The sequence below is a fragment of the Nocardia aegles genome, assembly GCF_052545135.1.
The window spans coordinates 1-113724 of sequence record NZ_JBQWRI010000001.1 but is presented as its reverse complement, the minus strand read 5'-3'; the positions used below and the strand labels follow the sequence as shown (position 1 = coordinate 113724).

111 protein-coding genes, 1 tRNA gene, 1 other RNA gene and 2 pseudogenes (1 of these 115 only partly in view) are annotated in these 113724 nt (G+C 69.1%); 65 read left to right on the top strand and 50 right to left on the bottom strand.

The window, feature by feature from the left end; genetic code table 11:
* Positions 1–329 carry the 3' portion of a VOC family protein gene (locus ACT89H_RS00570; RefSeq protein WP_445106486.1) on the top strand. It extends 61 nt beyond the left edge of the window, so the window shows 329 of its 390 coding nt (coding positions 62–390); the start codon falls outside the window, past its left edge; its stop codon occupies positions 327–329.
* Here ACT89H_RS00570 and ACT89H_RS00565 read toward each other — a convergent pair.
* Together ACT89H_RS00565 and ACT89H_RS00560 are read right to left on the bottom strand one after the other, a co-directional pair.
* Entirely contained in the window at positions 326–1030 is a 705-nt protein-coding gene (locus ACT89H_RS00565; protein WP_445106485.1) for a helix-turn-helix domain-containing protein, read from the bottom strand. The genes ACT89H_RS00570 and ACT89H_RS00565 overlap by 4 nt on opposite strands.
* 59 nt (positions 1031–1089) lie before the next feature.
* Positions 1090–1584: a hypothetical protein gene (locus ACT89H_RS00560; RefSeq protein WP_445106484.1), complete on the bottom strand. Its 495-nt coding sequence runs from the start codon at positions 1582–1584 to the stop codon at positions 1090–1092.
* Positions 1585–2505: 921 nt separating this feature from the next.
* On the opposite strand from ACT89H_RS00560, the gene ACT89H_RS00555 reads away from it, so the two are divergent.
* From ACT89H_RS00555 to ACT89H_RS00540, 4 genes are all read left to right on the top strand, one after another.
* The gene (locus ACT89H_RS00555) at positions 2506–3900 is read left to right on the top strand and encodes a bifunctional lysylphosphatidylglycerol flippase/synthetase MprF (protein ID WP_445106483.1); all 1395 of its coding nucleotides are present in this window, start codon (positions 2506–2508) and stop codon (positions 3898–3900) included.
* 23 nt (positions 3901–3923) lie between these two features.
* On the top strand, positions 3924–4862 hold the full coding sequence (locus ACT89H_RS00550) for a serine/threonine dehydratase (RefSeq protein ID WP_445106482.1): 939 nt from the start codon (positions 3924–3926) through the stop codon (positions 4860–4862).
* Positions 4863–4967: 105 nt separating this feature from the next.
* Entirely contained in the window at positions 4968–5516 is a 549-nt protein-coding gene (locus ACT89H_RS00545) for a thioredoxin family protein (protein ID WP_445106481.1), read from the top strand.
* A gap of 112 nt (positions 5517–5628) precedes the next feature.
* On the top strand, positions 5629–6549 hold the full coding sequence (locus ACT89H_RS00540) for an alpha/beta hydrolase family protein (protein ID WP_445106480.1): 921 nt from the start codon (positions 5629–5631) through the stop codon (positions 6547–6549).
* A 97-nt stretch (positions 6550–6646) separates the two neighbouring features.
* Here ACT89H_RS00540 and ACT89H_RS00535 read toward each other — a convergent pair whose 3' ends face one another.
* Both ACT89H_RS00535 and ACT89H_RS00530 read right to left on the bottom strand, forming a co-directional pair.
* Positions 6647–7552, bottom strand: coding sequence for a universal stress protein (locus ACT89H_RS00535; protein ID WP_445106479.1), 906 nt, complete (start codon positions 7550–7552; stop codon positions 6647–6649).
* Positions 7553–7636: 84 nt separating this feature from the next.
* A complete protein-coding gene (locus ACT89H_RS00530) occupies positions 7637–8014 on the bottom strand; it encodes a hypothetical protein (protein WP_445106478.1) in 378 nt (125 codons plus the stop codon).
* A gap of 281 nt (positions 8015–8295) precedes the next feature.
* Here ACT89H_RS00530 and ACT89H_RS00525 point away from each other — a divergent pair, with 281 nt between their 5' ends.
* Entirely contained in the window at positions 8296–9159 is an 864-nt protein-coding gene (locus ACT89H_RS00525; protein ID WP_445106477.1) for an EamA family transporter, read from the top strand.
* 188 nt (positions 9160–9347) lie between these two features.
* Here ACT89H_RS00525 and ACT89H_RS00520 read toward each other — a convergent pair whose 3' ends face one another.
* Complete coding sequence (locus tag ACT89H_RS00520) at positions 9348–10241, bottom strand: phosphotransferase (RefSeq protein ID WP_445106476.1); 894 nt, start codon at positions 10239–10241, stop codon at positions 9348–9350.
* A gap of 305 nt (positions 10242–10546) precedes the next feature.
* Here ACT89H_RS00520 and ACT89H_RS00515 point away from each other — a divergent pair, with 305 nt between their 5' ends.
* Complete coding sequence (locus ACT89H_RS00515; RefSeq protein ID WP_445106475.1) at positions 10547–11236, top strand: DUF899 domain-containing protein; 690 nt, start codon at positions 10547–10549, stop codon at positions 11234–11236.
* A gap of 244 nt (positions 11237–11480) precedes the next feature.
* On the opposite strand, the gene ACT89H_RS00510 is transcribed toward ACT89H_RS00515, so the two are convergent.
* Complete coding sequence (locus ACT89H_RS00510) at positions 11481–12224, bottom strand: helix-turn-helix transcriptional regulator (protein WP_445106474.1); 744 nt, start codon at positions 12222–12224, stop codon at positions 11481–11483.
* A 184-nt stretch (positions 12225–12408) separates the two neighbouring features.
* Between ACT89H_RS00510 and ACT89H_RS00505 the strand changes: the two genes are divergently transcribed.
* The 3 genes and pseudogenes from ACT89H_RS00505 to ACT89H_RS29560 all read left to right on the top strand — a co-directional run.
* Positions 12409–12678, top strand: coding sequence for a hypothetical protein (locus tag ACT89H_RS00505; protein ID WP_445106473.1), 270 nt, complete (start codon positions 12409–12411; stop codon positions 12676–12678).
* Positions 12675–12863: a hypothetical protein gene (locus tag ACT89H_RS00500; RefSeq protein WP_445106472.1), complete on the top strand. Its 189-nt coding sequence runs from the start codon at positions 12675–12677 to the stop codon at positions 12861–12863. Before ACT89H_RS00505 ends, ACT89H_RS00500 begins: the two co-directional genes overlap by 4 nt.
* Before the next feature lie 108 nt (positions 12864–12971).
* A pseudogene (locus tag ACT89H_RS29560) lies at positions 12972–13142 on the top strand (tyrosine-type recombinase/integrase); the annotation flags it as partial.
* 113 nt (positions 13143–13255) lie between these two features.
* Here ACT89H_RS29560 and ssrA read toward each other — a convergent pair.
* Positions 13256–13626: a transfer-messenger RNA gene (gene ssrA, locus ACT89H_RS00495) on the bottom strand.
* A gap of 502 nt (positions 13627–14128) precedes the next feature.
* On the opposite strand from ssrA, the gene ACT89H_RS00490 reads away from it, so the two are divergent.
* Entirely contained in the window at positions 14129–15439 is a 1311-nt protein-coding gene (locus ACT89H_RS00490; RefSeq protein ID WP_445106471.1) for an ABC transporter substrate-binding protein, read from the top strand.
* 47 nt (positions 15440–15486) lie between these two features.
* Here the strand turns inward: ACT89H_RS00490 and ACT89H_RS00485 are convergent, their stop codons facing one another.
* From ACT89H_RS00485 to recQ, 4 genes are all read right to left on the bottom strand, one after another.
* Positions 15487–16350 carry an EamA family transporter gene (locus tag ACT89H_RS00485; RefSeq protein WP_445106470.1) on the bottom strand — a complete coding sequence of 288 codons (864 nt, stop codon included), beginning with the start codon at positions 16348–16350 and terminating at the stop codon, positions 15487–15489.
* The gene (gene smpB / locus ACT89H_RS00480; protein WP_445106469.1) at positions 16347–16820 is read right to left on the bottom strand and encodes an SsrA-binding protein SmpB; all 474 of its coding nucleotides are present in this window, start codon (positions 16818–16820) and stop codon (positions 16347–16349) included. The genes ACT89H_RS00485 and smpB overlap by 4 nt, the downstream gene beginning before the upstream one ends.
* 56 nt (positions 16821–16876) lie before the next feature.
* On the bottom strand, positions 16877–17119 hold the full coding sequence (locus ACT89H_RS00475; protein ID WP_445106468.1) for a WLR motif membrane protein: 243 nt from the start codon (positions 17117–17119) through the stop codon (positions 16877–16879).
* A 192-nt stretch (positions 17120–17311) separates the two neighbouring features.
* Positions 17312–19195 (bottom strand): DNA helicase RecQ, encoded by a 1884-nt coding sequence (recQ, locus tag ACT89H_RS00470; RefSeq protein WP_445106467.1) that lies wholly within the window; start codon positions 19193–19195, stop codon positions 17312–17314.
* Positions 19196–19496: 301 nt separating this feature from the next.
* Between recQ and ACT89H_RS00465 the strand changes: the two genes are divergently transcribed.
* Entirely contained in the window at positions 19497–20027 is a 531-nt protein-coding gene (locus ACT89H_RS00465; RefSeq protein ID WP_445106466.1) for a GNAT family N-acetyltransferase, read from the top strand.
* 198 nt (positions 20028–20225) lie between these two features.
* Here ACT89H_RS00465 and hisN read toward each other — a convergent pair whose 3' ends face one another.
* Positions 20226–21047: a histidinol-phosphatase gene (gene hisN, locus ACT89H_RS00460; RefSeq protein WP_445106465.1), complete on the bottom strand. Its 822-nt coding sequence runs from the start codon at positions 21045–21047 to the stop codon at positions 20226–20228.
* A gap of 237 nt (positions 21048–21284) precedes the next feature.
* A complete protein-coding gene (locus ACT89H_RS00455; protein WP_445106464.1) occupies positions 21285–21881 on the bottom strand; it encodes an NADPH-dependent FMN reductase in 597 nt (198 codons plus the stop codon).
* A gap of 142 nt (positions 21882–22023) precedes the next feature.
* Between ACT89H_RS00455 and ACT89H_RS00450 the strand changes: the two genes are divergently transcribed.
* The 6 genes from ACT89H_RS00450 to ftsX all read left to right on the top strand — a co-directional run bounded on the left by ACT89H_RS00450 (position 22024) and on the right by ftsX (position 27081).
* Entirely contained in the window at positions 22024–22884 is an 861-nt protein-coding gene (locus ACT89H_RS00450; protein ID WP_445106463.1) for a helix-turn-helix domain-containing protein, read from the top strand.
* 401 nt (positions 22885–23285) lie between these two features.
* Positions 23286–24401: a peptide chain release factor 2 gene (gene prfB / locus ACT89H_RS00445; protein ID WP_445106462.1), complete on the top strand. Its 1116-nt coding sequence runs from the start codon at positions 23286–23288 to the stop codon at positions 24399–24401.
* Positions 24402–25262, top strand: coding sequence for a mechanosensitive ion channel family protein (locus tag ACT89H_RS00440; RefSeq protein WP_445106461.1), 861 nt, complete (start codon positions 24402–24404; stop codon positions 25260–25262).
* A gap of 16 nt (positions 25263–25278) precedes the next feature.
* Positions 25279–25404 (top strand): hypothetical protein, encoded by a 126-nt coding sequence (locus ACT89H_RS00435; RefSeq protein WP_445106460.1) that lies wholly within the window; start codon positions 25279–25281, stop codon positions 25402–25404.
* 82 nt (positions 25405–25486) lie between these two features.
* On the top strand, positions 25487–26176 hold the full coding sequence (ftsE, locus tag ACT89H_RS00430; protein ID WP_445106459.1) for a cell division ATP-binding protein FtsE: 690 nt from the start codon (positions 25487–25489) through the stop codon (positions 26174–26176).
* The gene (gene ftsX, locus ACT89H_RS00425; RefSeq protein WP_445106458.1) at positions 26176–27081 is read left to right on the top strand and encodes a permease-like cell division protein FtsX; all 906 of its coding nucleotides are present in this window, start codon (positions 26176–26178) and stop codon (positions 27079–27081) included. Before ftsE ends, ftsX begins: the two co-directional genes overlap by 1 nt.
* A gap of 83 nt (positions 27082–27164) precedes the next feature.
* Here the strand turns inward: ftsX and ACT89H_RS00420 are convergent, their stop codons facing one another.
* Positions 27165–27788 carry a Uma2 family endonuclease gene (locus ACT89H_RS00420; RefSeq protein WP_445106457.1) on the bottom strand — a complete coding sequence of 208 codons (624 nt, stop codon included), beginning with the start codon at positions 27786–27788 and terminating at the stop codon, positions 27165–27167.
* Between the two features lie 473 nt (positions 27789–28261).
* On the opposite strand from ACT89H_RS00420, the gene ACT89H_RS00415 reads away from it, so the two are divergent.
* Complete coding sequence (locus ACT89H_RS00415) at positions 28262–29656, top strand: acyl-CoA dehydrogenase family protein (RefSeq protein WP_445106456.1); 1395 nt, start codon at positions 28262–28264, stop codon at positions 29654–29656.
* 33 nt (positions 29657–29689) lie between these two features.
* On the top strand, positions 29690–30919 hold the full coding sequence (locus ACT89H_RS00410; RefSeq protein WP_445106455.1) for an acyl-CoA dehydrogenase family protein: 1230 nt from the start codon (positions 29690–29692) through the stop codon (positions 30917–30919).
* Positions 30920–31195: 276 nt separating this feature from the next.
* Here ACT89H_RS00410 and ACT89H_RS00405 read toward each other — a convergent pair whose 3' ends face one another.
* Positions 31196–32101, bottom strand: coding sequence for a phosphatidylinositol mannoside acyltransferase (locus tag ACT89H_RS00405; RefSeq protein ID WP_445106454.1), 906 nt, complete (start codon positions 32099–32101; stop codon positions 31196–31198).
* A 3-nt stretch (positions 32102–32104) separates the two neighbouring features.
* Positions 32105–32272: a hypothetical protein gene (locus ACT89H_RS00400; protein WP_445106453.1), complete on the bottom strand. Its 168-nt coding sequence runs from the start codon at positions 32270–32272 to the stop codon at positions 32105–32107.
* A 334-nt stretch (positions 32273–32606) separates the two neighbouring features.
* Between ACT89H_RS00400 and ACT89H_RS00395 the strand changes: the two genes are divergently transcribed.
* The 6 genes from ACT89H_RS00395 (at position 32607) to ACT89H_RS00370 (ending at position 38693) form a co-directional block, all read left to right on the top strand.
* Positions 32607–32849: a hypothetical protein gene (locus ACT89H_RS00395; RefSeq protein WP_445106452.1), complete on the top strand. Its 243-nt coding sequence runs from the start codon at positions 32607–32609 to the stop codon at positions 32847–32849.
* Between the two features lie 84 nt (positions 32850–32933).
* Positions 32934–33434: an ArsR/SmtB family transcription factor gene (locus ACT89H_RS00390; RefSeq protein ID WP_445106451.1), complete on the top strand. Its 501-nt coding sequence runs from the start codon at positions 32934–32936 to the stop codon at positions 33432–33434.
* 234 nt (positions 33435–33668) lie between these two features.
* Positions 33669–35294, top strand: a complete 1626-nt coding sequence (locus ACT89H_RS00385; RefSeq protein WP_445106450.1) for an acyl-CoA synthetase — start codon at positions 33669–33671, stop codon at positions 35292–35294.
* A 210-nt stretch (positions 35295–35504) separates the two neighbouring features.
* Positions 35505–36068, top strand: coding sequence for a hypothetical protein (locus ACT89H_RS00380; RefSeq protein ID WP_445106449.1), 564 nt, complete (start codon positions 35505–35507; stop codon positions 36066–36068).
* Positions 36069–36399: 331 nt separating this feature from the next.
* Positions 36400–37863, top strand: coding sequence for a PepSY-associated TM helix domain-containing protein (locus ACT89H_RS00375; RefSeq protein WP_445106448.1), 1464 nt, complete (start codon positions 36400–36402; stop codon positions 37861–37863).
* A gap of 86 nt (positions 37864–37949) precedes the next feature.
* Complete coding sequence (locus ACT89H_RS00370) at positions 37950–38693, top strand: DUF8020 domain-containing protein (protein WP_445106447.1); 744 nt, start codon at positions 37950–37952, stop codon at positions 38691–38693.
* A gap of 332 nt (positions 38694–39025) precedes the next feature.
* On the opposite strand, the gene ACT89H_RS00365 is transcribed toward ACT89H_RS00370, so the two are convergent.
* The 4 genes from ACT89H_RS00365 to ACT89H_RS00350 form a co-directional block, all read right to left on the bottom strand.
* A complete protein-coding gene (locus ACT89H_RS00365) occupies positions 39026–39460 on the bottom strand; it encodes an arsenate reductase ArsC (RefSeq protein ID WP_445106446.1) in 435 nt (144 codons plus the stop codon).
* Between the two features lie 9 nt (positions 39461–39469).
* Positions 39470–40201, bottom strand: a complete 732-nt coding sequence (locus ACT89H_RS00360) for an aquaporin (RefSeq protein ID WP_445106445.1) — start codon at positions 40199–40201, stop codon at positions 39470–39472.
* The gene (locus ACT89H_RS00355; protein WP_445106444.1) at positions 40198–40572 is read right to left on the bottom strand and encodes an ArsR/SmtB family transcription factor; all 375 of its coding nucleotides are present in this window, start codon (positions 40570–40572) and stop codon (positions 40198–40200) included. The genes ACT89H_RS00360 and ACT89H_RS00355 overlap by 4 nt, the downstream gene beginning before the upstream one ends.
* A 63-nt stretch (positions 40573–40635) precedes the next feature.
* Positions 40636–41166: an ArsI/CadI family heavy metal resistance metalloenzyme gene (locus ACT89H_RS00350; RefSeq protein ID WP_445106443.1), complete on the bottom strand. Its 531-nt coding sequence runs from the start codon at positions 41164–41166 to the stop codon at positions 40636–40638.
* Positions 41167–41264: 98 nt separating this feature from the next.
* Here ACT89H_RS00350 and ACT89H_RS00345 point away from each other — a divergent pair, with 98 nt between their 5' ends.
* On the top strand, positions 41265–41624 hold the full coding sequence (locus ACT89H_RS00345) for an Rv2640c family ArsR-like transcriptional regulator (RefSeq protein WP_445106442.1): 360 nt from the start codon (positions 41265–41267) through the stop codon (positions 41622–41624).
* A 59-nt stretch (positions 41625–41683) separates the two neighbouring features.
* On the opposite strand, the gene ACT89H_RS00340 is transcribed toward ACT89H_RS00345, so the two are convergent.
* A complete protein-coding gene (locus tag ACT89H_RS00340) occupies positions 41684–42361 on the bottom strand; it encodes a hypothetical protein (protein ID WP_445106441.1) in 678 nt (225 codons plus the stop codon).
* Between the two features lie 574 nt (positions 42362–42935).
* On the opposite strand from ACT89H_RS00340, the pseudogene ACT89H_RS00335 reads away from it, so the two are divergent.
* Positions 42936–43391 (top strand): annotated as a pseudogene (locus ACT89H_RS00335) (SRPBCC family protein); the annotation flags it as partial.
* A 236-nt stretch (positions 43392–43627) separates the two neighbouring features.
* Here the strand turns inward: ACT89H_RS00335 and ACT89H_RS00330 are convergent.
* The 3 genes from ACT89H_RS00330 to galK all read right to left on the bottom strand — a co-directional run bounded on the left by ACT89H_RS00330 (position 43628) and on the right by galK (position 46955).
* Entirely contained in the window at positions 43628–43882 is a 255-nt protein-coding gene (locus ACT89H_RS00330) for a hypothetical protein (RefSeq protein ID WP_445106440.1), read from the bottom strand.
* A 12-nt stretch (positions 43883–43894) separates the two neighbouring features.
* Entirely contained in the window at positions 43895–45526 is a 1632-nt protein-coding gene (locus ACT89H_RS00325; RefSeq protein ID WP_445107314.1) for a sodium:solute symporter family protein, read from the bottom strand.
* A 301-nt stretch (positions 45527–45827) separates the two neighbouring features.
* The gene (galK, locus tag ACT89H_RS00320) at positions 45828–46955 is read right to left on the bottom strand and encodes a galactokinase (RefSeq protein WP_445106439.1); all 1128 of its coding nucleotides are present in this window, start codon (positions 46953–46955) and stop codon (positions 45828–45830) included.
* Positions 46956–47045: 90 nt separating this feature from the next.
* On the opposite strand from galK, the gene ACT89H_RS00315 reads away from it, so the two are divergent.
* From ACT89H_RS00315 to ACT89H_RS00305, 3 genes are read left to right on the top strand one after another with little or no spacing between them, the layout of a single operon-like run.
* The gene (locus ACT89H_RS00315) at positions 47046–47687 is read left to right on the top strand and encodes a pyruvoyl-dependent arginine decarboxylase (RefSeq protein WP_445106438.1); all 642 of its coding nucleotides are present in this window, start codon (positions 47046–47048) and stop codon (positions 47685–47687) included.
* A complete protein-coding gene (locus ACT89H_RS00310; protein WP_445106437.1) occupies positions 47684–48250 on the top strand; it encodes a hypothetical protein in 567 nt (188 codons plus the stop codon). The genes ACT89H_RS00315 and ACT89H_RS00310 overlap by 4 nt, the downstream gene beginning before the upstream one ends.
* The gene (locus ACT89H_RS00305) at positions 48250–49782 is read left to right on the top strand and encodes a diguanylate cyclase domain-containing protein (protein WP_445106436.1); all 1533 of its coding nucleotides are present in this window, start codon (positions 48250–48252) and stop codon (positions 49780–49782) included. The genes ACT89H_RS00310 and ACT89H_RS00305 overlap by 1 nt, the downstream gene beginning before the upstream one ends.
* Positions 49783–49792: 10 nt before the next feature.
* Here ACT89H_RS00305 and ACT89H_RS00300 read toward each other — a convergent pair whose 3' ends face one another.
* Both ACT89H_RS00300 and ACT89H_RS00295 read right to left on the bottom strand, forming a co-directional pair.
* A complete protein-coding gene (locus ACT89H_RS00300; RefSeq protein WP_445106435.1) occupies positions 49793–50542 on the bottom strand; it encodes a DUF6319 family protein in 750 nt (249 codons plus the stop codon).
* A gap of 451 nt (positions 50543–50993) precedes the next feature.
* Entirely contained in the window at positions 50994–51278 is a 285-nt protein-coding gene (locus tag ACT89H_RS00295) for a hypothetical protein (protein ID WP_445106434.1), read from the bottom strand.
* A gap of 189 nt (positions 51279–51467) precedes the next feature.
* Here ACT89H_RS00295 and ACT89H_RS00290 point away from each other — a divergent pair, with 189 nt between their 5' ends.
* Positions 51468–52532: a DoxX family protein gene (locus ACT89H_RS00290; protein ID WP_445106433.1), complete on the top strand. Its 1065-nt coding sequence runs from the start codon at positions 51468–51470 to the stop codon at positions 52530–52532.
* Positions 52533–52829: 297 nt separating this feature from the next.
* Here the strand turns inward: ACT89H_RS00290 and ACT89H_RS00285 are convergent, their stop codons facing one another.
* Positions 52830–53660, bottom strand: a complete 831-nt coding sequence (locus ACT89H_RS00285) for a mycofactocin-coupled SDR family oxidoreductase (RefSeq protein WP_445106432.1) — start codon at positions 53658–53660, stop codon at positions 52830–52832.
* A gap of 457 nt (positions 53661–54117) precedes the next feature.
* On the opposite strand from ACT89H_RS00285, the gene ACT89H_RS00280 reads away from it, so the two are divergent.
* The 3 genes from ACT89H_RS00280 (at position 54118) to ACT89H_RS00270 (ending at position 56150) form a co-directional block, all read left to right on the top strand.
* A complete protein-coding gene (locus ACT89H_RS00280; RefSeq protein WP_445106431.1) occupies positions 54118–54321 on the top strand; it encodes a hypothetical protein in 204 nt (67 codons plus the stop codon).
* A gap of 104 nt (positions 54322–54425) precedes the next feature.
* Complete coding sequence (locus ACT89H_RS00275; RefSeq protein WP_445106430.1) at positions 54426–55100, top strand: class I SAM-dependent methyltransferase; 675 nt, start codon at positions 54426–54428, stop codon at positions 55098–55100.
* A gap of 183 nt (positions 55101–55283) precedes the next feature.
* Complete coding sequence (locus ACT89H_RS00270) at positions 55284–56150, top strand: AfsR/SARP family transcriptional regulator (protein WP_445106429.1); 867 nt, start codon at positions 55284–55286, stop codon at positions 56148–56150.
* A gap of 28 nt (positions 56151–56178) precedes the next feature.
* On the opposite strand, the gene ACT89H_RS00265 is transcribed toward ACT89H_RS00270, so the two are convergent.
* A complete protein-coding gene (locus tag ACT89H_RS00265) occupies positions 56179–57528 on the bottom strand; it encodes an acetyl-CoA carboxylase biotin carboxylase subunit (RefSeq protein WP_445106428.1) in 1350 nt (449 codons plus the stop codon).
* Between the two features lie 10 nt (positions 57529–57538).
* Positions 57539–59227 carry an acetyl-CoA carboxylase carboxyltransferase subunit alpha gene (locus ACT89H_RS00260; RefSeq protein WP_445106427.1) on the bottom strand — a complete coding sequence of 563 codons (1689 nt, stop codon included), beginning with the start codon at positions 59225–59227 and terminating at the stop codon, positions 57539–57541.
* A 197-nt stretch (positions 59228–59424) separates the two neighbouring features.
* On the opposite strand from ACT89H_RS00260, the gene ACT89H_RS00255 reads away from it, so the two are divergent.
* From ACT89H_RS00255 to ACT89H_RS00225, 7 genes are all read left to right on the top strand, one after another.
* Positions 59425–60693 carry a beta-ketoacyl-[acyl-carrier-protein] synthase family protein gene (locus ACT89H_RS00255; protein WP_445106426.1) on the top strand — a complete coding sequence of 423 codons (1269 nt, stop codon included), beginning with the start codon at positions 59425–59427 and terminating at the stop codon, positions 60691–60693.
* Positions 60690–61928 (top strand): ketosynthase chain-length factor, encoded by a 1239-nt coding sequence (locus ACT89H_RS00250; RefSeq protein ID WP_445106425.1) that lies wholly within the window; start codon positions 60690–60692, stop codon positions 61926–61928. The genes ACT89H_RS00255 and ACT89H_RS00250 overlap by 4 nt, the downstream gene beginning before the upstream one ends.
* Positions 61925–62179, top strand: a complete 255-nt coding sequence (locus ACT89H_RS00245; protein WP_445106424.1) for an acyl carrier protein — start codon at positions 61925–61927, stop codon at positions 62177–62179. Before ACT89H_RS00250 ends, ACT89H_RS00245 begins: the two co-directional genes overlap by 4 nt.
* 76 nt (positions 62180–62255) lie before the next feature.
* Positions 62256–63194 carry an aromatase/cyclase gene (locus ACT89H_RS00240; RefSeq protein ID WP_445106423.1) on the top strand — a complete coding sequence of 313 codons (939 nt, stop codon included), beginning with the start codon at positions 62256–62258 and terminating at the stop codon, positions 63192–63194.
* Positions 63152–64117 (top strand): MBL fold metallo-hydrolase, encoded by a 966-nt coding sequence (locus tag ACT89H_RS00235; protein ID WP_445106422.1) that lies wholly within the window; start codon positions 63152–63154, stop codon positions 64115–64117. The genes ACT89H_RS00240 and ACT89H_RS00235 overlap by 43 nt, the downstream gene beginning before the upstream one ends.
* The gene (locus tag ACT89H_RS00230) at positions 64105–65358 is read left to right on the top strand and encodes an FAD-dependent oxidoreductase (protein ID WP_445106421.1); all 1254 of its coding nucleotides are present in this window, start codon (positions 64105–64107) and stop codon (positions 65356–65358) included. The genes ACT89H_RS00235 and ACT89H_RS00230 overlap by 13 nt, the downstream gene beginning before the upstream one ends.
* Positions 65359–65360: 2 nt before the next feature.
* Complete coding sequence (locus tag ACT89H_RS00225; RefSeq protein ID WP_445106420.1) at positions 65361–66122, top strand: alpha/beta fold hydrolase; 762 nt, start codon at positions 65361–65363, stop codon at positions 66120–66122.
* 24 nt (positions 66123–66146) lie between these two features.
* Here ACT89H_RS00225 and ACT89H_RS00220 read toward each other — a convergent pair whose 3' ends face one another.
* Positions 66147–66521 (bottom strand): winged helix-turn-helix transcriptional regulator, encoded by a 375-nt coding sequence (locus ACT89H_RS00220; RefSeq protein ID WP_445106419.1) that lies wholly within the window; start codon positions 66519–66521, stop codon positions 66147–66149.
* A 102-nt stretch (positions 66522–66623) separates the two neighbouring features.
* Here ACT89H_RS00220 and ACT89H_RS00215 point away from each other — a divergent pair, with 102 nt between their 5' ends.
* Positions 66624–67118, top strand: coding sequence for a luciferase domain-containing protein (locus tag ACT89H_RS00215; RefSeq protein WP_445106418.1), 495 nt, complete (start codon positions 66624–66626; stop codon positions 67116–67118).
* Positions 67119–67147: 29 nt separating this feature from the next.
* Positions 67148–67582, top strand: coding sequence for a lipocalin-like domain-containing protein (locus tag ACT89H_RS00210; RefSeq protein WP_445106417.1), 435 nt, complete (start codon positions 67148–67150; stop codon positions 67580–67582).
* On the opposite strand, the gene ACT89H_RS00205 is transcribed toward ACT89H_RS00210, so the two are convergent.
* Both ACT89H_RS00205 and ACT89H_RS00200 read right to left on the bottom strand, forming a co-directional pair.
* Positions 67543–68019 carry an acetyl-CoA carboxylase biotin carboxyl carrier protein gene (locus ACT89H_RS00205; protein WP_445106416.1) on the bottom strand — a complete coding sequence of 159 codons (477 nt, stop codon included), beginning with the start codon at positions 68017–68019 and terminating at the stop codon, positions 67543–67545. The genes ACT89H_RS00210 and ACT89H_RS00205 overlap by 40 nt on opposite strands.
* 15 nt (positions 68020–68034) lie before the next feature.
* Positions 68035–68817, bottom strand: coding sequence for an SDR family NAD(P)-dependent oxidoreductase (locus ACT89H_RS00200; protein WP_445106415.1), 783 nt, complete (start codon positions 68815–68817; stop codon positions 68035–68037).
* 170 nt (positions 68818–68987) lie between these two features.
* Between ACT89H_RS00200 and ACT89H_RS00195 the strand changes: the two genes are divergently transcribed.
* Together ACT89H_RS00195 and ACT89H_RS00190 are read left to right on the top strand one after the other, a co-directional pair.
* Positions 68988–69407, top strand: a complete 420-nt coding sequence (locus tag ACT89H_RS00195; RefSeq protein WP_445106414.1) for a nuclear transport factor 2 family protein — start codon at positions 68988–68990, stop codon at positions 69405–69407.
* 26 nt (positions 69408–69433) lie between these two features.
* Positions 69434–70042 (top strand): malonic semialdehyde reductase, encoded by a 609-nt coding sequence (locus tag ACT89H_RS00190; RefSeq protein ID WP_445106413.1) that lies wholly within the window; start codon positions 69434–69436, stop codon positions 70040–70042.
* Between the two features lie 283 nt (positions 70043–70325).
* On the opposite strand, the gene ACT89H_RS00185 is transcribed toward ACT89H_RS00190, so the two are convergent.
* The gene (locus tag ACT89H_RS00185; RefSeq protein WP_445106412.1) at positions 70326–71126 is read right to left on the bottom strand and encodes a PIG-L deacetylase family protein; all 801 of its coding nucleotides are present in this window, start codon (positions 71124–71126) and stop codon (positions 70326–70328) included.
* 184 nt (positions 71127–71310) lie between these two features.
* Here ACT89H_RS00185 and ACT89H_RS00180 point away from each other — a divergent pair, with 184 nt between their 5' ends.
* Positions 71311–71613, top strand: a complete 303-nt coding sequence (locus tag ACT89H_RS00180; RefSeq protein WP_445106411.1) for an NAD-dependent epimerase/dehydratase family protein — start codon at positions 71311–71313, stop codon at positions 71611–71613.
* 448 nt (positions 71614–72061) lie between these two features.
* Here ACT89H_RS00180 and ACT89H_RS00175 read toward each other — a convergent pair whose 3' ends face one another.
* Both ACT89H_RS00175 and ACT89H_RS00170 read right to left on the bottom strand, forming a co-directional pair.
* Entirely contained in the window at positions 72062–73387 is a 1326-nt protein-coding gene (locus ACT89H_RS00175; RefSeq protein WP_445106410.1) for a cryptochrome/photolyase family protein, read from the bottom strand.
* Between the two features lie 151 nt (positions 73388–73538).
* Positions 73539–74150, bottom strand: a complete 612-nt coding sequence (locus ACT89H_RS00170) for a lipocalin family protein (RefSeq protein WP_445106409.1) — start codon at positions 74148–74150, stop codon at positions 73539–73541.
* A 688-nt stretch (positions 74151–74838) separates the two neighbouring features.
* Here ACT89H_RS00170 and ACT89H_RS00165 point away from each other — a divergent pair.
* Positions 74839–75684 (top strand): MerR family transcriptional regulator, encoded by an 846-nt coding sequence (locus ACT89H_RS00165; protein ID WP_445106408.1) that lies wholly within the window; start codon positions 74839–74841, stop codon positions 75682–75684.
* A 270-nt stretch (positions 75685–75954) separates the two neighbouring features.
* On the opposite strand, the gene ACT89H_RS00160 is transcribed toward ACT89H_RS00165, so the two are convergent.
* Positions 75955–77304, bottom strand: a complete 1350-nt coding sequence (locus ACT89H_RS00160) for a TIGR01777 family oxidoreductase (protein WP_445106407.1) — start codon at positions 77302–77304, stop codon at positions 75955–75957.
* Between the two features lie 170 nt (positions 77305–77474).
* On the opposite strand from ACT89H_RS00160, the gene ACT89H_RS00155 reads away from it, so the two are divergent.
* Complete coding sequence (locus tag ACT89H_RS00155; RefSeq protein ID WP_445106406.1) at positions 77475–78281, top strand: nuclear transport factor 2 family protein; 807 nt, start codon at positions 77475–77477, stop codon at positions 78279–78281.
* Positions 78282–78493: 212 nt separating this feature from the next.
* On the opposite strand, the gene ACT89H_RS00150 is transcribed toward ACT89H_RS00155, so the two are convergent.
* Both ACT89H_RS00150 and ACT89H_RS00145 read right to left on the bottom strand, forming a co-directional pair.
* Positions 78494–79300: a VOC family protein gene (locus tag ACT89H_RS00150; RefSeq protein ID WP_445106405.1), complete on the bottom strand. Its 807-nt coding sequence runs from the start codon at positions 79298–79300 to the stop codon at positions 78494–78496.
* Between the two features lie 790 nt (positions 79301–80090).
* Positions 80091–80164, bottom strand: a tRNA-Met gene (locus ACT89H_RS00145).
* A 532-nt stretch (positions 80165–80696) separates the two neighbouring features.
* Between ACT89H_RS00145 and ACT89H_RS00140 the strand changes: the two genes are divergently transcribed.
* Positions 80697–81242 carry a transglycosylase family protein gene (locus ACT89H_RS00140; RefSeq protein ID WP_445106404.1) on the top strand — a complete coding sequence of 182 codons (546 nt, stop codon included), beginning with the start codon at positions 80697–80699 and terminating at the stop codon, positions 81240–81242.
* Between the two features lie 82 nt (positions 81243–81324).
* Here the strand turns inward: ACT89H_RS00140 and ACT89H_RS00135 are convergent, their stop codons facing one another.
* A complete protein-coding gene (locus ACT89H_RS00135) occupies positions 81325–84327 on the bottom strand; it encodes a UPF0182 family protein (RefSeq protein WP_445106403.1) in 3003 nt (1000 codons plus the stop codon).
* Between the two features lie 209 nt (positions 84328–84536).
* Between ACT89H_RS00135 and ACT89H_RS00130 the strand changes: the two genes are divergently transcribed.
* Complete coding sequence (locus ACT89H_RS00130) at positions 84537–85118, top strand: PPA1309 family protein (protein ID WP_445106402.1); 582 nt, start codon at positions 84537–84539, stop codon at positions 85116–85118.
* A 139-nt stretch (positions 85119–85257) separates the two neighbouring features.
* Here the strand turns inward: ACT89H_RS00130 and ACT89H_RS00125 are convergent, their stop codons facing one another.
* A complete protein-coding gene (locus ACT89H_RS00125) occupies positions 85258–86283 on the bottom strand; it encodes a YlbL family protein (RefSeq protein WP_445106401.1) in 1026 nt (341 codons plus the stop codon).
* 127 nt (positions 86284–86410) lie between these two features.
* On the opposite strand from ACT89H_RS00125, the gene ACT89H_RS00120 reads away from it, so the two are divergent.
* The 3 genes from ACT89H_RS00120 to ACT89H_RS00110 all read left to right on the top strand — a co-directional run bounded on the left by ACT89H_RS00120 (position 86411) and on the right by ACT89H_RS00110 (position 90176).
* Positions 86411–87823: a zinc-dependent metalloprotease gene (locus ACT89H_RS00120; RefSeq protein WP_445106400.1), complete on the top strand. Its 1413-nt coding sequence runs from the start codon at positions 86411–86413 to the stop codon at positions 87821–87823.
* An 85-nt stretch (positions 87824–87908) separates the two neighbouring features.
* The gene (locus ACT89H_RS00115) at positions 87909–88784 is read left to right on the top strand and encodes a hypothetical protein (protein ID WP_445106399.1); all 876 of its coding nucleotides are present in this window, start codon (positions 87909–87911) and stop codon (positions 88782–88784) included.
* Positions 88785–88832: 48 nt separating this feature from the next.
* Entirely contained in the window at positions 88833–90176 is a 1344-nt protein-coding gene (locus ACT89H_RS00110; RefSeq protein ID WP_445106398.1) for an ABC1 kinase family protein, read from the top strand.
* Positions 90177–90667: 491 nt separating this feature from the next.
* Here the strand turns inward: ACT89H_RS00110 and ACT89H_RS00105 are convergent, their stop codons facing one another.
* From ACT89H_RS00105 to ACT89H_RS00095, 3 genes are all read right to left on the bottom strand, one after another.
* Positions 90668–90991, bottom strand: a complete 324-nt coding sequence (locus ACT89H_RS00105) for a WhiB family transcriptional regulator (protein ID WP_083880787.1) — start codon at positions 90989–90991, stop codon at positions 90668–90670.
* Between the two features lie 136 nt (positions 90992–91127).
* Positions 91128–91466, bottom strand: coding sequence for a hypothetical protein (locus ACT89H_RS00100; protein ID WP_445106397.1), 339 nt, complete (start codon positions 91464–91466; stop codon positions 91128–91130).
* A 112-nt stretch (positions 91467–91578) separates the two neighbouring features.
* Positions 91579–93726, bottom strand: a complete 2148-nt coding sequence (locus ACT89H_RS00095; protein WP_445106396.1) for an ATP-dependent DNA helicase UvrD2 — start codon at positions 93724–93726, stop codon at positions 91579–91581.
* A gap of 279 nt (positions 93727–94005) precedes the next feature.
* Between ACT89H_RS00095 and ACT89H_RS00090 the strand changes: the two genes are divergently transcribed.
* Positions 94006–94236, top strand: coding sequence for a mycoredoxin (locus ACT89H_RS00090; RefSeq protein ID WP_086006463.1), 231 nt, complete (start codon positions 94006–94008; stop codon positions 94234–94236).
* Positions 94237–94272: 36 nt separating this feature from the next.
* Here the strand turns inward: ACT89H_RS00090 and nudC are convergent, their stop codons facing one another.
* The 4 genes from nudC to ACT89H_RS00070 form a co-directional block, all read right to left on the bottom strand.
* Positions 94273–95178 (bottom strand): NAD(+) diphosphatase, encoded by a 906-nt coding sequence (nudC, locus tag ACT89H_RS00085; RefSeq protein ID WP_445106395.1) that lies wholly within the window; start codon positions 95176–95178, stop codon positions 94273–94275.
* A gap of 46 nt (positions 95179–95224) precedes the next feature.
* Complete coding sequence (locus ACT89H_RS00080; protein WP_445106394.1) at positions 95225–96280, bottom strand: potassium channel family protein; 1056 nt, start codon at positions 96278–96280, stop codon at positions 95225–95227.
* Positions 96281–96562: 282 nt separating this feature from the next.
* The gene (locus ACT89H_RS00075) at positions 96563–100750 is read right to left on the bottom strand and encodes an ATP-dependent helicase (RefSeq protein ID WP_445106393.1); all 4188 of its coding nucleotides are present in this window, start codon (positions 100748–100750) and stop codon (positions 96563–96565) included.
* 43 nt (positions 100751–100793) lie between these two features.
* A complete protein-coding gene (locus ACT89H_RS00070) occupies positions 100794–104408 on the bottom strand; it encodes an ATP-dependent helicase (RefSeq protein WP_445106392.1) in 3615 nt (1204 codons plus the stop codon).
* Here ACT89H_RS00070 and ACT89H_RS00065 point away from each other — a divergent pair.
* From ACT89H_RS00065 to mtnC, 8 genes are all read left to right on the top strand, one after another.
* A complete protein-coding gene (locus ACT89H_RS00065) occupies positions 104298–105074 on the top strand; it encodes an alpha/beta hydrolase (protein ID WP_445106391.1) in 777 nt (258 codons plus the stop codon). The two genes, ACT89H_RS00070 and ACT89H_RS00065, sit on opposite strands and share 111 nt — an antisense overlap.
* 4 nt (positions 105075–105078) lie before the next feature.
* Positions 105079–105390 carry an MGMT family protein gene (locus ACT89H_RS00060; RefSeq protein WP_445106390.1) on the top strand — a complete coding sequence of 104 codons (312 nt, stop codon included), beginning with the start codon at positions 105079–105081 and terminating at the stop codon, positions 105388–105390.
* Between the two features lie 54 nt (positions 105391–105444).
* Positions 105445–106200 (top strand): VOC family protein, encoded by a 756-nt coding sequence (locus ACT89H_RS00055; RefSeq protein ID WP_445106389.1) that lies wholly within the window; start codon positions 105445–105447, stop codon positions 106198–106200.
* 82 nt (positions 106201–106282) lie between these two features.
* The gene (locus ACT89H_RS00050) at positions 106283–108022 is read left to right on the top strand and encodes an NTP transferase domain-containing protein (protein ID WP_445106388.1); all 1740 of its coding nucleotides are present in this window, start codon (positions 106283–106285) and stop codon (positions 108020–108022) included.
* Positions 108023–108514: 492 nt separating this feature from the next.
* On the top strand, positions 108515–108685 hold the full coding sequence (locus ACT89H_RS00045; RefSeq protein WP_157170908.1) for a hypothetical protein: 171 nt from the start codon (positions 108515–108517) through the stop codon (positions 108683–108685).
* Positions 108686–108919: 234 nt separating this feature from the next.
* Entirely contained in the window at positions 108920–110665 is a 1746-nt protein-coding gene (gene mtnA / locus ACT89H_RS00040) for an S-methyl-5-thioribose-1-phosphate isomerase (RefSeq protein WP_445106387.1), read from the top strand.
* Entirely contained in the window at positions 110662–111237 is a 576-nt protein-coding gene (locus ACT89H_RS00035) for a 1,2-dihydroxy-3-keto-5-methylthiopentene dioxygenase (protein ID WP_445106386.1), read from the top strand. The genes mtnA and ACT89H_RS00035 overlap by 4 nt, the downstream gene beginning before the upstream one ends.
* A complete protein-coding gene (gene mtnC, locus ACT89H_RS00030) occupies positions 111234–111923 on the top strand; it encodes an acireductone synthase (protein WP_445106385.1) in 690 nt (229 codons plus the stop codon). The genes ACT89H_RS00035 and mtnC overlap by 4 nt, the downstream gene beginning before the upstream one ends.
* A 328-nt stretch (positions 111924–112251) precedes the next feature.
* On the opposite strand, the gene ACT89H_RS00025 is transcribed toward mtnC, so the two are convergent.
* Positions 112252–112494 carry a hypothetical protein gene (locus tag ACT89H_RS00025; protein ID WP_445106384.1) on the bottom strand — a complete coding sequence of 81 codons (243 nt, stop codon included), beginning with the start codon at positions 112492–112494 and terminating at the stop codon, positions 112252–112254.
* A 272-nt stretch (positions 112495–112766) separates the two neighbouring features.
* Here ACT89H_RS00025 and ACT89H_RS00020 point away from each other — a divergent pair, with 272 nt between their 5' ends.
* Complete coding sequence (locus ACT89H_RS00020) at positions 112767–113084, top strand: hypothetical protein (protein WP_445106383.1); 318 nt, start codon at positions 112767–112769, stop codon at positions 113082–113084.
* Positions 113085–113163: 79 nt separating this feature from the next.
* Positions 113164–113370, top strand: a complete 207-nt coding sequence (locus tag ACT89H_RS00015) for a hypothetical protein (protein WP_445106382.1) — start codon at positions 113164–113166, stop codon at positions 113368–113370.
* Here ACT89H_RS00015 and ACT89H_RS00010 read toward each other — a convergent pair.
* Both ACT89H_RS00010 and ACT89H_RS00005 read right to left on the bottom strand, forming a co-directional pair.
* Entirely contained in the window at positions 113352–113522 is a 171-nt protein-coding gene (locus ACT89H_RS00010) for a hypothetical protein (RefSeq protein WP_445106381.1), read from the bottom strand. The two genes, ACT89H_RS00015 and ACT89H_RS00010, sit on opposite strands and share 19 nt — an antisense overlap.
* A gap of 83 nt (positions 113523–113605) precedes the next feature.
* On the bottom strand, positions 113606–113722 hold the full coding sequence (locus ACT89H_RS00005) for a DALR anticodon-binding domain-containing protein (protein ID WP_445107313.1): 117 nt from the start codon (positions 113720–113722) through the stop codon (positions 113606–113608).
* Positions 113723–113724: the final 2 nt, after the last annotated feature.

The following is a 113724-nucleotide window of genomic DNA, read 5'->3' as shown; positions in this document are numbered from 1 at the left end:
TCTACCGCCGCCTCGGTCTCGACTTCCCGGAAGGCTCCGAACAGGAGGGGCATGTCGAGGCGGTCCTGCCCAACGGCATGCGGCTCACGCTGGACACCGAAGCCGTGATCCGGTCGTTCCACGCCGACTGGACGCCGCCGACCGGCGCGGGCCGTCTCGGGATCGCCTTCCGCTGCGCCGATCCCGCGGAGGTCGACGCCGTCTACGCCGAACTCGTGGACGCGGGCTACCACGGCGAACTGAAGCCATGGGACGCGTTCTGGGGGCAGCGCTACGCGGTGGTGCACGACCCGGACGGCAACGGCATCGACCTCTACGCCGCTCGCTAGGGCTGGGCGAGCAACTCTCCCAGCGGCATTCCGGCCAAGGCGCGCACCTCGCGCGACAGGTGCGCCTGGTCGGCGAAACCGGCGTGCGTCGCGGTCTCGGCGAGCGGCACGCCGCGGCGCGCCGTGGCCAGCGCGCGTTGCAGGCGCAGCACCCGCGCCAGGGTTTTCGGGCCGTAGCCGAAGGCGTCCAGGCAGCGGCGGTGCAGGGTCCGTTCCCCCAGCCCGGCCGCGTCGGCCACCGCCGCCACCGGCCACCCGGCATCGAGCGCGCCGACCACCTTGCGCAGGAGCGGATCGGCCGGCTCGGCCTCGGTCGCGCGCGACCGCACGATGTGTTCCAGCGCCTCCGCCGGATCTGCGGCGTCCGCGATCCGGTCGACCAGCGGCCGGACCACCGCCGACGGCCACAACTCAGCCAGGTCGACCCGCTGGTCGCGCAACTCGCGCGCCGGAACGCCGAGCAACGCGGGCGCGGTGCCCGGAAAGAACCGGATACCGACGTACCGATCGCCGGACGATCCGCCGGGGTGGTGCGCACGGGTGTCCGGCCCCGCGACGATCAACCGGCCGTTCATCCAGATCAGATCCATGCAGCCGTCGGGCAGTACCGGCGGGCCGGGGCCACAGCCGTCGACGGTCTTGGTCCACAACACGGCGCCCGCGTACCGCGACGGCCGCTCACGGTAGGCGGCGTCGTCCATGACGCCGACGCTACTCCGGACCACCGACGAACATCTCCGGGTCAGCGTTCATCTCCGGGTCAGCGTTGCGGTGGCGGCGCGATCGGAACGATCTCGCGCGGCACGACGCGCAGATACGAGTCGCGTTGAGCGGCGGCGATCTTCGATTCCGGGTCCCGGCAACCCACGGTGACGTCGCTGTTCGGGGCGGAGGAGAAGGTCCACACCGTCACCCATTCCGTTCCGCCGAACGTCTCGGTCCTCTTCGCGTCCGACGAGCGCAGATCTTCATTCCTTCCGGAACTATCAGTGACCGTGCAGCGAATGCCGCTCGCGGCGTCACCCCACGCGGCGGGAGCTCGTATGTCGAGCACGGCATCAGGGGGTACTGGCACTTTCTTCACTTCGCCCAGCAAAATCCGGAGTCCGCCGTCCGTCGCGTCGTCGTCGCGCGCTCCGGCTGTTGTCACCGGGGCGCTCGGGGCGGCGGCGCTGGTCGAGGTGGCCGCCGCGTTCTCCGACGGGTCGTCGGAACACCCGCACATGGTGGCTGCGACCAGCGCGGTAATCGCCATCCAGTTCAGTTTCACAGTCGGACCTCTCGTCGCGCCCACTCGTCAGGCGGTTGGTTCGGATCAGCCAGGCACTGAGCATGACAACCAAGCAGGGGAAAATCGTGGATACACGCCGAGGAATCGGCAATTGGACCGCAATCACCCGAATTCGCCACACCGAGAATCAAATAGGGTTGAATTGTCGATTCACTTCGAACACGTTCCGCTCACCTTCGAGCAATCGGTGTGCGGCAGAAGGTTTCTCCGACGTCTGCGCGCGGGTGTCCGCGCGAGGGCCGCCCATCGCCCGGCTACGACCGCGCCGGTTGTCCGCCGAACTCCGACCTCGGAGCCCGATAACTTCGTCCGTGCCGTTCAGTTCGAGCGATCTCGCACTGACCGACGGCGTCGCCGACGCTCACTTCCCACACCTGGGAACGAAGCGGGACACCCCGGCGCGCTGCTCGTCATGGACGCCTTCGGCTTGCGTCCGTGGTGGGGCGAGATGGTGCGCACGGCCGCCGCGCACGGCTACACGGTGCGGCACCGAACATCTTCACCGATCGGGTCGCGCGCCTGCGCTGCCCAAGCCCAACCTCAGCGTCCCGGACGGACACACCGCGTTCTTCCCGGCGCTCGGCCCGGTACGCGAGGGCGCTCACACCCAGCGCACGATCGAGGACGCGCACGCGTACCTCGACCGACCAGCCGACTCGACATTCGTCACGCCCGGACCGGTGCCGCATGGGCCTACTGCTCGATCGCTCGATCGCGGCGGCACGGCCGGTCCGGTTCGTGTCGCGACAGCAACCTGCCGGTTCCGATAAGCCATTTCCTCGAGACCGCCGGGGCGCATAGTGTGTCGGTAGGCGATCATCTGGAGGGCCACCATGGCGACACTGTCGTGGGCAGCGGAACGCGAGGTCAGTGCGGAGCCCCGTCGTGCCTGACGGACAGGAAACCTCCAGCGCGCGCACGTTGCGCGCAGCCACCCTCAGCGGCTACCGGGAAGCCGCTTTCACCACCACGCCGGCCGCGCGCGCCACGCTGATCACCTTGGCGCTGCTGATCGCGGTGATCCTGGCCTACGAGGCCAACGTCACCTCGAACGAGAACGCCGACCACGGGTGGTTCGTCGCACTCGCGCTGTCCGGGGTGTTCGTCGCGCGCGGGCTGCACCTGCGCAGGCCCATCACGCTTCCGCATCTCACCGCCGCCGTCCTGGTGCTCGCCGTCGCGCATCTGGCCTACCGCGCCGAACATCCGCACGCCGGGTTCGTGCTGCTGGCCGCCACCGGCTTCGTGCTGGTGCTGCCCGTGTCCAGCAGACCGCAGCCCGACCAGCTGTACCGAGTCGCCGAGCTGGTCGGCCGCACGGAGGGCGATCCGCTGGCGCCGTTCGCCCTGCACTCGTCCAAAACCTACTTCTTCAACGCGTCGTCGACCGCCGCGATCGGCTATCGCGCTCGCTTCGGCATCGCCGCCGTGGCGGGCGACCCGATCGGTGATCGCGCGGCCTTCCCCGAACTGGTCGCGGCGTTCTCCGACTTCGCGGTCAATCAGGGCTGGCGCGTCGCGGTGCTGGGCGCGAGCCCGGAGCTGACCGAACTGTGGCAGGTGTGGGCGCTGGAGCATCGCGGGCTGCGCGCGGTGCCGATCGGCCGCGACGTGGTGCTCGACGTGGACGAGTTCAACCTGGTCGGACGCAAGTTCCGCAATCTGCGCCAAGCCGTGAGCCGCACCAAGAATTTCGCCGTCACCACCGAGGTGGTGTACGAGTCGGCCCTCACCGAAGAGCGTCGCGAGGAGCTGCTGGCCATCGTCGACGAGTGGCGGCGGGGCAGGCAGAGCCGCGGCTTCTCGATGATCCTGGACCATCTGCTCGACGGGCGGAATCCGAACATGCTGGTGGTCATCGCCGGCGATGCGGACGGCAACACGGTGGGCTTCCAGCGTTACGGCATCTCCGACCGGGGCCGGGAACTGAGCCTCGATGTGCCGTGGCGGCGCAAGGACGCGCCCAACGGCCTGGACGAACGCATGATCGTCGATCTGGTCGACTACGCCGCGTCCCACGACATCCACCGGATTTCGCTGGCCTTCGCCCCGTTCCCGGAACTGTTCGCCGAGAAGGACAGATCGCGCACGGCCACGCTGCTCTACCTGCTGGTGCATCTCGCCGATCCGCTGATCCGGCTGGAATCGCTCTACCGCTTCCTGCGGAAGTTCCATGCGCTGGCGGACCAGCGCTACGCCTTGATCCGCTGGCGCGAAGTGGTGATCGCCGCCGCCGCCCTGCTCACCCTGGAGTTCGCCCCGCACCGCCGCGAGTACTGAGCGGCACGGCACCGAGGAGTTCGATGGAACTGACCCACAGCGACGTGAAGGCCGCCGCCGGACGGGTGGCGGGGCTGGTCAGACCGGTGGCCGTAGCGCAGGCCGATCACGCGGGCGAGTTGTGGTTCGCGATGGAGTTCCTCCAGCACACCGGCAGTTTCAAGGCCCGAGGCGCGCTGAACTTCTTGCTCACCCACCGCGAGAACGGCACGCTCCCTCCGGTAGGCGTGACGATCGCCTCAGGCGGCAACGCCGGACTCGCCTGTGCGTGGGCGGCCCGCAGCCAGGGGATTCCCGCCACCGTGTTCCTGCCGACCACCGCGCCGCGGGTCAAGGTGGAGCGGTTGACCTCCTATGGCGCCGACGTCCGTCTGGTGGGGACCCAGTACGCCGACGCGCTCGCGGCCAGTCGCGAATTCGCCGACGCCACCGGCGCCCTGCTCTCCCACGCCTACGACAACCCGCTCATCGCCGCCGGTGCGGGCACGCTCATGACGGAGATCCACGAGCGGATTCCCGATCTCGACGCCGTCGTGGTCGCCGTCGGCGGCGGTGGCTTGTTCGCGGGTGTGGCCACCGCCGCCGACCACCACGGCGTCCGCACCGTCGCCGTCGAACCCGACCGCTGCCGCGCGCTGCACGCCGCGATCGCGGCCGGAGAGGTCGTGGACGTGGAGGTCGACTCGGTCGCCGCCGACTCGCTCGGCGCCCGCCGCGCCTCGCAGCTGGCGCTGACCGCCGCGCAGCGCTACGCCGTGGCATCGGTGCTGGTCGACGATGACGCGATCGTCGCGGCGCGCCGCGAGTTGTGGCTGGAGCGCCGCCTGGCCGTCGAGCACGCCGCGGCAACCGCTCTGGCGGCGATACGTGGCGACGAGCCCGCGTACCGGACCGCGCCCGGCGAGCGGGTGTGCGTGGTGCTGTGCGGGGCGAACACCGATCCGGCCGATCTGACCTGCTGAGCGGCCCGCCACGCCGACTGACCGTTCACCGGCCTATTTCCGACGAATCGGACGACACGGGGTTAGGCTCCCGCTGTCCTCTGCGATCCCGACGGAAGGCACACCATGGCGCATACCTCACACATGGTTCCCATCGGCACACCGCTACCCGACTTTTCCCTGCCCGATCTCGACCAGCGGATCTACTCCCGGGACGACTTCGCGGACGGACCCGGTCTGCTGGTGGTCTTCGCATGCAACCACTGCCCCTACGTCAAGCACATCGAGGCGGCGCTCGGCGAACTGGTCGACTCGCTGCCGACCATGCCGACCGTGGCGATCTGCACCAACGACGCGACCGCCTACCCGGACGACGCCCCGCTGCGGCTGCGCGACCAAGCGATCCGCGCGGGCTGGACCTTTCCCTATCTCGTCGACGAGGAACAGCACGTGGGGCGGGCCTTCCGCGCCGCATGCACCCCCGACTTCTTCCTCTACGACGCCGACCTCCGACTCGCCTACCGCGGCACCTTCGACGAATCGACGCCCGGCAACGGCAAGCCACTGACCGGGAACGACTTGCGCACGGCCGTCGAAGCCGTGCTGGCGGGCGGGCCCGCCCCCGAACCGCACCGCCCGAGCATGGGTTGCTCGATCAAATGGCGGGACGCCTGAAGACCTTCCCGCGTTCGCGCGCGGAACCGTTCCGGAGGATGAACCACCGCTGCCGATCCGGCCCCGATGAGGGACACTGTTCCCGGCACCGGGGATCGAAAGGGGTGGGACGTTGGCGACGATCGTCCTCGTACACGGCATCGCGCAGGAACAGCAATCGGCCGACACGCTGGAGGCGCGCTGGTTGCCCGGACTCGCGGGCGGCGTCCGCAACTACGGCGCACCCGAATTGGCGGATCGATTGTGGCGCAACGGTACTCCCGGCGACTTGTCGACCCGCATGGCGTTCTACGGCAATCGGTTCCTGGTCGAGGGCGCCCAGGGCACGCGGCCCGAACTCGACGACGCCCAGCTGGATCTGATGGAGCAACTCGCCGCCGCATGGCTCACAACGGCCGCGGCGCACGCCGGTGATCAGCGAGATCTGGCGACGGCCCGTCGCCTCGGCACTCCCCCGCCGCCGGACGCGGTGGCGCAGGGGGCGCAGGCGAAGCTGCGGCCGGCTTTGAACGCGCTGATGCGGCTGCGCTGGTTCGCGCCGTTCGGGTTCGGGCTGGCACAGAAGTTCGTCATCGCGGCGCTGTCCCAGGTGGCCCGGTACTTCACCGACGACGACGTGCGGGAATACGCCCAGCGTCAGGTGCTCGACCAGGTCGGTCCCGACACCCGCCTGGTGATCGCGCACTCGCTCGGCAGCGTGGTGGCCTACGAGGCGCTGCACCGCACCGACCACCCGGTGACCCTGCTGACCATGGGTTCGCCGCTCGGCCTGCGCACGGTCGTGTACGACCGGCTGCGCCCGCAGCCGAGCACCGTGCCGAAGGCGGTGACGAACTGGCACAACCTGGTGGACGAGGACGATCTCGTCGCGGCGCACCTGGACCTCACGCCGTTCTTTCCGCCGTATCCCGGCGGCACCGTCGTTCCGATCACCGAGCAGCACTTCGACAACGGCGCGGCGCCGCACGACTCCAGCAGTTATCTGGTCAAATCGGTCACCGGCGGTATCGTCGCGAAGGCACTCGGGCACTAGAGCTTGCCGAAATCAGCTGCGCGCGAGCCGTTGTCGACCGGCGGTGGTCACCGTTGTGATGATCGCGCGGCCGGGTTCGACGACCGGGGCGGCAGGCTCAGTCGGGCAGGTAGCGGACCACCATCGAGAGATCGCGGACGATCATGATCGGGCAGGCCACCGACAGCAGCAGCGCCTGACTGGTCGAGCCGAACAGCATGCCGGCGAAACCCCCTCGCCCACGGCTGCCGACCACGAGCAACTGGGCCTGCTCGGAACGTTCGAGCAGGCAGCGCTCGGGCCGGTCGGTCACGATCTCGCGGCGGATCTCCACCTCGGGAAAGCGCTCCTGCCATCCGGCCAGGCTCTCCGCGAGCACGATCTGCTTGTCGGTGTCCACTGTGCGCGCCGCGCTCGTCGAAGGCACCTCGACGCCGGTCCACACATGCAGGGCCAGCAATGGCACATCCCGCGCCGAGGCCTCGTGCAGTGCCGCTTCGATGGCGGGTTCGCTGCTCTGCGTGCCGTCTACCCCGACCACGATCAGCTGCTTCCTGGCCTGCGCGGTGAGCGGGGCGCCCTCCCGGACCACGACCAGCGGGCAGCGCGCCCGGCGCGCCAGGGCCGCGCTGACCGAGCCCAGCAGAGCACGCCGCACGGTCCCGCGTTCCCGGGTGCCGACCACCATCATCCGCGCCCCGCGGGTACGGTCCAGCAGCGCCGGACCGACCGGCTCGTACACCAGCTCGGTAGTGATCTCGATGTCGCGCAACGCCCGCGCGGCGATGAGCGCCTCCTCGGTCGCGGTGTCCAGCACCCAGCGACCGTGCCCCTCCAATCGGGTGTAGTCGGTACTGGTGAGCGGTTCGGTGACGCCGGGCCCGTAGTCGGCGACCGGCTCCAGCACATGCACCAGGCGCAATGGCGCCCGATGTTGCGCGGCGGCCTGCGCTCCCCACGCGACCGCCGCCGCCGATCCGGCGGAACCGTCCACCCCGACCACGATCGGCCCGTTGCTTCGCATGCTCACTTCCTTTCCGACGAAAAGATCGAGCTCAGCACCGCCGGTTTCGACACTACCGGCGCGGCGGGCCGGCGAGCGCCGCCGTCAACCGCCGTACACGACGCACGCATACCCCAGGTGGACGCCTTCGCCGACCCGGAGATCGATACTCGCCACATAGGGTGCGTACGGCGGTTGTACCGCGCTGACGGTGTGCGGACCCGGTGTGGCGGGCACCCAGTCGATCAGCGCGACGCCGCCGGACGGCCGGACCACGCCGAATGGAATACCGTTGTCGTAGAACGTCACCGATGCGACGGTGTCGGTCACCGTGGCTCGCGCGGTGTAGGTGCAGCCCGTCCCATAGTTGGTCGCCAAGCCGAAGTTGATGCCGGGATACATCCCTACCTGGGTCACCGTAGCTCCGGCCAGGGGCGGGCAAGCGAGCGCGACTGCCGCGCCGGTTCCGATCGCCGCCGCCATGGCGGCAACTCCTTTTCGCATACGGACTGGTCCTATCGGTCGTGGGTCGCTCGTTCGTCGAACGGACGCCGGCCGCGCACCGGCGCGATAACTAGATACTCACTCCCCCACGGCTTCGACGGGGGTAAACCGCGGAATCTCCCGGCCCGGTCGCCATCCAGGTGCCGTGCCGCCCGAACGGTCGTCCCGGCGTGATTGTGTGTTCGGAGTTCTTCCCGAAACGACGGAGGTGCGGCGTGGTGGCGATCGACTTCCAGCGAAAGGCGCGAGGGGCGAGGCCGGTGGCGGTTTGGCGTTCGGTCGCCGCTCAGGGGCTCGGTGGCGTACCGCCGACGATGCTGGTGCTGGCGGGCATCGTCAGCGTGCAGATGGGCGCGGCGGTGGCGAAGCAACTGTTCGCGGCGACCGGAGCGGGCGGGGCGGTCACGCTGCGGCTGGTCTTCGCCGGGATCGTCCTGCTGGTGATCTGGCGCTCGTCGCTGCGAGTGGCACGTGCCGCGATCCCGGTCGTCCTCGGCTACGGCGCGGTCCTCGCACTGATGAACCTCTCGTTCTACCAGGCGATCGACCGGATACCGCTGGGCATGGCGGTGACCATCGAGTTCCTGGGACCGCTGAGCGTCGCGCTGGCCGGCTCACGGCGCTGGATCGACCCGCTGTGGGCGGTGCTCGCCGGCGCGGGAGTGCTGCTGCTGACCCGAGCGGACGGCGACGTGAACTGGGCAGGAGTGCTGTTCGCGCTGGCCGCGGCGGTGTGCTGGGCGGGCTATATCCTGCTCAGCGCCGCGCTCGGCGAACAGACCAGTGGCGGCGGCGGTCTGGCGCTGGCCATGGCGTTCGGCGGGCTGATCATGCTGCCGGTCGGCGTCGTCGACGCGGGTGCCGCGCTGTTGCAGCCCGGCGTGCTCGCCGCCGGATTCGCGGTGGCGATGCTGTCGTCGGTGCTGCCGTACTCGGTGGAGTTGGAAGCGCTGCGGCGGATCCCGCCCCGCGTCTTCGGTGTGCTGATGAGCCTGGAGCCGGCGGTGGCGGCGATCGCGGGGTCGGTCGTTCTCGGTCAGATCATGAATCTCGGACAGTGGGCGGGCGTCGCGTGCGTGGTCGCTGCGTCAGCCGGGGCGACGCGAACCGAAGCGAAGGATTGACGGTCGGGCGCGGATCGCCCGCGGCGAGTGCGCAGACGCTTCCGGCTGCCCGGCAGTGCGCAGCCCATCGGCTGCCGTATCGGGACTGTCCGCGATCACGCTGCGAGCAGGGCCGGCGATCGCTGGAGCGGTCCCGGTTCCGCACGACTGGCGATGTGCATCTGGCCGGAGCGCCGTTCCCGACATCGCTAGCCGAGCTCCGCCCATCCGGGCCACGGTCGCATGCCCTCGTCGCCGCGGATGTACGCGAGACGACGCAGGGCCTGCCGCTGATAGGCGGGATCGACGGTGGCGGCGCGCATCGACTGCAAGGCCATCCGGAACTCCTGGATGTCGCGCAGCAGGTAGAAACCGTCCCACCGCATCACGTCCCGGCCGTACCCGGCACAGAATTCGGCGTACTGCGAAGCAGTGATCTTCGCGGCGGTCCAGCACTCGATGGCCGTGTGCACCAGATCCCACTCCGGCGGGCCGATCACGGCCCGTCCCAACCCGACCAGGATCGCATCGCCGTCGTCGTCGCCGACCACCACGCCGCCGTCCCAGTCCGCGCTCTGGACCACCGACCACGGCAGGCCGCGCGGCAGCGCCTTCCAGCGGCCGCGCAATTCCTCCAAGTGTTTGTGCAGCCAGCGCCGGTCGTCCTCGGTCACCGTCCGCGCGGCGGCGATCTCGTCCTCCACCCGAGTCAGCGGCGACATCCGGCGTAGCTCGAAGCCGGGCAGCGGCAGCCGGTGCAACTGTCCCAGCGCCCTGGCGACATCACCGGGCGTGCCCGGATGATGCGCAGGCAGCTCCTGCCAGAAGGTCACCGGTCGGCCGTCGACCACGACCGGCTGCGGGATATCCGGGACAACCCGCGTCGCGGACACTCCACAGGTCTCCAGCCACCGAGCCACCGCGACCTCCCGCGAGGTCGCCAGCTTCTGTCCGCGCCCACCGATCCGCACGACGATCCCGTCGCGCAACCGGTAGACCCCCGGGGCGCCCACCAGCTCGGCATCGCTCGCGTCGATACCGACACTCACACAGGCGGCACGCAGAATCGACGGCATGCCGTTGCCCGCGACATCCGCGGTCATGTCGGCCCCCCGCATCCGCCCTGGGGGCAATAGCATCGCATCTCGGCTCCGAGCATCATGACGGCCATCCAGATACCGGGGGGCTAACACCCCATTTTCCCTGGTCAATGGACATTGATTGCGGAATTCCACAACTCTCAGCAACCAAACAGAATCCGACCGATTCATCCGGATTGCCCCATTCATCGCACGCACTCGTCGCGCACGTGACCCGGAGGTGGCCGGTCACCGATGAGTTCTGCGAGCGGGCGCGGTCTACACCTACAGCCCGCCACTCGTGAACACGACCGGAGAGGACGACCTCCATGAGCACCACAGCACTGCCGCCCGTCGCCGACGCCGACACCTGGCAGCGCGAACTCGAAGCGCTGCGTAACCGGGAGAAGGCCGCGACCAGGGAGCTGGACGCGATCGCCGCCCAGCGCCGCCGCCTGCCGATGGTCCAGATGCCCGACTACACCCTCGAGGGCGAAGCGGGACCGGTCCGGCTGGCGGACGTCTTCGACGGCATGGCGCAACTGATCGTCTACCACCACATGTGGTTTCCCGGCGAGAAGTGGCAATGCGGAGGCTGCACCGGGTTCACCTCGCAGTTCACCAGATTGGAGTTCCTGAACAACTACGACGCCCGGTTCGTCATCGTCACCCAGGGGCCGATCGACGAGGCACTCGCCTACAAGCGGCGGGTCGGAAACACGATGACCTGGTATTCCACTGAGAACAGTTCCTTCGGCGCCGATGTCGGCGCACCGCCGGGTGGCGGGTTCGCGGTCAATGTCTTCCTCCGCGACGGCGACACCGTCTACCGGACCTGGCACACCAGCGGCCGCGGCACCGAACAACTCAGCCACTCCTTCGCCCTCATCGACCTGCTGCCGTACGGCCGCCAAGAGGAATGGCAGGACTCACCCGACGGCTGGCCCCAGTCACCCACCTACAGCCGATGGAGCAGCTCCCAGGACATCGCCGCGGCCTACGGCGATCCCAACGCCTGACAGGCGGGTGGCGGACACCGATACCTGATCGCGACGACTCGACGACGCGGCCGGATGAACCACAGGTCGCCGCGCCAACGTTGTTCAGGCATTTTGTGGGCACGGTGGGCGCGGATGTCACAGCGACGTTCCAAGCCAGGATGCGAACCACACCACCCACCAGGCCGACCGGCGAGGATTGGGACCAGGTTGTCGACGTCGACGACCTGGCGGACCAGTCATTTTGTCGGCGTCGGCAAGATGATCAGACGTCGGGCGGGCGGTCGTAGGCGTCGATCGCGGCCTTGGACGTCGACGAGTCCTGCAACACCAGCTCCCACGGACCGGAGTTGATCTCGAAGCTCTTGCCGAACCCGACCCACTTCCCCGCCATCCGCGCGCCGGTCAGCTCAATCAGCAGTTGGATGGCTCCGTGGTAGTAGGCGCCACGGTAGTAACCGTCCTGGGCGGTGTGCTCCGACCATGTGCCCGTGGCGACGTGCCCGTCCACCGTGAGGTCCATCTCCATGGAGGACTGCGCGGAGTTCGGCAGGCTGCGGACCGTAAGGCGGTTGTCGTGCTGCAACACGACGACGTGGTGCACAGCGGTGAACGTCGCATCCCTGCCGCTGCTGTAGTACTCGTACCGAGACAGCCAGATACCCGAGTAGTTGCCTGGTGTCCTCGGGCGCCGCGCCGCGGCGAACTGCTCCGGTGCGACTTCGCCGATAGCGGAGTCGACCACGGTCCCGTCCTCACCGCCGGACAGGTTGCGGCCGGCCATCACGGCACCGAAGCCAAGAGACTCGATCGGTAGTCGCATGACCTTCTCCAATGCTCGCGCGTGCGACGGCCGCGGGTTGGTGGTGAGCCCTGATTCCCAGCGCTGCACAAGGCGTTTGGTCGCGCTGGCGCATCCCGCTTCCCGGAGCGCCCGCGCTAGGTCGTCCTGGCTCATCAGCCGCGCGTTCCGGGCCGCGCGGAGAGCCGTGTTAGGTGCGGAAGCCATGACGCCACGGTAGTTCTTTGACGCCTAAATGTCGCCTTGAATAGAGGCTGATTGACGCCGCTTCCGTCATCGCGGCGACACGCCCCGTCGACCGACTCTGAAAGTGGCCCCGGCGTCGGGTGAATCTCGAACTCCTCGGCGTCGGGTGCCTACCAACCACAGCGAAACGTGACAGGGGTACACGATGGGGTTCGATTGGTGGCGGAACGCCGAACCGGACGAGACATCACCGCAGGCGATCATCGACCGCGTGCAAGCGGAATGGGCAGCCGGGCGGCCGGCCGGACCGCACGATGCGCCCGCCGGGCCGATGAGCGTGACCGACGCACACAGCGACATGCAACGGCATCGCGGTTGCCGCGCCGACAGCTGTCCGCGGAAAGCGGCAGCGCGGCACACACTGATCGTCGCCGGGCGCATGGTGCCCGACACGTCGCGGGAGTATCAGCGGTGACCGAACCCGACTGGATCGACGACTACTGCGACGACGGAAACACGCCCGCGGACGAAACGCACGCGCGCGGCCTGGTGAAGCTGCACGCCGCCTGCACACCACCGTGCCCGCGCAAGGTGTCCGCCCAGCGGTGGCTACCGGAGCGCGGCCAGGGCCAGGGCACGGAGAGCGACGTCGGGCTGTAGCAAGGGTGGGGTGGCCTTCCCGGGCCAGCAGATGCCCCGTCCCCGGGGGGTCTAGGTCACGCCTCTGCGGCATCGGTTGGCTCGCTGCCCTTCTGCGCTGGACTTCGGGTGACTGCGCATCAGCTGCGACACACCGCGGCGTCGCTGATGATCGCCAGCGGTGCGCACGTGAAGACGGTGCGACAGCAGCTCGGGCACAAGACAGCCATGATGACGCTCGACAATTACGGACACCTGCTCGAGGACGACCTCGACGGCGTGACCGATCGCATGGGCGCCGATTCCGCGCGCCGCGGCCGCAAGATGTGCCCAAAATGTGCCCACACGGACCTACCTCCGGGTGGTCGGGGCATGAAAAAGGCCCCCGACCTGGTCGTATCAGGTCGGGGGCCTTGTGGAGCTGCCGGGAATCGAACCCGGGTCCTCCGCCGCGTCTTCAGGGCTTCTCCGTGTGCAGTCCGCTGTGCCTCTACTCGGATCTCCGGGTCCCGCGAACAAGCCCGGATGACGATCCCAGTCGCTGTTCGATGTCCCGTCCTACTCCGCGACCGAGTAGGACGGTGAGCCCTCTAGCTGATGCCGGCACCGGAGCCGAGGGCATGCCCCGGGCCGACAGAGACGCTCTGCTGATCAGGCAGCGAGAGCGTACTCGCGCTGATTGGAATCGGCGCTTAATTGGTTGCAACGACGCTTACGGTGGTCTCTTGCCTGCACCGACACGCTTCCCCTGAATCTACGTACGCAGTCGAAACCGTTCAGCCCCGTACGTCCCGGCACCTTGCCGGGCTGTCCATGTTAACACCGGGGAAAGCGTGGATCATCCCGATATCCGGTGGTGGCCGTCGCCACACTCCGGCACCGTCGCCGGAGGGCTTCCGAGGGTCGATGACGCAGGTCAAGCGTCCGAGGTCCGGGCAGGGGCGACAGGTCGGGGCGTCGGTACCCGCCGAACCGCGCACGTTGTCGAGAACGGCACGATCGCACACCGTGCCCGTCAACGGGGCGCGAACCTGCGACGGCGACTGCCGGGACCTCGCCCCGGTCCTCGAACGACCGACCTGCGACGGTACTCCGCGAGAACATCCGCCGCCCGGTCGACGAATCGCACCGCTTACGACACGTCGACCAGCACCATCCCTGCGAGCCCGATCCTTCCCGGACGCCGGTAGTCGATGCTCGAGGCCCGACGACGAACCCGACTTACACTGCACAAACCGTACGATCGGCTCTGAGCAGCGGATCTCGATTCAAACTGAGGAAACACTTTGGCAGTTCGCACCATTCGGGACAGGTTGCTGCGCCTGTCCGTCCTCACCGTCATCGCCGGGCTCGTCCTCACCGGATGTTCCGCCTTGCACGACAAGTCGACCATCATCGAACCCGGGGTCACCTCCGACCCGTGTCCGAACGCGGTGGACTCGCGCAAAGGGTGCATCTATCTCGGCGTGCTGTCCGATCTGACGAGTGGGCCGTTCGCCGCGCTGGGCAAGGACATCGACAACGGCCAGCTGGCGTTCTGGAAGGCGGTGAACGAGGCGGGTGGGATCGGTGGCAAGTACGAGGTGGACATCGCCACCTACACCGAGGACACGAACTACGATCTGCGCAAACATGCCGAGGCCTACCGGAGAATCGAGCCGCACGTCCTCGCGCTCGCGATGAGTTTCGGCACCGTGCAGACGCAGAGGGTACTTCCCGAGATGGACGCGGCGAACATGATCGCCGTCGCCGGAACCCTGTGGTCGGGCTGGCAATTCGAGAACAGCGACAAGGGTTTGCTGCTGGAGTCCGGCTACTCCTACTGCTCCGAGGCGATCATCGCGCTCGACTGGATCGCCGAGCACGACGCGAAGCCGAGTTCGATCGCCACCGTCAGCTATCAGGGCGACTACGGTGGCGACTACGCCACCGGCGCCAAGAAATGGGCGTCGGCCAATCGGGTCGACCTGGTGGCGCAGATCGACACCGAGCCGAACACCCAGATCGGCAACCAGGACGAAGCGGTCGCGAAGCTCCTCACTTCCAGAGCGGATCTCGTGCTGCTGGCCACGGGGCCCGCGGAAGCGGGCGAGATCATGGGCAAGGCGGCGCTGGCCGGTTTCCCCGGCAGGTTCCTCGGCTCGGGCCCGACCTGGAACGGCGGTCTCCTGAAAAGCCCGGCGGCCTCGGCGATCACCGCTCGCTACCACACGACCTCGCCGCTGGACGGCTGGGACGGAACCAGCGCGGGCGCCAAGAAATCCAGGGCCTCGGCGACCAGGGAACCCTCCACCTGGGGCTACAGCGCGGGCTGGATGTTCTCCTATCCGATGAAGGCGCTGCTCACCCGAGCGGTGAACGAGGGCAAGCTGACCCGCAAGGGTGTCCGTCAAGCCGTGCACGGCCTGCGTGTCGACTACGAGGGCGCGATTCCCGAACACACCTACGGCGCGGTCAAACCCGACCTCACCCGGCAGCGAGCTGTCATCGAAGCGCCCGATCAGACCGCGCCGCTGGGCACGAAGACCGTGGCGACCGACTATCACGGGCCGACTCAGGACCGCATCACGCTCAACGAGCCCTGCGTGCAGCCGTAAGCGAGCGATACGCTCGTCCGAGTGCCGCAGCCGGGTCGGGGGTGCACTCAGGCCGCGGCGATGAGTGCCACCGCGGCCAGTGCGAGGAATAAGCCGACCTGCTGCTGCCGGTGCAGTCGCTCGCCGAGCAGAACCATCGCCAGCAACACGGTCACCGCCGGGTAGAGCGAGCCGATCACGCTCACCAGCGACAGCAGCGATCCGTGGAAGGCGTACAGCAGTGCCGCATTGCTGATGACGTCCAGCGCGCTGATATAACCGGCCAGTCTCAGCGGTTCACCGCGCAACCGCCCGAACTCTCCGGCGGTCAGCGCGGTCAGCCAGACCACCGCGGTGGCAGCGACACGCTGCATGAGCAACGGCCACAGTCCCGAGTCCGAGGCGGTCTCGTGGAAGAAGACGAAGGCGAGACCATACGCGGCGCCGGAACCGATGGTCAGCGCGGCGACCTTGCGGGTGAACCGCAATTCGCGTCCGCCGGTGATCTCCTCCGTCACGTCGTCGGGCGATTCCCGGCTCACCAGCAACACCGCGACCAGGGCGAACACGATGCCCACGAAGGCGAGCAGGCCGGGGCGCTCGCCGGTCGCCAGCCCGGCCAGTACCGGAATTCCCGCGACCAGCACCGCTGTCAGTGGTGACACGACCGCCATCGGACCGCTGGCCAGTGCGGCGTAGAACCACCACACCGCGAGGCCGCTCGCGATCCCTGCCGCCGTGCCCCACCACAACGACGCCGCGTCCGGGCTCCCGGGCACCATCGGGAGCAGCACGAGAACCAGCAGCACCGAGAACGGATAGGTGTAGATGACGACGCGCAGGGCGGTCACCCGCCGCGACGCCACACCGCCGTAGAAATCGCTGACACCGTAGCCCAGCGCGGCGACCAGCGCGAGCAGGACGGCAGTCACCGCATGCCTTTGACCCGCCGTCCTAGTTCGCGTGTGACCTCTCGCTCGGCGGTGCGCCGGGCCAAGTCCTGCCGCTTGTCATAGTCCTGCTTGCCCTTTGCCAGCGCCAGCTCGACCTTCACCTTGCCGTCGGAGAAATACATCGACAGCGGCACCAGCGTCTGGTTGCCCTCCCGCGACTTACCGACCAGCCGCTCGATCTCGCGCTTGTGCAGCAGCAGCTTGCGCACTCGGCGCGGCGAGTGGTTGGTCCAAGTGCCGTGGCTGAACTCGGGGATGTGCAGCCCACGCAACCACACTTCGCCGTTGTCCACCGTCGCGAAGGCGTCCACCAGTGAGGCCTTGCCCTCACGCAGGCTCTTCACCTCCGTGCCGACCAGCGCGATCCCGGCCTCGTAGGTGTCCAGGATCGTGTAGTTGTGCCGCGCCCGGCGGTTGGTCGCGATGACCTTGCGCCCTCTCTCCTTCATAACGGTCCACTTTAAGTGACCCGGCAACCGGATTATTCCCGCAGGTCGCGGACTCCCTAACCGCCCTGATGCAGCATGACGTAGAGCGTGAGGACGGCGAGGAACACGGCGAGCAGTGCCACCGTCGACATCCGCGGTATGCCGGGACGCCCCGGCCGCGGACTGCGCCGAAGCCAGACGTTCTCGACCGCTGGATCGGTCCTGCTGCGCACATACAGCGGCACGTCCGGGGCCTCGCCCCCCACCGAGATGATGGACAGATCATCACCCGTATCACTGGAACCATCACCCGGTGCCATAACCAGAACGGTAGCCGCCGTGACGGCGACGCGCCGCAATTCTCGCGCGGCGCAACACAGTTGGTACTCCGCTGTGGGTTCGAGCACCGCCGGCGACTGATCGTGCCCGGACCGGATGAACCGGCATTCTCCGATCACGTGGTCTTCGATGGCGATTTCAGATTTTTCGGCGACGCGCGTGACGGTGACGATTCATCCGGCGGCGAGCACCTCGAGCACCTGTTCGCCGTATTTCGCCAGTTTGTTCTCGCCGACACCGCTGACACCGCCCAGCTGGGCGAGGCTCGTGGGCTTGCGCGCCGCGATTTCACGCAGGGTGGCGTCGTGGAAGACGACGTAGGCGGGAACGCCCTGTTCCTTCGCGGTGGCCGCACGCCATTCGCGCAACTTCTCGAACAACGGAAGGTCGGTGGGCGTCAGGTCGACGCCGGCCGCCTTGGCCGCCTTCGCGGCGCGGGCGGGCTTGCCCTGGCGTTCGGGCTCGCGGCGCAGTGGTACTTGCCGTCCGTCGAACAGCACCTCGCCGCTGGCCTCGGTGAGCGTCAGCACGCCGTAATCGCCGTGAACGGCCAGCAGCCCGTGGGCCAGCAATTGCCGCACCACACCGCGCCACTCCGTGTCGCGCAGGTCGGTGCCGACCCCGAACACCTTCAGCTCGTGGTGGTCGTATTGCAGGACTTTGGGGCTCTTCTTCCCGAGCAGGATGTCCACGATGTGACCCGCGCCGAAGCTCTGGCCGCGTTCCCGCTTCAAGCGCAGCACAGTGGACAGCAGCTTCTGCGCGGCCACCGTGCCGTCCCAGGACTGTGGTGGCGCCAGACAGGTGTCGCAGTTGCCGCAGGGCAACCCGGGCTCGCCGAAGTAGGCGAGCAACTGCGTGCGCCGGCAGCCGACCGTCTCGCACAGCGCGAGCATCGCGTCCAGGTGCAATTGGAGCTGGCGGCGGTGGGCGGCGTCCCCCTCGGAGGAGTCGATCAATTTGCGCTGTTGCACCACGTCGCTGAGGCCGTAGACCATCCATGCCGTGGAGGGCAGCCCGTCACGGCCCGCCCGCCCGGTCTCCTGGTAGTAGCCCTCGACCGATTTCGGCAGGTCGAGATGGGCGACGAACCGCACGTCGGGCTTGTCGATGCCCATGCCGAAGGCAATGGTCGCCACCACGACCAGCCCGTCTTCGCGCAGGAAGCGCGCCTGGTTCTCCGCGCGGGTGCGGTTGTCCAAGCCCGCGTGGTAGGGCACCGCACTGATGCCGTTCTCGGTGAGGAACGCCGCGGTCTTCTCCACCGAGTTGCGCGACAGGCAGTAGACGATGCCCGCGTCCCCGGCATGCTCGGTGCGGATGAAGTCCAGCAGCTGACGCTCGGGACGGTTCTTCGGCTCGATCCGGTACTGGATGTTGGGGCGATCGAAGCTGGACACGAAGCGGCGGGCGCTGCCGAGGTCGAGGCGCTGGATGATCTCGTCGCGGGTCTTCTCGGTGGCGGTCGCGGTCAGCGCGATCCGCGGTACGTCCGGCCACCGCTCGTGCAGCACCGAAAGGCCCAGGTAGTCGGGCCGGAAGTCGTGACCCCACTGGGAGACGCAGTGCGCCTCGTCGATGGCGAACAGCGCGACCTTGCCGCGATCGAGCAACTGCGCGGTGGACTCCAGGCGCAACCGTTCCGGGGCCAGATACAGCAGATCCAGTTCGCCCGCGACGAACTGCGCCTCGACGGTCCGGCGCTCATCGGGGTACTGGGTGGAGTTGAGGAAGCCCGCGCGCACGCCCAGCGCACTGAGGGCGTCCACTTGGTCCTGCATGAGGGCGATCAGCGGCGAGATGACCACACCGACGCCGGGACGCACCAGAGCGGGGATCTGATAGCAGAGCGACTTGCCGCCGCCGGTCGGCATGAGCACCAGCGCGTCGCCGCCGTCGATCACCTGCTGCACGATTGCCTGCTGATCGCCGCGGAAGCTGTCGTAACCGAAGACTCGGCGTAGGACCTGTTGCGCCGCAACGGATCCAGCGTCCGATCCGGACGGGACTTCGGTCGCTACAGCAGCGAAATCATCGGGGGGAGTCACCCGGCCCATCCTACGAGCGCACCGGCGGGGCGGTACCCGCGCGGTTCGGCGTTCGCGCTGTTGGGCCGCCGAGTTGTCCACATGTGGACAATCGAAACCTCGCTTTTCCCTCACGCCGCGCCGACCTGGCGTTTCCTCCACCCGAGCGGAATTCGCGGACCTGCCGGCGTGGTCCGGCGCTGTTAGGTTGTCGCTCATGCCGAAACGGAAATCGACCTGACACCGGCGACTCCGGCGCGGGCCGGCCAGATCCGAAGGCGCTCCAGAACGCGGAAGTCGCCGAGTTGTACCCATGCGAGGAGGGAAAATCGTGGTCGATGCGGCACCGATGGTGGCGGCCACCCTGGCGGACGCCGACGACATAGCGCGCCTACGCGATCGGCTGGCGCGGTGGATGCTCGACAACGGCATCGGGCAGTGGGTGCCCGGCGAGTACGCGGCAGCGGTCGTCGCCGAGGAAGCGGCCCGGGGCGAGTGGTTCGTGTGGCGCGACGAGTCCGCCGCGCTGGTCGGTGCCGTTCGTCTCATCTGGCGGGATCCGGAGTTCTGGGGCGCGGATGACGACACCGCCGCCGGTTACGTCCACGGTCTGATGGTCGCGCCGGAATATCGGGGCCGCGACCTCGGCCCCCGAATCCTGCGGTTCTGCGCCGAGCGCACGTTGGCCCGCGGCGTCACCCGGCAGCGCCTGGACACGGCGTCCGACAACCACGTGCTCCGGAAGTATTACGCCGCACAGGGTTTCGTCGAACTTCGAGAGACCGCGTTGCCGCCTCGGTTCCACGGCACCACGCACGTCATGCTGATGGAGAAGGCTCTGCATGCACGGGACGACAGATGACGACGGGCCCGCGCGACCGCGTCACTCGCCTCGACAGCTCCGAACACCATCCGGCGGGCGGCAGCGACGCGCCGAGCCCAGCACGCTGAATCCGGCGAGTTCAGGTTCGGCTCGGTCGACTCCGGTGGCCGATTGCGGTGCGCTGCTCAGGCCACGGGGCTCGGCTCTCGCATCGGCAGCGCACGGTTTCCAGCGCGATCACCCACGCAAACGGGCGAGAACCTCCTCGTGCAGCAGGCCGTTGGTGGCGATCGCGTCGCCGCCGTGCGGACCGGGTGCGCCATCCAGCGAGGAGAAACGTCCGCCCGCTTCGCGGACGAGGATGTCCAGGGCGGCCAGGTCCCACAGGGAGACCTCCGGCTCGGTGGCGATGTCGACCGCGCCTTCGGCCAGCAGGCAGTAATTGAAGAAATCGCCGTAGCCGCGGACACGCCAGACGTCGTCGGTCAGGGTGATGAACTGCTCGCGCAGGCCGCGGTCGCGCCAGCCGGACAGACTGGAGAACGCCAGGCTGGCCGAACGCAACTCGTCGACGGCGGAGACAGAGATCGGCTGGGCTGCTCGCCCTTCGAAGCTCGACCACGCCCCCGATCCGGCGGCTGCCCACCAGCGCCGTACCAGGGCTGGGGCGCTGACCACGCCCACGACCGGTTCGCCGTCGTCCAGCAACGCGATCAGCGTCGCCCAGATGGGCACTCCCCGCACGAAGTTCTTGGTGCCGTCGATCGGGTCGAGGACCCATTGCCTTCCGCTGAATTCGGCGGCACCGCCGAATTCCTCACCCAGCACCGCGTCGTCCGGCCGCGCCTCGGACAACACCTGCCGAATCGCCTGCTCGACGGCGAGATCGGCGTCCGACACCGGCGTCAGATCCGGTTTCGCGTCGACTTTCAGGTCCAGCGCACCGAAGCGAGCCCGGGTGATCTCGTCGGCGGCATCGGCCAGTCGCAGGGCGAGTTCGAGATCAGAGGAGTACACAGCCACGCTCCGCACCTTATCGGCCCGGCTGATCACTGCCATTACCGTCCCGGAGGGCAAAGAAGACAGCCGAGCGGGAGCGGTCGCGGCGCCTCGACCGTCTCGCTTCACGCGGAAGCACGTAGTCGGCCCAGAGCTCGCGGGTTACGCGCGCCGAGCCCGCATTGCGCCGACCAGCCACAATGTGCCGGCGGTGCTCGCGCTCGGCCCACCCGCGCGGTCGGCCCGTGGTGCACGACCATGCGGAACGAGCGCGACCGGTGCGCACCGATCCCGCACTCAGCGCACCGGTTCCAACGACCGCGCCGCGGTCAACGCGCTCGCCCACCAGTGCAGCTGGTCCAGCATCGCCGTCGCGGCGGCCTCGGGCTGCTGTGGCTCGCGCAGCCCGCCCTCGTCGTCGAAGAGCAGGTAGTAGCGGGGGAACGACACATAGTTGCGCACGGTGTGCGCGTTGAGTTCGTTGAAGATCTGCCGCAGGTGCTCGATGGCGAGCAGCCCGCCGGAGGCACCGCTGTAGCCGACGAAACCGATCGCCTTCGCGTCCCACTGGGTGAAGTGCCAGTCGATGGCGGCCTTCAACGACGCGGGGATGCTGCGGTTGTAGTCGGGCGTGACGATGACGAAGGCGTCGGCCGCCGTGAGCCTGCGTGTGAGGTCGGTCATCCCTTCGGGGCGTCGCGGGTTCGGCTCCATCGCCGGCGACACCGCGGGCAGCTCCCATGGGATGTCCACCTCGGCCAAGTCGATCACGTCCACCTCGAACGATCCGTGCCGCCGAGCCTGCTCGGTGAACCATGCGGCCACCACCGGCCCGAACCGTCCCGCGCGAACGCTGGCGATGATCACGGCGAGCTTCAACGGGGCGTCGGACATGCTGTTTCCTCCTCCGATCACAGAACGGCCCGGCCGGGCCGCCCACTCAATCTGCCGCCGGGCCCGCGTAACAGGGAGACCGCCGTAAGAGTGGTAGTGGCAGGGACACCCTCCAGGCGTTTCACCTTGTTAGGTTCGATAGGTGAGCGACAACGAGCTGGGGCTTTTCCTGCGGACCCGCCGCGAAGCGGTGACGCCTGCCCAGGTCGGCCTGCCCACCGGTGCTCGGCGGCGCACCCCGGGATTGCGCCGCGCCGAGCTGGCCACCCTGGCCGGTGTGAGCGTGGAGTACGTCACGCGCCTCGAGCAGGGTCGCGACCGGCGTCCCTCGCCCCCGGTGCTTTCCGCGCTGGCGAACGCGTTGCGGTTGACCCCCGCCGAGCGCGTGCACCTGCACCGGTTGTCCAAGTCGGTGGACGGCGGCTTCACCTGCATGGGGGACGCGCAGCCGCTGCGGGAGGTGCGGCCGACGGTGCGCGCGATCCTGGACCGGCTGGAGCCGACGCCCGCCGTGGTGGTCAACCGCCTCACCGAAGTTCTCGCCCACACCGGCGCTTACCACCGGTTGATGGCTCCGGCCGGGCTCTTCGACGGGCCGCACACTCCGCCCAACCTGGCACGGTTCGTCTTCTGCGCGCCCGGGGCCCGCGATGCCTACGCGGACTGGGAGCACGTCGCCGACGAGACGGTCGCCACGTTGAAGCAGGGCCCGTTCCGCGCCGACGCGCACATCGCCGCGCTCGCCGACGAGCTCACCGTCACCGTGGGCCCGGCGTTCGCCGATCGGGTCGACACCGTGCCGAGCTTGGCCGCCGCCACCGGCGTCACGCGTCTGGCCCACCCCGAAGCCGGTTCCCTGCGCCTGGCCTACGAGTTCCTCGACCTCTCCGCCGACGACGACCAGCGGGTGATCGTCTATCTTCCGGCCGACGACGCCACCGCCGCGGCCCTGGACACCCTCACCGGACGCCGCCCGGGCGGACTGCGCGCGGTCTCGGGCTGAACGGGCACACAGCGGCACGGCCAGAGTCGAGAACACTGGCAGCCAGTCGCGGCCAAAGGAGTGGGATTCGACACACTGCCCGCGCCGCACCGAATCCCGCCGCCCGGCAGGACGACTGATCAGGCACTACCGGCGTCCCATCGCGCGGCCGGACGAGCACCTGCGCCGCGAATTCCAAACACCAACTGCGCCAAGCGCGGTCGCCGTTCAGGGTGGAAACCCATGAAGCGTCCGGCACAGCTCACCCGCGCGGCGCGGGTTGTCGAGCGAGCGCGCGACGTCCCGGCGATCCGCCCGTCGGGGCCGCGTCCGGCTCCGGCCACCCGCGCCGGCGCCCTCGTCGGTCACGCCGCGCGCACTCGTGTACTGCCTCCGCAGAGGGGCAGCTAGGCTTGACGATCGTGCATCCTGACGTTTCCGCTGATCTCGCCGAACTCGACGCCACCCTGAAGACGGTCGAATCGGTCCTCGACATCGACGAGCTGCGTCGTCGTATCGACGAGCTCGAACATCAGGCCGCCGACCCCGACCTGTGGAACGACCAGGACCACGCTCAGCAGGTCACCAGTGAGCTGTCGCACGCCCAAGGCGAGTTGCGCCGGGTGGAGGAGCTGCGCCAGCGGCTCGACGACCTGCCGGTGCTGTACGAACTGGCCGAAGAGGAAGAGGGCGAGGCCAGGACAAACGCGCTCGCCGAAGCCGACGCCGAGCGTATCGCGCTGCACAGCGACGTGGAGGCGATGGAGGTCCGCACGCTGCTGTCGGGCGAGTACGACAAGCGCGACGCGCTGGTGAACATCCGCTCCGGCGCCGGCGGCGTGGACGCCGCCGACTGGGCCGAGATGCTCATGCGCATGTACATCCGCTGGGCCGATCGGCACAAGTACTCGGTGGAGGTCTACGACACCTCCTATGCCGAGGAAGCGGGCATCAAGAGCGCCACCTTCGCGGTGAAGACGCCCTACGCCTACGGCACGCTGTCGGTCGAGATGGGCACGCACCGGCTGGTGCGGATCAGCCCGTTCGACAACCAGGGCCGCCGCCAAACTTCCTTCGCCGAGGTCGAGGTGCTGCCCGTGGTCGAGACCACCGACCACATCGAGGTGCCGGAGACGGAGATCCGCGTCGACGTGTACCGCTCGTCGGGCCCGGGTGGCCAGAGCGTCAACACCACCGATTCCGCGGTCCGCATCACCCACTTGCCCACCGGCATCGTGGTCACCTGCCAGAACGAGAAATCCCAGCTGCAGAACAAGATCTCGGCCATGCGCGTGCTGCAGGCCAAGCTGCTGGAGCGCAAGCGGCAGGAGGAGCGCGCCGAGATGGACGCGCTGAAGACCAACGAGGGTGCGTCCTGGGGCAATCAGATGCGCTCCTACGTGCTGCACCCCTACCAGATGGTCAAGGACCTGCGGACGAACTACGAGGTCAACAACCCGTCCGCGGTGCTCGACGGCGACATCGACGGATTCATCGAGTCGGGAATCCGCTGGCGAATGCGAGAGCAGGCGAGCTAGATGAATGTCACGGGAGTCCAGGCGATCGCTTCCACCGGTTTCACCACGTGGCTACGCGGTTCGGGCCTGGAGATCGTGCTGCTCGTCCTCGGCGCCATCCTGTTCAGCCGGTTCGCCACCTACGTGCGGGACCGGGTCACCCGCAGAATCGATGCCGGATTCCGTAGCAGCGACGCGCTGGTGCGCACCGAGGCGGCCAAGCATCGGCACGCGTTGGCGCAGGTGATCACGTGGGTGGTGCTGACCATTGTCTACGTGCTGATCACCATGGAGGTGCTGCGGCGGCTCGGCTTCGCCGTCACCGGATTGGTCGCGCCCGCCGCGGTGCTCGGCGCCGCGCTCGGTTTCGGCGCGCAGCGCATCGTGCAGGACATCCTCGCCGGGTTCTTCCTGATCACGGAGCGGCAGTACGGGTTCGGCGACGTGGTCCGCATCGCGGTGACCGGAGCCGCGGAGCAGGCGGAGGGCACGGTCGAGGACGTCACGTTGCGGATCACCACGTTGCGCAACGCCGACGGTGAAGTGATCACCGTCCCCAACGGCCAGATCGTGAAGGTGACGAACCTGTCGAAGGATTGGGCGCGCGCCGCGATCGACGTGCCGGTGGCCGCCAGCGCCGACATCACCAGGGTCAACGAGATCCTGCACGAGGTGGGTACGAAGGCGTACGAGGACGCTCGCCTGAAGCCGTTGCTGCTCGACGAGCCCACCGTCATGGGTGTGGAAGACCTCACCGTAGACCAGATGAACATCCGCATGGTTGCCCGGACTTTGCCGGGTAAACAGTTCGATGTCGGACGCGAGCTGCGGGTACGAGTCGCCGCGGCGCTGCGCCGGGAGGGAATCAGTGAGACCACGTAGATCGACAGCGATTCTGATGGCAACCTGGGTCGCCACTTTCGTGCTGTACGTACTCGTCAAACCGGATGAGACGACCACCGCTCCGACCACCTTGGTCAATGCTGTTCCGGCGGCGATCTTCACCGAACAACCAGAGCGCTGAACCGGCCGCACGCTCCGTTCGCACCGTCACCCGCGGTTGACAAACGCAGGCCACTTCTGGTTGCTGGTTACACTGGCTCCCCGTGATAACCCTGCGGAACGTGACCAAGTCGTACAAGACCTCGACGCGACCCGCGCTGGACAACATCACCGTCGATGTGGGCAAGGGCGAGTTCGTCTTCATCATCGGACCGTCCGGCTCGGGCAAGTCGACCTTCATGCGCTTGCTGCTGAAGGAGGAGACGCCGACGGCGGGCGAGATCAACGTGGCCGATTTCCGGGTCGACCGCCTACCCGGCCGCAAGGTGCCCAAGTTGCGCCAGCGGATCGGGTGCGTCTTCCAGGATTTCCGGCTGCTGCAGCAGAAGACCGTGTACCAGAATGTCGCGTTCGCGCTGGAAGTCATCGGCAAGCGGCGCCAGGTCATCGACCGCACGGTGCCCGAGGTGCTCGACATGGTGGGCCTCGGCGGCAAGGCCGACCGGCTGCCGACCGAGCTCTCCGGGGGTGAACAGCAGCGCGTCGCGATCGCGCGGGCCTTCGTGAACCGGCCGCTGGTACTGCTGGCCGACGAGCCGACCGGCAACCTCGATCCCGACACCAGCGCCGACATCATGATGCTGCTGGAGCGGATCAACCGCATCGGCACCACGGTGGTCATGGCCACTCATGACAACCACATCGTGGACGCGATGCGTAGGCGGGTGGTCGAGCTGGACCAGGGACGGCTGGTCCGGGACGAGGCGACGGGTGTGTACGGGGTGGGCCGGTAATGCGGGCGAGCTTCCTGTTCGGCGAGGTCTTCGCGGGCCTGCGCCGCAACGTCACGATGACCATCGCGATGATCCTGACCACCGCGGTCTCGCTCACCATGCTCGGTGGCGGCCTGCTCGCGGTGCGCATCGCGGACAAGACCGAGCAATACTTCCTGGACCGCCTCGAGGTGCGGCTGTACCTGACCGAGGACGTGTCGGCCAACGACCCGGACTGTTCCCAGGACCCGTGCCGGTCGCTCATGGCCGACCTGAAGGCGACCGACGGCGTCGAGTCGGTCCAGTTCCTCAACCGCGAGGAAGCGGTCCGCGAGGCCAAGGAGAAGACTTTCAAGGACCAGCCCGAGCTGGCCAAATACGTCAGCGAGACGCCGCTGCCCGCGTCGCTGCGGGTCAAGATGGCGAACGCGGAGCGCTACCCGACGATCTACGAGAAGTTCTACGACCGCCCCGGCGTCGGCATGGTGCGCAACGACAAGGACATCGTCGACCGGCTGGTCAGCCTGTTCGACGGGTTGCGCAACGCCGCGTTCGGCTTGGCCGTGCTGCAAGCGCTCGCCGCGGTGATGCTGATCGCGAACATGGTGCAGATCGCCGCGTTCACCCGGCGCACCGAGGTCGGCATCATGCGACTGGTCGGTGCGACCCGCTGGTACACCCAGTTGCCGTTCCTGCTGGAGGCCGTGGTCGCCGCGCTGGCCGGCTCCGTGCTCGCGGTGCTCGGTTTGCTCATCGCTCGCCCACTCGTGATCGACCGCGCTCTCGGCGACCTGTTCGCCAGCAAGGTCTTCCCCCGCATCACCGGCGACGATATCGCGATGACCGCGCTGGTCATCGCGCCGACCGGCATCGTCTTCGCGGCCATCACGGCCTACGCGACGCTGCGGTACTACGTGCGCGAGTGATCATCGGGCCGGTGGCCGCAGTGCCACCGGCCCGCCCGTCGGATGCGGCCGAGCCCGTGCACGAGTCCGGCTGCGCGGTCCTTCTACAGCACGAGATCGGTGAGCTGGTCCCAGTCGAGCTGGATGCGGATCGGCAGGTCGACGGCGAACGCGGTCTGCGGCTTCAGGACCCGGGCGAGCCGGTAGTGACCGACGCCGTGGTCGAGGCCGTAGGTCTCGATGGCCGTTACCTCGGTGTCCGAAACGCTGACCAGCCAGTACCACGGGATTCCGGCAGCGGCGTATTCGCCCATTTTCTCGAGTCGGTCGGTTTTGACATGGCTGGGCGAGATGATCTCGACCGCGATCTTCAGATGGCGTGCGGGCATCGGGCGCACGTCCGCCGGCACGCACTCGAACAGTGCGATGTCGGGACGCCGAATCGTCGCCCGGGGGACTTCCCAGAGCACCACGTCGAAGTCGTGGTTGGCGTCCAGGCACGCCGACGGATCTTCGGCCATGTATTCACGAGCCGCCGATTCCAGCATTGCCAGCAGTCGGTGGACGGCTTTTTGATGTGCCCTGCTCGGTGATTCGCACCGGACCGCATCCCCGTTCACCACCTCGACCAAGCGGCAGAAGTCTTCGGAAAGCTCACGCCAGATGTCGACCGTGATCGGCTCCGGCTGCACGTTGTCCGGCCGGGCCCAGTCGAAGATCGCTGACATGCGTCGGATTGTAGTCACGGCAATACCGCCGAACCCCGTCGTCGACATCGTCTGCCGGTGCCGCGCGTCTCGCCGCACCGATCGCACCGCCGCCGTGTTCGCGGCAAGCTCGGCCGCACACGATTCGCAACCCGCCTACGGGGCTGGAACATCTGTGCACGGGTGACGACTCCGGATCGAGCGCCGCAATGGCCTTGGGGCTGGGCGAACCGGCGGTGGCCGAAGCGGCCATCCGCCCGGGCAGGTGCCCTTGCCTCTTCGAAAGCGCAGCTCATCGTGGTGCAGGGCGTAGCGCGCCGCCGGACGCTGGACGGCGTCCGCCCCCAAAGACGCAACTGTGGGCACTCGTCCAGCAATGCCCGGATCGCCCGCGTATGCTGCGTCTCGACGCACTTCTTACTCGGAAGTAAGATAGTCTTACTCCGGAGTAACATAGCGGGGGACAGACCGCACCAACCCATCCGAGAAACCAGGTGATGATGAGTACCCGAGACAGCGCGACGAAGCGACGTCCAGACACGTCCGCGGTCGGCCTGAACCACCCCAAGCGGGACTGGATGGGCGCGGCGATGCGGGTCATGACCAGCATTACCGGGTCGGAACTGGCCGAGAAATACAACCTGCGCAAGCCGATCGAGCGCGTCACCTACGAGGGCACCAAGACCGGCTTCCGCACGCTCGGCGCGGCGACCCGCGCGTTCGCCAAGGTCGCGGGCGGCGGCGCGCCGAAGCGGCTGGCCGCCAACGAGGCGAGGAACAAGGAATTCTTCGACCTGACGCCGACCGATGAGCAGCAGATGATCGTCGAGACGGTGACGGAATTCGCCGCCGAGATCCTGCGCCCGGCCGCCTACGAGGCCGACAACGCCGCCAAAGCGCCGCGCGACCTGCTCGAGCGCGCCGCCGAGCTCGGCATCACCCTGATCAACGTCCCCGAGGAACTCGAGGGGGCGGCCTCCGAACGCGGCGCGGTGACCAACTCGCTGGTCGCCGAGGCGCTGGCGCACGGTGACATGGGCCTGGCCCTGCCGATCCTGGCGCCCAGCGGCGTCGCGGTCGCGCTCGCGCAGTGGGGCAGCGACGCGCAGCAGAAGACCTACCTGCCCTCCTTCACCGGCGAGAACGTGCCGCAGGCCGCGGTGGTGATCAGCGAGCCGCGCGCCCTGTTCGACCCGTTCGCACTCGACACCAAGGCGGTGCGCTCGCCCAGCGGCTACCGCATCTCGGGTGTGAAGAGCCTGGTGCCCGCCGCGGCCGACGCCGAGCTGTTCCTGATCGCCGCCGAACTCGACGGCCGTCCCGCACTGTTCATCGTCGAGTCGGACGCGCCCGGCCTGGTGGTGGAGGCCGATCCGAGCATGGGTCTGCGCGCGGCGAGCCTCGGCAGGCTGATCCTGGACAACGTCGCGGTGGGCGCGGACGCGATCCTGGGTGACGGCGACGCGGCGACCCGCGCCGAGGAGTACGCCGACGCGGTGCGCCTGGCCCGCCTGGGCTGGGCCTCGCTCGCCGCGGGCACCAGCCGGGCCGTGCTGGACTACGTGATCCCGTACGTCAACGAGCGCGAAGCGTTCGGCGAGCCGATCTCGCACCGCCAGGCGGTCGCCTTCATGGTCGCGAACATCGCGATCGAACTCGACGGCCTGCGGCTGGTCACCCTGCGCGGCGCTTCCCGCGCGGAGCAGGGCCTGCCCTTCGGCCGCGAGGCGGCGCTGGCCCGCAAGCTCGCCACCGACAAGGGCATGCAGATCGGCCTCGACGGCGTGCAGCTGCTCGGCGGCCACGGCTTCACCAAGGAACACCCGGTCGAGCGCTGGTACCGCGACCTGCGGGCCATCGGCGTCGCCGAAGGTGTCGTGCTGATCTGACCGGCCCGTTCCGTTTTCCAGGAGACCTCACTGATGATCAACCTCGAACTCCCCAAGAAGCTGCGGGCCAGCGCGAACCAGGCGCACCAGGTCGCGCAGGAGATCTTCCGCCCGATCTCACGCAAGTACGACCTCGCCGAGCATGAGTACCCGGTCGAGCTGGACACCATGGCCGCTATGGTCGAGGGCCTGGCCGACTCCGGCACCCAGAAGATCGGCGGCGCGGCCGGTGGCCGCTCCGGAGACAGCGAGACCGACCGCCACGCCACCGAGCTGCTCGGTAACACCAACGGCGGCAACATGTCCGCGCTGCTGAACGCGCTGGAGACCTCGTGGGGCGATGTCGGCCTCATGCTGTCGATCCCCTACCAGGGTCTGGGCAACGCCGCCATCGCCGCCGTCGCCACCGACGAACAGCTGAAGCGTTTCGGCAAGGTGTGGGCCTCGATGGCGATCACCGAGCCGTCCTTCGGCTCCGACTCCGCCGCCGTGTCCACCACCGCCGTGCTCGACGGAGACGAGTGGGTGCTCAACGGCGAGAAGATCTTCGTCACCGCGGGCCAACGCTCCACCCACATCGTGGTGTGGGCGACGGTGGACAAGAGCCTGGGCCGCGCGGCGATCAAGTCGTTCGTCGTGCCGCGCGACGCTCCCGGCCTGTCGGTGGCACGGCTCGAGCACAAGCTCGGCATCAAGGCCTCCGACACCGCCGTGCTGCTGTTGCAGGACTGCCGCATTCCGAAGGACAACATCCTCGGCAGCCCGGAAGTCAACGTGGAGAAGGGTTTCGCCGGGGTCATGCAGACCTTCGACAACACTCGCCCGCTCGTCGCCGCGATGGCGATCGGCGTGGCCCGCGCCGCGCTCGAAGAGCTGCGCTCGATCCTGACCGCGGCGGGCGTGGAGATCTCCTACGACACCCCCGCCAACAACCAGCACGCCGCCGCCGCCGAATTCCTGCGGATGGAAGCCGATTACGAGTCCGCCTACCTGCTCGCCCTGCGCGCCGCGTGGATGGCCGACAACAAGAAACCCAACTCGCTCGAGGCGTCCATGTCCAAGGCGAAGGCCGGCCGCACCGGCACCGACGTCACCTTGAAGGCGGTGGAACTGGCCGGCGCCCTCGGCTATTCACAGCGCACGCTGCTGGAGAAGTGGGGCCGCGACTCCAAAATCCTCGACATCTTCGAAGGCACCCAGCAGATCCAGCAACTCATCGTCGCCCGCCGAGTACTGGGCAAGACCAGTGCCGAGCTGAAGTGACGCCGCGCTAGCGGAGGCGACGACGAATCCGGTGCGAGCCTGCTCGGACTCGCACCGGATCTTTCGGTCCCGGGCCGTCAACAGCGACCGATTGCGTGTCCGGAAACACATTCATAGATGCGGTGCTATGGATTTCGGACCGAATGTTACGTACCCTTCGCGCACATGTGGATCATCGTCCTGATTTCGATCGTCAGTTGTTTCATCATCGCCGCCGGATTCGCCTGGGGACTGCCCGACGAGTGAGGCGAGACTGCCGCACGCACGGGAAGTGGTTCAGTTCGGTGCGTTTCGGCGAGCAAGCTGCGCAGCGGTGAGGTCGGCCGTCCACAGGGGCTGCAACATGTGCCAGTCGGCGGGGTGCGCGGCGATATTCGCGGCGAATCGGTCGGCGAGCGACTGGGTGGTGGCCCGGACTCCACAGCTGGTGTCGATAGGTGCGTCGACGTGGAATCCCCAGCCGTCAGGTGTGTACCAGCAGTGCACCGGAAGCAGTGGTGCTCCGGTGTCGATCGCCAGCCGCGCCGGACCGCTCGGCAATCGGGCCGGTTCACCGAAGAAGGTGACCGGTACACCGGCCCCGGACAGGTCGCGTTCACCCAACAGACCGACGATCCGCCCCTGCCGAATCCGGGCGAGCAGCTGCGAAAACGGCGGCGTCGCAGCACCGGTGAGCGGGATGATCTCGAATCCTAGGCGCTCACGGAAGCGAACGAAGCGCTGGAACAGCGATTCGGGCCGCAGGCGCTCGGCGACGACGGTTGGTGTGCCCACGCGCTGCACCACCCACACTCCCGCCAGGTCCCAATTGCCGCTGTGCGGCAGGGCGAGTATCGCACCGGTGCCGCGTTCGACCGCCCGCCGAATGTGGTCGAGCCCGGTGGCCGAGGATTCGATGGTGTCGGCCAGTCGCACGGGGTCCATCGAGGGCAACCGGAAGGCCTCGCGCCAATACCGCGCGTAGGAACGCAGACTCGCACGGACCAGCACGTCCGGCACGTCCTCCGGTGTCGTGGCCAATACCCGAGAAAGGTTGCGGCGCAACTGGTCGGGTCCGCCGTCGCGGGCCGCGCGTTCGGCTCCCGCGTCGAAGAGGCGGACAGCGACCGGTTCCGGCAGCGCGCGTATCAGCCGCCAGGCGGCGGCGTAGCCGAGGTCCCACGCTCGGGCGGACGGACGCATCAATCACCCATCGGCGTCGACCAGTGTCGTCTCGTCCATCGCCACCGCGGACGTCGCGGCGATGTCGCTGAATACGGGCGGACGAACCACCCCGGGTTCCGGCGTACTCGTCTCGGCGGGCTTGGTCCGATGGCTGAAAAGATCAGGTGAGTGCCGGTTACTTCGATGCATTCTGGGGTTCTCCGCTCACTGGCGCGCTGGCGATCGATGGCGCCTGACTGGGTGACCGACCGCGTGGACGCGGTCACCGCCGCGATGTCGGCGTTCACCTCGAGAAACTCCACACTACCCTGCGCAGATCAGACGGATCGGTTTTTTTCGGGCCTGTGTGCCGAACCCCGTCAAGACGGTGGCGAAAATCAGGACGCGGCCGGCGCTCGTACCGCGGAAGGACACCGCCGCGCGCCATGAAGGATTCTTGCGCGCTGTCGTTTCACAAGCACGTCACTGCGTCGATGAGCCAACGACACGATCACGCCATTCGGCGCTCACCCCTGGACAGGGCGTGTACCGGGCAGCCTATCGTCCTGAGCCGCTGGATCGACGAATCGGCGGACATCTTTCACTCGAGCTGTACCAGAGAACTTCTTGCCGCCCCCTGGACACCGGCGCGGGCCCGGTGGTCGCCGCGGTGTACGGATCGCTGTGGCACCGCTGGTCGGTACCCGTCAGCGACGCGAACCCGGACGGGTACGCCTACCGGTTGGGCACGATCTCGGTTCCGTCGTTCGGCGCCGTCTACAGCTGAGCGCGAAAGATCCCGGCTCCCGTGGCACGGGAGCCGGGATCTTCGGTTTGTCGTGAAGTACGGACTTCCGTAGCTTGTGGGTTCGTGAGTCTGGAAGACCGAGTCGTCGAGTTGGAGCGGCGGCTCAGCGCGCTGGAAGCGAGAATTCGGCCCGACGATCTCCCGCCGGGCGGCGAGCAGTGGGCGGTGGCTCGTTTGCAGGACGAGTTCGCGGTGGCCGACGAGCCCAACGGAGGCGTCGTCTTCGCCGGGTCGGTCCGCCTGCCCAACGATCAGCAGCGCGCGTGGCAGGCCAGGTTCACCACCGGCGACCTCATCGAGGACGACTGGGCCGAGACGGCGGAATGCCTTGCCGCGCTGGGCAGCCCGGTCCGGCTGCGCCTGCTGCGCGAGATCATGGGCGGGCGGCGGACCGCGGCCGAACTCGCCGGAGTGGACGGTGTCGGCGACTCTGGGCAGATCTATCAGCACTTGCGGCAACTGGCTGCCGTCGGCTGGCTGCACACCGCGGGGCGCGGGAGATTCGAGGTACCCGCCGCCCGGGTGGTGCCGCTATTGGTCGCCTTGGCCAGCGCTCGCCGCTGATTCCGGCGGCCACAGATCCGCCGCCGGTTTCGGGCCACCTCTCGGGGGCGGGCGAACCGGCCGAAATCGGGCTGCCGACCGCTCCTACCCGCGATGGACGTCACCGAACCGAGAGATATTTGTCCGCTTTCGATTGTGACCTGCCGCACTCCGCGCTGTTACGGTGGCAAGTCAGCACGCCGTACCGGTTCGCTGGGTCGAGGATCGAAGCGAGGTTTGTGGAGGTTGTTCGACATGAATGTGGCCCACACGCTGGAGGCCGTGAAGGCGCTCGGGGTACTGCGCAGCCGGGGTGTCACCGATCCGAAGAAGCCGCTGGAGACATTGCGCACGATGCGGGAATCGCGCATCCTCGGCCCCCAGGCGACGCTGATCCGGCACTCCGCGCGGGTAGCGCCGGACGCGCCGGGCATTGTGGACGAGGCGGGCACCCTGACCTACCGCGAACTGGACGACCGGTCGACGGCCGTCGCGCGCGGCCTGCGGGCGGCGGGTATCACCGAAGGCCAGGTGATCGGCCTGCTCGCGCGCGACCACCGCGGGCTGATCATCGCCATGGCCGCGGCGGGCAAACTCGGTGTGCGGGTCGCGTTGATGAACACCGGGTTCGCCAAGCCGCAGTTCGCCGAGGTGTGCGCCCGGGAGAAGGTCAAGGTGGTGTTGCACGACAGCGAATTTCTCGGCCTGCTCGACGCACTGCCCGCCGGCTTGCCGCGCTACCTCACCTGGGTCGACGAGGACGCCACGCTGCCCGAGGGTGCGCAGACGATCGACGACCTGGTCGCCGCCAATTCCACCGAGCCGCTGCCCGCGCCGAGCAAGCCCGGCGGCTTCATCATCTTGACCAGCGGCACCACCGGCCTGCCGAAGGGCGCCCCGCGCACGAAGGTCACTCCGCTGTCCACGGCGCAGATGGTCGACCGCATCCCGTTCCCACGGCGCGGCACTCAGGTGATCGTCTCGCCGATCTTCCACAGCACCGGCCTGGCTACCTGGCTGGTCGGCGCGGCGCTGGCCAACAAGGTGGTGGTGCGCCGCCGGTTCGACGCCGAGGCGACGCTCGCCTTGGTCGCCGAGCACAAAGCCGACATGCTGGTGGCGGTGCCTACGATGCTGCACCGGATGGTCGAACTCGATCCGGCGATCCGGGCGAAGTACGACACGTCCTCGCTGAAGTCGATCGTGCTGGCCGGTTCGGCCCTGTCGCCGGAATTGACGATCAAGGCCACCGAGGCGTTCGGCCCGGTGCTCTACAACCTCTACGGCTCCACCGAATGCGCTGTGGCAACCGTGGCCGCCCCCGAGGATCTCGCGCTCGCGCCCGGCACCGTCGGGCGCGCGCCGATCACCTGCGAGGTGCGGCTCTACGACGACAACGACCAGCGCGTCACCGCCGTCGGCACCACCGGGCGCATCTTCATCCGCAGCGGTGCGCCGTTCGAGGGCTACACCGACGGCAGGCACAAGCAGATCATCGACGGCTATATGGCCAGCGGCGACGTCGGCCACTTCGACGAGAACGGCCTGCTCATGGTGGACGGCCGTGACGACGACATGATCGTGTCCGGCGGCGAGAACGTTTTCCCGCAGGAGGTGGAGAACCTGCTGCTGGAACGACCCGACATCTTCGACGTCGCCGTCGTCGGCGTGGACGACGTGGAATTCGGCAAGCGTCTGCGCGCCTTCGTCGTTGCGGAGCCGGGCTGCTCGCCCGACGGCGAGGAGATCAAGGCGTACGTGCGGAACAACCTCGCGCGCTACAAGGTGCCGCGTGAGGTGGTCTTCCTCGACGACTTGCCGCGCAACGCGACCGGCAAGCTGCTACGCCGTGTGCTGGCGGAGTACGAGGTCGAGGCTTGATGAACACCACCGCGACCGGCCGTCACCAGCGGGTAGCCGCCCGCTGAGATATGTGACACGTCCGGTCGTGGGGTGGCGCGGCCCGCAAGGCGATCTGGCCTTGGTGTGAACGTGATGATCAAGCGGCGACTGGTCAATTCGCTGCGACGGCGGTTTTCGGTGCGCGCCGATGCGGTCGGACGCGTGCAATCGGTCGGCTATCATCGGCGGGTGAGTTACGGGTTCGACCGGTCTGCCGCGGGACGTCGCGGCGCCGTCGCGCGGGTGCGCGGTGGCTCGGCCGGTGCGATCTCGGGGGCCATTTCCGTCGCTGCGCACGGCTGGGCTTCCGGCGGCATGCTGCCGGACACCACCGCGCTGGCCCTGCTCGCCGCCGCGTCCGCCGTGATCGGCGCGCTGGTGGCGGGGCTGGCCCCGCTGCGCGAAACATCGTCAGGGCTGGTCGCGGCGCTGGTCGCCGGGCAGCTGCTCGGGCACCTCGCCATGGGGATCACCTCGGGACATCTCCAGCACGCTGATGCCCAGCTGACTCCGGCCATGCTCGCCGCGCATCTGTGCGCGGCAGTCGTGGCGGCCGTCGTGATCCGAGGCGCGGAAGCCGCGTACCGGATCGGCACCGCGGTGCTGCACCGGGTGCTGCCGCTGCGGCACACCCCGCCCGTCGTCGCGAAACATGTTCCGTTGCGGACGGCCCATCGCGACCGGGTCGTTCTGCGGGTGTTCGCCGCCGAGGCGCTGCGCACCCGCGCTCCGCCGCTCGCGGTCGTTCTCTGATTCTTTCCACACCCGGTGCACGCGTGACCTGAGCGCCGCTCATCCATCACGGTCTCTCATCGTGCAGCGGCAGCCTCGCGCACTCTCGTGCCCACGCCTGAGTGTGCCGACACGACGCCGCTTCCGGGTCGCAAATCCATCTTTCCGCGTGTGGCGGTGCGATCGGGCTCCCTCGAATGAGCGCGCGCACCTCCGGTCGAGGCGGTTGTCGCCGCGGGTGAATCCGTGACGAGCGTCCGACGTATGCGCTTTCGCCGTGGCGGCCCCATGCCCACGGTGACCGAAAGACGGTTGCGCCCGCCCGGGTTCCGTCCGCAGAAAAGAAACGATCGTGAGTACCACAGAAACCATTTCCGACGCCGAGTTATCGGAGCCGTCGGATTCGTCCGGCCCACGCCGGACCACCGCGCGTAACAGCCTGTACGCGCTGGCGATGCGGCTGCACTTCTACGCGGGAGTGTTCGTCGGGCCGTTCATCCTCATCGCCGCCGTCACCGGCGCCCTCTACGCGATATCGCCGACGCTCGAGTCGATTGTGTCGCGTGACCTGTTGACAGTCACCGAGACCGGAACGCCGAAGCCGCTGTCGGAGCAGGTCGGCGCGGCCGTCGCCACCCGGCCGGATCTTCCGCTGGTCGCCGTCGCTCCGGCGGCGGGCGCCGAGGACACCACCCGGGTGTTGTTCAGTGACCCGTCGCTGGGCCAGTCCGAGCGGCGGGCGGTGTTCGTCAACCCGTACACCGCGCAGCCGGTGGGCGATGCCGTCGTGTACGGCAGCTCGGGTGCGCTGCCGATGCGCACCTGGATCGATCGGTTGCACCGGGACCTGCACCTGGGTGAACCGGGCCGGCTCTATAGCGAACTCGCCGCGTGCTGGCTATGGATCGTCGCGCTGGCCGGGCTGGTCATCTGGGTGCGCCGGGTGCGTAGCCGGCGAGCCCGCAACGGCTGGGGCTGGCTGCTGGCGGCCGATCGGTCGCAGCGCGCGCGAGGCCGCACCCTCAACTGGCACGGCGCGGTCGGGATGTGGGTGCTTCCCCTGGTGCTGCTGCTGTCGGCGACGGGCATGACTTGGTCGACCTACGCGGGTGCGAACATCACCGAACTGCGTGCACAGCTCAGCTGGACCACGCCGGCGGTCAGCACCGCACTGCCCGGAACCGTTGCTCCAGGACATGATTCGGGTTCCGAGCACCACAGCGGCAGCCACGCGGAGCACGCGCCTGCCGATCCGGCCGATCGGATCGCCCAGTTGGATCGGGTCTACGCGACCGCCCGCGCCGAAGGCATCACGCAGGCGGCCGAGATCGCCGTCCCGGCCGCGCCGGGCACAGCGTTCGCGGTGAAGGAACGCCGGATACCGGGCAGCTACACCGTCGATTCCGTCGCCGTCGACGGCGCGACCGGCACGGTCACCGATCGTCTGCCCTATGCCGACTGGCCGCTGATGGCCAAGCTCACCAACTGGGGCATCCAGTTCCACATGGGCCTGATGTTCGGGCTGCTCAATCAGTTGTTGCTGCTCGCGGCGATGATCGGGCTGATCACCGTGATCGTGCGCGGCTATCTGATGTGGTGGCGCAGGCGGCCGACCCGCGATGCCGGCCGGTTCGTGCTGGGCCACGCTCCGCGGCGCGGCGCGCTACGCAAGTCGTCGCTGTGGGTAGTCGTGCCGCTGGCAGCCGCCGCGCTGGTGCTCGGCTGGTTCGTCCCGCTGGTCGGGCTGAGCCTGCTCGTCTTCCTCGCGATCGACGTGCTGATCGGCCTCGCCGGACGGATGCGCGCCTCCGCTTAACCACATATCCCCGCTACTTCCACGACCTACCGAACGTCACAGGTATGGCCGTCGCTTCGCCATGCCGTCGAAACCAAGGAATTTCCATGCAGATCACGAAACTAGCCCTCGCCGCCGCGTTCACGACCGCCGCCGTCAGCATCGCCGCGGGCACGAGTTCCGCCGCTCCCGAGACCGCTCCGGTGGACAGCACGTCCGTCGAGGCGACGTCCACCGAGACGGCCGAGGCCGTCGGTTTCACCGCCCACGCCACCGAGACCGCCGGCATCATCAGCATCGATTCCGGCTCGCTGGTGGTCGAGGACCAAGTGCTGAAGATCAAGGCCGCCGACGGCACAGTCGTCGCGGGCACGCCGTTGACCTTCCTGGTCGGCGAGTTCGAATTCCCCATCGCCGCCGAGATTTCCGACCGCACCGCGACGCTGACCCCGCAGTTCGACCTGGCGCACGCGGTCTATCAGCCGGTCGCCCTGCCGTTCGAGGACAAGGCCCCGTGGAAGACGGAATACGACCGTGAGCAGGCGGCCTGGTCCCGGATGACCAGCACCATCTCCATGGGCGCCACCATCGGCACCCTGGTCGGCGGCATCGGCGGCGCGGCGGTGGGCTGCGTACTCGGCGGCATCGCGGGCGCGACCGTTGCCGCCGCCACCATCGTCGGCATGTTCGGCCCGTTCATCCCGGCCGCCGCCGTCGGCTGCCTCGGCGGCATCGCCGCCATCGGCGCCCTCGGCACGGTCGCGGGCCAGATCCTGGTGACGGCCCCAGTCGCCATCGGCGCGGCGATCATGTACTTCAGCACGATCAACTCGCCTTTCCGGGGGCAATGAGCGACCTGGGCGAATAGTCCTGACGCTCACTACCGACAGCTGCCCATTGTCGCAATGCCCTTCTCGAACTGGGCACAGATCAGGTTTCCTGCTGTACAGGAAGCGATGGCCAAGCTCGAACGCTGGGGTGTCACGGTTCTGGTCGGCGACAACGTATACCGCCAGCATGATCCTGGGACGGGTGAACGGTACATAGACCAGTTCCCTTGGGCGCTCGCATGGAAGACCCTGTGGATAAGTGGTCGCGGACATCCTGACTGCGCCACCGGCGCACAGACCCCGGCGACTTCGGAGTCTGTTGAAGTGATTTCCGGCCCGGCATCGAAACCGACTCACTCGCTGCCGGGCCCCGCTTCATCCGATATCCGCAGGCCCAGATCGGTGAGCAGGCCGCGGACGTGTCGTTCGATCTCGGTGCGGATCGCGCGGACGGTGTCGCGGTCTTGTCCGGCGGGATCGTCGAGCTGCCAATCGAGGTAGCGTTTCCCGGGGTAGTAGGGGCATGCGTCGCCGCAGCCCATGGTGATGACGACGTCGGAGGCTTCGACGGCTTCGGGTGTCAGGATCTTCGGTTTCCGGTCGGTGAGGTCTATGCCGATCTCGGTCATCACTTCGGCGACCACCGGGTTGATCTCGTCGGCGGGGGCCGAGCCCGCGGAGCGGACCTCGATGTCGTCCTGAGCGAGGTGGGTGAGCAGGGCGGCGGCCATTTGCGAGCGTCCAGCGTTGTGGACGCAGACGAATAGCACGCTCGGTGTGGCTGGCATCGCGGCCTTTCAGTGAGTGTCGATGGTGTCGCGAGGGATGACGGCGTTGCCGGCAGCGGCGGCCGCGGTGGCCGGGTAGAGGATGGCGACGAGCGCGAGGCCGATCAGTGCGCCGAGAAGTTGGGCGGCGAGATAGCCGGGCACGGAAGCGGGGGCTATTCCGGCGAAGGTGTCGGAGAAGACGCGGCCGATGGTGACGGCGGGGTTGGCGAACGATGTGGAACTGGTGAACCAGTACGCCGCTCCGATGTAGGCGCCCACCGCTGCCGCCGACAGGGCCGCCCGCCCGCTGCGGGCCAGGCCGAAGACGACGGCGATCAGTCCGGCGGTGGCGACGACTTCCGCGATCACATGACCGGTGGAAACCCGATGGTGGGTGGAGATCTGCATCGCGGGTCGATCGAACATGACGTTGGCGAGGACCGCGCCGACGACGGCTCCGGTGGTTTGAGCCGCGATATACGCGGGAAGGTCCCGGCCGCGGAGACCGGCGCCGTGGCGTCGCCCCAAGAGCCAGTCCACTACGGAGACAACGGGATTGAAGTGAGCGCCGGACACCGGCCCGAAGAGCAGGATCAGCACCGCGAGTCCGAGAACGGTGGCGGTGGAGTTCTCCAGTAGCTGCACGCCGATGTCATCGGGTGACAGTTGCTGGGCGGCGATGCCGGAGCCGACGACGACGGCGACGAGTAGGGCGGTGCCGAGGAATTCGGCCAGTAGCCGCCGCGCCAGGTCGCTCATCGCGCCGCGTCCGCGACGGTGCTGTCGAGCAGGCGGGACAACTGCCGCAGCGCGGTGGGTTCGATGCGGTAGTACACCCAGGACCCGCGCCGCTCGCTGCTGAGCAGACCGGCTTCGCGCAGCACCTTCAGATGATGGGAAATGGTCGGCTGGCTGACATCGAAGCCTTCCGACAGGTCGCACACGCACGCCTCCCGCCCGGCATGGCCGGCCACCACCGACAGCAGCCGCAACCGGATCGGGTCCGACAGCGCTTTGAACACGCAGGCCAGCTCGGTGGCGGCCGCGACGGTCAGCGGTTGGCGGATCATCGGCGTGACCTCACACGATGGTTCGGTCACGCCGACGAGCGGTAACTCCTGTTTCGACACAGATCTATATTGATGTGCATCGAATCCATGAGCAAGCAAACACCCGGTGAACGCTGCCCGGGGTCAGTGGCAGCAGGTGGCGCCCGAGGCGATCGCCTCCTTCTCGGCGGCCGAACCACAGCAGGCGCCCTCGGCGACAGCGTTGTCGGCGGTGCCGCAGCAGGCTTGGACCGCCGCGGCGTCAGGACGCTCGGCCGCATCGCCGGTTTCCGGTGCGGTACCGAAGGTTTCGCTGTCGGCCAGCACGGTGTAGACCTCCCAGCGCTCGGAGTCCGGGGCGGTGACCCAGACCTTGTCCTGGGTGGCGAAGCAACAGGTCGTGGCGATCTGCTCTTCGGTGCACAACCCGGCTTCCGACAGGCGGGCGATCTCGGCGTGCACCCGGTCGGACGTTTCGACCTCGACGCCGAGGTGGTTGACGCCGCCACCGTGGCCGGGGTTCTCGATCAGCACGAGTTTCAGCGGCGGATCGGCGACAGCGAAGTTGGCGTAGCCGGGCTTGCGCTTGGCGGGCTCGGTTCGGAACAGGGTCGAGTAGAACCGCACGGCCTGGTCGATGTCGTCGACGTCGAGGGCGAGCTGGATACGGGACATGACTACCTCCAGTTGTGTGACATATATCGAAGAACCTCTTCGGTGCTGAGTCTGCCACCTTTTCGACATATGTCAACAAAGTCGGTAGAGTCGACCGCATGCCCAAGACACTGCCCATGATCGACATGTCCGCCCCGGTCTGCTGCACGCCGGTCGCGGCCGGGCCGATCGACGACGACGCCGCGCTGGCGGTGGCGCTGCGATTGAAAGCGATCGCCGATCCGGCGCGGGTCAAGCTGCTGTCACTGCTGCTGACCAGCACTTCCGACGAGGAGAACGGCGGCGACCTCGCCGCAGCGGTGGGACTGTCGGAGTCGACGGTCAGTCATCACCTCGGCCAGCTGCGCAAAGCCGGGCTCGTGGAATCCGAACGGCGTGGCATGAACACCTTTCACCGCGCTCGCCGGGACGCCCTCTCGGCCTTGTGCTTCGTCCTCGACCCCAACTGCTGCCGCTGAACCTTCGAGATCAACGGCACATGGCGGAAAGGCGCGGTCATGTGCCGTTGATCTCGAGCTCACTTCGGGAGGGCGGTGACGCACTCGTACATGTGGCCGTCGAAGGAGGTCATGGGTGCCACACTCCACAGCATTCCGGTTTCTTCGAGGCTGGGGGTGTAGATTTCGCCGCCGGTGCTGGTGAAGTAGCCGAACGAGGTTCCGGTGAATTTCTTGTCCGTCGAGTTCAGGTATTCCGACATCACGTCGACGAAAGCGGAGAATCGCGCCGAGTCACTGGATTCCTGCTCCGCGACCGTGGCGGCGTTCTGCGACCAGTCGTCGTATTGCTCCATCAGTGCGCCGGAGGGCGCGGGTGTGCCCGATGGGAAAGCGATGGCCTCGTAGATCCGGGACCGGTCCCGGAACCCGGACAGCGTCCAATAGATCGAGGACGCGTCGCCACGATCGGTGCTGTCGACATCCGACATGTGGCACACGCCGTACGCACGCACGTCCAGTCGCAAGCCGAACCGGCTCAACCAGCCCGGTAGCGCGTCTTCGAATTGGCTCAGGCATGCCTGGTCGTCGTTTCCGTCTTCTTCTGCCTCGGTTGCGGCCATCAGGCAGGCGAGCTGGTACGCGCCGTACGCGTCGTCCCTTCCGCCGCCGTTGGAGGCCGGCATGCGTTTCCGCATGGCCTCGGGATCTCGCTTCTCGCTTCGGGTGGGCATCTCGAAAATCTCGACCTTCTTCATTTCGCACCCTCCTTCAGTCGATGGTCCGGTGCGGTCACCCGTCGCAGGGGTGATTGCCGCAGCAGCAACAATCGCGCTTCGCGTTCACCTATGTCCTCGCACGTTTCGGGTGGTCCTCGTATTCGACCCGAATGGGCAGCGGACGCTGGGCAGGAGTGTCCGGCGGCGTATCGGGCGACGAGCAGCGGCACGGACGGCCCGGTCATCGCAGGTTCGCCAGACGCACCGCGCATCGAATTCCGCTGCATGGCAGTCGAATCCGATGATCGACAGATGGACGTCGCGACCGAACGCGCCCTGCCGCAACATCCGAATCGACGGTGCGGGACGATCCGGACCGTGGCTGCCCCGGCGAGCTCCGCACCTCTCGGCCGGCAGGCGAAACGCTGCCGGGAATGATCCGGCGTCGGCGTATCGACGGACGCTTCGCGGCACCTGGAGCGGGACCGCCGCCTGTTTGTCCCCCGACCACCCGGGTAAGCGACCAATGTCCCGAGTCGCCCCCAAGGGAGCGCTTGTCAACCGAGAGACGCCCGCCCGCGAATGGTGCGGTGGGCGAGGAAAGGGGTAGCAAGTGAGCACAATGGCCGCCACGGTGGACGTCGAGGTTCCGGTTCGCACCGCCTACAACCAGTGGACACAGTTCGAGTCGTTTCCGCAGTTCATGGAGGGTGTCGAAGCGGTACAGCAGATCGATGACCGGCATATGCACTGGCGTGTCCATGTCGGCCCGTCGACGCGGGAGTTCGACGCGACCATCACCGAGCAGCATCCCGACGAACGCGTCGCCTGGAAGTCCGACAGCGGGCCCAAGCACGCGGGCGTCGTCACCTTCCATCGGCTCGACGACACCCACACCAGGGTGACCGCGCAGATGGACGTCGACCCCGAAGGGTTCGTGGAGAACGTCGCCGACAAACTCGGTGTGCTGAAGCACCGGGTGAACGGCGACCTGGAGCGCTTCAAGCACTTCATCGAACACCAGGGCAGCGAGACCGGCGCTTGGCGCGGTGACATCCCGCGCCCGGATGCCGGGAGCACCGCCGCGGAGCGCGGCACGGCCCGCCGCCCAGGCGCGGGCCCGACCGGCACGCCGGGCGTCGGCGGAACCGGCATGCCCGGCGTCGGCGGAACCGGTACCCCGGGTACCGGCGGAACCGGCACCGGTGGACCGGGCACGTGGCCCGGCGGCACAGGCACCCCCGGCGTCTGACCCGTGCGACAACCGGCGCCCCCTGGGAAGTCTCCCAGGGGGCGTCGTTCGTCTCAGGCGGAGCCGGGCTCCTCATCGGCGGGCTCGGCCGGATGCGATTGCGGCGGCACCTGGACCGGGCGCAGCAGCACCCAGGCCACGAAGGCCAGTGCCACCACGCCCATGCCGAGCCCGGCCCACAGATTCACGTTCACCCCGCCGGTTTTGGCCTGATCGGCGGCGGTGTCGTGCACCAGGCCCGTGACGACGAGAACGATGGCGTAGCAGCCGAGCAAGCCGCCGACGATGGTGCGGATATCGAAAAGCATGGCGGCGGTTCCTTATCCGACGACGATGTTGAGCAGGATGACGAGCACGAGCGCGATGCCCGCCAGCAGGACCGGGCGCTGATACCAGGGCAACGTGCCCGCTTCCGGATCGGTGCGCACTTCCTTCGGCGTCTCCGAGTACACCAGCCCGATCAGGTCCGCCGCCGGTTTCGGCCGGGTCACCTGAGTGACGGCGACGCTGACGACGATGTCGACCACGAACGCGACACCGGCCGCGACGAAGCTCGCTCCCTGGCCGGACAGCTCGAAGACCTTCGTCTCGTGCAGGATGAAAACGACGATGGCGGAAGCGGTCCCGCAGACCAGTCCCATCCAGCCCGCGGCCGGGGTCATCCGTTTCCAGAACATGCCGAGGATGAACGTGGCGAACAGCGGCGCGTTGAAGAAGCTGAACAACGTCTGCAGGTAGTCCATCATGTTGCTGAACCCGGAGGCGATGAACGCGGTGAAAATCGCGGCCACGGTCGCGCCGATAGTCGCCAGCCTGCCCACGTCGAGGTAGTAGCCGTCCGGCCGGTCGCGCCGCACGTACTGCTGCCACAGGTCGTAGCTGAAGACCGTGTTGAACGCGGAGACGTTGGCCGCCATGCCCGCCATGAACGCCGCGAGCAGACCGGCCAGCCCCACCCCGAGCAGGCCGTTGGGCAGTACGTCCTTCATCAGGTACAGCAGCGCCTGGTTGTAGGTGGTGTCGCTCTCGAAGTCCGGATTCGCGGTCACCGCAGCCTTGTACTCCGCCATCTGCGGCACCAGCACCGCGCTGATCATGCCGGGGACGACGACGATCAACGGGATGAACATCTTCGGGTAGGCGCCGATGATCGGGGTGCGCCGCGCCGCCGAGATGGAGTGCGTCGCCATCGCGCGCTGCACCTCGACGAAGTTCGTGGTCCAGTACCCGAAGGACAGCACGAATCCGAGACCGAACACGATGCCGAGGACGGACAGGACATTGTTGGAAAATCCGCTGAGCGCGTTGCCGGGCCACGACTCCAGCTGCGCCGCGCCGCCCGGCGAGGCGGTCACCTTCTCGCGCAGCCCGTCCCAACCCCCGACCCGGTGCAACCCGACCAGGGTGAGCGGCAGCAGCGCGGCCACGATGACGAAGAACTGGAGCACCTCGTTGTAGATCGCCGCCGACAGACCGCCGAGGGTGATGTAGGACAGCACGATCACCGCGGCCACGATCACCGAGACCCACAGCGGCCACCCCAGCAGCACGTTCACGATGGACCCGAGCAGATACAGGTTGACTCCGGCGATGAGTATCTGCGCGATGGCGAAGCTCAGCGCGTTCACGAGATGCGCTCCGGTGCCGAACCGGCGGCGCATGAACTCCGGCACGCTGCGCACCTTGGAGCCGTAGTAGAACGGCATCATCACCACGCCGAGGAACAGCATGGCGGGCACCGCCCCGATCCAGAAGTAATGGAAGGTCGGGAACCCGTACTGCGCGCCGTTGGCGGACATGCCCATGATCTCCACGGCGCCGAGATTGGCGGAGATGAACGCCAGGCCGGTCACCCAGGCGGGCAGCGAGCGCCCGGACAGGAAGAAGTCGATGCTGGAGGACACCCGCTGTCGGGCCAGAAGGCCGATGCCGAGCACGAACACGAAATACATCGCCACCAGCGCGTAATCCACGGGCTGCGCGTCCAGGCGGAGGGTCTCGGCGGCTTCCAGATGTGGTGGTGAGGCGGCCGGATGCAGGCCGGGCACGGCAGCGAGAACGGACGGATCGACGAGCGGCACAGCGTTCCTCCTGGCGGTGAAACCGGGGCGGCGAGACAGGTCGTGCGAGAGCTGCGTCGTGCTGGTCCTGCCCGGCGCGCGCGACCTTCTCGTCGCCCGCCGAATGGTGTCGGCAGACACCACTTTGCGCGATCATGCCCTACCGGCGTGGCACATTCGCGCACAAAGCCGCTCAAACGATCCGGTGCGCTCCGGCGGCGGGAAACACTACGAACGCGCGCGGATCGGGCAGTCCCGCATCGGCGAAGCGCTGTCGCACCGAATCCGTCACCGCCTCGGTGCGGTCCCGATCGACGAGCGCGACAACGCTGCCGCCGAACCCGCCGCCGACCATCCGCGCGCCGTGCGCCCCGGCCGCCAGCGCGGCGTCGACCGCCGCGTCGAGAGCCGGGGTGGACACCTCGAAGTCGTCCCGCAGCGAGGCATGACCAGCGGTCAGGATCGGGCCGATATCCCGGGGGTCGTCGCCTGCGCGCAATTTTTCGGCAACCGCGAGGACCCTGGCGTTCTCCGTCACCACGTGTCCGGCGCGGCGGCGCAGCACGTCGTCGGCGATCCGGGCGGTTTCCGCCGCGGACGCCACGTCCCGCAACGTCGCGACGCCGAGCGCCTCGGCCGCCGCCGCGCATTGCGCGCGGCGCTCGGCGTAACGGCCGTCGGCCAAATCGTGCGGCTGGCCGGTATCGAGCACCAGCAATTCGAGGCCGAAAGCGCCCAGGTCGAAGGGGATCTGCTCGTGACCGGTCCCGCGCGGCGCGCCGGTGTCGGCGGCGAATGCCCGCACGTCCAGCAGCAGCGCGTGCCCGGCGGTGCACAGCATCGCGGCCGACTGGTCGAGCAATCCGGTCGGCGCGCCGACGTAGTCGTTCTCGGCGGCGCGCGCCACGTCGATCAGTGTGCGGTCGGTCGAGGCGGGCGCGAACAGATCGCGCAGCGCGACCGCTACCGCGCAGGACAGCGCCGCCGAGGACGACAGCCCCGCGCCGATCGGGACCGCCCCGTCGAGCTCCAGATCGACGCCGGGAATCCGGTGTCCGCGCCGGGTGAACTCGGCGACCACGCCGAGTGGATAGCGGGCCCATCCCGGCACCCGCGCCCGCTGTGCGGCGAGGTCGGATACCGCGACGAGCACCGGCTCGCCGGGCCGCTGCCGCGAACCGACCCGCACCAGCCCGTCGGCGCGCGCCGCCGCGGCGCACCGCACCACCAGCGGCACCGCGATCGGCAAGACGTAGCCGTCGTTGTAGTCGGTGTGCTCACCGATGATGTTGACCCGCCCCGGCGCCGCCCATGTCCGCACACTCGCTCCTCGCTGTCCTGGTCGGTGCCAGGGTACGAGACACGCCGTCCGAACATGGTTTTCGGCCGGTTGGCTGCGGGATCGCCGTTCATGCCGCACAGTCGAATCGGATGCGAGACCGGCCTGCGACTTCTGGCGGCCGCGTCGGATCGGGAGGGCACCATGACGCACGACACCTCACGCGGCGACCTCCGCGCGCGACCGCGCCCGGAGCGGCCGCGGCCTGCGCTGGAGCGGCCGTTCCCGGCGCCGCTGACCATCGAGATCGGCGCGGCGACCGGATCGGGACCGACCGCCCTGTCGGCGTTCGACGCGGCGTTGCGCGACCTCGGGGTGGGTGAGGCGAATCTCATCCGGTTGTCGTCGGTGATCCCGCCGCGCGCCACCGTCGAACGCACCGGCCGGGTGCGCACGCCGATCCCGTGGGGCGACCGGCTCTACTGTGTGTACGCGGTGCGGCACGCGTCCGGACGCGGCTCGACCGCCGCCGCGGGCATCGGCTGGGCCCTGCGCGACGACGGTTCCGGCGCGGGGCTGTTCGTCGAGCACGAGGCCGACACCAGCGACGAAGTCGCCGCCCTGATCCACGCCAGCCTGGCGGACATGACCCGCCACCGCGGCGACTGTTTCGGCCCGGTCCAGCTGTGCACGGTGGAGACCACTTGCACGGGCGACCCGGCATGCGCGCTGGTCCTCGCCGCATATCACACCGTGCCGTGGGATCCGCGATGAGCGAGATCACCGTGACCGTCGAGACCACGATCCCGCAGGAGCGGATCGCGATGTTCCACCGCCTCTATGAGGAGGCGTTCGGCCCGCTGCGCGCGAAAGCCATCGCGCGGCAGGTGCTGCATCCCGAGGAGTTCCAGGCGGAGATGGTGGATCCGCGCGTGCAGAAGTATGTGGCGCACGCCGACGGCGAGCCGATCGGCGTAACCACGTTGACCAGGCATCTGGAAACCGTGCCGTGGATCAGTCCGGACTATTTCGCGGCCCGCTACCCCGAACACGCGGCGCGCGACGCGATTTACTACGCGGGTTTCACCCTTGTTACGCCAAGTGCCCGCCAAGGGGCGGCGTTCCATGCCATGATCAAATCAGTTGTCCAGATATTGGTTGCCGAGCGCGCTGCGGTCGGTTGGGACATCTGCTCGTACAACAACACTCGGTTCTCGTTCGCCGACAGCATCCGGGCGGTGCTCGACGAACAGGCGAACGTCGAAGTCGCGGTGGAGGATTCCCAGATCTATTACGCGGCCCGGTTCACCGGGGATGGAGCGACCAAGGGGGGCTGATGACACCCACGGAACAGTCACAGACCAGCTGTCGGCTCAGCATCGGATCGGGCTGGTACGCGGTGCTTCTGGGGGGAAGCGGGGCCGCGATCGCGGTCCACCTCGCGCTGGACTCCCACGTGGTGGCGCTGGTGACGATGACGATCATCGTCGGCGAGACCCTCGCCATGATCGCCGTCGGCGTGGCCACGCACCGGCCCGCGCGCCCGTTGCCGTGGTATCTGCTGTCCGGCTCGGCGGTACTGTTCGCCACGGGCACCACCCTGCGCGACCTCGGCGACCACACGATGCACCCGCTCGACGACGCGTGCACCCTGCTCGGTTATCTGGGCGTCGGGCTCGCCGCGCTGATCTGGCTGTGGCCGCGCCAGGTGCACGGCAACTACGACCTGGTCCTGGATTCGGCCCTGATCGGGCTCGGCGCGCTGCTGGCCTCCTGGACCTTCCTCATCTCCCCCATCCTGCAGACCACCACGACCGGGCTGGACACCCTGGTGGCGGCGACCTACCCGGTGCTCGACGCATTGCTGCTCACCTTGGTGGCGCACTCGATGGCGACCTCCACGCGCGCGGAGACCTCGCTGTGGCTGCTGCACGCCGGACTCGTCGCGATGCTGCTCGGCGATCTGGGCTACAGCCTGGAAGCCGCGGGCGCGACCGTGTTCGGGCGCGAAGTGCTCATGGCTCCCTTGCTCGCCGCGTACGCCACCGTGGGGGTCGCCGCGTTGCACCCGACCATGACCACGCTCGGCATGCCGCGACGCATCCACCCGCACCACTCCAGGCAGCGCGCCAGCCTGATCGCGATCGCGCTGATCGTGGCCTCGCTGGTTCCGGTGGTCGGGTCGAGCCTGCGCCCGCTCGACCGCGCGGTGGTGTCGTCGCTGTTCGCGCTGCTGCTGATCGGCATGCTGGTGCGCAGCGAGCGCGCGATCGTGCGCAGCGCCCGCAGCGAGCGACGCGCGCAGTACCAGGCCGATCACGACGTACTCACCGGACTGCTGAACCGGGCCGCGCTGCTGCGCGCGCTGCGGCAGCACCGCGAACAGTGCGCCGAGCAACCGATCTCGCTGCTGTTCATCGATCTCGACGGCTTCAAGCGGGTCAACGACAGCTACGGGCACGCCGTCGGCGACGAACTCCTCTCGACAGCGGCAGACCGGATCCGGCGGGTGGTGCCCCACCAGCACGTGGTGACCCGCTACGGCGGTGACGAATTCGTCGTGCTCGCCGGGCTCGCCCGGCCGGAGGCCGGCGTGCTGGCCGAGCGGCTACTGGGCGCGTTCGTCCGGCCGTTCGGGTTGAGCGCGGGCGAGATACCGATCACCGCGAGCGTGGGTGTGGCGTGCGTCGGTCCGCGCAGCTCGGACACCGACCTGCACAGCCTGCTCCGGGACGCCGACACGGCCATGTACCACGCGAAGCAGTACGCGCTCGGCTACGCGTTCCACGATGACGCGCGGCGCCCGCCCCCCGACACCAAGCGCCGGATCTGGCGCACCGCGGTCCGATCCGCCAGTTCCGCGGTCTGACTGGTCGGACTCAGTCGCTCAGCTCGTTCAGCAGGCGCCTGGCCTCCTCGAGTTCGGCCTGTAACTGCTGCACCTTGGCCTCCTGCACCCCGCGCACGGCATCCAGAACCCCCGCGACCACTTCGGCGACCTCGGGATGCAGGATCTTCGCCGCCTGCGCCACCGCGGAACCGGCCACCGGCAGGCCGCGCAGGGTGCGCTTCTTCCCGCTGACCACGTCGATCGACCACTCGCCGTCGGCGGTGCCGGTGAGCGTCACGGTGACCTCGGGCGCCTTGGCCTTGCGGGCAGCGGTCGCTTTGGCGGGTTTGGGCGCCGGGGCCTGCTTGGCCGTGCTGTCGGCTCGGCTCGCTTCCCCGGCCGCCGCGGGCCTCGCGGTGGCCGACGGCGCGGGGGCGCTCGGCTTCGCGGGCTCGATCGTGGTGCTCGTCGTGGTCGACGACTGCGTCACAGGAGATTCCTTCCTTGTTGTCGACTTCTGCTGGGCGGTGGCGCCCGCCGCCCCTCGCGGCGGCTTGGTCAAGGTCACCTCGGTGGGAGAGAAGGACAGTACATCCTTCGATCCGGTCGGCCGGACCTGGAGGAAGTCACCGTCGGTAGGGTCGCCGAGCGCGATCACCTTGCCCGAGCGCCCCTCCGGCACGCCGACCGCGGCGGCGGTGAACCACACCATGGGCGGGCTGCCACCGGCGATGTCCGCGGCGATCTGCTGAATCTCGCTGTCCGACAAGGGCTGCGGCTTGGTTCGTGGGGACGACATGGGTAACTCCGAGCGATTTCGTGGTTGGCTGCGTGCACAGATGATGCCGCACGACGCCGACACATTCGCGGGCCACCGTCGAATCGGGTCGGCGGACGGCAACGTTCGAGCATCCAGCGAACAATGGGCAACAAGAGAAACGATGAATTTTCGCCTTGCTGCTCGGCAACTGTCTCGGCGGCGCGATCTCGCTGCGCTACGCCGTGGATCATCTGGATCAGCCGGCCGAACCCGGCCGTCTCCCTGATCGTCGGCAATCAGCCCGGCCTTGCGGCCGGGACCGACGCAACCGGCACGAGCCGCGCGTGCGGGCGCACTGGGCCGATCGGGGCAGGCTGCAAACCCGGCACGGATTGATGCGGGATCTCCCGCCCTCCCGCGCGTTGGGCACCTTCGACGTGCCCGCAGGTTTCCCGCCGACCCGCACGATCTGGGGGCGGCTGGGCCGCGCTCAGAGCGGAGCCGCGGTCGGGAACAGTTCGGCGAAAGTGGCCGAGTGCACTCCGCACCCGGCGCACTCGAACACCACGCCCATGTCGAGCATCCAGTGGATGCGGGTATGACAGGTCTCGCACAGGAAATCCACACCGGCCCGGTGGCAGCAGGACCGTTTACGGATGAACCATTCCGCGCGATGACGGCAGGGCACGGAATCGAAGCGGAACGTGCATTTCGGCGCGGCGGGCAACTCGGCGACGACGGCATCGAAAGCCGTTGTGACCGTAGGGGTGATCACAGCAGATACCTTCCGGCGGAGCAGGGGGGAGAACGAGCGGTGCGGCGGCGCCTTCACCCCCTGGATCGATCTGTCTCGACTAGCTATTACCCGGATGAGGCGGCCTTCACACGCGGCGGGACCGGCGTGTTTGGCCACGAAGCGCGCGGGCATCCGAATTGTGACGCCATCGAGGGAAGGGGTTTTGTCATGTTGTTACGCCGACTCGCCCGGCCGCTACTGGCCACCGCGTTCGTGGTCGACGGGGTTGATACGCTGCGGCACCCGGACGAGCGGGTGAAGTCCGCGAACGCACTGCTGGAACGGGGACACCGACAGCTCCCCGAAGAGATCGCCGCGAAGTTGCCATCGAATCCGTCGACCGTCGTGCAGGTCAATGCCTTCGCTCAGGTGGGCGGCGGCGTCCTGCTGGCCCTCGGCAAGGCGCCGCGACTGGCCGCTCTGGTGCTCGCCGCAACCGTCGTACCCGCCGCCGTCACCGAGCAGAACTTCTGGAACGAGCAGGATCCCGCTCGCAAGTCGGCGAAGCGGAACGCGTTCCTCAAGGATCTCGGGCTGCTCGGCGGACTGATGATCGCCGCCGCCGACACCGAGGGCAAGCCCTCGCTGGGCTGGCGCGGCCGCCGGGCAGCGCGGGACGCCGCCGCCGCGGTGACCGCGGCACTGCCGTTCGGCGCGACCTCCGACACCGCCACCGGCGCGGCACTGCGCAAACACGCGCACGAGGCCGCGGACAAGGCGCGGGCGCTGGGCGCGGCAGCCGCGAGCAAGGGCGCGGGACTCGCCGAATCGGCCCAGCGGCACCGGCCCGGGTGGGCGGAGTCGGCCAAGGAACACGGCAGCGACTGGGCCGAGGCCGCCAAGACGCACGGGCAGGAATGGGCCGAGATCGCCAGAGAACACGGGGCGGACTGGGCGGAGACGGCCAAAGAACACGGCGCGGACTGGGCGGAAATCGCGAAAGAACGCGGCGCGGACTGGGCGGAGATCGCGAAAGAACGCGGCGCGGAGTGGGCCGAGATCGCCAAGGAACGCGGCGCCGAATGGGCCGAGATCGCCAAGGAGCAAAGTGCTCACCTCGCGGATCTGGCGAAGCAGCGCGGCGCCGAATGGGCCGAGATCGCGAAAGAGCGCGGACCGGAGCTCGCCGATGCCGCCAAGGAGCGCGGAGTGCATGCGGCGCACGTCGCCCGCGAGCGGGGAGCTCAGACCGCGCACGCGGCCCGCGAGGCGATCGACTCGCGTCGCCACTGACACTCGGACCACTGGTCCTGACGGGTTCGGCGCGCTACCGGTGCGCCGGTCGGCCCGCGCCGGTCACGCGGTCCCGTCGTAACCGGGCGCCAGGCCGACCAGCCGCATCGAGCGAGCAGACCCGATGGAACCGGTCGGCCAGGCCGGTGAGCTCGATGGCGCGGTCCACCGGCCGCTCCGTGGTGATCAGCATCATCGGGCGGTGGGCGCGCGTCGCTTCGGCCTGCGCCTCGACCAGGACGCTCAGTCCCGCCGCCGCGAGGAAGGTTTCGCGCAGCGCCCTTTCCGGTCGCCACCCTAAGAGGTGTTCGCGCTCCCGCCGCAGGAAATGGTGACGGCTTCCCCGTTGAAGTGGCGGCCGTGCTCGGAGACCAGCAGCAGCATCGCCTCGGCCACCTCGGCGGGCTGGATCAGATCGCCGTTGGGCGGCCCGGATTCGATGATCGCCATCCAATCCGCCCTGGTGGGATTCTCCTTGTCCGGCACCATGAGCCGCCAGGTCGCCGGGTTCTGGATCATGTCGGTGTCCACCCCGGAGGGCAGCAGCGCGTTCACCGTGATGCCGTACTCCGCCACCTCCAGCGACAGCGACTTCACCAAGCCGAGCACGCCCCATTTGCTCGCGGCGTAGTGCGCCGCGTTGCGCACGCCCATCTTCGCCACGATGGACGAGGTGGCCACCACGCGGCCCCAGCGGCGCTCGATCATGTGCGGGACGACCGCGCGGAAGCTGTGGAACACCCCGGTCAGGTTGGTGTCGATCATGTCCCGCCACAACTGCTCGTCCATCTCGGCGACGGGCGACTGGGAGGCGATGCCCGCGTTCGCGACGAGGATGTCGATGCGGTCGAATTCCGCGAGCGCGCGCTCGGCGACCGCCCGCATGTGTTCCAAGCTGCGCACGTCGGCCTGCACGGCGACGCAGCGGCGGCCGGTCCGCTCGACCAGCGCGGCGGTCTCGGCCAGGTCGCCGGGCGTGCTCAGCTCGTAGGGGAGGCCGGACAGCGGTGCGGCGATATCGCACACCACGATGTCCGCGCCCGCGTTCGCCAACGCCAAGGCGTGCGCGCGGCCCTGCCCGCGGGCGCCGCCGGTGATCACCGCCACCCGGTCGTCGAGATTCCCCATCGCCGGCCCTTCGTCGGTCGGTACCTGCTTCGGCCGTCACCCATCGTGTCATGGGGAACGAGCCGGACGCCCGATTTTCCGCGGGTCCTGGCGCGAGTGACGATTCCCAGGACTGGGAACGACAGGACCCGGCGCCGGGCCCGACGTGCGCTTCCGCGCGCCCAGAAGGTCCACAGCCTGCGCTGACGGGGGCCACTTCATCGAATTGCGCACGGCGAGTGGAACAATGGGCACGATCCCGGCACCGGAGCGGGCGCGGCCACGGCACGGAGGAGCCGACCCGACTGCGGTACGGAGATCACATGCACCCATTTCGACCCGGTCCAGCGACCGACCGTTTGCCATGTACGCTGCGCCCCGGAACGCTCCCGCCCGTGCCCGTACGTCGTTCCGGGCACGAGCGCCGCTTCCACCATGGTTTCCTGGGGGCCCGATGACCGATTGTGAGTACCTTCTCGTGAATCTCGACCGACAGTTCGACGCCGAACCGACCGAACACGACAACACCCTCGCCGGCCGGCTCACCAGTCCGCGGCTGCGCAGGTTGCTGCACACGGCCATCGGCCTCTCCGAGGACTCCGTCGATCTGCTGACGACCATGACCACGCGGCTGCGGGCGGCCGAGGGCATGATCCTGCGCGACCCGCTCGACGACCGCTGATGCACGGGCGACGCCGGCCGGAGTACGGGCCGACGACCGCAGCGGAGTTGCCGAACCGGCAACGATATTTGCCGTTCCGGTCGACCGGCTGGATGGTGGGACCTATGCGTGCGACACCCCATCACCACCCCGACCGGACGGCGTCGACGACCGTCGAGTACTGGGAGGCTTTCTACCAGGAGCGCGACCAGATCTGGTCGGGACGTCCGAACTTCCTGCTGGTCCGCGAGATCGAAGCTCTTCCGCCCGGCACCGCGCTGGATCTGGGCTGCGCCGAGGGCGCCGACGCGATCTGGCTGGCCGAGCGCGGCTGGCGGGTCACGGCGGTCGACGTGTCGGAGACCGCGTTGGCTCGTGCCAGGACCAACGCGGCCCGGCAGGGACTGTCCGGCGACATCGATTGGCAGCGGCACGATCTGGATCGCACCTTTCCCGCCGGACGTTTCGACCTCGTCACGGCGCAGTATCTGCACTCACCGGCGGCCGAGGACGGCGAACGGACACGCATCCTGGGCCGGGCCGCCGACGCGGTGGCGCCCGGCGGGCTGTTGCTGATCGTCGGGCACGCGCAATGGCCTTCCTGGGTGCTGGAACCACCCGTCGACCTGCATTTTCCCACCACGGCCGAGGTCCGCGCCGGTCTAGCGCTCGACCCGGCCGAATGGCAGGTGGAAGTGGACGAGGTGGTCGAGCGTGCGCATCCGGGCCCGGAGGGGCAGCCGGGCACGCGTAAAGACAACATCTTACGAATTCGCCGTAGCCGACGGTTCCGCAAATAGCAGGCGAATCTCCTTGCAGCCGAGGGGAATTCGGCGCAACAGCGGGCCGAATTAACTCCGATATTACGCAGGATTCACGGCGTCGATACGGGTTTCTCGCTACTGTGGACACAGCCTACAACGCGGTGGCAATCGAGAATCTCACGTCGGTCGGGGGGAAAATCGCCCGTAGGAGAGTTCCCAGTGAAATATCCAGTATGCGCTCGCGTGCTAGGTCCATTGACGCTTGCCCTGAACAATCACAATGCAACGCCGACTGCGCAGAAGCAGCGGCAATTGCTGGCATTACTCTTGGTTCGACACGACACCGTGGTCCCGGTACCGACCCTGATCGAAGAACTGTGGAACGACGATCCGCCGCGCAGCGCAGTGACGGTCGTGCAGACATATGTGCTCGGAATTCGCAAGAAGATGGCGGAGCAGCTCGGCGTGCGGCAGAACGAGGTGACGGAACGCTTTCTGCGCACGCGCAGCAAGGGCTATTCCTTCGACGTACAGGACTGTGTGTTCGACCTGCGCGACTACCAGTCCATGTCCGCCGCCGCGCGCTGCGCCGCCAAGACCGGCGACGACGAGCGCGCGGTGGATCTGTTCAGCGCCGCGGAAGCGCTGTGGAGCGGTCCCGCGCTGGTGGACGTGGAGGGCGGCATTCCGCTCGCCGGCGAGATCTCGCATCTGGACCACCTGCGGCTGGCCAACATCGAGTTGCGGGTGGAGGCGGAGTTGCGGCTGGGCAGGCACCGCGAGGTCTGCCCAGACCTGGCACGGCTGACCGTGCAGCACCCGCTGCACGAGCGGCTGCAGGCGTATTACATGTTCGCCCTGTCCCGCTCGGGACAGCGTGCCCGCGCCCTGGCCTCCTATCAGCAGTTCAGCAGGTCCATGCAAGAGGAGTTGGGGCTCGACCCGTGCCAGAAGCTGAAGAAGCTGCACCAGGACATCCTGGCCGCCTCCGACGACTCGGTTAGCGCGATGCTCAACAGATGCCATGCCGGTTACCTGATCGGTTGGTACTCCCCCGAGTTCGGCGCCGCCGCCGAGACCGCCTGACGCCGGGCAGGGTGAGCGTCCCGCGCGCTCAGTCCCGCCCGACGAGTTCGTCCACCAGGCCGGTGGTGTGCGTGGCGGCGCGCATGGCCGGGTGGTCGAGCACCCCGCACAGGAAATCCCGGGTGGTCGCGACGCGGGCGCCGGAGATCCGGAATTCCGCCAGCGCCCGGCGCATTCTCGCCAGCGCCCGGTCGCGGTCCGGCGCCCATACCACCAATTTCGCCAGCAGCGAATCATAGTGCGGAGGTATCGAATAACCGGCGTGGGCGTGCGTGTCGACCCGGACGAACGGACCGCCGGGCGGAGTGAATTCCGCCAGGATTCCTGGGGCGGGAGCGAATTCGGCGGCAGGGTCTTCGGCATTGATCCGGCATTCGATCGCCGCGCCACGCAGAACAATATCCTGCTGCGTGATGCCGAGCGGTTCTCCCGCCGCGACTCGGATCTGCTCGGCGATGAGATCTATCCCTGTGACCATTTCGGTCACCGGATGTTCCACCTGAATTCGGCAGTTCACTTCCATGAAATAGTAATTCCCGTCCCGATCCACCAGGAATTCCACGGTGCCCGCCCCGGTGTAGCCGGCTTCGAGCACACCGTGCACGGCGGACGCGCCCATTCGCTCGGCCAGACCGTCCGGCAACAGCGGCGCCGGCGATTCCTCGATCAATTTCTGGTGCCTGCGCTGCACCGAGCAGTCGCGTTCCCCCAGGTGCACGCCGTTGCCGTAGGCGTCGCACAGCACCTGGATCTCGACGTGCCTGGCGGCGGCGAGGTACTTCTCCAGGTAGACCCGGCTGTCGCCGAACAATATTCGCGCCGTTGCCCTGGTCTCCTGATAGGCGCCCGGGAAGGCCGCGCTCTCGTGCACCACCTGCATGCCGCGTCCGCCGCCGCCCGCGGCGGCTTTGACGATCACCGGGTAACCGATCGAGTCCGCGAGCGCGTGCGCCTCGTCGAGTTCGAGTGGATCGAGGCTGCCCGGCAGCAGTGGCAGCCCCGCCTTCGCCATCAGCGTGCGCGCCGACTGCTTGTCGCCGAGCTGGGCCATCACGTCGGCGGGCGGCCCGATCAACGTGATGCCGGCCGCTCGGCACGCGTCGGCGAAATCCGCTGACTCGGAGAGGAATCCGTAGCCGGGATGGATCGCGTCCGCGCCGGTGAGATCGGCGGCGGCCAGGATCGCAGCGGCGTTCAGATAACTGCGTTTGGCCGCGGGCGGACCGATCTGCAGCGCCTCGTCCGCGAAACGCACCACCGCCGACTCGGCGTCGGCGACCGAGTACACCGCCACGGTGCGCACCCCGAGTTCGCGGCAGGTGCGCGCGACCCGCAGCGCGATCTCACCGCGGTTGGCGATCAGGACCTTTTCGAACATGACGCCACTCCTACGCGACCGACCGGACCAGGACCTGCTGCCGCGCGCCGAAGCGCCGGAACCGGGCGCGGCGCTCGTCGGCCAACTGTGCACCGCTGCGACCGGCGAGTTCGCCGAGGGTCGCGGCCAGGGCGCGGCGCAGCTGTTCGGCCGCGGCCACGGGAGCCGCGCCCACGTCGTCGCCCGGCTCGGGCAGCACCGCGTCGACCACACCGAGTCGCAGCAGGTCCCGGGCGGTCAGCGCCAGCGCGGCCGCGGCGGCAGGCGCGGCGGCGGGATCGTTCCAGACGATCGCGGCGCAGCCTTCCGGGCTGATCACCGAGTACGTGCCGTTCGCGAACATCAGCACCCGGTTGGCGACCCCGAGCGCCAGGGCTCCGCCGCTGCCGCCCTCGCCGATCACCACGCTGATCACCGGCACCCGCAACGCGGACATCAACCGGATGTTCTCCGCGATGACGATCGCCTGCCCCTGCTCCTCGGCGGTCGCGCCCGGATAGGCGCCTGGCGTGTCGATCAAGGTGATGACCGGCAGCCCGAGCTTCTCCGCCAACCGCATCAACCGCGCCGCCTTGCGATAGCCGGCCGGCGTCGGCATGCCGAAGTTGCGTTCCATCAACTCCTTGGGATCGTGTCCCTTCTGGTGGCCGATCACCATGACCGGCCGCCCGCCGAGCCGCGCCGTCCCGCCGACCACCGCGGCGCAATCGCCGGCGATCCGGTCGCCGCGCAGCTCGCGGAACTCGTCGAAGACGAGGGCGAAGTAGTCCAGCGCGGTCGGCCGTTGCGGAGACCGAGCCCGGCGCACTTGCGCCCAGGGATCGGTCGCGGGAATGCGGGCCGGATCGGTGATCGTTCCCGCGTCCGCGGGGACGAATGTCTCGGCGGGATCGACCGGCCCCGCCGCCCGCAGCAGTGCGCCGAGCGCCTGGCGCAGGCCCGCGCGCGGCACGATCAGGTCGATGAGACCGCGTTCCAGCAGGAATTCGGCGGTCTGGAACTCGAGCGGCAGCTCCTGGCGGATGGTCTGCTCGATCACGCGCCGCCCGGCGAACCCGAGCCGGGCGCCCGGTTCGGCGATCAGCACGTCGGAAAGGGTGGCGAAGGAGGCCGCGACACCACCGTAGGTGGGGTCGGTGATCAGGCTGACGGTGAGGATGCCCGCCCGGTCCAGTTGCTCCAGCGCCGCACTGGTCTTGGCCATCTGCATCAGCGACAGCGGGCCCTCCTGCATCCTGGCGCCGCCCGACGCCGTGACGATGATCAGCGGCAGACGCCGGGCCAGCGCGGTTTCGGCGGCCGCGGTGATCATCTCGCCGACCGCGGTGCCCAGGCTGCCGCCCAGGAAGCGGAAGTCCATAGCGGCGATCACCACCGGCCTGCCCTCGATGGTGGCCAGCGCGCACAGCACCGCGTCGTGCATGCCGGTGCGGGCACGCGCGGCGACCAGCCGGTCCGGGTAGGGCTTGGTATCGGTGAAGGTCAGCGGGTCTTCGTCGGTGGCGGCGACCGGCAGCGGCTCGAAGCGTCCCTGGTCGGCGAGCTGCTCGATGCGCTGCTGCGCGGTGATCGGAGTGTGCCTGCCGCATTCGCCGCAGACGCCGAGGTCGCGAGCGAACCGCTTGCCGTACAGCGGGATCAGGCATGCCGGGCAGAGCACCCAGTCCGCGGCGCCGTCTCGGCCGTGTGCTGACTTCATCACGCGTGTCTCCTTGCTCGGGAACGGGTGATCGGTCCGGGCGGCGCCGGCCGGGTGATCACAGCGACAGCCTGCGCCGCACCGCTCGAGAACAACTCGACTCACTCGCTCGAGCGAGGTTCGAGGGCCGCCGCCGATGCTCGATCGCACCATCGAAGGGAGAACGCCATGAACCTCAATGCATCCGGTGGTCCGCGATGAGCCGCCGCGTCGTCGTCACCGGGCTCGGCGTCCGCGCGCCCGGCGGGTCGGGCAAGGACGAGTTCTGGAAGCTGCTGTCCGAGGGCCGCACCGCCACCCGCCGGATCTCGTTCTTCGACGCCTCGCCGTATCGGTCCCAGGTGGCCGGCGAAGCGAACTTCGACGCGGCCGGGGAAGGATTGTCCCCCAGAGAGATCCGGCGTATGGACCGGGCGGTGCAGTTCGCCGTGGTCTGCGCGCGGGAGGCGGTGGTCGACAGCGGTCTCGACCTCGCCGCGGTCGACCCACACCGGCTCGGCGTGAGCCTCGGCAGTGCGGTCGCCGCGGCCACCAGCCTGGAGCGCGAATACCTCGTGTTGTCGGATTCCGGGAAGAACTGGCTGGTCGACGAGACGTACCTCACTCCGCACATGTTCGACTACATGATCCCCAGCGTGATGCCGGCGGAGGTCGCCTGGAGCGTGGGCGCCGAGGGGCCGGTGGCGATGGTCTCCAACGGATGCACGTCGGGACTGGACTCGGTGGGCCACGCGGTGCAGCTGATCCGCGAGGGCTCGGCCGACGTCATGGTGGCGGGCGCGTCGGACACGCCCATCACTCCGATCGTGGTGGCCTGCTTCGACGCGATCAAAGCGACTACTCCGCGCAACGACGAGGCGGAGGTGGCCTCGCGGCCGTTCGACAACTCGCGCAACGGGTTCGTGCTCGCCGAGGGCGCGGCGATGTTCGTGTTGGAGGAGTACGAGAGCGCGCGCAGGCGCGGCGCGCACATCTACGCCGAGATCTCCGGGTACGCGACCCGGTGCAACGCCTACCACATGACGGGCCTCAAGGCCGACGGCCGCGAGATGGCCGAAGCGATCCGGGTCGCGCTCGACGAATCCAGGATCGACCCGACCGGCGTGCATTACATCAACGCGCACGGCTCCGGCACCAGGCAGAACGACCGGCACGAAACCGCCGCGGTGAAGCGCAGTCTCGGCGCGCACGCCTACGTCACACCGATGAGCTCGATCAAGTCGATGGTCGGGCATTCGCTCGGCGCGATCGGCTCGGTGGAGATCGCCGCCTCGCTGCTCGCGCTGGAATACCAGGTAGTGCCGCCGACGGCGAACCTGCACGAACCCGACCCCGAATGCGATCTGGACTACGTGCCGCTGGTCGCCCGCGACCACAGGATGGACACCGTGCTCACCGTGGGCAGCGGGTTCGGCGGCTTCCAGAGCGCCATGGTGCTGCGCAAGGCGGAGGCGGTGGCGGCATGATCCTCGTGACCGGAATGGGAGTGCTCGCGCCGAACGGAACGGGCGTGGAGCGTTTCTGGGACGCCGTGCTGGCCGGGCGCGGCGGCATCGCGCCGCTCACCCGGTTCGACACCAGCCGCTCGGCGGCGCGCCTGGCCGGCCAGGTGGCCGATTTCGACGCCGGCGCGCACCTGCCGAGCCGGCTGCTGCCGCAGACGGACGTCTCGACCCGGATGGCGCTGGTCGCCGCGCAGTGGGCGCTGGACGACGCGAAGGTCGACACGGCGGCGATGACCGACTACGACATGGGCGTGGTCACCGGGAACTCCTCCGGCGGCTTCGAATTCACCCATCGCGAGTTCAACAAGCTGTGGTCGCTCGGCTCCGAGCACGTCAGCGTCTACGAGTCCTTCGCGTGGTTCTACGCGGTCAACACCGGCCAGATCTCCATCCGGCACGGCATGCGCGGGCCGAGCAGCGCCTTGGTCGCCGAGCAGGCGGGTGGCCTGGACGCGATCGGCCATGCGCGGCGCACGGTGCGGCGCGGGACGCCGCTGGTGGTCACCGGCGGGGTCGATTCGGCGCTGGATCCGTGGGGATGGGCCTCGCATCTGTCCAGCGGTGGGGTGAGCACCGCGACCGACCCCGATCGCGCGTATCTGCCGTTCGACGCCCGCGCCGCCGGATACGTGCCCGGTGAAGGCGGAGCGATGCTGGTCGTCGAAGACGCCGCCGCCGCGCGGGCCCGCGGCGTCCCCAAGGTGCACGGCGCGATCGCGGGGTACGCGTCGACCTTCGACCCGCCGCCGGGCTCCGGCCGGCCGTCGGGGCTGCGCCGCGCCGCCGAACTCGCGCTGGCCGACGCCGCGATGACGCCCGGTGACATCGCTGTCGTATTCGCCGACGCCTCCGGCATACCCGATCGCGACCGCGACGAGGCCGCCGCCATCGAGGCGCTGTTCGGGCCGGGCGGCGTTCCGGTCACCGCGTCGAAACCGTTGACCGGGCGTCTGTTCTCCGGCGCGGGTCCACTCGACGTCGTCACCGCATTGCTGGCGATGCGCGACTCGGTGATTCCGCCGACCGCGCACACCACCACGCTCGCCGAGGACTGCCGGATCGATCTGGTACTCGGCGACCCGCGCTCCGCCACCGTCGGCGGCGCGCTCGTCCTGGCCCGCGGGCGCTGGGGTTTCAACTCCGCGGTCGTCGTGCGCGCCGTATCCGATCGAGATCTGCCGAGGAGCGAATCATGACCATGACCATCACCCAGCTACGCCAGATTCTGGTCGACTGCGCGGGCGGCGAGGACCTCGCCGAACTCGGCGGCGACATCGCCACCGTGGAATTCGAGGAGCTGGGCTACGACTCGCTCGCGCTCATCGAGACCGCGGCGCGGATTCAGCGCGAGTTCGGCGTGACGATCCCGGAGGAAGAACTCGTCGAGGTCAAGACGCCGCAAGAGCTGGTCGACATCGTGAACACCCAACTGCAAGGCGCGGCATGAGCGGGCGGGGCCAGGGCCGCAGCAGGCAGCGCGGCGTGACCACGCAGGGCCGCGCGCACGTCATGGAGGACAGGGCATGAGCGCCGAGGTGATGAGCCACACGAGAGTGGTGCAGGCCGAGCCCGAGGTCGTCTACGGCCTGGTCGCCGACGTGACCAGGTGGCCGGTGATCTTCGAGCCGAGCGTGCTGGTGCGCCATCTGCACCGCGGGCCGGACGAGGAGCGCTTCCGGCTGTGGGCGAGGGTCGGCGGCGCGGTGCAGAACTGGACGTCGCGGCGAGTGCTGGACGCCGAGCAGCGCCAGATCGCCTTCGAGCAGGAACGCAGCCACGCGCCGATCGCGTCGATGGGCGGCGGCTGGTCGTTCCGCGAGATCGGCCCCGGCGCCACGAAAGTCACCTTGGACCACCACTTCACGGTGCTGGACGGGGCCGATGCCGCGCAGGTCGCCGCGTCGGTCGATCGCAACAGCGTGATCGAGCTCGCGGCGCTGGGCCGCATCGCCGAGCTCGGCCACCCGGTGGACGAGGTGATCCACACCTTCGAGGACACCGTGACGCTGGAGTGCTCGGCCGCCGAGGCGTACGACTTCGTCTATCACAGCGAACGCTGGCCCGAGCAGGTGCCACACGTCGGCCGGATCGAACTCACCGAAGACGCCGAGGGCGTGCAGCTGATGGAGATGGACACGGTGACGGCGGGCGGTATCCCGCACACCACCAAGTCGATCCGGGTGTGTGTGTCCGGCGAACGAATCGATTACAAGCAGCTGGTGCCGCCCGCGATCCTGCTCGGCCACAGCGGTGCCTGGGAGTTCGCCGACGGACCGGACGGCGCGGTGGTGACCGCGCGGCACACGGTCGCGATCGATCCCGAGGCCGCGCGCGCGACCCTGGGGGCGAATACCGAGCTCGCCGACGCCCGCGCGTACCTCACCGAAGCGCTGTCGGCCAACAGCCGCAATACCCTGCGGTGCGCGCAACGCTATGCCGCGACGACGAAGTCGCCGACATGACCGCCACCGAGACGGCCGCGACACCGCAGGTGCGCGAGATCGCCGACGGCGTCTACGCCTACACCCACAGCCGCGGCGGCTGGTGCGTCAGCAACGCCGGCGTGCTGACCGGACCGGACGGCGCGGTGGTGATCGACACGCTGGCCACGGAAGGGCGCACCCGGGCGCTCGTCGAGTTCGTCGGCGGGCTGGGTACCGGCCCGGCCCGCACCATCGTGAACACCCACCATCACGGCGACCACAACTTCGGCAACCATCTGTTCGGCCCGGCCGCCGTGGTGGTCGGCCACGACCGGATCCGGCCCGAGATGATCGAGACCGGCCTGGCGCTGACGAAGCTGTGGCCGGACGTCGAATGGGGCGATGCGCGGGTCACGTTGCCGAGCATCACGTTCAGCTATCACCTGACCCTGCATCTGGGCGAACGCCGCGCGGAGCTCCTCCACTTCGGCACGGCCGCGCACACCACCAACGACGTGGTGGCGTGGCTGCCGGAGGAACGCGTGCTGTTCGCCGGAGACCTGGTGATGGCGGGCGCGGCGCCGTTCTGCCTGATGGGGTCGGTCAGCGGTTCGATCACCGCGATCCGGCGGCTGGCCGCGCTGGGTGCCGAGACGGTCGTCGCCGGACACGGCCCGGTCACCGGCCCGGAGATCTTCGACCAGACGCTGCGCTACCTGCGCTGGGTACAGGACCTCGCCAGGGAGGGACGCGCACTCGGGCTGACCCCGCTGGCGATCGCGCTGGAGGCCGATCACGGTGAGTTCGCCGATCTGGTCGATCAGGAGCGGTTGGTCGGCAACCTGTATCGCGCGGACGCGGAACTGTCCGGCGGCGAGCCCGGTGAGCCGCTGGACGTGCTCGCGATCTTCGACGAGATGGTGCTCTACAACGGCGGGCAGGTGCCGGCATGCCTGGCGTGAGCACCGAATCCGTGCGGGTCTGCGTGATCGGCGGCGGGCCCGCCGGCCTGATGACCGGCCTGCTGTTGGCACGCTCCGGCGTGGCGGTGCTCGTGCTGGAGAAGCATCCGGACTTCCTGCGGGATTTCCGGGGCGACACCGTGCACACCTCGACCCTGCTCGCGCTGCGCGAACTCGGCTTGGCCGAGGAGTTCCTCGCGCTGCCGCACGTCGAGCTGCCCCAGCTGCCGATGGCGACCGCCACCGGTCCCGTGGTGTTCGCCGACTTCAGTGCCCTGCCCGGGCCCTTCCCGTTCGTGGCGTTCATGCCGCAGTGGGACGTGCTGAATTTCCTCGCCGAGGCGGGCGGGCGCTACCCCGGCTTCCGGTTGGTGCGGGAAGCGGAGGTCACCGACTTGATCCAGCGTGACGGCGTGGTGGTCGGCGTGCGCGCCGAGACGGCCGGTGGTCGGCTGGAAGTCGCCGCCGATCTGGTGATCGCGGCCGACGGACGGCATTCGATCGTGCGCCGGTCGGGACTGCTCGAAGTCGCCGCCACCGCGGCGCCCATGGACGTGCTCTGGTTCCGCGTCGGCAAGCCGGAGGGCGAGCGCCTGCCCACGGTGCGCAGCGGGAAGGGATTCTTCGTCGTCTGCATCGATCGCGGCGACTACTTGCAGGTCGCGTACATGATTCCGAAGGGCGGCTTCGCGACGATCCGCGCGGCGGGGCTGGCGCGGTTCCGCGCGGATCTGTCCGCCATCTATCCCGTGCTCGCGCCGCGTCTGGACGCGGAGATCCTGGACTGGGACGACGTAAAACCGCTCGACGTCCGGGTGGATCGGCTGCGCCGCTGGTACCGCCCCGGGCTGCTGGCGATCGGGGACGCGGCGCACGCGATGTCCCCGGCGGGCGGGGTGGGAATCAATCTGGCGGTGCAGGACGCCATCGCGACCGCCCGGCTGCTCGCGCCGATCCTCGCCACGGGCGCGACCGCGTCCACGGCCCAGCTGCGCACCGTTCAGCGCCGCCGCGAATTCCCCATGCGCGTGGTGCAATTCGCGCAGTTGCACCTGCTGGCCGACCTCTACCCCAGCGCGGGACGACCCGGGACCGACAAGCCGCTGCTGGTCCGGCTGCTGCGCCGTTTCCCGCGCCTGCCCCGGCTGGTGGCCCGGGTGATCGGCGTCGGCATCCGGCCCGAGCCGGTGCCGCCCGCGACCGAAACCCGCACGGCCCTCACGAAACTCAGGGAGAACTGATCGTGTCGACTTACCTGCTCATTCATGGCGCCTTCCACGGCGGTTGGGTTTGGCAGCGGGTGACTCCGCTGCTGGAAGCGGCGGGGCACCGTGTCCTGGCCCCCTCGCTGGTCGGTCTCGGCGACCGCGCGGACCTGCTCAGCCCCGACGTCGGCCTCGACACCCATGTTCAGGATCTGCTCGACCTGGTCACCGCCGAAGATCTGACCGACATCGTCCTGGTGGGCCACAGCTACGCGGGCATCGTCGTCACCGCGCTGGCCGACGCCGTGCCGGACCGCATCGCCGAACTCGTCTACCTCGACACCTTCGTGCCCCGTGACGGCGAAGCGGTGTCCGACATCATGCCGGGCATGGTGGACGCCTTCGCCGCCGCGGCGGCCGCCACCGGCGACGGCTGGCTGGTGCCGCCGCAAACCGAGCCGACCGGCGACGGCGGCCTGTACGGCGTCACGGCGGAACCCGATCTCAGCTGGCTGGCGTCCCTGCAGACGCCGCAATCGCTGAAGACCTTCCAGCAGCCGATGACACTGACGAATCCCGCTGCGCTGGAGGCGATCCCGGTGCGGCACGTCTATTGCAGCGATGGCGGCGACGACTTCAAAGCGATGCGCGCCGCCATGCCGCGTACCCTGCCGCCGGCGGATCTGCCTCCCGGCCGCCTGCACGTACTCCCCACCGGGCACGACTGCATGATCACGATGCCGCGTGAGCTGGCCGGATGCCTGCTCGAACGCTCCGTCCGGCCGGCACCGGCGCCCTAGCCACCGGCTGGCATCCACCGGATCTCAGCCCGCTGTCTCCCCCATGTCATAGGCGGCGCGCGCCGCGAGGACCTCGCCGAGGTGCTGGGAAGACCAGGCCACGATGCTGCCGAACACCGGGGTGAGCGTTCTGGCCAGCGGCGTCGCCTCGTATTCGACGCGCGGCGGGACCTCGGGATGGTAGGTGCGCGCGACCAGACCGTCGCGTTCGAGCTGACGCAGGCGCTGGGTGAGGACCTTGGGGGTCAAGCCGGGGATGCGCTGTTGCAGTTCGGTGAAGCGCAGCTTGCCGTCGTGGGTGAGCACCCAGAGCACCTGGGTGCACCAGCGGCCGAACACCAGGTCGATGACGGGTGTGATCGGACAAGGATCGACGGGCGTTCCCGGCGCGGCTGGCATACGTCCTCCCGGTAAGTCACTTTCCTCTTGGTTACTACTATACTTTGGAAAGTAATCTGTTCCCAGGGGAAGCGAGCACGCGAAACCGAAGGGAGCACAGTCATGACGACGACAACAACGGACGGCCGCCTGGATCTGCCGCGGCGCTCCGGCGACCGGCCACGCACCCGTGCGCACAATCCACACCAGCAGCTCGACCAGATCGCGCCGCCCGAGTTGCAAGAGGAGCTGTGGTCGCGGATGACCACGCTCGACGGCGTCCTGCTCGGCCGCAGCGGAGTCTCCCTACCCGACACCCGGGCCCTGCACCTGCGGCCGACGATCGCCCAAGGGCCCGGCGAGGCGTACCTCGCCGGCACCGAATTCGCCCACCTGCACGGGCACGGGGACGGCAGCCTGCATATGTGCTTGCCGAAAGACGCGGTAGCGCAGGCTGTTTCGCAGGGATGGGCGGAGTCGCATCCGATGGCGCGGCAGGGGTACCTGCCGGGCACCCTGGTGATGGTGTACGGGCCGCGCGATCGCGAGGAGCTGGAGGTCGTCTGGCAGCTGGTGCGAATAAGTCACGGCTTCGCCGCCCGGCCGACTACAGCGTGATTAGAGCGGCGGCAGTCATCGTCGGTGTCATGCACGCAACCGATCTTGTCGGCACCTGGGAACTGTTGTCCTACTACGACATCGACGAGCAGGGCATCACCAGCCGGGGACCACTCGGCGACGCACCGCGCGGCCTGCTGATCTACGACGCGCACGGCTCCATGTCGGTGAGCATGATGCGCACGGACGGGGCCGCGGGAGTCACTCCATTCATGGGATACGCGGGCACCTGGCGGCGCACCGGCGCGGAGGTGGTGCACGCGATCAGCGTGTGTTCCAACCCGGCCATGGCGCGGACCGAGCAGGTGCGGCAGATGTCGCTGAACGGCGACGTTCTGACGCTGATCGGCGCCGCACAGGTCGGCGGGCGGACACAACGCCGGGTGCTCACCTGGCGTCGCAGCCGCCCGCCGGAACCGGACCGTCATTCCGGGGAATACGAGAACAGGGGCTCGTCGAATTGAACCGGTTCGCCGTCTTCCTTCAGTATTCCGGTGATCACACCGCCGGCCTGGGCCGTCACCGGGATCATCAACTTCATCGCCTCCACGATGCCGACCTGCTGCCCGGCGCTCACCCGGTCGCCGACCGCGACGAACGGGTCCGCGCCCGGCTCGGGGCATCGATAGAACACGCCGACGCTGGGGGCGCGCACAACCGCACCGAGCACCTCCGGCGCCGCGACGGCTTCCACCGCGGCCACCGCGAGCGGTGCGGGCACCGGCGGGCCGGCTTCGGCCCACTCGGCCTCGACGGTCACCTCCCCCACCTGGAAGCGCAGCGCGCTCGGCTGTCGCGGAAAACCCGCGAGCAACTGCAACGCGCCGGTCTGGATCGCCTCCAGCACCCGCAGATAGTCCTCGTGTCCGGTGGTGCGGGCGTTCTCCTCCACTGCGGTCATCGCCGTCCCTCCTTGTCAGTAATTGCCCAGCCCGCCACAGACGTTCAGCGCCTGCGCGGTGACGGCGCCCGCCCCGGGACCGATCAGATAGTCCACCATCGCCGCCACCTCGAACGGCTGCACATAGCGGCCGATCGGCACCCGCGCACTGACCCGGGCGTGCACCTCGTCGGTATCCACGCCCCACAGCCCGGAATACACCTCGCGCACCCGCTCGGCCATCGGCGTCTCCACGAATCCGGGGCACACGGCGTTCACGGTGATCCCGGTCTTGGCCAGTTCGAGGCCGAGCGCCTTGGTGAAGCCGACCACACCATGCTTGGACGCGGAGTACGGAGCCCCGTGCACCACGCCCTGCTTGCCGCCGGTGGAGGCGATGTTGACGATGCGGCCGCTGCCACGTTCGAGCATGCCGCCCGCGTTCAGCACCGCCTTCGTCATCAGGAACACGCTGTTGAGGTTGGTGTTGATCACGTCGAACCACAGGTCGTCGGATACCTGCGCGGTGACGCCGCCACCGCTGCGGCCCGCGTTGTTGATCAGGATGTCGATCGGTCCGTAGCGCCGCACACCCGCGTCGACGTACTCGCGGACCTGGGCGGCGTCGGCGACATCGCACACGGTGCCGTCCACCTCGTGACCGTCATCCTGCATGCTCTTCACCGTGTCGGTCACCCGCTGCTGATCGCGAGCGCAGAGGAACACCGCAATGCCCTTGGCCGCCAAACTTTTGGTGATCTCCAGGCCCATTCCGCTGGTCGCTCCGGTGACCAGCGCGACGCGCCGATTTTCCGCCATGACTCCTCCATCGGTCGAACTTCCGAACTCGCCGGGCTTCTCGACCACCAGGGTCGACCCGCGTCCTATAGATCCGGTCAACCGCGTGCCGGACTCGGCTCAACCGGGGCTCTAGCGGCGTGTACCACGCTGGCGTGCAGCCGAGCCCCGCCGCGACCACAGGAGCAACCATGACCACCGTCGCCAGCCGCACCGAGTTGTACGCCGAGGTCCAGCAGTTCTACGCCGAGCAGATGCAGCGGCTGGACAACCGCGACATCCCCGGCTACGCCGCGACCTTCACCGAGGACGCCGAGTTCGAGCACACGCCTGGCATTCCACCCGCTCGAACCAGGGCGGGAATCGTCGCCGACCTGGTCGAATTCCACAAGCGCTTCGAAACCGACCCGATGCAGCGCAGACACTGGTTCAACATGATCAACCTGCAACCGCAGGACGACGGGACCATCGTGTCCACCGCCTACTGCCTGGTGGTGAAGATCCGTCCGAACAGCAAGCCGGAGATCGCGCCGAGCTGCGTCGTGCACGACGTGCTCGTCCGCGCCGACGGCGGGTTGCTGACCCGGTCGCGGCGCGTCGTCCACGACTGATCCGACTTACCATTCGAGGAGAAACCGTGAATTCCGTTCAGCCTGCCTTGCTCACGCTCGCCGCCGACGCCCAGGACCTGCTGTTCCGGGAGGCTCGCACGGCGAACGCCTTCACCGCTGAGCCGGTCACCGACGAGCAGATCCGCGATATCTACGAGCTGGTCAAATACGGACCGACGTCGATGAACCAGCAACCGCTGCGGGTCGTTCTGGTGCGCAGCCCGGAGGCCAGGGCGCGGCTGGTCACCCACATGATCGACAACAACAAGCCGAAGACCGCCGCCGCGCCGCTGTCGGCGATCCTGGCCGCCGACCTGAATTTCCACGAGCACCTGCCCAAGGTCTTCCCGCACGCTCCGGAGGCCAAGGACTACTTCGCCGACCCCGGCTATCGTGCCGAGTCCGCGCGCTGCAACGCGCTGATCCAGATCGGCTACTTCATCCTCGGCGTCCGCGCCGCCGGGCTGGCGGCGGGCCCGATGACCGGTTTCGACGGCGCGGGCCTGGACGAGGATTTCTTCCCCGGCGGTGAAAACACCGGCCTCGTCGTGGTCAACATCGGCAAACCCGGCCAGAACGCATGGTTCCCGCGTTCACCGCGACTGGAGTACGCGGAGGTGGTCAGCACGGTGTGATCCGGGCGAGCGAGTGACGAGGGCCGCCCGGCCGCACAGTGCGCGGTGTGACCGTCGAAGACCGGGCGGCCCACGGGCCGTGGTACATCCGCACCGGTACCCGCCGGGAACGCACAGGTCCACCGCAGCCCGCCGGCGATCGGGCAGATCGGATCGCCCGGTCGCGTCGCGACCTGCGGTGTAGTCGAATCAGCCCGGGGCCGGGGCGGCTGATCGGCACTGCCTGCGTAGCGACGGGGATCGCGGGTGGTTCCGACACAAAGGCCGGATCACCGCCGACCGCTCAGCGGGAGGCGGGCCGGAAGATGTCGTCGAGTGGAGCTCCCGAGGCAGCGGTGGCGCCTTCCTCGGCGAACCACTCCCAGCGCATGACCCGGGCGAGCACCGGGGTCGGTGTGCGCAGCAGCACCTTCGCGATGGCCGCGAAGCGGCTGGTGCCCTCGATGATCGACTGGTGGGCGGCCAGGGCGGTCTTGCGGCGGGCGGCCTGGGCGGAGACGTCGATCCGATGGGTGATCGCCGAACGCGGACTGTACAGCGAGTCGAGATCCGCGAGGTCGTAGCGGAGCGGAAAGCCCAACCGCCCCAGCGAACGGAGCAGGCGGGTGTAGCCGTCGCGGGGCAGGGTGGCGTCCAGCACGCGCGCCACCCCGGCAAATTCGGCCGCGCGTTTGCCCACCTCGTGCACGCGGACGTGGTCGCGGTGCCCGTACCCGCCGTTGCGGTCGTAGCTGAGCAGGATCTCGGCGTTCTCCTCGCGCAGGATCGCGGCGAGCCGCCGCGCCGCGTCCTCGATATCGGCGCGGGCGAAACGCATCCGGTCCGGCGGGTCGGCGTACAGCACCGCGCCGTGGCCGCTGTCGGCGTAACCGAGGTGCACTACGCGGTGCACTCCGAGGGCGGCGGCGCTGGCCTCCAACTCGCTCAGCCGCAGCGCCTTCCGGCCGTCCAGATCGGCCATGTGGCCATCGGTGGCCACGACGATGACAGTTCGGTGCCCGGCGGCGGACAGCTCGGCCAGCGTTCCGCCGGTCAGCAGCGTTTCGTCGTCGGGGTGCGCGTGGAATGCCACAACGGTCGCCATCGCACCAGTGTGCCAAAGACATTCCCAGCTAGCTCTGGGCACGTCGGGCCGCCGGAGGGACCTCGACCGTGCCGACGATCCTCGGCCCGGGATCTCGAGGGAGCCCGGTGGTGCGCTGGGAAATTGCTGACAGCCGCGCCTGCCGTGAGGTCTTACGCCGGGCCACCCAGAAGAGAGGACGTCCGTGAAGCTTCTCGTCACCGGCGACGCCGGGGACATCGGCAGCGTCGTCGCGCACCAACTCCTCGACGCGGGCCACGAAGTGGAGATTCTCGACGACCGGTCCACCGGCTTCGCGACGAACCTTCCGGCGCGCGCGGCGTTCCACGAACTGTCGATCCACCGCGTCGCCGACGTACTCACCCCGACGGCGGGCTTCGACGGCGTCCTGCACTTCGCCGCCAAGATCGATGTAGCCGAATCGGTCGTGTACTTTCGGGACAACCTTCATCGGCGGACCCGGGAAGCGGGATTGCTCAGAGAATGAGCAGAATCAGCGCCTTCTGCAGGGTGTCCACGATGCGGCCGATGGTGATCGCGATTTCGACGGTGCCCATGACAGGCCCCTTTCCTCGGACATGGCAAATCCTCGACACATCAATTCAAACGCGCGGGAACAGGATTCGCCAAGCCCGTACCGGGACGCGTGTTGTCGAGAAGGTTGATCCGCGCGGTACTGCTCGTCGAATCCTCTGTGTCGCGGCACCGGTCGCGTCCGTGCGGCGAACCACCGTCGCGCGCAAACCTTTCGATCCACCGTCAGAAACATCTGTGCCGCGGTCGCGCCGTTGGCACGGACACACTCGCACGACTGGTCTCGATGTGCGGCGGGCGCGGTCGGGCAAACCGCCGCGAATGTCCTGCGAGCCGTCGAGTCGGTCGCCGACGCCGTGCAGCGGCCAAACGAACTGCCCTGGTGACGCCGGGGGCCGGCACTACATCCCGACGACATCGACGATCGGCGCCGGGTAGTCCGCCGGATCGACCTGTTCGCGCCACGGTCGGTGGATGCGCGCACCGGGCAGCTGCGCCAGCTCCGGGACCCACCGCCGGACGTACGCGCCGTCCGGGTCGTAGCGCTGCGCCTGACGCAGCGGATTGAGCACCCGGTTCGGCCTGGTGTCGGTCCCCGTGCCCGCGACCCACTGCCAGTTGAGCTGGTTGTTCGCCAGATCGCCGTCCACCAGCCAGTGCAGGAAGTGCGCCGCCCCCAGCCGCCAGTCGACCCGCAGCGACTTGGTCAGGAAACTGGCCGCGATCAGGCGTGCCCGGTTGTGCATCCAGCCTTCCGCGTGCAGCTGCCGCATTCCCGCGTCCACGATCGGGTGGCCGGTGCGTCCCTCCCGCCAGGCGTCGAGGGCCTGCCGGTCGTCGCGCCGGCGGATCGGGCGGGAGCGGTAGTCCGACCAGGCCGCGGACGGGCGGGCGGCCAGCAACTGGTGGTGGAAATCGCGCCAGGCCAGCTGCCGGGCGAACGCGAGCCCACCCGGGGTGGACATGTCCACCCGATGCGCCAGCTCCACGGGGGACACGCAGCCGAAATGCAGATAGGGTGACAGCCGCGAGGTGGCGTCCGCGGCGAGGCGGTCGTTGTCGCGCGCGTAGTGCCGCACCGGTCCGGACAGCCAGTCGCGCAGGACCTTCCGGCCCGTCGTCTCCCCGCCCACGGCGAGCTGCGGCGACGTCGGGCCCGCGCACAGTTCACTCGCGTCCGGCAGCGGCAGGCCGGACACTCGTGGCACAGTGAGGTTGCGCGGCTTGCCCAGCGGCGTGCGTTGCGGCGCGTCGGACCAGCGGCGGAAATACGGGCTGAAGACCGCGAAGTGGTCGCGTCCGGTGGCGGGCAGCAGCATCTCCGGATCGGCGACGGTGACGGTGGCGGAATGCGTGTGCAGCAGGCAGCCGCGGCGGGAAAGACGCGCCCGCAGCGCGCGTTCCCGATGCCGGCTGTAGCCGCTGACGTCGGCGGCGACGTGCACGTTCTCGGCGCGCACCTGCGCCACCACGCGATCGACCTCCGCGGCCACATCACCGCGGCGCAGAACCAAGCCGCCGCCGATGGCGCGCAGCTCGTCGTCCAACTCGGCGAGGGCTGCGGCGAGGAACCGGGCGCGGTTGGGCGCGGCGAAGCGGCCGGAGAGAATGGCGTCGTCGAGCACGAACAGCGGCACCACCGCGGCGCCCGCTCGGTGCGCGCCGGTCAGCACCGGGTTGTCCCGCACCCGTAGGTCGCGGGTGAACAAAGCGATCGTGACGGTCATCGCGCCCGCCGTCCGGCACGAATGGTCATCCTCAAGCCTCCTTGTCGAATGGCGCGGTCGGGCTCGGCGCCGGTGCGGGCCGCGCCGGGGCGGCATCGGGCGGCTCGGCCATACCGCCGACGACGCGACCCTCCCGGGCGCCGAGCCCGCATCACGCCACGCAGAGCGGGACGATGCGCGATTCACCGCCCGTCGTCGGCGAGGTCAGATACCGGCACGGGTCCTGGCCCGCCGCGGTGATCGCCGCGCGTACCTGCTGCCAGGCATCCGCGCCCAGCGACACGGCGCGAGCCAGGACGAATCCGGAGACCAGGCTCGGGTCGGTGACCACCGCCCATGAATAGTCCGGGCCCAACGCGGTGACGATGTAGTTGGTCGGCCCGTTCAGGCTGTCCTGGGTCGGCACGCTAGGGAAACTGACGTGCAACTGCGCCCCGGTCTCCCGATCGTTGACCACCGCGGTGCCGTTGATCTCGTTCTGTGTGTTCGCCCAGGTGGTGCAGGTGTTGCGCACCGCGATATCGCCCTGTGGGTCGAGCGCGTAGTTCGCCTGTGTGTCGCGCGCACAGGCCAGGTTGAAGTACTGCGGGACGGCGGCAAGCTGACGCCACGTGCCCACGTACCGATCCAGTTCGAGGCGAGCCACCGGTGCGGGCCCGGGCTCCCCCGACGCACCTCCCGCCACCAGCGCCGTGCCGGACAGCGCCGATACCGCCCCGACGAGCAGGCGGATCGACGTACGCAGCAGATTTCGACGATGCATGCCAACTCCTGGGAAATCGGCGACGCGGACCACACCAGCATAGAACGATGCAAATTCGATGCAAAGCGTTTCTTTCCGGGAGTATCGATAACGCCGAGTACCACCCCGCGACCACAGGAGACAGGCGGACGGGTGCCCAGAGATCCGGCCTCCCGCCACAGCCGTGCGGCTGGATGATCCCGCAGCTGTGCGGCTGGATGAATGCCGCATGCCGCGACGCGGTACGCACAGCCGAAACGCCCCGACTCGCTTCCGGTCTCACGCCGATGTCCCTCCCGGCCCCGTCCCTGCGCGCGCAGCGGCGCGCAGTACTGGTGCGCAGCGGGAATCAGGGCAGCAGCGTGGCCGGGTCGATTGTGAACGCGGCCCGGCCGGGTATCGCGAGTCCGCTGCCGCGCGAATCGCCGTCGCGCCGATCCGCGGATGCCATCGCGCCGGGCCCACCGCCGCTGCTTTTCATCACCACTGACCGCGGCGACCAGCACTCGCGCCGTGCTCGGACTGCCCGCAAGGCCGCGCCCAATGTCCCGGCAGGAATTCCAGGGTGAGGTCGCGTCGCCGCGCGGATCGACCCCGGCTGGGTCAACGGTGTTTTCAACCCGGATGTGCTGATCGTCGGGTTCGCGCGCCGGGTCCCGACCTGTGGCCGGGTGGAACGGATCCTGGCGGCGGCGGGCAGAATGGGGCGATGCCCGCCGGTCCCGTTCCCGTGTCCGACGCGGCCGGATACACGGTGCGCGCGGTCGCCGAACGTCTCGGTATCCCGACCGCGACGCTGCGCAGCTGGAACCGCCGCTACGACATCGGCCCACCACAGCACCGCCCGGGTAAGCACCGGCTCTACACCGAGGCCGACATCGCCATGCTCGAGCGGATGCTGACCTTGATCCGCGCGGGAGCGAGCCCGGCGGGAGCCGCCGCCGCGGTGCGTGGACCCGCGCCCACCCGCGGCCACCCCGAATCGCTGCTGGAGGCGGCGTTCGCGTTGGACACCACCGCGGTCTCGGACCGGATCGAAGCGCACGTCCGCGCGTTCGGCGTGGTGGACACCTGGAACCTGCTGTGCCGTCCGGCGTTCGCCGACATCGTCGACCGCCAGCTCGGCGGCGAGGGCTGCATCGATGTGGAGCACTTGCTGTCCTGGTGCGTCATCTCGGTGCTGCACCGGACGAACCCGCCGTCGGCCCCCGTCGGGACGACGCCGGTGGTGCTGGCCTGCACCAGCGGGGAGACGCATTCGCTTCCGCTGGAAGTGCTGCGCGCGGCCCTCGCCGAACGCGGCGCCGGAGCCCGGATGCTCGGCGCCGACGTGCCCACCGCCGCACTCGCCGACACCTTGACCCGGTTCGAACACCCCGCCGCGGTACTGCTGTGGTCGCAGCAGGAGTCCACCGCACTGACCTCCGCGGTGCGTGCCTGCCTCGCAGCGGGGGCCCGGGTTCTGCTCGGCGGTCCCGGATGGGAGGCGGTCTTCCTCCCCGACGGCGTGGAACGCGTCGACAGCCTGGTCGACGCCGCCGACCTGCTCGCCTGAGCGCGATCCGGCGCCGGGACCGATCTGTCGTCGGATGCCTCGACGGCGCACACCATCGTCGCCGAACCCGCTCGCTACCGGCGGCCAGGGCAAATTCGACGCATACCTCCGATTCGCTCCTCCGGTGCGCGTAGCAGCGGATCTCGTTCGGCCGAGCCTGTTCGCCGCGTACGGTCAGCGGCCGATCGGTTCGACGACACCCCGGCTGAATCCAGAGCGACCCTTCGACCAGCGCATCATGCGTTCATCCCCTGAGCACCGCCGGGGGCATCAGCCGGCGGACCTGCCGAGCAGATGCCGCAGCGCCGGTTCGAGGGCCGGGGTACGGAACCGGTGACCGGCCTCGGTCAGCCGAGCTGGCACGACACGCTGACCGGCCGACGCGACCTCCCGGTTGCCTTCGCGGCCGAGCAGGAGCACCGGAGCGAACCCCGGAACCGGAAACAGCGCGGGCCGATGCAGCACGCCCGCGAGCACCGTGGTGTACTCCGCATTCCGAACCGGTTGCGGGGCGACAGCATTGACCGCACCGGACAATTCGAGGTCCCAGAGCGCCCGGTGGTAGACGTCGATCAGGTCATCGATCCCGATCCACGACAGCCACTGCCGACCGTCGCCGATGCGCCCACCCAGCCCAGCCATGAACAAGGGCCGCAACAGCCGCAGCGTGCCGCCGCGTGGGGACTGCACGATCCCGGTGCGCACGCGCACCACGCGTACCCCCGCTTCCGCGGCGGGAACCGTCGCGGCCTCCCACCCCTCGACCACGTCGGCGAGGAAGCCCGCACCGCGTGTCGACCGCTCGGTCAGTATCTCGTCGTCCCGGTCGGCGCCGTAATAGCCGATCGCGGAAGCACTCACGAAGACCGGCACCGCCGCCCGGGCCGCGACCTCGGCGAGTGCGCGGGTCGGCCCGATTCGGCTGTCTGCGATGGCGCGCTTGTGCGCCGCGGTGAACCGGCCCGCGATGGACGCTCCGGCCAGATGCACCACCGCGTCCACGCCGTCGAGCAGATCAGGCGCGGGATGGTCGGTGTCCCAATACCTTTCGTCCGCAGCGCGGGGCGCGTGCCGGACCAGCCGCACCACCCGATGCCCGCCGGTGGACAGGAACGCGGTCAGCGCCGAACCGACCGTGCCGGATGCTCCGGTCACCGCGACGGTCTTGGACACGAAACCCGCTCCCGCCGCCAGGGCGTGGGCCGCGAGATCGTCGGCGAGTTGCCGGTGACGGTAGGCGAACATGGGTCGCAGCACCGTGGCGGGCACCGGAGCGTCCACCCGGTCCACTACCCGAGTGCGCGCCTCGTCGACCACCTCGAAATCGTGGGTGTGCCGCCACGGCAGCAGTCCGGCGGGTAGCGACCCGATTCCGTCGATGGTCACGGCGTCGACGAACCGGCGCGGCGGGTCGTACTCCCGAAAGTCGTGCCGCGCTACCCAGCGCAGGCCGCCGGGCAGTCCGAGCACCGCCTGCCCATCACGGAGCGAGTCCGCTTCGGCGCGCGGCGACACCGGCTGCCACGGCGGCGCCAGGCGGGTCAGGGCGCCGGGGCGCGCGTGCCAGGCGAACACCTCGGACCGGGGTAGATCGATGACGCTCGCGTACTCGATACCCATCACCCGACTGTAGCGCGAATCCGGATGGATGCGTCGTTTACGCATCGTTATTTCACCGACCACGTCGCCACCGCGAAGCCCGCCCAGGCGACGACTTCGGAAGGCTACGCCATAATTAGAACTTGTTCTACCATGTGTCGAGTCCGGTTCACGTCGACGGAGGTTCTGCCATGCCGCTGGATCACTCGGGCACTGCGCTGCTGACGGCCGTCGAGGCCTCGCCGCGTGCGGTCGCGGCGCACGACAAGCTCGCGTGGGTCGGCCTGTTCGCCTCCGACGCGGAGCTCAACGACCCGGTGGGCTCTCGCCCGCACGTCGGCCGCGCCGCGATCGAGCGCTTCTACGACACCTTCATCGGGCCGAACACCATCGCCTTCCGGGTCGACCGGGACCTGGTCCATCCGCCGACGGTGCTACGCGATCTGACCATCGTCACCACGATGTCGACCGGCGCCACCGTCTTCGTCCCGATGCATCTGCGCTACCGGCTGATCGAGCAGGACGGCGCCTGGAAGATCGCCTACCTGGCCGCGCACTGGGAGCTGGCGGGCATGATCCGGCAGCTGCTGCGCACCGGTCCACCGGGCCTGGCCGCCGCGTTGAAGCTCGGACCACAATTGCTCGTCAACCAGGGCGTCGGCGGGGCGCTGGGCATGCTGCGGGCACTCGGCGGCGTCGGCCGTCGTGGAAAGCGCACTGCGACCGGGCTTTTCGCCGCCGCAGCGCGCACCGACCCGAGCCGTGTGCGTGCGTTGCTCGGGCACCGGGTCGATATCGAACTGCCCGCGGGCACGCCGGTGTCGGTGGAGGAATTCACGAATCGGGCGCGCAACATGCGCTGGAGCAAGGTGATCGCCGCCGGACGCACCGTCACGGCGAGTGTGCGGCTCGGTGCGGTACCCGGAGTCGCGGTCGTGGAGTTCGCGACCGGCGGCGACGGCATCGCGAGTCTGCGGTTCTACCTCGATTCCGTCTGATCCGAGTCGAGTCACGGTCCGGAGCGGCACGAAACGCCGGAGTCGGACGACTCGCACCGCCCGGCCAGCCGGTTCGTCGGGCCCGGCACACGTGCTCGCCCCGATCCGCGGAGCCCGCCCGGAACTCCCCGTCTGAGCCGGCGGTTTCCCGATGAGCGACAACCGAGCGCGACAACCGAGCACAACGACTCGGTTGTCGCTCACCGGATGACTCACGCGCCGGTCGACGGTTCTCCGACGGTCGTCGTCGGATCGATGACGCCGAAGACTTCTCCCTGCGGACCCTGGACGATGCCCATGCGCCCGAAGGGGCTGTCGTCGGGTCCGGACATGACCGTGGCGCCGAGGTCGCGCGCCTTGGCGAGTGCTTCGTCGGTGTTGCCGACCTGGAACCAGGTCAGCCAGTACGACGGGTTGTCGCCCGGCATCTTCGTCGAGTCGTTGACTCCGCCGACGGCGTCGCCGTCCTGCGTCAAGCTGAACGTGGAGTAGACGAAGCGCTCGCCGTCGCCGATCTCGGTGTAGTGCCAGCCGAACACCTCGGCGTAGAACTGCTGCGCTTTCTTGTAGTCGCTGGTGTGCAGCTCGTTCCAGCAGTAGGCGCCGTGTTCGTTGTAGATGCCCGCGCCGCTGTGCGCCTTGGCCTCCCAAATCCCGAAAACAGCTCCGGTGGGGTCGGCGCCGACGACCATGCGGCCGACATCGAGCACGTCGAACGGTTGCATCATCAGGGAACCGCCGGCGGCGGTCACCTTCTGCGCGATGGCGTCGGCGTTGTCGGCGGCGAGGTAGGTGGTCCACACCGATGGCATCGGCATGCCTTCGGGCTTGGGTCCGATCCCGGCGGCCGCACGTCCGTTGCGCATCGCCATCAGGTATCCCCCCGCCTCGGGCGGGCTGTCTTGGATCTCCCAGCCGAAGAGTGCGCCGTAGAATTCGCGGGCACGTGCCGGGTCGTCGACCTGGCAGTCGACCCAGCACGGTGTTCCCTCCGGCCAGCTTCCGTCATGAGTGGGCATTGCGGTGCCTCCTGGTACGGGTTGCCGAATGTGCGGCCGGGACAGCCTGCACACGGCTAGTCAACCACCAGCATTCCGTTGGAGCAGGCAGATTCGGCCGCGCGCCCTGGTCCAGTTCGCGAGCCTGGCAAACCAGGCGGAAGACCCCCTACACAGATCAGTCCCCGGTAGTCTGGTCGTTTCCGTAAGCCTCAGTCGTCGCTGACGGCTCCGGTTTTTCGACTGGCTGCCGGGGGCCTAGCCGGATCCTGGTTCGGTGTCTTCACTGCCTACCGACGTCTCAGCGGACAGTGCGCTCACCTACCCGGTGTTCCGGTGTAATAACTAGTTTCCTCCTCATTCGCCGCTAGTCAAGAGGGCAAAACGTCCGTTCCGCGATCCCCCACGGGGGCCGCGCCGCGCCACAGACATCTCTCAGCGAATCGATCGTGGCGTCCACCATCGGCAACCGAACCGGGTGGTTGCGACCGGCGGCGCACACGCCGTTCGACTCCGGCCGACCTGCCGCTACAGCCCCGCCGCCCGGTCCACCGGCGGCCAACTTCCCGGCCCTGCTCATCGCCGGATCGGCACCACCGTCTCGGGCACGGTACGGAACGCATCGCCCGCTTCGAGGCCATGTAGCCGCGGACGCGCAACTATCGAGCGAGTACTAACACCATCGGACCGGCCGCCGAGTTGGGAGACAAAGGCGATGCCCCGCGCTCAGCATTGCCGCCACCGGGACCGATAGCTGACCCGATCCACGTAAAACGGCTCCGGAACCAATGTTCCGGAGCCGTTTCCCTTGTAGCGGGGACAGGATTTGAACCTGCGACCTCTGGGTTATGAGCCCAGCGAGCTACCGAGCTGCTCCACCCCGCGTCGGTAAACACAACATTACACACGGGTTCGCGAAATCTGCAAATCGCCAGCTCAGAGGCGGTTTCGAGAAGTTGAACAGACCGCACGACAGGAAACGCCGACCGCCACCGAACCCGGAACCACGTCCCGGCGATCGCGGCGCACCGCACATATTTCCGCACCGCGCCCACAAGATTGACCATCGAATACTCGCTTCAAACGTGATCTGATTCACCATTTCACGGTGATCTCACTCACATAACGATGCGATAACTTCACGCGGAAAGGGTGTGTTGGCAGCGTTTCCCACCTGGTAAAACTCGCATATTCGAGTTATTCGCTTCATGCAATTCCGGCGTTATCAAGATGTGATCTGCTGAGAATTCTTCGTTACCGTCACTCCACGGCCCGGATCATCCGAGACGGGCTCGAACTCGAACCGCCGAACACCGGTGACCCTGTCCCGCGGCTCGAGGATCCCCGACGACCTGGGGACAGGGACACGGCAGAAAGCACGATCGCCGTGCCGGCGGGCGCAGGGAGGGAAACGACCATGACTGAGAACCGGAAGATCAGCACTCGCGCCCTCGGCTTCGCCGCCATCACCGGCGCTCTTGTTGCCGTCCCGTTCGCATTCTCCACCGCTTCCGCCTCCGCGGCGACCCACGACTGGGACGGCGTCGCGCAGTGCGAGAGCGGTGGCAACTGGGGGATCAACACCGGAAACGGCTACTACGGTGGCCTGCAGTTCTCGCAGAGCACCTGGGCCGCCAACGGCGGCAAGGGCTCGGCCCACACCGCCAGCAAGGCGGAGCAGATCCGCGTGGCGGAGAACGTGCTCGCCACCCAGGGCCCCGGCGCATGGCCGGTGTGCGGCCAGTACCTGCGCCCCGGCACCTCCGAGCCCGAGACGCTGGCGCCGGCCGAGGAACTCCCCGCCGTACCCGAGCCCGCCCGGCCCGCCGTGAGCGCGGCGCAATCCGTGGTCGAGCAGGCCGAGTCCGCCGCGCGCGAACTGGCCGAACAGTACGGCCTGAAGGGTCAGTTCGAGCAGATCTTGAGCCAGAACGGCGCGTTGATCGACTCTCTCGGTCGCTGACGCATCCCGCACCACAAGAAAGGCGCCGCCATCGCGATGATCGGCGGCGCCTTTCTTGTCCCCGTTCGGACGGCGGGGCTACTCAGCGACCGGCGTCCTGATACGCCTTGACGGCGGCTTCCAGCTCGTCCAGCGCCCGGCCGAAGTCCTGGAAATTCCCGCTGCGCATGGCGTTTCGCACATTCTCGATCTTGCGGTTGAGTTCGGCCGCCGCGGCGTCCTTGGCGGCGGACGATCCCGCCGCCGGTGGCGGAACCGAGGCGGGCGGCGGGATCGAGGCGTTGCTGGTCCCGTTGTTGCCCGGTTCGGCGGGCGCCGGAGTGGTGCCGGGCTTGGGTCTGGTGCCCGAGTCACCGCCGAACGGCGTCGCCAGCGCGCCCGCACCGGGGATCACCTGGTTCAGCGCGTCCGTCAAAGTCGAGGCGTAGCCCACCTTGACGTTGCCCGCCTCGTCCCGGTAGCTCACCAGCACCCGCAACAGCTGCGGGAAGGTCGCCGTGTTCGGCCCGGTGTTGCGCTCGTTGTAGAACGGTTCCACATAGAGGATGCCGCCGTCGGCGACCGGCAAGGTCAGCAGATTGCCATATTTGATCTTGTTCGAATTGGACAGCAGCGTTTTCTCCCGCGATACCTCCGGTGACGTCGTCATCCGGTTCTGCGTCTGCTGCGGACCCAATGTCTGGGTGTCCGTGGGCAATCGGAGAATCGTGAATTTCCCGTACCCGTCCGGGTCGGAGCGCACCGAGATATACGCCGCGAGATAGGGCCGGTTGTAGCCGGTCATCGCGCTGGTCAAATTGAACGTGGGCTTGTTCGTCTTCGGGTCACCCAGCAGCACGTAATACGGGGGCTGGTTGGCGGTAGTCCCGCCTTCGGTGGTCGGGTCGGCGGGAACCGACCAGAAAGCATTGTTGGTGAAGAACTCTCGGGGATCGTCGACGTGATACTTCGACAGCATCTCGCGCTGCACCTTGAACAGATCCTCCGGATAGCGGAAGTGCGCCCGCAGTTCCGGCGAGATCTCGCTCTCCGGCTTCACCGCGCCCGGGAACACCCCGCGCCACGCCTTCAGCACCGGGTCCGAGGAGTCGACCTCGTAGAGGGTGACGCTGCCGTCGTACGCGTCGACCGTCGCCTTCACCGAGTTGCGGATGTAGCTGACCTCCTTGCGCGGCAGCAGCCGCCCGGTCTTCTTGTCGATGCTGTCCTCCAGCGCGCCCTCCAGCGAGGTGGTCTGCGCGTAGGGGTAGTTGTCCAGGGTGGTGTAGGCGTCCACGATCCAGACGATGCGCCCGCCGACCACCGCGGGGTAGGCGTTGCCGTCGGTGGTCAGCCAGGGCGCGACCTTCTGCACCCGCTCCCGCGGGCTGCGATTGAAGATGATCTTCGAGTCTTCGCCGATGGCCGAGGAGAACAGGATGTTGCGCTCGGCGTACTTGGCCGCGAAGGCGAGGCGGTTGAACCAGTTGCCGATCGGCACGCCGCCCGTGCCGGTGTAGGTGTACTGCGCGGTGTCGGAGTCGTACTCGCGCGGACGCTGGCCGTCCATCGCGCCGACGATCGCGTAGTCCGGATTGGCCTGCGAGATCAGCTCGCCGAAGTAGACGCGCGGCTGGTCCACCTTGATCCGCTGCTTGTCCGCGGGCGTGAACAGATCGCTCACCATGAAGATCGGGTAACCGCCGTCGCCGCTGCCCCCGGCGGCGTTCGGATCGTCCGACGGCGGCTTGTTCACCCGGTTGGCCGGGGCGGCGACGAAGCCGTTGCCGTGGGTGTACACGGTATGCCGGTTGATCCAGTCGGTCTGGTTGCCGCTCAGCGCCGCGGGCGAGAGCTCCCGGGCGGCGACGATGTAGTCCTGCACGTCACCGTCGAGGTTGTAGCGGTCGATGTCCAGCGACTCGGGGAAGCCGTAGAAGTTCTTCAGCTGGCGCAGCTGCGTGAAGGTGGGCGAGAGGATGTTCGGGTCGAGCAGCCTGGCGTTGCCGATGGTCGCGGCGTCCACCGGTACGTCGAGCGGGCTCTTGCTGCTCTCGCCCTTGTAGTCCTTGTACTCGATCCTGTCGTCGGTGATGCCGAACGCCTGCCGGGTCGCGGCGATGTTGCGTTCGATGTACTCGCTCTCCTTGTCCGCGGCGTTCGGACGCACCGAGAACTGTTCGACCACCAGCGGCCACACCGCCCCGACCAGGATCGAGGACAGCACCAGCAGCGCGGCGGCCATCGCGGGCACCCGCAGATCGCGCAGCACGATGCCCGCGAAGAAGGCCAGCGCGCAGATCACCGCGATGGACAGCAAGATCAGCTTGGCGGGCAGCACCGCGTTGATGTCGGTGTACGAACCGCCGGTGAAGGTGGGTTCCTTGCGGCTGCTGGAAAGCAGTTCGTACCGGTCGAACCAGTAGGCGATCGCCTTGAGCAGCACGAAGATCCCGGCCAGCAGAGCGAGCTGGATGCGCGCGGGGCGGGTGAGCGTGCCCTCGCGCCCGCTCAGCCGCAGCCCGCCGAAGACGTAGTGGGTGACCAGGGCGGCGAAGAACGCGATGACCACCGCGACGAACAGCCAGTTCAGCACCATGCGGTAGAAGGGCAGGTCGAAGGCGTAGAAGCCGACGTCGAGACCGAACTCCGGGTCCTTCTCGCCGAACGAGCCGCCGTTGAGGAACAGCTGCACCGTCACCCAGTTCGACTGGGCCACCAGACCCGACAGCAGGCCGAGCAACACCGGGATGCCGACGCCGAACAGCCGCAGCCTGCTCATCACGGTGGTGCGGTAGCGCGCGATCGGATCGTTCGGGCCCGCCACCGGCACGAACACCGGCCTGGATCGGTAGGCCAGCAACAGCGCCAGCCACACCACCAGTCCGACGAAGGCCGCCACGACGAGGAACAGCAGCACTCGGGTCCGCAACACCGTGAGATACACGTTGCGGAAGCCGACCTCGCCGAACCACAACCAGTTCGTGTAGGCGTCCGTCAACCGCGGCCCGAGCAGCAGTAACGCCGCGAGGACGATGGCAGCCACCAGCAGCACACGGCTGCGTCGGGACAGCGAAGGTAAGCCGGTGGGGGGCCGCATGCCCACGATGCCACTCTCCAAGGTCCGGCGACGCTCGCACCGATACGCCCGGCCGATGCGCCGCAGTCGGATGTTGCGGGTGGTCCTTCCGGACCGTCTCGGCCCACTCTACGGAAATCGGACACCATGCAGCTGGCAGGGTTGCGCTTGCCGCGCCGGGAACCGTTTGTCCGGGCTTCCGGCTGTCGCCGTCGGCGGTTTGATTGGATGTTCGCGTGACCGCAGACCTGCACGCCGAACTAGTCCTCGCCCGATCCGTCCGGGAGGTGGCGGAATTCGTCGATGCCGAGGGCTGGGGGCGTCCCCCGCAGATGTTCGCCCTGGTGCCGACCGCGGAGCTGGTGGCGGCGCAACCGGAACTGGAGGATCAGCTCGATGAGGGCGACGAGCTGACGCCGGTGGCCCAGGAGGCGTTCCCGGACGACATCACCGGCGGCTCGATCGCCCTGGACGAATTCCTGGCCACGACCAGCTGGCCGCCCGCCGTCCGCGGTTGTGTGCTGGTGCAGGAGATCGTGGTGCTCCCGCCGGACGCGGAGTCGACGCTCGACGACGCGCTCGCCCCGCTGCTGGCCGACCACGAGGCCGCCGACGCGGCCGCGCGCGCCGCCGCCGAAGCGCACCCGGAGCGCCGGGAGGCCCGGTTGTTCGCCGCGGTGCTGCGCGACGGCGCGTCGCTGTGCCTGTTGCAGCTGCGCCCCGAGGACGACGCGGACGATTTCGGCGACCTCGACCTGCGCACCTACCCCAACCTGGCGCCGAACCTGGTCGAGGCGCTGCACCACACGCTCGAGTGACATGCCGCCGGTGCGGCACCGCGGAACGGCGCTGCCTCGGCGTCGCGGCATTCCGGGGTGGATCACCCCGCGGTGGTGCCGACCACGGCTCGCTCGCCCGGCGTCGGTCGCGGGTCGTCCGCCGCCGCGCGGTCCGGCGCTACCCGCAGCTGACCGGTTCCTTGCCGGTGTTGATCTCGTTGAGCGACTGCACCGCGCCGGTCAGGTTCTCAACCCGCACCAACCGCAGGCCGTCGGGAGTCCGCTGCTTGGCCTCGGCACAGTTGGCGGCCGGGACCAGGAAGGTCTCCGCCCCCGCGTCCCGCGCGGCCATCATCTTGTACTGGATGCCACCGATCGGCCCCACCTTGCCGTCCTGATCGATGGTCCCGGTGCCCGCCACGAACTTGCCGCCGTCCAGCTCGCCGGGCGAGAGCTTGTCGATCAGGGCCAGGCTGAACATCAGGCCGGCCGAGGGGCCTCCGATGTCGGCGAGGTTGAACGCGACCTCCAGCGGCGGCCGGGCGCCCTCGCCCGGCGTCACGCCGAGGTAGCCCTTGGCCGGGTCGTCGGGGCGGGCGCCGAGCACGATCGTCGCGGTCTGCTCGGCGTTATCGCGCCGGAACACAACGGTCAGCGTGCTGCCGGGCGCCTGGGACCCGACCGCCGTGACGACGTCCTTGGGCGTCGCCACCGGCGTGCCATTGATGCTGATCAGTTCGTCACCCGCGCGCAGCGCGTCATGAGCGGGCCCGTCGTCGGACACCTTGCGCAGCAGCACGACCGTCGGCAGGTTCAGGTAGTGCAGCGCGGCGACCTCGGCGTTGCTCTCGGAGTTCTTGAAGTCCTCCTGGTTGGACTTGTCGATCTCCTCCCGCGAGACGTCGGGCGGGTAGACCTCTGAGCGCGGCACCAGGCCGTGCTTGCCGCTGGCCCAGAATCCGAACGCCTCGAAAATGCTCAGCCCGTCCCGCACCGACACTGTCGTCATGTTGAGATGGCCCGTGGTCGGATCGACCTGAGTGCCCTGCACGTCGACGACGTCCTTGCCGTCCACCGTGCCGAGGGTGTTGAAGGTGGGGCCGGGCCCGAGTGCGACGAACGGCACAGTCAGCACGCTGCCGACGACACCGAGCATGAGCACCGGGATCAGGGCGGCCACCAGGGTGAGGATCCGACGATTCACCTGGACCACAGTAGTGACCGCCCGCGGCGCGAGTGGCCGAAGGCGGTCATTTCGCCCGGGCGCGCCGCCGCCGGTTTCGCGCCGCGCGAACAGAGGGATGCTGTGCTACACGCGTAACGTAAAGGGCATGAACGACCTCCCCTTCGGATTCTCGAACCGCGACGACGACGATCGCAAGCGCGGTGACGAGCCGAGCGGGCCCGGCCCGAACGACCCGTTCGGTTTCGGCATCGGTGGGTCCGGCGCGGGCGGATTCGACCCGGCGCAACTCGGGCAGATGCTGACCTCGCTCGGCCAGATGCTCAGTGGCATGGGCCGACCGGGCTCGACGCAGGCCGGGCCGGTGAACTACGACCTCGCCAAACGGCTGGCCCGCCAGCAGCTCGGCTCGACCGTCGCCCCGGTGAGTTCAGGCGCCGCGAGCGCGGTGGCCGACGCCACCCACCTCGCCGAACTCTGGCTCGACAATGCGACCACCCTGCCCGCGGGCGCCACCAAGACGGTCGCGTGGACCGCCAACGACTGGATCGAGCAGACCCTGCCCACCTGGCAGCGGCTGTGCGACCCGGTCGCCGAGCAGATTTCGGGCATGTGGACCGCGGCGCTGCCCGAGGAGGCCAGGCAGTTCGCCGCGCCGATGGTCGGCATGCTGGGCCAGATGGGCGGCTTGGCCTTCGGATCGCAGCTCGGCCAGGCGCTCGGCCAACTCGCCAAAGAGGTGCTGACCTCCACCGACATCGGTCTTCCGCTCGGCCCCACCGGCACAGCGGCGCTGCTGCCCGCGGCGATCTCGGAGTTCAGTGCGGGGCTGGAGCAGCCCGAAAGCGAGATCTTGGTGTTCCTGGCCGCGCGGGAGGCCGCCCACCAGCGGCTGTTCGCGCACGTGCCGTGGCTGCGCCAGCAGGTGCTCGGCGCGGTCGAGGACTACGCGCGCGGCATTCGGATGGACTTCTCCGCGATGGAGCAGGCCGCGCAGAACATCGACCCGATGTCGCTGACCGATCCGTCGAAGCTCGAGGAGATCCTGGCGCAGGGCACTTTCGAGCCGCAGACCACGCCCGAGCAGAAGCAGGCGCTGGAACGGCTGGAGACGCTGCTGGCGCTCATCGAGGGCTGGGTGCAGGTGGTCGTCGCCGACGCGGTGGGCGACCGCTTGCCCGGCGCGGGTGCGCTGGCGGAGACGCTGCGCAGGCGGCGCGCCACCGGCGGTCCCGCGGAGCAGACCTTCGCGACGCTGGTCGGCCTGGAGTTGCGTCCGCGCAAGCTGCGCGAGGCGGCGGCACTATGGCGCAGGCTCACCGACGACGCGGGCATGACCGCCCGCGACCGCGTGTGGGCCCACCCCGACCTGCTGCCGGATTCCGACGATCTGGACTCCCCCGCCCGCTTCATCGACTCGGTCATCGGCGGCGGCGCCACCGCGTTCGACGATCCGCTCGCGCAACTGGCCGAAACCGAGGCTCGCGAGCGGGCCGCCCGGGACCAAAAGGACGATGAATCCGGGCCCGACCTCGGCAAAGAGGGTGGCGCATCCTCCTGAACCAGGCTGTGGATGACGCGAAATCCTGTGGATAACCGAGGATTTCGACACCGGCCGCGCACCGCGTGATCCGCATACTGACGACATGACAACACTGTGTCGTGGTCCCCGATTGCGCCCGAGGGTGACTGTCCTGGTCCGCCCGACCGGTGTCGTCCAACTCGGGTGCGATCCGGAAACCGCGGTGGTACTCGATCCGGAAGGCATGGACGCCGACACCGTCGTCGCGTTCCTGCGCCTGCTCGACGGTCTGCGCACCAAACCGCAGATCATCTGGCGCGCCGGAGAATGCGGCATCGATGCCGAACGCGCCGTGGCATTGCTCACGCTGGTCGACGAAGCCGGACTGCTGGACCACCCGCAGGACCGGGCCGATCACGTGCGAACAGTGCGGGTGCACGGGCTCGGGCCGCTGTCGGACGCGGTGTCGACCGGCTTGCGGGCGCTCGGTATGCGGCCGAGCCGCTCCCGGGACTATCCCTCCGATACCGCGACAGTGCGGTCCTGGGGAGCCGATCTCGTGGTGCTCGCCGACACGCTGATGCCCGATCCCCGGCTGGTGAGCGACTTGGTGCTGCACCGGATCCCGCATCTACAGCTGCGCATCCGCGACAGCAAGGGCGTCATCGGCCCCTTGGTGCTGCCGGGCGTCACCAGCTGCCTGCGCTGCGCGGACCTGATCCGCACACAGAACGACACCGACTGGCCGCACTTGGCGGCCCAACTGCTCGGCCGCATCGGCCACGCCTCCCCCGCCGGAATAGCGGCCACCACGGCAATCGCTCTCGCCGAACTAGAGACGATCATCGACTGCTCACCCCGGCGAACCCCCGCCACGTTGAACGCGACACTGGAGTTGGACCTGGATTCACACACTCTCGATCGGCGCGAATGGCACCGCCATCCCGACTGCGGGTGTGCGCACGTTCCCGCGGAACATGGCACCGCAACCCGGCCGTGATCGAGGTTGCCGTGGCCGACCGGCCGGTCCGTCCGCCATGATGGGTACGTGTCTGAGATCGTGCGCCGTCGCTCGTCCCGCAACGCCAAGTTGGCCAAAATCCCGCTCGGCATAGCCGGGCGGGCGGCCATGGGGTTCGGCAAGAAGCTCGCCGGAGGCGACAAGTCCGAGATCAACGCCCACCTCAATCAGAAGGCCGCGGAGCAGCTGTTCACGGTGCTCGGCGAGCTCAAAGGCGGCGCGATGAAGTTCGGGCAGGCACTCAGCGTGATGGAGGCCGCGGTTCCCGAGGAGTTCGGCGAGCACTATCGTGAGGCGCTCACCAAGCTGCAGGCCGCCGCGCCGCCGATGCCGGCCGCGACTGTCCACCGCGTGCTCGACCAGCAGCTCGGCACCCAGTGGCGTAGCCGCTTCCGTGAGTTCGACGACACCCCGGCCGCATCGGCCAGCATCGGACAGGTGCACCGGGCGGTGTGGTCGGACGGGCGGATCGTCGCGGTGAAGGTGCAGTATCCCGGCGCCGACGAGGCGCTGCGCGCCGACCTCAAGACGCTGTCGCGGATGTCCGGCCTGGTCGCGTCGGTGATTCCCGGTGCGGATGTCAAGCCGCTTCTCGCCGAGATCACCGAACGCACCGAAGAAGAGCTCGACTACCGCAACGAAGCGGCCAACCAGCGCGCTTTCGCCAAGGGCTTCGACGGGCACGGCGAGATCGTGGTGCCGAAGGTGGTGGCGAGCGCGCCGAAGGTGATCGTCACCGAATGGCTCGACGGCGTCCCCGTCTCCACGATCATCAAGCAGGGCGCCGAGGATCCGGAGGGCACCCGCGCGCTGCGCAATCGCGTCGCGGGGCTGATGGGCCGGTTCCATTTCTCCTCACCGGAGATCGTCGGGCTCCTGCACGCCGATCCACATCCGGGCAATTTCATGATGCTGCCCGACGGCAAACTGGCGGTCATCGATTTCGGCGCCTGCGCACCGATGCCCGAGGGGTTTCCCCCGGTTCTCGGCCGAATGCTGGCCTTGGCGGTCGAGGAGCGCTTCGCCGAACTCACCGAACTGCTCTACGACCACGGCTGGGTGATCCCCGGCCGAGTAGTCACCCACCAGGAGATCGCCGACTACCTGCGGCCGTTCACCGACCCGATCCAGGCCGACTCGTTCCACTTCACTCGCAGCTGGATGCAACGGGCGGCGGGCAAAGCTTCCGAGCTCTCCAGCCCCGAAATGAAAACCGCACGCGCACTTCAACTTCCGGCGCAATACCTGATGATCTTCCGGGTGCTCGGCGGCTCGGTCGGCATCCTGGCGCAACTCGACGCCGAACTGCCGTTCATGCAATTGGTCCGCACCTGGATGCCCGGCTTCACCGAGGAACGCACCGCCTCCTGAACCGAAACCCCCACAGCCCGGCGAGCTACCGCTCAACTACAAAGGGACTCCGGGACGGCCACCGAACCGGGGAAGTCCCTACGGCCACCGAACCGGGGGAAGTCGCTACCGCTCCCCACCCGACCCGCCGAGTGCGAGTCTTACGAGCACCGTTCGCGGCCCGTCTCGCACCCGAGTGACCGAAGCGCATGCGACGTAGTCGCGAGTCTCGGTCGCTCGGGCGCGAGACTCCCCGGGGCCGCGAACACGCAGCGCCGCAGGCGCTGCAAATCGAACACAGCGCATGCGACGCAGTCGCGAGTCTCGGTCGCTCGGGTGCGAGACTCCCCGGGGCCGCGAACACGCAGCGCCGCAGGCGCTGCAAAAACCAGCACAGCCGCCCACCAGGTAACGGTGGGCGGCTGGCTTGCTTTCTCGTTCGTTGGCTCGGCCCGTGCCGGGTCCGACCGAATCGAGCACATCGACCGGAGGGAGGGAAGTCACTCCCCGGCTCATGCCGGGACCGCGACCTTGCGCGGACGACCACGGGGACGCTTGCGGGCGATCACGACACCCTGGTCGAAGATCTCACCGCCCCAAACACCCCACGGCTCACGACGATCCATGGCTGCGCTCAGGCAGCCTTTGCGGATCGGGCAGGTCGCGCACAGTGCCTTGGCCTGCTCCAACTGGACCGGGCTCTCGGCGAACCAGAGGTCCGGGTCTCCAGCACGGCAGGGCAGGACCTTGGTGATCTCCTGGGTCCGAGTAGGCGACGCCACGGTTCGGCATGTCACGTCAGTAGCGGCCTGCGGCCAACCCTGTGCGGTGAACACGTCGTTCTCCTTCAGCTCGTTTGCAGCGGTTCGTTTGTTGTGGCGAAACCGGTGCCGGTCGGCTGAAGGGCCGGAGAATATTGGCCACGGTTTCGCTGTCGGGCGATCCGTGGCCAGGAGGTCGGGGAGGAGTTCCCTACCTAGGTCGACATCTGTGTCGTGTCCTGATCACGGTCGCTGGGTGTGCGGTGCGGAGGCGTGCTGCCCGCGGATCCGCCGGCTCGAAGCCGGTTTCATCCGCGAAGACACCGATTGCTGCCTCGACAGCCGTCGGGTGCCAGCCCGCGCTGGGCTTGTCCTGGTTCTCGGTACCGATCGACGCCTGCATGGCAGCGCAATTCACATGCGTGCCGGATTTGCCGAACGCACCGATTCCGGACAGACCGATCCCCTGCAAAGCGAGGATCCCCCGGGAGGCCGCCATGGGCGCATAGACCGCAACGCCACTGGCGCCGAAGTTCATAATGTTGTCCATTGCTCTGCCTCCCTCCTGTACTCGTTGTGTGCGGTAACTGTGCGCGCCGAGATGCCCTCCCGGTGCGTGAAATCCACCATAGGCAAGATCGCCCAGCGGAACAACCTATTTTCTACCTGCGGTTTTGTGAGATGGATCGAAGCCGGGACGCGACGATGGCGAGTACCTCGGCGCCGAACTGATCGATCTTCTTGGCACCGATGCCCGCGATCGCGGCCAACGCGGCGTCGTCGGCGGGCAGTTGTTCGGCGATCGCGGTGAGCGTGGTGTCGGTGAACACGACGAATTCGCGCACCCGCAACGCCTCCGCCTTCTCCGCCCGCCAGTCCCGCAGCGCGGCAAGCAATTCCGGGTCCAGCTCGGCCGGGCAGCGACGGCAGCGGCCGAGCATGGTCGCGTAGGTGCCGATCAGCGGCTTCGCGCAGACCCGGCAGGTCGGGCGGACGCCGTTCGGGGCCGACGGCGGTGCCGCGATCCGCGAGGCGGGCGAATCGTCGGGGACCAGTCCGTTGAGGAATCGCGAACGCCTCCTGCTGCGCCTGCCACCTTCGTTCCTGGCCAACGCCCAGGACAGCCGTAGATGTTCACGCGCCCTGGTGACCCCGACGTAGAGCAGCCGCCGCTCCTCCTCGAGCGCCGCCTCGTCGGCGACCGAGCCGTCGTCGGCGAGGACGTGCGCGATCGGCATGGTTCCGTCGGACAGTCCGACCAGGAACACCGCGTCCCACTCCAGCCCCTTGGCGGCGTGTAGGGAGGCCAACGTGACGCCCTGCACCGTGGGTGGGTGTCTGGCCTCGGCGCGAGTCGCGAGCTCGCGCAGCAGCCCGGTGAGATCGAGCCGGTCGTCGTGGCCGACCAGCTCCTCGGTCAGCCGCACCAGGGCCACCAGTGAGGTCCAGCGTTCGCGCGCCTGGGCGCCCGCGGGTTCGGTCGCGGTCAGGCCGAGCGGGGCGAGTACCGCGCGGACCAGCGAGATCAGGGAGTTGCCACTGCGCGCCTGGTCGGGCAGGTCGGCACGGGAGGCGGCCTGCCGCAGCGCCTGCACGGCCTGCCGGACCTCCGTGCGCGCGAAGAAGCCCTCACCGCCGCGCACCTGGTAGGGGATGCCGCGCTCGGTGAGCGCCTGCTCGTAGCTCTCCGAGTGGGCATTGATCCGATAGAGCACGGCGATCTCGGCGGCCGGCGTGCCCGCCGCGATGAGCCTGCCGATCGCCTCGGCCACCGCCGCCGCCTCCGCGGGCGCGTCGTCGTATTCGGCGAACACCGGCTCGGGTCCGTCGGCACGCTGGCCGACCAGTTGCAGTCTGGTGCCCGCGATGCGGCCTCGCGCCGCTCCGATCACCCGATTGGCCAGCGACACCACCTGCGGAGTCGACCGATAGTCGCGTTCCAGCCGCACCACGGTGGCATCGGGGAAGCGGCGGGAGAAATCCAGCAGGTAGCTCGGCGTGGCGCCGGTGAACGAATAGATGGTCTGGTTGGCATCGCCGACGACGGTGAGGTCGTCGCGGTCGCCGAGCCACGCGTCGAGCACGCGTTGTTGCAGCGGCGTGACGTCCTGGTATTCGTCCACCACGAAACTGCGGTAGCGGCCGCGGAATTCGTCGGCCACCGCCGGATAGTCCTCCAGCGCGGCCGCCGTATGCAGCAGCAGGTCGTCGAAATCCAGCAGCAGCCCGTCCGGCGTCGCCTTGAGCTTCTCGTAACCCGCGTAAACGTCCGCGACCCGCAGCGCTTCACAGGGCGTCTCGCGCCGCTGCTTCGCGACCGCCGCCGGGTAGTCCTCCGGCGCGATGAGCGAGGCTTTCGCCCACTCGATCTCGCTCAACAGGTCCCGGACGCTGTCGGTGGCCGTGGACAGCCCGGCTCGGTGCGCCGCCTGCGCGACGATCGGGAACTTGGCATCGATCAGCCGCCACGGCACGTCACCGACGATCTGCGGCCAGAAGTACTTCAGCTGCCGCAACGCTGCCGCATGGAACGTTCGCGCCTGCACCTGGCTCGCTTCGCCGCCCAGGCCGAGCGCGCGCAGCCGGGTGCGCAGCTCCCCCGCGGCGCGCGCGGTGAACGTGACCGCGAGCACCTGATCGGCTTTGACGTGCCCCTGCGCGATCTGGTGCGCGATGCGATAGGTGATGGTTCTGGTCTTGCCGGTGCCCGCGCCCGCGAGCACGCACACCGGACCGCGCGGCGCCCGCACGGCGGAGGCCTGCTCGGGGTCGAGGTCTGCGAGGTCGAGAGCGGGCACGTGGTCCATCATGACAGCGGCCACCGACAACCGGCCGGTCGCGGTAGGGCACCGCTCGCTCCGCTGTCCCGGGGGCGCCGAGCGGCGCGAAGAACTCCGCGCCGCACGCCTCGACCGCGACGATCGCCCGGTTCGTCAGCGCCACGCCCGCCTCGGTGACGACCAGGGCCTTCGCCCGGATGGTCGCGGCGTCCGATCAGGCGCGAGTGGCGGCGACATGGTTCGAGTTGGAACAGTGAGCGATGGTTCGGCGTTGCAGTGTCCGTGACTGACGCGAATCCCACCCTGACGATGTACTCGACCACGTGGTGCGGCTACTGCCGCAGGCTGAAGAAGCAGCTGGAGGAGGCGGGCATCAGCTACGTCGAGATCGACATCGAGCAAGATCCGGCGTCGGCCGAGTTCGTCGGCAGCGTGAACGGGGGCAACCACGTCGTGCCCACCGTGAAGTTCGCCGACGGTTCCACCGCGACGAACCCGTCACTGGCGGCGGTCAAGCAGGTCCTCGCCGGTCTGTCCTGATCACCCGCCGCGCGCGGGTCGCAACCGGCCCGCGCGCTAGTCGATCGCGGCCCAGGATTCGATGATGGTACGCGCGATGGAGATCGAGCCGGGCAGCAGCAGGTCGGCGCCTCTGTCCCGGTTCGACCAGTCGCCCACCGCCAAGGCTTCGCGCACCTGGGCGCGGCTGAACCAGGCGGCCTCGGCGATCTCACCGTCGGAGAAGGTCAGCGGCTGTCCGGGATCGGCGACCGCGGCGAACCCGAGCATCAGCGAACGCGGGAACGGCCACGGCTGGCTGCCCAGGTAGCTGATCTCGCGCACGTCGAGGCCCACTTCCTCGCGCATCTCGCGCTCGACGCAGCGCTCCAGCGACTCGCCCGCCTCGACGAACCCGGCCAGCAGCGAGAACAGCGACTTCGGCCAGCTGCTCTGGCGGGCGAGCAGCACCCGCTCACCGCCGTCGTGGATCAGGCAGATCACCGCCGGATCGATGCGCGGGAACTCCTCGTAGCCGCTCTCGGTGACGCGCGACCAGCCTGCCTTCGCCGACGTGGTGACGGTGCCGTCCGCACCGTGGAACCCGGCCTTGTCGTGCCAGTTCAGCAGGGCGATCGCGGTGGAGAGCAACCCGGCGGTGCGGTCGTCGACAGCGCCGCCGGCCAGCGCGCGCAGGTCGGTCAGCGTGCCCTCCAGCTCCGGATCCCGCACCGCCCACAGGTGGATGCCCTCCTCGACACCGAGAAACACCGCGTCCGGGCTGGGTTCGGCGGACAACTCCACGGCCGCGTCCAGAACCAGGGCGCCCTCGTCGACGCGCACCTGCCCGCGGCGGTCGACCCGCAGGAGTTTGGCCTCGCCCCAGCCCTCCTTCAGGACTTGGGCATCACCTCGGATCTGCTCGGCCCGGTCGACTACGGACCGGGACAGCAAGGGAACGCTATTGAGCTGAAATGCCGACACGGTTCGAGACTATCGCGCCCGAGCTACCGCCCGGTTCGCGCCGGGATCACTTACCCACTCGTCGGATGTACAACAGCTTGTCGCCCGCCTCGACCGCGTCGACTTCCGGCTCGCCCACCCGATAGAGCACCCCGTTACGCACCACGCCGAGGACGATATCGCTGAGATGCCGTGGCGATCCGCCGATCTCGGACGGCTCCACCTCGCGTTCGGCGACGGCGAAGCCCTCCTCCGGGGTGAGCAGGTCCTCGATCATCTCCACGACCGTGGGCGTGGTGGTCGCGATGCCGAGCAACCGGCCCGCCGTCTCCGAGGACACCACCACCGAGTTCGCGCCGGACTGCCGGACCAGGTGGGTGTTCTCCGCCTCCCGGATCGACACCACGATCTTGGCGGCCTTGTTCAACTCCCGGGCGGTCAGGGTGACCAGCACGCCGGTGTCGTCCCGATTGGTGGCGACGACCACCGAGTCGGCATGCTGCACCCCGGCCAGCCGCAGCACGTCGGATTGGGTGGCCGTGCCGTGCACCGTCACCAGCCCGGCGTTCGCGGCGGCCTCCAAGGCGACCGCGTCGGTATCGACCACCACGATGTCGGCGGGCTGCACCCCGTCGCCGAGCATGGCGTCGATCGCGGTCCGCCCTTTCGTGCCGTATCCGACGACCACGGTGTGATTGCGCACGGTGTGCCTCCATCGCTGAATCTTGAAAGCCTGCCGGGAACGTTCGGTCAGCACGCCCAGCGTGGTTCCGACCAGAACGATCAGGAACAGGATGCGCAGTGGGGTGATGACGACGATGTTCACCAGCCGCGCCTCGGGCGTCACCGGGTGGATGTCGCCGTATCCCGTGGTGGACAGCGACACCGTCGCGTAGTAGAACGCGTCCAGGAACGACAGTTCGTTGCCCGAGTTGTCGTTGTAGCCGCTACGCCCGAGATACACCACCAGCGCGGCCAGAAACAGCAGCGCCGTGGCGAACAGCACCCGTCTGGTCAGCGAAATCCACGGGCTGCTCTGTACTTCCGGGATGCGCAGTACACCGACCAGGGCGAAATCGGGGCGGCCGGCCAAGCCCAGGCCGCGGCCTCGGTCACCGAACACCGGGCACACCCGTCGTTTCGCCGCTCGTGTCGGTCATACCCGGTAATCCTTGTCCCTGCGGCACACCGGGGAGCCTACTGTGTCGGATTTGCCGCGACTGCGTCGCGGCGTGTTCGCGGCCCTCTTGTGGCGAACAGAAACAGGCTCGGTCTCGCTGCGCTCGAAAGACGTAGTTGCGGTGCGCCGGGCACGTCGGTATCGAAGCCCACTGCCCAGCGCACGCGTGTTGCGGTGGCCGGCTGTCGGCTCCGCCCTGCGGCTTTCCGTCGCAGATCCGGCTGATCACTCAGGCGCTGGTGGTGAGCCGGCGGGTGCGGCGTTCCTGATCAGTTCGGCCAGTTCTTCCGGACCGGCCAGGTTCGCGGGCGCGATGGTGCGGCCGGTACGCACGTAGTGGAACGCGGCGCCGATCCGAGGCAACATCTCCTGCTCGGGCCGTCCCTCGCGGGCGGCCATCAACCGCGCCCACGCCAGACGGTAGACGGCCAGCTGCATGGCGACCGCCGGTTCCTCGGCGGTGCTGGGCTCGGCTCCGGTCTTCCAGTCGACCACGATCCAGCCGCCGCCGGGTTCGGCGAACACCGCGTCCATCCGGCCGCGGATCACCGTGCCCGCGATCGAGGTCTCGAACGGGATCTCGACCTCGATCGGGCTGCGATCGGCCCAGCGCGAGTTCAGGAACGCCTCCTGCATCGCGGTCAGTTCGGTGTCCAGGCCCGCGTCGGCAGCGCCGCTGTCGGCCGCGCCGGGCAGTTCGTCCAGACCGAGCAGTCGGGTGGAGCCGAACCACCGCTGCACCCAGGCGTGGAACGCGGTACCCCGGCGGGCGAGCGGGTTCGGCGGGTAGGGCAACGGACGACGCAGGCGGGCGGCGAGCTTCGCCGGATCGGCCCGCAGCTCGACCAGGGCGGTCGCGGCGATTTGTCCGGGTAGTTCCACCTCGTCGTCGGTGGCCGCGGCCGCGTGGTGTTCGGCGAGCAAGGCGTCGACGTCGGCGGCCCAGCCTTCCGGATCGCCGGGGTCCGGCGCGGCACCGGCGTCCTGCGCCCGGTACCGGTCGTCCGGCGGGGGCGCAGCGAAACCGGTCGCGGCGAATGCCGGTTCGTCGGCGAACAGATACTCCTCCACCGGGTCCGGCGCCGAACCGAAGTAGGGCTCGATATCCGCGTAGGGATCGGCGTATTCGAGGGAAGTGACCTCGAAGTCCCCGCCGAAGTCGTCGGGCGGGTAATCGTCGTCGGGTGGATAGTGAGCGGATTCGTCCGCGAACCACGGCTCGTCCGCGGGCGGGTAATGGCCAGGCTCTTCCGCACGCCCCGGCCCGTCGCCGCGCAGGTAGTAACTCGGCCCATCCACCGACCCCGGCTCATCGGCGGGCGGGGGGTAGCCGCGTTCATCCACAGATGCCGACTGATCACCGCGCGGGTCACCCGGTACATCCACAAACCCCGACCCCCCACCACGCGGGTCGTCGGCCGACTCAGCCCAGAACTCCGGCTCGTCGACGGGGGGCGTCGGCGCCATCTCGGCACCGGCGCTGCGGTTCGGGGCGGCGGCGCCGGGCGGCTCCGAGCCACGGCGCCCGCCCTCGGCGGGGCGGGCGCGCAGGCTCGCCAGGGCGGCGCGGACCAGCGCGGCGCCCTCTTCGATGGTGCCGCGGCGGTCGCCGAGCGGGTCGCGTGGCCACTCGGCGGTCGCGGGATCGTCGGTGAACGGGTTGACGGCGTCGGCGGCGGGCGGGTCGTCCCAGCGGTCGATCGCCACGACGCCGTGCGCCGGGCTGCCGGGGTCCTGGTGCGCGTGCTTCAGTTCCAGCAGGAAATCCGAGGGACCTTTCGGGGTACTGCCGGTCTCCGCCCAGTAGTGGGCCGATACCAGCAGTACGCGTTCGGTTCTGGTGAGCGCGACGTAGAAAAGCCGGCGTTCCTCGTCGATCCTGCGGCGCTCCAGCGCCTCCTTGTGCGCCTTGATCGCACGGTCGAGGTCCGCGCGGTCGTACAGATCGGTGAGTTCGAGCACCGGCACGCCCTCGGCCGCGTCGTCCTGCTGCCGGTCACCCCGCAGCGACGTGGGCAGCTCGGCGAGCGCGCCCAGCCACGTGCCGGAGCCGGCCTTCGACGGGAACACGCCCTCCACCACGTGCACAACCGCGACGATCTCCCATTCCAGGCCTTTCGCCGCGTGCACGGTCAGCACCTGCACCCGGTCCTTGGCGACCTCGACCTCGCCCGGCTCCAGCCCGTTCTCGACCTCCTCCGCGGCGGCGAGGAATGCCAGCAGTCCGCCGAGCGAGGCGCCGGTTTCCGCGGCGTACCCGGCCACCACCTCGGCGAACGCGTCCAGATGCTCGCGTCCGGCCCCGGTGCCCGCCAGGGCTCGCCGGGTCTGGGTCTCCACACCGACACCGATGGTGCGCTCGACATCGGCGACCAATTCCGCCAACGGCTGACCGCTGCGTTCGCGCAACGCCGCCAGTTCCCGGCCCAGCGCCTCGATGCGTGCGAAACCGGCGGGTGAATACTGCCCGGGCGGACCGGGATCGGCGATCGCGTCGGCCAGCCCGGCCTGTTCGGCGGGTTCCGGCGCCACTTCGCGCAACGCCTCGTCCAGTGCGGCGCCGTCGGCGATCTCGGCCGCGCCCTCCGACCCGGGACGCCGGATGGACAGGTCCTTGGCGCGGCGGGCGAGCGCCGCGATGTCGGCGACCCCGATACGCCAGCGCGCGCCGGTCAATACGCGCATGGCGGCGCTACCCGACCCCGGTTCGGCGATCAACCGCAGGGTGGCGACGACGTCGGCGACCTCCGGCGTGGCGAGCAACCCGCCGAGCCCGACGATCTCCACCGGAAGACCTTGCGCCCGAAGCGCTTCGGCGAGCGGAGCGGCATCGGCATTGCGGCGCACCAGAACGGCGGACGTGGGCGGCTGCCCTCCGGCCGCGCGCCGGACAACCCACTCCGCGGCGATTCGCTCGGCCACCCACGAACGTTCATCGGCGACGGTGCCGGTCAACGCCAGCGCGACCACCCCCGGACCGGCGTCGGGCTTGGCGCGCAGAGCGTCGACCGTCACCCCGCCGCTTTCGGATGCTCTGCGCCGCAATGGTTCGGCGACCAGATTCGCCAGTGCCAGCGCTTCCGGCGGGTTGCGCCAGCTGGTCAGCAACGACAACGTCGGCGCGGGCACGCCCGGAGCGCTGGGGAAGTCGGTGGCGAACCGGGGCAGGTTCGCCGCCGAAGCGCCACGCCAACCGTAGATGGACTGCATCGGGTCGCCGACGGCGGTTACGGCGAGGCGTTGCATTTCGCCGGCCCGCGAGCGCTGGTCTTCCCGCCGCGCCGCGACGTGCGGGTCGTGCGCGCCGGCAAACCGCGAATCTCCCTCCGTAACAGCATCTTTCGCATCGGCCCGCTCGTTTTGCGCGGAGTCGCCAGAGGGCGCATCGGCAGTCGACGGCGGCCCATAATCCTCCCCCGCCCCGCGCCGACCGCTCTGCGTCAGCGGCGAGATGTCGCGCCCGTCCGGCGGGATCGCGTGTGCACCGGTCGCGTCCCCCGCCGCGCCGCCGAACAAGGCGGACAGCAGCACCCGCTGGGCGTGGCCGGTGTCCTGGTATTCGTCGAGCAGGACCAAGCGGAAGCGGGCGCGTTCGGCGGCGGCGACCTCGGGGTGCTCGGCGGCCAGCCGGGCGGCGAGGGACATCTGCGCGCCGAAGTCCAGTGCGCCGCGTCGCCGCAACGCCTCGGCGAGTTGCTGCACCAGTGGCAGCAGCGCTACCCGTTCCCGCTGCACCTGCACGATGTTCAGCAGTGACTGGCTCGGCCCGCCCCGCTGTCGTGGGCCCGCGGGCAGCGTGTGCACCAGCTTCGCCAGTTCGGTGTGCGCCTCGGCCAGTTCCTCCGGCTCGACCAGATGTTCGGCCAGCTGTCCGGACAGCGCGAGCACCGCCTCGGTGACCGACACCGGGGTGCGGTCGGTCTCCAGGTCGCCGTCCCAGGTCCGCACCACCTGGTGGGCGAGCTGCCAGAGCTGGGTCACGGTCAGCAGGGTCGCCGAGGGCTCCACCGGGAGCAGCAGGCCGTGTTGGGTGAGCAACCTGCCCGCGTACGAGTGGTAGGTGCTGATTTCCGGCTCCGCGCCGGTCAGCTGGGCACGCAGGCGGCCGGTCGGATCGAGTTCGCGCAGCAGCGGCGCCCCGGCGAGCCGGGCCAGCCTGGTCCGGATCCGGGCGGTCAGCTGCTGGGCGGCTTTGCGCGTGAAGGTCAGCCCGAGCACTTCGTCCGGCAGCACGAGCCCGTTCGCGACCATCCACACCACCCGGGCGGCCATCGTCTCGGTCTTGCCCGCACCCGCGCCCGCGACCACGAGGGTGGGACCGGGCGGCGCCGCGATCACGGCGGCCTGCTCGTCGGTCGGCGGCGGCAGACCGAGCGCCTGCGCCAGCTGATGCGGTGTCACCCGGCCCGTCACGACGGCGCCCCGGCGACCGGCCGCGGCGGGACCGAGAGCGCGCTCACTCGTCGGTCACCTGCCTCCCGCTGTCCTGCACGGGGCAGCTGCCCGCCACCGCGCAGTGGCGGCATCCGTCGTTGCGCACGGCGAGGTAGCTGGGGCCCTGCGTGGCGGAGGCGGCCCGGTGGATCGTGTCGCGCCAGCGCTCGAGCGCCTCGGCGTCCAGCGGGGGCTGCATGCGCTGGGTGGCGCCCTCCGCCTTGCTCGGCTTGGCGACGTACACCAACCGCGCCCCGCCGGGCTCGCCCGCCGAGCCGGTCGCGGTTTCCGGCTCCGGGGAACCGGATTCCGCCGGTGCGTCGAGCGCGCCGGCGGCGGCCGCCACCTGATAGGTAGCCAGCTGCGCGTGATCGACGGCGGCCTGCTTGGTGACCGGGGACTTGCCGGTCTTTACGTCGACGATCACGAAACGGCCCTGCGCGTCTCGCTCCAGCCGGTCGACGCGGCCCCGGATCCGCACGGCGCGTTCGTCTTCGGTGCGCGCGGGCAACACACAGTCCACCGGCACTTCGACCCCGGCCTGGGTGAGTTCGCCGCGCGTGTTGCGCACCCAGGCCGAGAAGGTCTCCAGCATCGCCTCGGTGCGGCGCAACTCCTGCCGGGAGTGCCAGCCGGTCCCGGGATCCACCGCCCGCCAAGCGCGAGCCAACGCGGCGCGTACCTGTTCTTCGGGCACTGTGCCCGCCAGCGCCTGCACGAGCGTGTGCACCAGATTGCCCTTGACGGCGTGCGGGTTGTCGCCGTCGGTGCCGCCGTTGCGTTCCAGCGCCCAGCGCAGGGGGCAGGTGCGCAGCAATTCGACGGTGGAGGGCGACAGCGCCACCGCGCCGTCGTCCTCGGTCCACAGCGGTCGCCGCGAGCTGAGTTCGGCGGTGCCGTACCAGTCGTCGGGGTGAGCGCCCCGCACGCCCGCGTCCGCCAGCCGCGCGAGCTGATGCGCGGCGCGGCGCCTGCGCTCCGAGTCGGTCTCGGGATCGCAGACCACACCGCGCAATTCGGCGACCAGCGAGTGCATCACCAGGGCGCGGCCGGGGTCGACCACCGGAAGCGCGCCCGGCTCGCTGTCGTCGTCGTGCCCGAGCAGTTCGGCGAGGAAGCGCGACGGCACCAGATCGCGTTCGCCCGCGACCGATTCCACGGCGGTGACCAACAGCGACCGCCGGGCCCGGCTGCACGCGACGAGCAGCAATCTGCGCTCCTCGGCGAGGATCGGCGCGGACCGGCTCACCCGCTCACCCGCGTCGGACACCCCGGCGCTGAGATCGACCAGATCCTCGGTGTGCAACAGGGTGCCGCGGGCGCGCGGATTAGGCCAGATCCCTTCCTGGACGGCGGCGACGGCGACCACATCCCATTCCCGCCCCGCGGCGGCGTGCGCGCTCAACAGTGCCACGGCTTCGCCCGGCAGCGTGCGCGGCGCCGCGTCCTGCGGAATCTCCTGCTGCGTCAGGTATTCGACGAACCCTTCGATACTCGCGCGCGGCAACCGGTCGACATAGGCGGCGGCCGCGTCGAACAACGCGACCGCGGCGTCCAGATCGCGATCGGCCTGCATGCCCGCCGCGCCGCCGCGCTCCGACTGCGCCACCCAGCGCCGCTCCAGCCGAGAACCGGTCCACAGCGCCCACAGCACGTCCTCCAGCCCCGCCCCGCGCCCGCGCACCTTACGTGCCCGGCGCAGCGCGTCCAGCACCCGGCGCAACGGCGCGACCTCGACTTCGGTGAGCCGGTTCAGGATCGCCGGATCACCGGACCCGATCAGCAGGTCGCGCAGGATCAGTGCGGACGGGCGGTCGAGGTCCGCGTCACGGTCGGGCGGCGAATCGTCGCCCGGATCCGGTGTCTTCGCTCCGGCGCGTACCGATTCCACGACCGCGCGCCGGATGCCGCGGCGCAACCGGCGCAGGGCGATCTGATCGGCGCCGCCGAGCGGTCCGGACAGCAGGTCCAGGGCGTCCTCCGGCTCGAACCCCGGTTCCGCGCCGCGCTGCGCCTGCGCACCCGCCAGGACCGCGCGCAGCGACAGTAGCATCCAGGCCGCGCCGCGCCTGCGCGCCAGCGGTGTGTCCACGGCGGGCTGCCGCACCGGTACGCCCGCGGCGATCAGGGCACGGCGCAGCGGCGCCAGCGACAGCGGAACCGAACGGACGATCACCGCCATCCGCGACCACGGCACCCCACCGGTGAGATGCGCGCGGCGCAGGTGGTCGGCGATGAGCGCGGCCTCCTTCGCCGGCGTGGCCAGCACGCGCACCCGCACCTCGGTGCCGTCGTCTCGCGGCCCGGTGATTTCCGGCACAGGGATGCGCTGCGGCGCACTGCCCGGCAGACGTGCGGCGATCCGCGCGACCGCCAGCTCCACTTGGCCGCCGAACCGATGGTTGTCGCGCAGCACGACGCGCCGCCCGGGTGGCACGTCGAGTTCGGCGACGAACCGCGCGTCCGCGCCGCGGAAGGTGAAGACGGCTTGATCGGGGTCGCCGGCGATCACCGTGGTGCGCGCGCTGTGTCCGATCGCCTTGACCAGGATCGCCGCCTGCGGGTCCAGGTGCTGCGCGTCGTCGACCAGCAGGTATCGGATCCTGGCGCGTTCGGCGGCAAGCAGATTCGGATCGGCGGCCAGCGCGTCCAGCGCCGCGCCGACCAGTTCGGCGGCATCCAGCGCGGGCGCGGTCGCCTCCGGCGCCTCGACGCCCACCGACCAGCGCAGCAGCATCGTCTGCTCGTAGCGGAGGGCGAATCTACCCGCCGCCACCCACTCGGGCTTCGCGTGCTCGCGGCCGAGGCGCACCAGATCCTCCGGGCCGATACCGCGTTCGGTAGCCCGGAGCATGAGATCGCGCAACTGCTCGGCGAACCCGCCGAGCGCGAGGGCGGGGCGCAGTCGCTCCGGCCACAATCCGTGCGCACCCTCGGCCATGTCCACCAGATCGCCGCGCAGCATCTCGCGCACGACCGCGTCCTGTTCGGCTCCGGTCAGCAGACGCGGGGGCGGGTTGCCGTGCGCTATCGCGTGCCTGCGCAGCACGGAGAAGGCATACGAATGCAGCGTGCGCACCAAGGGCTCCCGGGTGGCGCCGGGCACACCGCCCTCCGCGTCGGGGCCCGGGCCGCTCAGCCGCGTCGTGATGGCGTCTCGCACAGCGCCTGCCGCCTGTTTCGAATGGGCCAATACCAGCACCGATTCCGGATCGGCTCCGGCCGCGATGCGCCCGGCGGCGATGTCGACCAGCAGGGTGGTCTTGCCCGTGCCCGGTCCGCCGAGCACGTGCCAGGGCCGCCACCCGGAACGCGCGGGACCGGCCTCGGCCGCAGCGTCCAGCAGCGCGCGAGCGTCGGCGCCCCAGTCTCGCGGCCGGGGCGCCACCACATTCCGGCGAACCAGTCGCACCGCGCCATCCGATCGCACCACGCCGGCTATTGCAACAGACACGACCGACACGCCGGTACACGCCTCCGCCCGACCGGCACTGCGGCCGATCGCGGCGCAGGTCAGAATGGACCGGTGTCTGTTCTGAATGTCCATCGGTTCGGTCCGGCGACGGGACCGGTGGTGCTCGCCCTGCACGGTGTGACCGGTCACGGCAAACGCTGGGAAGACCTGGCGACCCGGCATCTGCCCGACGTCCGGGTGCTCGCACCCGATCTGCGCGGGCACGGTCGCTCGACCTCGCTGCCGCCGTGGAACTTCGAGACCATCGTCGACGACCTGGTCGAGTTGATCACCGCCGAGGCCGACGGCCCCGTCGTGGTGGTGGCGCACTCCTTCGGCGGGGCGTGTGCGCTGCACCTGGCACATCGGCATGCCGACCTGGTGCGCAAGCTGGTGCTGCTTGATCCGGCGATCGCGCTGGAGCCGGAATGGCTCAGCGAGATCGCGCTGTCCACTCTGATGTCGGCCGACTACGACAGCGTCGAGCACGCGCGCCAGGACAAGCTCGACACCGGTTGGGGCGACGTCGAGCCGCGATTGCTCGATGCCGAACTGGACGAACACCTGATGCCGACCGCGGACGGGCGCTTCGGGTGGCGGATGAGCCTGCCCGCGATCAACTCCTATTGGGGCCAGCTGGCCCGCCACTGGGTGCTGCCGCCCGCCGACCTGCCGACCGTGCTGGTGCAGGCGATGAAGGTGCACCCGCCGTTCGTCACGCCGGAGTTCCGCGCGGCGCTCACCGCACACATGGGCGCCGGCCTGACCGTGCTCGAATGGGACTGCGATCACATGGTCGCCCAGGCCTGCCCGGCCCGGACCGGCGAGCTCGTGCGCTCGGTGCTGTGAACCGATGCCGACCACCGACGCCCAGATCGAGCGGGTGCGTGCCCTGGTGGCGGCGGTGCCGCCCGGCCGGGTGGTGACCTACGGCGACATCGCCGCGGCCGCCGGTCTGTCCACGCCGCGGACGGTGGGCTGGATCATGCGCACCGACGCGGCCGACCTGCCCTGGCACCGGGTGCTCGGCGCGAGCGGCAGACCGGCCGCCCACCTGGCCCATCGCCAGCTGCGCCTGCTGGCCGAGGAGGGCGCGCCCATCCGGGACGGACGCGTCGACCTGCGCGCCGCGCGTTTCCCACTGCCCGGTCTGCCCGGCGACTGAGCGCCGCTTTCCGAAATTCCTCCGTGCCGGAATGTCGGACAGTACCGTTGATCCATGCCCACCCGCCTGGCATGTGTCGTGTTCGACGCCGACCGGCCGCGTTCGGTCGCGGATTTCTGGGCCGAACTGCTCGGCTGGAGTGTCACACTCGACCGTCCCGACGAGGTGAACGTCGCGGCCCCCGACACCGACGGCGGCGAACTGGCGCTCACCTTCCTGCCCGCGATGCGGGCGAAAGTCGGCAAGAACCGCCTGCACCTCGATCTGGCCACCCGCTCGCTGGACCACCAGCGCACCCAAGTGGACCGGGCGCTGGCCTTGGGCGCGCGCTCGATCAACATCGGGCAGGGCGCGGTGCCGTGGGCGGTGCTCGCCGACCCGGAGGGCAACGAGTTCTGCGTGCTCGAGCCCAGGGAGGAGTACGTGGACACCGGAGCCGTCGCGGCGATCGTGGTCGACACGCGCGACCCGCGGCGCCTCGCCGAGTTCTGGTCGGCCGCCACCGGCTGGCCGTCCCTGCCGCGCGGCGAGCGGCTGGCCGGATTGCGCGCGCCGACCGGACTGGGTTCCTGGCTCGAGTTCGTCCGCACGCCCGACGCGGGCTCCGCCCGGACCAGACTGCGCCTGGATCTCACCTCGTTCCCCGCCGACGACCGGGCCGCCGAGGTGGCCCGGCTGCACGCGGCGGGCGCCACCTCGATCGATCGCGGCGCCCCGGATCCCGACCGGAGCGCCGACCTCGTGCTCGCCGACCCTGAGCTCAACGAGTTCCGGCTGCTGCCACCGGCGCGCTTCTGGTCGAACGCCTGATCGACGCCGTCCGCTCCCGGGCTTCCCGGCGGTGACGAATTAGCATGGCCGCCATGGTGTACCTAGCTCCGGGTCGTGGCGTGTGACGGCCGCCGACGCGATCGTGCTCGCGGGTGGCCGGGCCAGCCGGATGGGTGGCGTGGACAAGCCCGCCATCGTCATCGGCGGCCGTTCCATGCTGGACGTGGCGCTCGCCGCCGTCGACTCCTGCACGCGGACGGTGGTGGTCGGACCGCACCGCCCCCAGCTGGCACCGGAGATCATCCAGGTGCGCGAGGTGCCGCCCGGATCGGGTCCGGTGGCGGCGATCGGCACGGGGCTGCGCGCCCTCCGCTCCGCCGCTCCGCTGGTCGTGGTGCTGGCCGCCGACCTGCCGTTCCTGTCGCCGTGGACGGTCGCCCAACTCGTCCGGCACGCCACCGAATCCGGGGCGGACGCGGTGTTCGCGGCCGATGAGTCGGGTCGCCCGCAATACCTGATCGGGGTGTGGCGACGGTCCGCGCTGGCGGCCGCGCTGGACCGGCTCGACGCACTGATCAATCAGCCGATGAAGGCGCTGGTGCCCGCCTCCGCCGCGATCATCCCGCTCTCCGGCGTCGGCGACTGCGACACCGAGGCGGAGGTGCGGCAGGCCAGGGCGGTGGTCGACGCGCCACGACAGCAACCGCCGCTCGAACTCGAGGAAGCGCGAAATCTGCTGCGCACCCGTCTGTCCCGGCTCACCTCGTACGAAGCGGACCTGCGCTCGGTGATCGGTGCCGCGCTGGCGGCCCCGCTGACGGCCGCCGCGCCCCTGCCCCGCTTCGACGTCTCGGCGATGGACGGTTACGCGGTGGCGGGTGACGGCCCGTGGCGCCTGCGCCACGACATCGGCTTCGCGGGCGGACGACGACCGGTGGGGCTGCTGCCGGGCGAAGCGGTACGCATCGCCACGGGCGCGCACGTCCCCGACGGCACCACGGGCGTGCTGCGCGACGAGTTCGTGCACGTCGCCGACGAGACGCTGCACCGTCTGCCGGACACCCCGCCGCGCGACGACATCCGCCGCCGCGGCGAGGACCGGGCGGCTGGTGATCCGGTCGCGCCGGAGGGCGCGCCGGTCACCGTGGCGCTGGTCTCCGCGGCCGCGAGCGTCGAGGTCACCTCGGCGCCGGTGCGCGGGCCGGTACGCGCGCGCGTCGTCATGACCGGTGACGAGATCCGCAACGTGGGGCCGCTGCAGGCGGGCCAGACCCGGGATTCGATCGGACCGATCCTGCCGGATCTGCTCGCACGGTCCGGCATTCGCACCACCGATCGGGTGCACCTGCGCGACACTCCGCACGGATTCGACGAGGTCTTGATCGGCGCACCGGAGTGCGACCTGCTGGTGATCGTCGGCGCGACCGGCGGCGGGGCGGCCGACCAGCTGCGCGCCGCCCTGACCCGCGCCGGAGCCGAGATCGTGGTGCCGCGGCTGCGGCTGCGGCCGGGCGGGTCCACCGTGGTCGCCCGGCTCGCCTCCGGCACCACGGTGCTCGGCCTGCCCGGCAACCCGTTCGCCGCGGTCGCGACGCTCATGACGCTCGCACCCGCGATCGTCGAGGGCCGCACCGGCGCGCTTCCGGCCCGTCCGCTGCGCGGGCCACTGCGCAACGCCGCCGAGATCGCCGGACAGGTGACACGCATCGTCCCCGCGCGCGCCGCCGAGGACGGCGGCTGGATCGGCGACCCGGCCATCCGGACGGCACATCTCGGCGGGCTGGTCGACCGTGACGGCCTGGTGCTCGTCCCACCCGATGCCGGGGACGACGCGATCGTCGAATTCCTGCCGCTGCGTTGAGCCCTTCGGCAGACATCGGCGACCGAACGAAAGTCGTTGCGCCCCTTGGCCTCAGCGCGATCGAGCGGGTGCGGGATCCGGGAGTGCGCCGACGGCCGGCCGCCGTCGCACCATAGTCACTGCGGTGCAGCGACTTTCGTTCTCGCGGCAACAACGACGCCGAGACACCGAACTCCCCGACGGCAACCGAGTCGAATTCGACGTGATATACGCCCGACGCCACGAACAGCAAGGTGAATAAAATCGACGGCCGACCGTCGCGTTTCGATCCGTCCGCCCCCACCCGAGATCGACTTCGGCCATCGGCAAGAAAGTTCGAACTAAACTGGATTCATTACTGAATTCCGGCATCGATAGCGCTCTGACCAGCAAAAATGCCACACCATGGCCGCTCGGAGCCATATTTTTCATTTCCCCTTCCACCGGCCATATCCGCTCGCTATCGTGTGTTCGTTAGGCGAATATCAATCACCCGGAAAGGACCGAGTGGAGATGACTGAAAAGTCGAAGAAAACGCCTAAGAAAATGCCGAAGCAGATGCCGAGGCAGCAGCAGCAACAGCGCCAAGAGCAGGACATGCGCGAGGGCGCTGACATGGAAGGCCGTCGGGGCAACCGGTCGGAGATGCCCGACCGGCGCGGCGAGCAGGAGCGCCGCCGCTAGCTGATCTGCGCCACCCGCGCCGCCGGCCCCACCTCCTCCCGGGACCGGCGGTCGCGGTCGTTCCGGAGCCCTGTGCTCACCCCGGAGCCTATGGCCTCACCCATCTCCGCAGTCGCAGGCCGCATCCCGCCGCCACGCCGCGCGCCGGGGCGGCCTGACGCGATTTCGGCTCGCCGCCTCCCGTCCGATACCGTTGACCAGGCAGGACCCGGTTCGACGCGAAGGATGCGCCTGATGGACGACAGCTCACTGGTCTGGGAGGACGGCGCGCTCGTCACCATCGACCAGCGCGGCCTGCCGCACGAGGTGCGCGAACTGCGGCTGAGCACCGTCGACCAGGTCATCGACGCGATCGAGTCGCTGGCCATTCGCGGCGCGCCGGCCATCGGCATCGCGGGCGCGTTCGGCGTCGTCCTCGCCACCGCCGCGCACACCGTCGACGGCGTGGTGGACGAAACGGCGGCGCAGGCCGAGGCGGACCGGATCGCGGCCGCGCGGCCGACGGCGGTCAACCTGGCCTGGGCGGTGCGGCGGGTCCGGGCGAAGGTGGGCCAGGGTGCCGATGCGGTCCTCGCGGAAACGCTCGACATGCTCGCCGAGGACGGCCGGGTCAACCGGGCCGCCGCCACCAAGGCCGCCGACCTGGTGCTGCGGCTGTGCCCGGACCGGCCGCTGCGCGTGCTCACCCACTGCAACACCGGCCGACTGGCGACCAGCGCGTTCGGCACCGCCATCGGCACGCTGCGGGTGCTGTCCGAGCGCGGCGCGCTCGAGCAGGTGCTGGTCGACGAGACCCGCCCCCTGTTACAGGGCGCGCGCTTGACCACCTGGGAACTGGCCGAGGCGGGCATTGCGCACCGGCTGATCGTCGATTCGGCGGCCGCGTGGGCGATGGCGACCGGGCAGGTCGACTGCGTGCTGGTCGGCGCCGACCGGATCACCGCCAACGGCGACGTCGCCAACAAGATCGGCACCTACGGTCTCGCGCTCGCCGCCCACCACCACGGCATCCCGTTCGTCGTGGTCGCCCCGGAGTCGACCCGCGACCTGACGATGGCCACCGGCCGGGAGATCGTCGTGGAAGAACGCGCGGCGGCGGAGGTGACCGGATTCGGTGGTGTGGCAACGGCTCCCGCGCATACCGAGGTCTTCAACCCGGCCTTCGACGTGACGCCGGGCGAACTGGTGACGGCGGTGGTCACCGAGCACGGCGTGGTGCACCGCAATGATCGCTCCCGCGGCACGTCGATAGAGCTCGCGGACACCCCCCACGAACTGCGGTCCGATTCCTCGCAGGGTGCGGCGATCGCGGATATCGCCCGCGAACAGAGATCCGATCCGTCCCACGGCGCCGCCATCGCGGATGTCGCCCGCGAGCTCTACCGGCGCGGCTGGATGCCCGGCACGGCGGGCAATATCTCGGTGCGCACCGGCGACACCGCCGTCGTCACCGGAAGCGGCCTGTCCAAAGGCGAACTCACCGAACGCGACATGGTCACCGTCCGCGTCGCGGATTCCGTGCCCGTGGCCGAGCAGCGGCGCAAACCCTCCGCGGAGACCACGATCCACACCGCCGTCTACCGGACCCGCCCCGCGCAAGCTGTCGTGCACATCCACCCGCCGTTCGCCACGGCCTTGGCTACCCGCTCGGCGGCGCCGGGCACGCTGCGGATCACCGACTACGAGTTGATCAAGGGACTCGGCGGCGGCGATCCGGCCGTCGCGGACATCCCGGTCTTCCCGAACTGGCCCGACGTGCCGCGCATCGGGGCCGACATCGAGCGCTACCTCCTCGACCATCCCGACGCCCTTCCGGTCCTCATCATCACCGGGCACGGGATCACCGCGTGGGGCGCTGATCTCGCCCAGGCGCGCGATCGCGCCGAATGCCTGGAAGCATTGTGTGAGCTGGTGTCCCGCACCGGCAGTCCGGCGGCGTTCGGCCCGCGTGACGACTTTCTGGAGATTGGACTGACATGACCCTGCTGCAGGTGATGGCCGCCGGTGACCCGGCCGACGTACGCGTACGCACCAGCGACGACGAGGTGATCGGCACCGAACTGGCCAGGCACGGCATCACGTTCGGCCGGTGGCCCGTGGTGCGGAACGCCGCGTCGGTGCCGTCGGAGGAGTTGCTCGCGCACTACGAGACCAACGTCGCCGAACTGAACGAGTCCGGGCGCTACAAGCACATCGACATCGCCCGCGTCCACCCCGACGACACCGACCCGAACTGGCCCGAGATCGCCAAGGGCGCGCGCGGGAAGTTCCTCGACGAGCACCGCCACGCCGAGGACGAGGTGCGCTTCTTCGCCGCCGGACGCGGCTGCTTCTACCTGCACCTGGGCGATGAAGTTCTCGCGGTGGTCTGTGAAGGCGGCGACCTGCTCTCGGTTCCGGCGGGCACGCTGCACTGGTTCGACATGGGCGAACGCCCCGATTTCATCGCCATCCGCTTCTTCGAGGAGCAGGACGGCTGGGTCGGCGACTTCACCGGCGACAAGATCAGCGCGGGCTTCCCCACCCTCGACGAGTTGCTGACCGCCCCGTGATCGACGCCGTCGTCATCGACATCGAGGGCACCACCAGCCCCACCGCCGCGGTCCGCGAAGACCTGTACGGCTACACCCGCGAACGGCTTCCGGGGTGGCTGGCCGAGAACAGCTCCGCGGACGCGGCGCCCGTGCTGGCCGCGACCGGGGAGCTGGCCGGGCGGCCGGGCGCCGACCCGGCCGAGGCCGCCGCGATCCTGCGGGAGTGGCTCGACACCGACGTGAAGGCCGAGCCGTTGAAGACCGCACAGGGTCTGATCTGTGCGGAGGGCTTCCGCAATGGCGCACTGCACGGTGAATTCTTCCCGGACGTGCCGCCCGCGCTCGCGGCGTGGCACGCGGCGGGTCTAGCGCTGTACGTCTACTCCTCGGGATCGGTACGCAATCAAAAGGATTGGTTCGCCTTCGCGCGCGGCGGCAGCCTGTCGGAGCTGATCAGCGGCTACTTCGATCTGTCCACGGCGGGTGGGAAGCGCGAATCCTCGTCCTACGACAAGATCGCGGGCGCCATCGGCGTGCCGGCCGAACGCATCCTGTTTCTCTCCGACCACCCGGACGAACTCGATGCCGCCGTCGCCGCGGGCTGGCGAGTCGTCGGGCTGGCCCGGCCGGGCGAGCCGAATCTTCCCCGGCCGCCGCACCAATGGGTGGACACGTTCGCCGACATCGATCTCGCCGACCAGTAGGCCCCGAACCGAGTCTTCCCAGGTACAGGTCAGCTTCGTCCCAGCGAGTATGGTCGCGTTCCCGGGCAATACTGCCGGAACCGCGAAGATCGGCCAGGCTGATCGGCGTGGGAAAAGCTGCCGCGGAACAGGCTTGCGCCGGGACCCGCTCGACCACATCGCGGCCAGACGCGCCACGAACATGTGCGGCCATTGCTGGACACCAACATCCCGTGACGCGCAGCACGCCGGTCCGGCCTGGGGCTGGAATGTGCTGCGGTAGTCCTTCAGTGGCGAATCCAGGACGGTGGGGTTCTCCAGCACGTATAGTCCGCGTCGGCGGGCGGCCTCAGCGATACCGATGTCGTGGGCGGAGACGTTCGGTGGCATCAATGAGCAGGCCCTTGGCCTGGCGGCCGCGCAGGATCAGTTCGTAGCGACGCTCATCATCGGCCGGGACTATTCTGCGCACTTCGGCGACCAGGTCGTCCAAGCGAGCGCGCAGCTGCTCGATACTCTCCGCATCCGGGACGTGCCCGAGCTGTTTCAAATCCTCGATGGTTGCATCGAATCGACTTTCCAGACTGGGCAACTGGGGTCTCCTCGCTTCCCGGCGGCCCGATCAGGCCTCGATGAGGGACAGAGTACGGCCGAGCACCGACAACCGCCACACGCCCGAACTGCGGACTGTCACCTGCCTGACCAGCGGGGGTGACCAGGTGCCGGCACTCAGCAACCCGCTCACATGCTAGATGCAGCTTCGTCGTCCCAGCCGCTGATCTTGGTCCGTCGATTCACCGCCCAGTGGTCCGGTCAGCGATGCCTGATTTTATGCTTGCCGATCCTATGGCAGGATCTCGGCACATGGCTCGCTCGACTACAACCATCACGATCAGCGGCAATCCGGTTCAGATCAGTGATGAGCAGATCTTCCTCGCCACCCGTGACCAGACCCCAGGGAAGCCGCAGACGTATGCGGTACTTGTCAACAACGTCCTTTGGCCGCCAACTCAACTCATCGGATTGGCCACGGGAGTGCCGGGAAGCTCCAGCGAGACCAGTAACTACAACTCGCACACCGCGCTGAGAGCACTGAACGAACTGGGCTTCGCCACGTTCGAGCGGGTGGAATACGACGCGCGCGGGGCCGTAGTGGTGCGCGAAAGCCGGAAGCGCACCTAGGGCCTGCATCGAAGTGGTTGGCCGCGGGCGGGCTGGTGGCCCGCCCGGTTTTCCACTCTCGTGGTTTCCTCCTGCCATCGTGTCCGAATTCAGTGCTACACATGAGGATCGGATCAATCTGCGCCACCAGTTCACCGACGTGCACGACGAGTTCGCCGAGATGCGCAGCAAACCGACCGCCGCAGCATCTGGGCAGGACCGGATCCTGACCCTGTTGACAACAGTCGTCGCACGCAACAACCCATGTTATCCAGAGGCGTATGACGGCTATGCGTTGAGCTGCTGATAGGTGCGCCGGATGCCGTCCGCAACTGTGGTGGTCGCGGTCCATCCGAGTTCGATTGCCGCGCGGCTGGAGTCGAGTGCGCCGTGCTTCCATTCGCCTTCACGCTCGGGCGCAAAGCGTGGGGCGATGCTGGTTCCTGCGGCTGCGTTCACCGCATCGAGCAGAGTGAGGACGGACGTACCGAATTCGGCGGTGTTGGCCCGCGCTGGATCCTATTGAGTGTCCGGCCAGAAGATCACATCCGTTCGGGTGCGGCGATCCCCAACTTCCCCAACCCGAGTTCGAGCGTACGAGCAGTCAACTGGCACAGTGCAATCCGATTCGAACGAATCGGCTCGTCGGCCGTGATCACCG

Coding starts and splice junctions, on each gene's coding strand:
- ACT89H_RS00290 (WP_445106433.1), top strand. CDS start 51,468: ATGTTGTTACGCCGACTCGCCCGGCCGCTACTGGCCACCGCGTTCGTG.
- ACT89H_RS00515 (WP_445106475.1), top strand. CDS start 10,547: ATGAGCACCACAGCACTGCCGCCCGTCGCCGACGCCGACACCTGGCAG.
- ACT89H_RS00260 (WP_445106427.1), bottom strand. CDS start 59,227: ATGAAGTCAGCACACGGCCGAGACGGCGCCGCGGACTGGGTGCTCTGC.
- ACT89H_RS00340 (WP_445106441.1), bottom strand. CDS start 42,361: ATGAAGAAGGTCGAGATTTTCGAGATGCCCACCCGAAGCGAGAAGCGA.
- ACT89H_RS00530 (WP_445106478.1), bottom strand. CDS start 8,014: ATGGCGGCGGCGATCGGAACCGGCGCGGCAGTCGCGCTCGCTTGCCCG.
- ACT89H_RS00150 (WP_445106405.1), bottom strand. CDS start 79,300: ATGCCCACTCATGACGGAAGCTGGCCGGAGGGAACACCGTGCTGGGTC.
- hisN (WP_445106465.1), bottom strand. CDS start 21,047: ATGGCAGTGATCAGCCGGGCCGATAAGGTGCGGAGCGTGGCTGTGTAC.
- ACT89H_RS00120 (WP_445106400.1), top strand. CDS start 86,411: ATGAACGACCTCCCCTTCGGATTCTCGAACCGCGACGACGACGATCGC.
- ACT89H_RS00400 (WP_445106453.1), bottom strand. CDS start 32,272: ATGCATCGAAGTAACCGGCACTCACCTGATCTTTTCAGCCATCGGACC.
- ACT89H_RS00505 (WP_445106473.1), top strand. CDS start 12,409: ATGGGGTTCGATTGGTGGCGGAACGCCGAACCGGACGAGACATCACCG.
- mtnA (WP_445106387.1), top strand. CDS start 108,920: ATGGACGACAGCTCACTGGTCTGGGAGGACGGCGCGCTCGTCACCATC.
- ACT89H_RS00410 (WP_445106455.1), top strand. CDS start 29,690: ATGATCAACCTCGAACTCCCCAAGAAGCTGCGGGCCAGCGCGAACCAG.
- ACT89H_RS00070 (WP_445106392.1), bottom strand. CDS start 104,408: ATGCCGGGTCGCCAGGTCTTCCCAGCGTTTGCCGTGACCGGTCACACC.
- ACT89H_RS00360 (WP_445106445.1), bottom strand. CDS start 40,201: ATGAGCGACCTGGCGCGGCGGCTACTGGCCGAATTCCTCGGCACCGCC.
- ACT89H_RS00345 (WP_445106442.1), top strand. CDS start 41,265: ATGCCCAAGACACTGCCCATGATCGACATGTCCGCCCCGGTCTGCTGC.
- ACT89H_RS00455 (WP_445106464.1), bottom strand. CDS start 21,881: ATGTCCGACGCCCCGTTGAAGCTCGCCGTGATCATCGCCAGCGTTCGC.
- ACT89H_RS00140 (WP_445106404.1), top strand. CDS start 80,697: ATGACTGAGAACCGGAAGATCAGCACTCGCGCCCTCGGCTTCGCCGCC.
- ACT89H_RS00170 (WP_445106409.1), bottom strand. CDS start 74,150: ATGCATCGTCGAAATCTGCTGCGTACGTCGATCCGCCTGCTCGTCGGG.
- ACT89H_RS00195 (WP_445106414.1), top strand. CDS start 68,988: ATGACCACCGTCGCCAGCCGCACCGAGTTGTACGCCGAGGTCCAGCAG.
- ACT89H_RS00285 (WP_445106432.1), bottom strand. CDS start 53,660: ATGGGGAATCTCGACGACCGGGTGGCGGTGATCACCGGCGGCGCCCGC.
- ACT89H_RS00330 (WP_445106440.1), bottom strand. CDS start 43,882: ATGCTTTTCGATATCCGCACCATCGTCGGCGGCTTGCTCGGCTGCTAC.
- ACT89H_RS00020 (WP_445106383.1), top strand. CDS start 112,767: ATGGCTCGCTCGACTACAACCATCACGATCAGCGGCAATCCGGTTCAG.
- ACT89H_RS00245 (WP_445106424.1), top strand. CDS start 61,925: ATGACCATGACCATCACCCAGCTACGCCAGATTCTGGTCGACTGCGCG.
- ACT89H_RS00205 (WP_445106416.1), bottom strand. CDS start 68,019: ATGACCGCAGTGGAGGAGAACGCCCGCACCACCGGACACGAGGACTAT.
- ACT89H_RS00300 (WP_445106435.1), bottom strand. CDS start 50,542: ATGTCGTCCCCACGAACCAAGCCGCAGCCCTTGTCGGACAGCGAGATT.
- ACT89H_RS00370 (WP_445106447.1), top strand. CDS start 37,950: ATGCAGATCACGAAACTAGCCCTCGCCGCCGCGTTCACGACCGCCGCC.
- ACT89H_RS00565 (WP_445106485.1), bottom strand. CDS start 1,030: ATGGACGACGCCGCCTACCGTGAGCGGCCGTCGCGGTACGCGGGCGCC.
- smpB (WP_445106469.1), bottom strand. CDS start 16,820: ATGAAGGAGAGAGGGCGCAAGGTCATCGCGACCAACCGCCGGGCGCGG.
- ACT89H_RS00200 (WP_445106415.1), bottom strand. CDS start 68,817: ATGGCGGAAAATCGGCGCGTCGCGCTGGTCACCGGAGCGACCAGCGGA.
- ACT89H_RS00100 (WP_445106397.1), bottom strand. CDS start 91,466: ATGGACAACATTATGAACTTCGGCGCCAGTGGCGTTGCGGTCTATGCG.
- ACT89H_RS00185 (WP_445106412.1), bottom strand. CDS start 71,126: ATGGCGACCGTTGTGGCATTCCACGCGCACCCCGACGACGAAACGCTG.
- ACT89H_RS00240 (WP_445106423.1), top strand. CDS start 62,256: ATGAGCGCCGAGGTGATGAGCCACACGAGAGTGGTGCAGGCCGAGCCC.
- ACT89H_RS00440 (WP_445106461.1), top strand. CDS start 24,402: ATGAATGTCACGGGAGTCCAGGCGATCGCTTCCACCGGTTTCACCACG.
- ACT89H_RS00510 (WP_445106474.1), bottom strand. CDS start 12,224: ATGGCTTCCGCACCTAACACGGCTCTCCGCGCGGCCCGGAACGCGCGG.
- ACT89H_RS00035 (WP_445106386.1), top strand. CDS start 110,662: ATGACCCTGCTGCAGGTGATGGCCGCCGGTGACCCGGCCGACGTACGC.
- ACT89H_RS00350 (WP_445106443.1), bottom strand. CDS start 41,166: ATGTCCCGTATCCAGCTCGCCCTCGACGTCGACGACATCGACCAGGCC.
- ACT89H_RS00325 (WP_445107314.1), bottom strand. CDS start 45,526: ATGTATTTCGTGTTCGTGCTCGGCATCGGCCTTCTGGCCCGACAGCGG.
- ACT89H_RS00435 (WP_445106460.1), top strand. CDS start 25,279: ATGGCAACCTGGGTCGCCACTTTCGTGCTGTACGTACTCGTCAAACCG.
- ACT89H_RS00365 (WP_445106446.1), bottom strand. CDS start 39,460: ATGCCAGCCACACCGAGCGTGCTATTCGTCTGCGTCCACAACGCTGGA.
- ACT89H_RS00055 (WP_445106389.1), top strand. CDS start 105,445: ATGCCCACCCGCCTGGCATGTGTCGTGTTCGACGCCGACCGGCCGCGT.
- ACT89H_RS00155 (WP_445106406.1), top strand. CDS start 77,475: ATGCCGCTGGATCACTCGGGCACTGCGCTGCTGACGGCCGTCGAGGCC.
- ACT89H_RS00160 (WP_445106407.1), bottom strand. CDS start 77,304: ATGGGTATCGAGTACGCGAGCGTCATCGATCTACCCCGGTCCGAGGTG.
- ACT89H_RS00095 (WP_445106396.1), bottom strand. CDS start 93,726: ATGATGGACCACGTGCCCGCTCTCGACCTCGCAGACCTCGACCCCGAG.
- ACT89H_RS00090 (WP_086006463.1), top strand. CDS start 94,006: ATGTACTCGACCACGTGGTGCGGCTACTGCCGCAGGCTGAAGAAGCAG.
- ACT89H_RS00175 (WP_445106410.1), bottom strand. CDS start 73,387: ATGACCGTCACGATCGCTTTGTTCACCCGCGACCTACGGGTGCGGGAC.
- ACT89H_RS00310 (WP_445106437.1), top strand. CDS start 47,684: ATGAGCGAGATCACCGTGACCGTCGAGACCACGATCCCGCAGGAGCGG.
- ACT89H_RS00060 (WP_445106390.1), top strand. CDS start 105,079: ATGCCGACCACCGACGCCCAGATCGAGCGGGTGCGTGCCCTGGTGGCG.
- ACT89H_RS00215 (WP_445106418.1), top strand. CDS start 66,624: ATGACGACGACAACAACGGACGGCCGCCTGGATCTGCCGCGGCGCTCC.
- ACT89H_RS00230 (WP_445106421.1), top strand. CDS start 64,105: ATGCCTGGCGTGAGCACCGAATCCGTGCGGGTCTGCGTGATCGGCGGC.
- ACT89H_RS00165 (WP_445106408.1), top strand. CDS start 74,839: ATGCCCGCCGGTCCCGTTCCCGTGTCCGACGCGGCCGGATACACGGTG.
- recQ (WP_445106467.1), bottom strand. CDS start 19,195: ATGGGCCGGGTGACTCCCCCCGATGATTTCGCTGCTGTAGCGACCGAA.
- ACT89H_RS00220 (WP_445106419.1), bottom strand. CDS start 66,521: ATGCCAGCCGCGCCGGGAACGCCCGTCGATCCTTGTCCGATCACACCC.
- ACT89H_RS00045 (WP_157170908.1), top strand. CDS start 108,515: ATGACTGAAAAGTCGAAGAAAACGCCTAAGAAAATGCCGAAGCAGATG.
- ACT89H_RS00550 (WP_445106482.1), top strand. CDS start 3,924: ATGGAACTGACCCACAGCGACGTGAAGGCCGCCGCCGGACGGGTGGCG.
- ACT89H_RS00545 (WP_445106481.1), top strand. CDS start 4,968: ATGGCGCATACCTCACACATGGTTCCCATCGGCACACCGCTACCCGAC.
- ACT89H_RS00265 (WP_445106428.1), bottom strand. CDS start 57,528: ATGTTCGAAAAGGTCCTGATCGCCAACCGCGGTGAGATCGCGCTGCGG.
- ACT89H_RS00475 (WP_445106468.1), bottom strand. CDS start 17,119: ATGGCACCGGGTGATGGTTCCAGTGATACGGGTGATGATCTGTCCATC.
- ACT89H_RS00405 (WP_445106454.1), bottom strand. CDS start 32,101: ATGCGTCCGTCCGCCCGAGCGTGGGACCTCGGCTACGCCGCCGCCTGG.
- ACT89H_RS00250 (WP_445106425.1), top strand. CDS start 60,690: ATGATCCTCGTGACCGGAATGGGAGTGCTCGCGCCGAACGGAACGGGC.
- ACT89H_RS00275 (WP_445106430.1), top strand. CDS start 54,426: ATGCGTGCGACACCCCATCACCACCCCGACCGGACGGCGTCGACGACC.
- ACT89H_RS00535 (WP_445106479.1), bottom strand. CDS start 7,552: ATGCGAAGCAACGGGCCGATCGTGGTCGGGGTGGACGGTTCCGCCGGA.
- ACT89H_RS00115 (WP_445106399.1), top strand. CDS start 87,909: ATGACAACACTGTGTCGTGGTCCCCGATTGCGCCCGAGGGTGACTGTC.
- ACT89H_RS00315 (WP_445106438.1), top strand. CDS start 47,046: ATGCCGCACAGTCGAATCGGATGCGAGACCGGCCTGCGACTTCTGGCG.
- ACT89H_RS00305 (WP_445106436.1), top strand. CDS start 48,250: ATGACACCCACGGAACAGTCACAGACCAGCTGTCGGCTCAGCATCGGA.
- ACT89H_RS00520 (WP_445106476.1), bottom strand. CDS start 10,241: ATGACCGCGGATGTCGCGGGCAACGGCATGCCGTCGATTCTGCGTGCC.
- ACT89H_RS00420 (WP_445106457.1), bottom strand. CDS start 27,788: ATGTCAGCGATCTTCGACTGGGCCCGGCCGGACAACGTGCAGCCGGAG.
- ftsX (WP_445106458.1), top strand. CDS start 26,176: ATGCGGGCGAGCTTCCTGTTCGGCGAGGTCTTCGCGGGCCTGCGCCGC.
- ACT89H_RS00560 (WP_445106484.1), bottom strand. CDS start 1,584: ATGGCGATTACCGCGCTGGTCGCAGCCACCATGTGCGGGTGTTCCGAC.
- ACT89H_RS00385 (WP_445106450.1), top strand. CDS start 33,669: ATGAATGTGGCCCACACGCTGGAGGCCGTGAAGGCGCTCGGGGTACTG.
- ACT89H_RS00210 (WP_445106417.1), top strand. CDS start 67,148: ATGCACGCAACCGATCTTGTCGGCACCTGGGAACTGTTGTCCTACTAC.
- ACT89H_RS00255 (WP_445106426.1), top strand. CDS start 59,425: ATGAGCCGCCGCGTCGTCGTCACCGGGCTCGGCGTCCGCGCGCCCGGC.